Origin of the sequence: Streptomyces sp. Y2F8-2, from assembly GCF_014905555.1 — a bacterium.
In the GTDB taxonomy this organism is placed as follows: domain Bacteria; phylum Actinomycetota; class Actinomycetes; order Streptomycetales; family Streptomycetaceae; genus Streptomyces; species Streptomyces cynarae.
Window position 1 is genome coordinate 394,945 of the sequence record NZ_BNGS01000005.1, and the last position, 113,146, is coordinate 508,090.

The window sequence follows — 113,146 nt, forward strand, 5'->3', positions numbered from 1 at the left end:
CTGGCCCGCTTCCTGTTCCGCGGCACCCGGGCCGACCAGCCGGCCGGAACCCTGTCGGGTGGCGAGCGCTTCCGCGCCGCCCTGGCCGCACTGATGCTCGCCGAGCCCGCGCCGCAGCTGCTGATGCTGGACGAGCCGACCAACAACCTCGACATGGCGAGCGTGCGGCAGCTCACCACGGCCCTGGAGTCGTACGAGGGCGCGCTGATCGTGGCGAGCCACGACCTGCCGTTCCTGGAGTCGATCGGCATCACACGCTGGCTGCTGCTCGACGGAGAGCTGAAGGAGACCACGCCGGAGGCCGTCGGGGAGCCCGACCGGCCCTGACCGGAACGGCACCTGGCCCGGACGGGGGCGGAACCCGGGGCTTTGTCCCCGGGTCCCGGCCCTGCATGATGGCGGGCGACATCATCAGCCGAGACGGAGTTCCGCACGTGCCCAGCAAGAAGGCCCTCATCCGCCGACCCAGCCCGCGCCTGGCCGAGGGGCTGGTGACCCACATCGAGCGGGAGAAGGTCGACGTCGATCGCGCGCTCGAGCAGTGGGAGGCGTACGCGCGGACGCTGCGCGAGCACGGCTGGGAGACGATCGAGGTGGAACCGGCCGACGACTGCCCGGACTCGGTGTTCGTCGAGGACGCGGTGGTGATGTACAAGAATGTCGCACTGATCACACGACCGGGCGCCGAGTCACGGCGCGAGGAGACGGCGGGCGTCGAGGAGGCCGTGGCCCGGCTGGGCTGTTCGGTGAACTGGATCTGGGAGCCGGGCACCCTCGACGGGGGCGACGTCCTGAAGATCGACGACACGATCTACGTCGGCCGCGGCGGACGCACCAACGCGACCGCCGTCCGGCAGATGCGCGCGGTGTTCGAACCACTGGGCGCCCGGGTGGTCCCGGTGCCCGTCACCAAGGTGCTGCACCTGAAGTCGGCGGTCACCGCGCTGCCCGACGGCACGGTCATCGGCCATGTGCCGCTGGTGGACAAGCCGTCGCTGTTCCCGCGCTTCCTTCCGGTGCCGGAGGAGCCCGGGGCGCACGTCGTGCTGCTTGGCGGCGACAGGCTGCTCATGTCGGCCGCAGCGCCGAAGACGGCGGACCTGCTCGCCGACCTCGGTCATGAACCGGTCCTGGTGGACATCAGCGAGTTCGAGAAGCTCGAGGGATGTGTGACGTGCCTGTCGGTGCGGTTGCGGGAGTTGTACGACTGACCGGCTGAAGCGGCCACCCGTTCGTACCCGTTCATCCCCGTTCGTCCCTGTCGACGTCGCGTCGGCGGGGACTTCCGTCTGCCGGACGGAGTTCTCCCTTTGCGGTCTTCCGGGCGTACGGGCAGGGCTTTTACAGCGCCCTTAACCTACGGATTCGTAACCTACGGATTCGTAGCCTACGATCCCGTAAGTTCCGGCACCGCTCGCCGGCTGCACCGCTGTTCCTCCCCGTCTCCCTGGAGTTCCTGTGACGATCACCTCTCCCCACCTCGGCAGCCCCTCCGTCTGGACCGACGCGCGGCTGCTGTACGCCCTGGAGGAAGTGGTCGAGAACGAGCTGAACCGGCATCTGAAGGTCGCCAAGGACTGGATGCCGCACGAGTACGTCCCCTGGGGCGACGGCCGCAACTTCCCGGGCTTCTTCGAGGACGGCGTGGCCTGGGAGAAGGAGCAGTCGAAGGTCACCGACATCGGCAGGATCGCGCTCGTCGTCAATCTTCTGACTGAGGACAACCTCCCCAGCTACCACCACGAGATCGCCACGTTGTTCGGCCGCGACGGCGCGTGGGGCACCTGGGTGCACCGCTGGACGGCGGAGGAGGGCCGGCACGGCATCGTGATGCGGGACTACCTGCTCGCCTCCCGCGCTGTCGACCCCGACCAGCTGGAACGTTTCCGCATGGCGCACATGAGTGAGGGCTTCGAGTCGGACAACCGGCACTCGATGCTTCACTCCGTCGCCTACGTCGCCTTCCAGGAGCTGGCCACGCGCATCTCGCACCGCAACACCGGCCACCAGTCCGGCGACCCGGTCTGCGACCGGATGCTGGCCCGCATCGCGACCGACGAGAACCTGCACATGGTGTTCTACCGGAACCTGCTGCAGGCCGCGTTCGAGATCGCGCCCGACCTGACCATGCAGGCGGTGCGGGACGTCGTGGTGGGCTTTCGCATGCCCGGCCACGGCATCCCCGGCTTCGAGCGTGCCGCCGCGCAGATGGCGATCGGCGAGGTCTACAACCTGCGCATCCACCACGACGACGTACTCCAGCCGGTGCTCCGGTTCCTGAAGGTCCTGCAGATCGACGGCCTGGGGCCCGAAGGCCTCCGGGCTCAGGAGGAACTCGGCCTGTTCATGGACGGCCTCGACAGCGAGGCCACGCGGTTCGACGAGAAGCTGGCCGCCCGCAAGGCCCGGATGGCGGCCAGGGCCGAGGCGTAACCGCGTCGGGTACCCGCATCCGAGTCCGTATCCGCCTCCGGATCCGCCGCAAACGCCACGCCGCGCCACCCTGTTCGCCGCACTGGAGCATCCCTCAGGATGCATATGCCGGGTGGACGTCCCCGCGGGCCGACCCGCCCGGCCTGTCCCTGTCGTACGCCTGGTCGGGCCGGTCGGGCCGGGTGGCGCCCCTGGAGCGGGTCATGACGAATCCGATGTGGATGCGAGGCGTCCAGTGGCTGGCCGCCGCCGCACCGGACCCGCACGCCTGCGCACAGCAGTGGGAGCGGGGCGACGGCACGGTGCTGCTGGAGGCCGGACGCCACTGGGACGTGGTGAGCGTTCCGCGCCGCCTGGGGCTGCTCGCCCTGGACATTCTGTGGGACGACCCGCTGCGTACGCCCGGACCGACGCTGGTGGACTCGGCGGCGCTCAGGGTGGGTTTCCTCGTGCCGCCGGATCCGCCCGGCCACTGGGCCGGCGCCGGGGTCCGCCATGCGAGCAGGGGTGCCTGGGTCGCCGTGCCCCCGCCGTACCGGCCCGCCGGTTCCCTGGAGTGGATCGTCCCGCCCGACGGAAGCGGGCTGCTGCATTCCCCGGTCGTCCTGCGGCGCGCGCTGCGCCTGGCGGGCGAGACGCTCGCCGTCCTGGCAACCGTCAGCGAGGACTGACCCCCGACCGCCCGGGCCACAGGCTCCCCGGTCCTAGGCGGCCTCGTAGTGGTGGGCGTCCGCGCCGCGCCACTTCACCCACGCCGGGTCGTCGAGCAGGTCCTCGGCGTCGGGCAGCCCGGCCCGGCCGAGGAACTCGATCACGTCCTCGTCGGAGAACGCCACCCCAAGGCTCTCTCCGCGCGCGGTCACCCGGCGGCCGCCGGTGCCCGACGGCGGGTGAACGATGACAGGAGCCCGTCCGGACATGTCTCCAGCATCGTCCCGGGCGTCCGGCCGCGCATCCGGACGGGTGAGAGCTCTCACTCGCTGCCCGACGTCCGCCTCAGCTGCAGGCGCTCCTTCTCGGACAGCCCGCCCCAGACGCCGAACCGTTCGTCGTGGGTGAGCGCGTATTCGAGACACGCGGCACGGCTCTCGCACAGCCCGCAGATACGCTTCGCCTCCCGCACCGAACTGCCCGGCTCGGGGAAGAAGAAGTCGCCCCCCGTCTGCGCACAGAGCGCCTGGGCCTGCCAGGGGATGTCGGACGCGATGATCGCTTCGATGTGCATGGCCGAGATCGTGCCGCGCGGCGAAAAACGTTCGATCAACACGTGATCAACGGCGGACCGGCCGCCCCCCGGGCCCACGACGACCGGGGACGACGACTGACAACCCACCGCCTCGCAGGGCACGACCTCGTCGGGCTCACGGCCTCGTGCGGCTCCCGATGATGGCCTCGCCTCACGGCGCCGCGCACGGCGGCGCGCCGAGAAATCCGTGACGAGAGCGCACCCTGTCGGTACCCATCGTCACAGGAGCCCGCCGCGTCATTCCGGCGGCGATTGTCAGTGGCGGGTGGAAGACTCGGCAGAGCAGGCACCGGGAACCCTCGAAGGAGGGCAGAGATGCTCACCACCCGTTTCGTCAACGGCGCTCCGAACTGGCTCGACATCGGCACCCCGGACATCGACGGCGCCAGCGCCTTCTACGGCGGTCTCTTCGGCTGGCGGTTCCAGTCGGCGGGCCCCGACGCCGGCGGCTACGGCTTCTTCCAACTGTCCGGCAGGACCGCGGCCGGCGGCATGCAGACCACCCCGGAGCAGGGGCCGCCGTCCTGGACCGTCTACTTCCAGAGTGCCGACGCGGAGGCCACCGCCAAGGCGGCCGAGCAGTCCGGCGGCAGCGTGCTCATGCGGCCCATGGACGTGATGGGTGAGGGTCACATGGCCGTCCTCGCCGATACGGCCGGCGTACCGTTCGGCATCTGGCAACCGGGCCGCACCAAGGGCATCGAGGTGGCCGGCGACCCGGGCTCGCTGTGCTGGGTCGAGCTGTACACGCCGGACATCGCCCGGGCCGCCGCGTTCTACCGCCAGGTGCTCGGCTGGGAGACCGAGGGCGTCCCCTTCCCCGGCGGCACCTACACGTGCATCAACCCGGAGGGCGGCGGCCGGGACGACATGTTCGGCGGCCTCGTCCCGCTGGCCGACGACCCCACGGAAGCGGAGGCCGGTGCGCACTTCCTGCCGTACTTCGAGGTCGCGGACACGGACGCCACGGTGAGCCAGGCGCAGGAGCTGGGCGGCAGCGTCCGGGCGCCCGCGACGGACATCGAAGGGGTGGGCCGTATCGCCCGGCTCGCCGACCCGTACGGAGCCCGCTTCGCGGTGATCAAGAGCGCACCGCCGCAGCCGCAGCAGAGCTGACGCCGGTCGGCTCCGGGCGCGGTGCCGACGTCGTGTTCGCACGCGCCGCGCCCTGCTTCTTCCGCCTCAAAGGCGGTCACCACGCTGTCACTTCTTGAACGCCAAAAATTTTTGAGAGCGCTCTCAGTCATAACCCTTGACGCTTCAACTCCTCCTGGGAACAGTGGGACCACTCCTCCTCCCCCCACATCCCAGGAGCCCCCTCGTGATATCGCGCCGAGCGTTTCTGTCCGCGGCCACCGCCGCTGCCACATCCCCCGCCTGGTCGGCCGCCCTCACCCCCACCACCGCCCAGGCAGCCCCCGCCACGTGCCAACTCGCCCTTCGCAACGCCTCGTTGCCTGGTACGGTCCGGGCGTACGTCACGGGACACGAACAGTCGACCGGCAACTGGATGCTCCTGCGCGCCGACGGCAGCGTCTACCGGCCGGGCTCCCCCTCCGCGCCCCACACCCCGCTCCCCGTCGACTGTGCGATCCCGCTGGGCCCCGCGGGCTCGCCCCCCACCGTGCTGACGCTTCCCCAGATGTACGGGGCCAGGATCTACTTCGTGCGGGACGCCACCCTCGACTTCTTCCTCAACCCGGGCCCGGCCCTGGTGGAGCCCGCCTTCGCCACCCCCGCCGACCCCAACTACGGCAAGACCTGGTCGTTCTGCGAGTTCACCTTCAACTCGGCGCAGCTGTACGCGAACATCAGCTACGTCGACCTGGTGACCGCCCTCCCGATCGGACTCACCCTGGAGGGGGACGCCACCCACACCGTCGCACCGCTCCCCGACGGTGCCGTGGACAGGATCGCCTCGGCCCTTTCGGCCCAGGCCGCGAAGGACGGGCAGCCCTGGGACAAGCTGGTGATCCACGGCCCGGACGGCAAGGTGCTCCGCGCCGTCTCCCCGCAGAACCTGATGGCGCCGTACTTCGGCCAGCCCGACCGGATGCCGTTCCGCGACCTGTGGACCGCCTACATCGACCAGGTCTGGGCGAAGTACCGCGCCACGGACCTGAGGATCGACCTCCAGGGGGGCCGGGGCGTGTTCACCGGCCGGGTCACCGGCGACACGCTCACCTTCACGGGCGGGCACACCTTCTCCAAGCCCACTTCCAGGGACGTGTTCACGTGCGACCACGGGCCGTTCGCCAACAACCCGGGCGACCCCGACGACAGGAAGGCCCTGCTCGCGCGTCTCGCCGCCGGCTTCAACCGCTCGCTGATGCTCACCCACCCGTACCAGCCGAACGGCCTGACCAGCGCGGACTACTACCAGGGCGCGGTGACCAACCACTGGGCGCGCATCGTGCACGCGAACTCGCCGATCGGGTACGCGTTCCCGTACGACGACGTGCGTCCGGACGGTCAGCCGGACGTGTCGGGGGCGGCGTACGACGGGAACCCACGCCGGTTCACGGTGACGGTCGGTTCATGACCGTGCCGTCACGCCGACGCCCGCCGTACCAGCGTCGTCGGCAGCACCACGCTCGACGGCGCACCGCCCACTCCCGGCTCTTCACCGCGCCGGTCGAGGCCGCGCAGCAGGAGCCGGGCCATCAAACGCCCCATCTCCTCGATGTCCTGGCGGACCGTCGTCAGCGGCGGGTCGGTCTGTTCGGCGACCGGCAGCATGTCGTCGAAGCCGATGACGGCGACGTCGTCGGGCACCCGGCGGCCCTCGTCGCGCAGCACCCGCAGGGCGCCCGAGGCGCTCAGGTCGTTGGCGGCGAACACGGCGTCCAGGTCCGGGCAGCGGCCCAGCAGCTCCCGCATCGCCCGTTCGCCGCCCGCCGGCGTGAAGTCCCCCTCCACGACGAGCCCCGGGTCGGCGTCGACCATCACGTCGCGGAACCCGTCGAGTCGGTCCACTGCGGACGTCTGGTCGAGGGCGCCGGTGATGTGCGCGATACGGCGGCGGCCGAGCCCCACGAGATGGCGCACGGCCTCGCGGGCACCGCCGCGGTTGTCGCTGTCGACGTAGACGGCGCTGCGGGTGCCGTCGCCCCAGCCCGGCCGCCCGCCGAACACGGTGGGCACCCCGGCCCGCTGCACCAGCTCTGGCAGCGGGTCGTCGAGGTGCAGCGAGAAGACGAGCGCGCCGTCGACGTGCCCGCCGGCGAGATAGCGGCCGACCCGGGCGTGGTCGGCACGGCCCTCCGTCAGCAGCAGGACGAGCTGGGAGTCGTGGGCCGTCAGTTCCTTGCTGATGCCGCGTAGTTGCAGGGCGAAGAAGGGGTCCGCGAAGACCCGGGTCTCCGGCTCGGCGATCACGACGGCGACCGCGTCGTGCCGCTTGGTGACCAGGCTGCGCGCGGCCTGGTTCGGCACGTACCCGAGTTCCTCCACGGCGCGGCGCACCCGCTCGACGAGGGGTTCGCGTACTCCGTCGCCGCCGTTGACGACGCGGGACACCGTCGCCCGGGAGACCCCGGCCCGGGCAGCCACGGCCTCCAGCGTGGGGCGCGGCGCGGTCTCGGTCACGTGGAGCTCCTCCTCGGCGGTTGCCGATCAGGATAGCCCCGGCCGTCTCACCACTGAGAGCGCTCCCGGACCTAGTGCTTGTGCGACGAATCGTCGTATTCGGGGATCGTTCCGTCGTCTCTCCGCACGAGGAACAGCCCGGCCATCCCCTTGTCGGAGTGCCTTTGGACGTGGCAGTGGTACATCCACGCGCCCGGGCCGCCCGACTCGCCCGCGACGACCTGGAAGCCGAAGGAGACACCGGGACCGACGACCCTGGTGTCGATGAGCTGGCTCGAGTCCTCGGGACCCGTGAGCAGTCCCGTGCGGTTGTCCGCCCACCGGTGACCGTGCAGGTGGAACGTGTGGAAGTCGTCCCCGTGCGTGATCATCACGAACTCGACGCGCTCCCCCACGACGGCCTCGAAGGTGGGTCCGGAGTGCCCCTTGCCGTTGTTGATCGACGTCTCGTTGAACACGAGGGTGTGCGTGGTGTCGGGGAGGAGGTCACCCTGACGGCGCACGATCAAGCCCCCGAACAGGCCCGCGCGTACGCCACCGGTGCCGTGCGAGGTGCCGACGGCATGGTCGTGGTAGTGCCAGTAGCCCGCGCTGCCCTCCCGATAGGTGCCGTCCTTGCGGCGGCCGGGGACGTGCGTCTTCCACACGTAGGTGCGTTTGCGGCCAGGTTTCACGAGACTTTCGGTGAGCTTCGTTCCGTCGTTGTTGATCGTGTAGTCCACCCCGTGCACATGCAGGCCCGTCGAGACGTCCAGCCGGTTCTCGAACTCGACGTAGAGCGTGTCGCCCTCGACCAGCTCGATCACCGGGCCCGGAATGGTCGCCTTCTTGCCTGCGAGGCCGTAGCCCATCCGTCCGTTACCGAGCTCCGCGGCGAAGAGTTTGATGTGCCTCTCCCTGCCACCGGCGGGCGCCGTCCGCGGCCCACCGTCCGCGAAAGCCTCAGGAGCGAGTGACAACGACGTCGCGACAGCGGCGCCACCGATCAGCATCCGCCGGTGGAAGCTGCGTCTGTCCATGCGGAACTCCCCATCCTCGTGCGCAATTCATGGAGAAGAGCCGCTGGGCGAACAACGGACCGGTAGCGGCACAGCGCGAGCTTATCCGCACAAAGGACAGATTCTTCGTATTGCCGACATAACGACATATAAGTGTCGTGGGGTGGGTGACCTCCGCGCGGGTCAAGGGGACCTCAGAACAGGTCGGGTCACCGGGGACGTCAGAACACGTCAGGAGGCGGCCGGGCCCTCGGGGGTCTCCGGTTTCGGCTGCCGCCGTGCCCGGCTCGGCTGCACGCGCTTCGGCTCGCCCGGCATCTTGGGGTACTCGGGCGGATAGGGCAGATCGCCGAGCCCGTGGTCGTGTTCGTCGCGGCGGGCGAGTTCGAGGAGCGCCTCGAGGGAGAAGGCGTGGTCGTCCATGTCCGCGTGGACGTCACCCAGTTCGGCGAACCGGCGGGGCATGGTCGCGAGGTCGAAGTCGCGGGGCTCGGCGTCGTCGACCTCCTCCCAGCGCAGCGGCGCCGACACGGGGGCGTGGGGCCTCGGGCGTACCGAGTAGGCGGAGGCGACGGTGCGGTCGCGGGCGGTCTGGTTGTAGTCCAGGAAGATCTTCTCGCCCCGTTCCTCCTTCCACCAGGCGATGGTCACGTGCTCGGGCATCCGCCGCTCCAGCTCGCGTCCGACGGCGATCGCGGCGCGGCGCACCTGGGTGAAGGTCCAGCGGGGCTCGATGGGCACGAAGACGTGCAGGCCCCGGCCGCCGGACGTCTTGGGCCAGCCGCGCAGCCCGCCGTGCTCGTCGAGGACGGCGCGCAGTTCATGGGCGGCACGCACCGCGTCGGCGTAGTCGGTGCCGGGCTGCGGGTCGAGGTCGATGCGCAGTTCGTCGGGGCGGTCGACGTCGGCGCGGCGCACCGGCCACGGATGGAAGGTGAGCGTGCCGTACTGCGCGGCCCAGACGACGGCGCCGGCCTCGGTCGGGCACATCTCGTCGGCGCTGCGGCCGCTGGGGAAGGTGATGTGCGCGGTGGGGATCCAGTCGGGCATGCTCTTGGGCGCCCGCTTCTGGAAGAACCACTCGCCGGTCACCCCGTCCGGGTAGCGCTCCAGGGTGGTCGGCCGGTCGCGCAAGGCGCGCAGGATGCCGGGTCCGACGGCCATGTAGTACTGCGCGAGGTCGAGCTTGGTGAAGCCGCGCTCCGGGAAGAAGACCTTGTCCGGGCTGGACAGCCGTACCGTCCGGCCCGCCACCTCCAGCTCCACCGCATCGCCCATGCGAGCCACGGTAGGCGCCCGCCCCCCTCCTCGCACACCGGGCGAACCGCCTCGCCGGGCAGCAGAATCGAAGGCATGGACCTGCCGGTGATGCCCCCTGTGAAGCCGATGCTCGCCAAGCCCGTGGCGGCGATCCCGCCCGACATGCAGTACGAGGCCAAGTGGGACGGTTTCAGGGCCATCGTGTTCCGCGACGGTGTGGAGGTCGAGCTGGGCAGCCGTACGGGGAAGCCACTGACCAGGTATTTCCCCGAACTGGTGGAGGCGCTGCGGGAGCGGTTGCCCGAGCGGTGCGTGGTGGACGGGGAGATCGTGATCGCGCGGGAGGGCCGCCTGGACTTCGACGCGCTGACGGAACGGATCCATCCGGCGGACTCGCGGGTACGGATGCTGGCGCAGAAGACCCCCGCGTCGTTCGTGGTGTTCGATCTGCTGGCGCTGGACGACGACTCGCTGCTCGACGTTCCGCTGGGTCGGCGGCGTGCCCTGTTGGAGCGGGCGTTGTCCGGAGTGCGGCCGCCCGTCCACCTGGCTCCGGCGACGACGGACCGCGCGGTGGCCGAGCAGTGGTTCGAGCAGTACGAGGGCGCGGGCCTGGACGGGGTGATCGCCAAGCCGCTCTCCCTGCCGTACCGGCCGGACGAACGCGTGATGTTCAAGGTCAAGCACGAGCGCACGGCGGACGTCGTGGTGGCGGGCTACCGCTTCCACAAGAGCGGCCCGGTCGTGGGGTCGCTGCTGCTCGGACTGTACGACGACCGGGGCGCGCTCCAGCACGTGGGGGTGTCGGCCGCGTTCCCGATGAAGCAGCGGGAGCGGCTGGTGGAGGAGCTGGAGCCGCTGCGGATGGACGATGTCGCCGGGCATCCCTGGGCGGCCTGGTCGGACGAGGAGGCGCACGAGACGGCCCGGCTGCCGGGGGCCCCGAGCCGCTGGTCGGGGAAGAAGGACCTGTCGTGGGTGCCGCTGCGGCCCGAGCGGGTGGCGGAGGTGGCGTACGACCACATGGAGAACGGCGAGCGCTTCCGGCACACGGCGCGCTTCCTCCGCTGGCGCCCGGACCGCACCCCCGAGAGCTGTACGTACGCGCAGTTGCAGGAACCGGTGCGCTACGACCTCGCGGAGATCCTCGGCGTCCCGGACTGACCTCCGGCGGACGCTGAACCTCCGGCGGACGCTGAACTCCGGGGGCGGACGCGGAACTCCGGCGGACGCCGACCCTCCGCGGACGGCACTCGGCGGACTCGCACGGCGGCGGGTGCGAATGACGACCGCCGACGGTGCGAAGAACGACCGCCGACGGGGGTGGCGGGTGCGATGACACCCGTCGGCGGGGGCGGGGGCGTGCCGGTTCCTCCCGCCCGCGCGTGAGGGGCTGTCCCGGTCTACGCCCTGCGCCCCAGTCGGCGTTCGATCGCCGCTCCCGCCTCCCGGCGGTCGGAGGCGAGCGCTTGGCGGGCCTCCTCGGGCGAGCCGAACCCCAAAGCGGCCGCGATCGCCTCCCAGGCGACGCCGCCCGTGAGCAGCGCCTCCACCGCGGCACCGACGGCGACGCCCGCCTCATGGCGTGCCCGGTCCAGTTCGGTGAGGGTGCGCAGCAGGTCGGGCGCCGTCGCGGCGTCCGCGAGGCCGCTCTGGGCCGCGTGCCGTGCCTGGTCGGCGGTGACCCACCAGTCCGCGGAGGTGTGCGGGGAACGGGTGGCGAGGGTCCGGTCCACGGTGATGCCGCCTTCCTTCGCGGATACGCGTCTGGGGTGCCGCGGGGCACCCCAGTCTAGGTCCGCCGGTCCGGAATGCGGTGGTCATCGTCCGCTGAACGGACCAGCGGGCCGCGCCCGGGCCGCCCTCCGGGCGGCGGACAGGCCCCACGTTCCTCCGCGGACTTCCGACTCCTCGAAGTGTGGGGTCAGGCCTTGGCCGCGAGGGGTTCCGCCGGGTTGCGCAGGTCCTCGGCGGCGTCCGCGACACGCCGGATGAGGTCGAGGAAGAGGGTCTGCTCCTCGGGGGTGAGCGGGGCCAGGAAGACCTGGTTCATCCGAGCCGTGCGCACGGTCAGCTTGCGGTGCGTCCGCACACCGTCCTCCGTCAGGCGCAGCAGGAAGCGGCGGCCGTCCTGCGGGTCGCGGACCTTGTCGAGGAGGCCCCGCCGGCCGAGCCGGCTGATCACCTCGGCGATCGTGGACCGGTCGAGGCCCACCCGCTCCCCCACGGTGCGCTGGTCGAGGCCCGGCTCGGCGACGAGCGCGTTCAGGACCGCGAACTGCGGCGAGGTGATCTCCTCCGAGACCATCGTGTTCCACAGCAGGTAGTGCGCCTGCTGCAGCCGCCGGGCCAGGTGCCCGGGGTGGGCGGAGAGATCCACCGCGGCCATGAGCGCTCCTCAGCGTCCGTCCGTCATGCTTCAGCCATTCCATCGGTGCACTGAACAATACCGCCTGCTCCCCACCTCGGCCCATGCTCCGCATCTGCCGATTTCGCTGGACCCTTGACGACTCAAGCGTCGGGTGGCAGCGTGAGTGGGACATCGCAGAAATAGTCAGTGCGCTGAGTAATTCGGTGGTCCTGGTGGTTGTGAAGACGGATGGGGCTTGACGGATGGACAAGGTGGTCGCCACGGCCCTGGAGGCGGTGGCCGACGTGCCGGACGGCGCGTCGCTGGCGGTGGGCGGGTTCGGGCTGAGCGGTGTGCCGAACGCGTTGATCCAGGCGCTCCACGAGCGCGGGGTCAGCGGCCTGAGCGTCGTCTCCAACAACTGCGGGGCGATGGAGTCCGGTCTCGCGGTCCTGCTGGCCGCCGGACGGATCGCCCGGGTGACCGGCTCCTACATCGGGGGGAACAAGGAGTTCGCCCGCCAGTACCTCGCCGGCGAGATCGAGGTCGAGATGATCCCGCAGGGCACGCTGGCCGAGCGGCTGCGGGCGGGCGGGGCCGGGATCCCCGCGTTCTACACCCCGGCGGGTGTGGGGACGCAGGTCGCCGAGGGCGGGCTGCCCTGGCGCTACGACGGGCAGGGCGGGGTCGCTCTGGCCTCCCCGCCCAAGGAGGTCCGGGAGTTCGACGGCACCGAGTACGTGCTGGAGCGCGGCATCCGTACCGATTTCGCGCTGGTGCGGGCGGCGAAGGGCGACCGGCACGGGAACCTCGTCTTCAACAAGTCCTCCCGCAACTTCAACCCCCTGGCGGCCATGGCCGGCAACGTCACGATCGCCGAGGTGGAGGAGCTGGTGGAGCCGGGAGAGATCGAACCGGACGCCGTGCATCTGCCGGGGATCTTCGTGCAGCGGATCGTCGCGCTCACGCCCGAGCAGGCCGCGGACAAGAAGATCGAGCGGCGCACGGTCTCCGCGCCCGAGGCCCGAGGAACGGTGAGTGCGTGATGGCGTGGACGCGTGAGGAGATGGCGGCCCGCGCGGCGCGCGAACTGAAGGACGGGCAGTACGTCAACCTCGGCATCGGACTGCCGACCCTGATCCCCAACCACCTGCCCGAGGGTGTGGAGGTGATCCTGGAGTCGGAGAACGGCATCCTGGGCACCGGCCCCTACCCCACCGAGGACGAGGTCGACCCGGACCTGATCAACGCGGGCAAGGAGACGGTCACCGTCCTCCCCGGCGCCGCCTTCTTCGACTCGGCGCTGTCGTTCTCCATGATCCGCGGCGGGCACATCGACGTCGCCGTGCTGGGCGCCATGCAGGTCTCGGCCAAGGGCGACCTGGCGAACTGGGCGATCCCCGGAAAGCTGATCACGGGGATCGGCGGGGCGATGGACCTGGTGCACGGCGCCCGCACCGTCATCGTCGTGATGACCCACACCGCGAAGGACGGCAGCCCGAAGATCCTGAAGGAGTGCGCGTTGCCGCTCACCGGCAAGGCCTGCGTCGACCGGATCATCACCGACCTCGGCGTCCTCGACGTCACCGACGACGGCCTGGTCCTCGTCGAGACCGCGCCCGGCGTGAGTGTCGAGGAGATCACCGCCAAGACCGACGCCCCGCTGACCGTCGCGGAGGAACGCAAGTGAAGACCGTCTACATCGTCGACGCGGTCCGCACCCCGATCGGCCGCTACAACGGCGGTCTCGCGGGCGTCCGCCCGGACGACCTGGCCGCCCACGCCATCCGCGAACTACTGGGCCGGACGCCCGACTTGGACCCGTCCCGGATCGAGGACGTCTACTTCGGCAACGCCAACGGCGCGGGCGAGGAGAACCGCAACGTCGGCCGCATGGCCGCCCTGCTGGCCGGTCTGCCCACCTCCGTGCCCGGCGTCACCGTCAACCGGCTGTGCGCCTCGGGCCTGGAGGCCGTGATCCAGGCCGCCCGTGCCATCGCCGTCGGGGACGCCTCGATCGCGCTGGCGGGTGGCGTGGAGTCCATGACCCGCGCCCCCTATGTACTGCCCAAGAGCGACAAGCCGTTCCCGGCCGCCCACACGGAGCTGTACTCCACCACGCTGGGCTGGCGCATGGTGAATCCGACGATGGACCCGCAGTGGACCATCCCCCTCGGCGAGAGCGCGGAGCTGATCGCCGACAAGCACAAGATCAGCCGCGAGCAGCAGGACGAGTTCGCCCTGCACAGCCACCGGAAGGCCGCCAGGGCGCAGCAGCAAGGCCGGTTCGACGCCGAACTCGCCCCCGTCGCCATCCCGCAGCGCAAGGGTGACCCGCAGGTCCTCGCCGCCGACGAGTGCGTACGCCCGGACGCCTCCCTGGCCGCGATGGCCAGGCTCAAGCCGTCCTTCCGTACGGAGAACGGCACCGTGACCGCGGGCAACGCCTCCCCGCTCAACGACGGCGCCGCCGCCCTGCTGCTGGCCGACGAGGAGGGTCTGCGGGCCATCGGGCGCGAGCCGCTGGCCCGGGTCTCGGCGACCGGCGTGTCGGCCATCGACCCGCAGTACTTCGGCCTCGCACCGGTCGAGGCGGTCGACCGTGCGCTGGCCAAGGCGGGCAAGACCTTCGGCGATCTGAATGTCCTGGAACTGAACGAGGCCTTCGCCGCCCAGGTCCTCGGCTGCCTCGCCGAATGGCCCGAGTTCGACCCGGCGATCCTCAACCCGCAGGGCGGCGCCATCGCCCTCGGCCACCCGCTCGGCGCCTCCGGTGCCCGTCTCGCCGGCACCGTCGCCCACCAGCTCGCCCGCCGCGGCTCCGGCACCGGCGTCGCCACCCTGTGCATCGGCGTCGGCCAGGGTCTCGCCCTCGTCCTCGAACGCTAAGGAAGCGTTAGGAACCCCCATGGCTCTCACTCAGCAGGACATCGACCTGGAGATCGCGGCCGAGCACGCCGCCTACGAGAAGCGGGTCGCCGACGGCGGGCCCGTCGAACACCACCCGCGCCGCGACTACGCGCCGTACCGCTCCTCGGTGCTGCGCCATCCGAAGAAGCCGCCGGTCACCATCGACGTCAGCAAGGACCCGGAGCTGGTGGAGCTGTCCTCCCCGGCCTTCGGCGAGCGGGACATCACGGAGATCGACAACGACCTCACCCGGCACCACCGGGGCGAGCCCGTCGGGGAGCGGATCACCGTCTCGGGCCGGCTCCTGGACCGCGACGGACGTCCGATCCGCGGCCAGCTCATCGAGATCTGGCAGGCGAACGCGGCGGGCCGGTACGCGCACCAGCGCGAGCAGCACGACGCGCCGCTCGACCCGAACTTCACGGGCGTCGGCCGCACCCTCACGGACGACGACGGCTTCTACCGTTTCACCACCATCCAGCCGGGCCCGTACCCGTGGCGCAATCACGTCAACGCCTGGCGGCCGGCCCACATCCACTTCTCGCTGTTCGGCACGGCGTTCACGCAGCGGCTCGTGACGCAGATGTACTTCCCGAACGACCCGTTGTTCCCCTACGACCCGATCCTGCAGTCCGTGACGGACGACGCCGCCCGGCAGCGGCTGGTCGCCACGTACGACCACAGCCTGTCGGTGCCGGAGTTCTCGCTCGGCTACCACTGGGACATCGTGCTCGACGGCCCGCGCGCCACCTGGATCGAGGAAGGACGCTGACCTGCCATGACGAGGATCGACACGAGCAGTCCTGAGAGCGTGCTGCCCACCCCGTCGCACACGGTCGGCCCCTTCTACGGGTACGCGCTGCCGTTCCCGGGCGGCGGTGACATCGCTCCGGTCGGCCACCCCGACAAGATCACCCTCCAGGGGTACGTCCTGGACGGCGAGGGCGACCCGCTGCCGGACGCCTTCGTGGAGCTGTGGGGCCCGGACCCGCAGGGCACGGTCCCGACCACCGACGGCTCGATCCGGCGCGACCCGGCGACCGGCGGCTACCTGGGCCGCAACGGGGTCGAGTTCACCGGCTGGGGCCGCGTCCAGACCGATGCCAACGGCCACTGGTACGCCCGTACGCTGCGGCCGGGCGCCCGCGGGCGCAGCGCCCCGTACATCAGCGCCTGCGTGTTCGCGCGCGGTCTGCTGATGCACCTGTTCACACGGATCTACCTCCCCGGCGACGAGGCGGCGCTCGCCGCGGACCCGCTGCTCGCCCGGCTGGAGCCGGAGCGCCGCGACACGCTGGTCGCGGTGGACGGGGGCAACGGCACGTACCGTTTCGACATCCGCCTTCAGGGCGAAGGCGAGACGGTCTTCCTGGAGTTCCGGTGACCTCTGCAGAGTCCGGCACCGGCCTGCTCGCCCCCGGGTGGGCCGGCTCCCCCGCCGCGTCCGCGACGAGCGACACCGCGTACCTGCGGGCGCTGCTGGACGCGGAGGCGGCACTGACCCGTGCGCAGGCCGGGCTGGGGCTGGCCCCCGAAGAGGCGGCGACGGCGGTGGCCGCGGCGGCCCGGTCCGGTCGCTTCGACGTCCGGGACATCGCGCTGCGGGCCAGGGACGGCGGCAATCCCGTGATCCCGCTCGTCGCCGACCTGACGAAGATGGCCGGGGAGGAGTACGGACCGTACGTCCACCGGGGCGCCACCAGCCAGGACATCCAGGACACCGCGACGATGCTGGTGACCGCGCGCACGCTGGACCTGGTCCTGGCCGATCTGGAGCGCACACAGGAGGCGCTGGCCCGGCTCGCCGCCCGCCACCGGGACACGGTCCTGCCCGGGCGGACGCTCACCCAGCACGCGGTGCCGACGACGTTCGGGCTGAAGGCGGCCGGCTGGCGGTCACTGGTGCTGGACGCCCGGGACCGGCTACGGGCCGTGCGCGACGGGCTGCCCGCTCAACTGGGCGGTGCGGCGGGCACCCTGGCCGCGTTCGCCGCGTACGGTGCCGAGGATCCGACGGCGCTCGTGGCCGCGTACGCACGGGAACTCGGCCTTCGCGCACCCGAGTTGCCCTGGCACACCCTGCGCACCCCCATCGCCGACCTCGCGGGCGCGCTCGCGTTCACAGCCGGGGCGCTCGGCAAGACGGCCACGGACGTCCTCACCCTCTCGCGTACCGAGATCGCCGAGGTCGCCGAGGACGCGGGCGGCGGCTCCTCGGCGATGCCGCACAAGGCGAACCCGGTACGGGCGACGCTGATCGCGGCGGCCGCCCGGCGGGCACCGCAGCTCGCGGCCACCCTCTACGGGTCACTGGCCGCCGAGGACGAACGTCCGGCCGGAGCCTGGCACGCCGAGTGGGAGCCGCTGCGCGATCTGCTGCGGCTGGTGGGCGGCGCCGCGCACGACGCCGTGCGCCTGGCCGAAGGCCTCCGGGTGGACGCGGACGCCATGCGGGAACACCTCGGCCTCACCCACGGGTTGATCGTCTCCGAGCGGCTGGCGGCCCGGCTGACGCCCGTGCTGGGCCGCGCCCGCGCCAAGGAGCTGCTCACCGAGGCCGCCCGGCGCGCCCGCACCGAGGGCCGCACGCTCGCCGAACTCCTCGGCGGGTACACCGAGTTGAAGGACGTCGATCTTGAGGCCCTGACCGACCCGGCCCAGTACACCGGCTCCGCGGGAGCCCTCACCGACCGTGCCCTGGAGCGCTCGTGACCGACAAGCTGCTGCACCACCGCATCGAGGGTCCCGCCACCGCTCCCCCGCTGATCCTCGGCCCCTCGCTCGGCACCTCGTACGCCCTGTGGGACCCGGTGGCACCGGAGTTGTCCGTCACCCACCGGGTGATCCGCTGGGACCTGCCCGGCCACGGAGGCTCGGCCCCGGACCTCGTCGGGCCGGGCGCGACGGTCGGCGACCTCGCCGAACTGGTCCTGGCGCTCGCGGACTCGCTGGGCGTCGACCGGTTCGCCTACGCCGGCGTGTCACTCGGCGGCGCGGTGGGTCTGCACCTCGCCGCGCACCACCCCGAGCGGATCTCGTCGCTGGCCGTCATCTGCTCCTCCGCCCACTTCAACGGCTCCAAACCGTGGGAGGAACGTGCCGCCCTGGTACGCCGCGAGGGGCTGGCACCCGTCGCCGCGACGGCCGACTCCCGCTGGTTCACGGCCGGGTTCACCGTGCCCCGGCTGGTGCAGGACCACCGGGACGCGGATCCGGACGCGTACGCCGCCTGCTGCGACGCGCTCGCCGCGTTCGACATCCGTGACCGGCTGGCGTCGATCACCGCAGGGACCCTGTTGATCGCGGGCCGCCAGGACCCGGCGACGCCGCCCGCGCATCTGCGGGAGATCGCCGACGCGGTGCCCGGCTCCGCGCTGGTCGAGATCCCGGGCGCCTCGCACCTGGCGCCCGCGCAGTGCCCGAAGGCCGTCCTGGCGGCACTGGGCACGCACCTGACCGGAGCGCCGGAGCGCGGCATGGAGGTGCGCCGCCAGGTCCTGGGCGACGCCCACGTGGACCGGGCTCAGGCGCGCCAGACCGCCTTCACCGCGCGCTTCCAGGACTTCATCTCCCGTTACGCCTGGGGTGAGATCTGGACCGACCCGACGCTGTCCCGCCGCGAACGCAGCATGATCACGCTGACGGCACTGGTCGCCCACGGTCACTACGAGGAGCTGGCCATGCACGTTCGGGCGGCCCGGCGGGGCGGTCTGACACCGGAGGAGATCGGCGCGGTGCTGCTGCAGACGGCCGTCTACTGCGGAGTACCGGCGGCGAACTCGGCGTTCGCGGTGGCGCAGCGGGTGCTCGCGGAGGAGGAGGCCGCCGGAGGGTGACCCTGCTGGTCGTAGCTTCAGCAGCACCCCTCATGGCCCGCCCGCGCGTGCCTAGGGTGGAAGCATGTCGACTGTTCTCATCACCGGTGCCACCTCCGGACTCGGCCGGTACGTCGCCTTCGAACTGGTCCGTTCCGGACACGTGGTCCTCGCGCACGGGCGCGACGCGGGCCGCACCGACCGGCTCGTCGCGGAGTTGCGCACCGAGGGCGAGGCGCACGGCTTCGTCGCCGACCTCGCCTCGCTCGCCGAGGTGCGCCGGCTCGGCGACGAGGTCGCCGCGGCGCACCCCGGGCTGGACGTCCTGGTCAACAACGCGGGGGTGGGCGGCGGCGCGCGCGGCTCCGGGCGCGAGGTCAGCGCCGACGGGCACGAGCTGCGGCTCGCGGTCAACTACCTGGCGCCGGTCGCCCTCACCCGCGCCCTGCTGCCGGTGCTGCGGCAGAACACCCCCGCCCGGATCGTCAACGTGGGCTCGGCGGGCCAGGAACCCGTGGACTTCGACGACCCGGAGCTGACCCGCGGCTACAGCGGCGTCTCGGCGTACTGCCGCAGCAAGTTCGCCCTGGCCGCGCACACGTTCACGCTGGCGGAGGAGCTCCAGGGCACGGGTGTGTCGGTGAACGTCCTGCACCCCGCGACCTACATGGACACGGCGATGGTCCGCGAGGCCGGGGTCACCCCCTGGAACACGGTGGCGGACGGGGCGGCGGGGGTGCTGGTGCCGGCGACGCAGGAGGTGGGCAGCGGCGGCTACTTCGACGGGACCAGTCCGTCACGGGCGCATGAGAGGGCGTACGACCGGGAGGTGCGCAAGCGCCTGGAAGCGGTCACGGATCAACTACTGGCCCTCTAGGGCCTGCTGCGAACGCCCCGCCTGCCCCGGCGACGCCTGGCCCCCCGCAAGGGGCGCGCGGTCACGGTGCTCCGACGGCCTCCAACGCGTCCCGGGCCCGGACGGCCAACCCGTCCGCCCCACAGGACTCCGCCAGCGAAAGCCCCCGTTCGAGTTCGGGCACCGACCTCGCGGCGATCCCGTACTCGACCAGCGCGGCGGCGTGTTCGTACTGGCAGGGTGAGGCCTCGAGGTACGCCACCGCCTGCCCGGCCAGGCGCACCGCACGCTGCCCGGTCTCCAGCGCGGCAGCCACCCGCAGGGCCTCGCCGATGGCCGTGTCGGTGCCCAGGAGCTCTGCCTGCCGGCGGGCGAGAGCGGCCAGATCCGCCGCACGCCGCGGATCGTCGGCGGCCAGTGCCTGCGCCAGGTCCCCCGCCCAGGGGGCCAGCACCGTGTTGTGGCCACGCCCGGCGCACGCCTTCTCCGCGGCCTCCAGCTCGCCCACAGCCTCCTCGGTCCGCCCGACGGCGAGAAGCAGCCGGCCGCGCACGGAACGGGTGTCGGGCAGCACGATCGTGGACGGGTACGGAGGGGCGAAACCGTACCGCTCGGCGAGGGACCATGCCTCCTCGAAGTGCCCGCGGGCGAGCAGCGTGTCGACGAGGCCGCAGGTCGCCGACCAGTACAGGGGCAGCCCGCGCCCGACGCGCTCGGCGAGGCGCAGCGACTCGCGCAGGGAGGTCTCCGCGTCCCGGAGCCGGCCGCGCCTGCGGTGGGCGAGTCCGACGTAGGCGTGGGCCAGGGCGAGATGACCGCCGCTCCAGCCGGCGGACTCGTACGCGCGCAGGCCCTCGGTGAACAGGCTCTCGGCCCGGTCGAGCCGGTCGCTGTAAGCGTACGCACTGCCCAGCATCAGCAGCAGTTCGATGCCCCACTCGGTGTCGGTCCAGCCGAGTCCCGGGGCGAGGCGGCCGTTGACCAGGGCGCGGTCGCACACTTCCACGACCTCTTCGGCGTTCTCGCCGTGGGTCATCGCGTCGAAGCCGCGCAGGATGAGCAGGGCGCGCTCGGAGTTGTCCCTGCCGGTGCAGGTGCGGGCGAGTTCGGCCAGCTCGCGGGAGCGTGCCGGGGAGTCCTCCTCGGCCGCGTGGATGCTCTCCCACATGTAGTGGACGGCCTGCAGGCGCATCCGGGAGGGGCCCGGTTCCAGACGGGCGGCCTCCTCGTCGACGGTGCGGATGGCGTCGTCGAGCTGGTTGTTGTGCAGCAGGGCCTGGGACAGGCGGTGGACGGCGTTCACCCGGTCGTCACCTTCCAGGCCCGGCAGGGCCAGGGCGGCCTGGAGGTAGTCGATGGTGGTGGCCGGTGAGGTCAGCAGCGTGGCGCAGCCCAGTTCGTAGAGCACGTACGGGTGGACCTCGGGCGTCGGCGGTTCGGCCAGGGCGCGCTCCAGACAGCGGCGGGCCGCTTCGGGGGCGCCGACGGCGAGGTGTTCGCGCGCTGCCTCCCGCATCTGCTCGACCAGTTCCTCGTCGTCGTCCGGGTGGACTTCGAGGAGGTGGCGGGAGGCGGCCGCCGCGCCGAGCCCGGAGTCGGTGACGACCCGCGCGGCGATGCCGTGCATGGCGGTGCGCAGGCCGTCGGGGATCGAGCGGTAGACGGCACTGGCGATCAGCGGGTGGACGAACTCCAGCTCAGCACCGTCCGTCCGGCGGCCCGCCACATCCGGTGCGGTCAGGATGCGGGCCGCGACGAGTAGTTCGGCGCAGCGGGCGGCCTCCTCGGGGCGCATGGTGGCGAGCTCGGCCACCAGGTCCAGGGTGATGCCGGTGCCGAGGATGGCTGCGGCCCAGGCGAACCGGGTGGCGTCGATGCCGAGGCCCTCCAGGCGGGCGACGAGGCCGTTGCCGCGGGCCGAGCGGTTCAGGTCGCGCAGCTCGGCGCACGAGGCCTCGACCGGGTCGAGCTGGCTGTCCTGCACCTTGGCGAGCAGTTCCACGGTCTCGTACGGGTTGCCGCCGGTCACGGCCCACACCTCGCGGCAGAACGGTGCGTCGGCGTGCGCGCCGACGGTGGCCCGGGTGAGTCCGGCGGTCGCCTCGGGGGTGAGCGCGCTGAGGGTGCTGACCGGGCGGCGGGCGGCCGCGGTGATCGCGTCGAGGTGCCGGGCGCCCTCGCCGGACGCCTCGCCGGGGCGGAGGGCCACCACGAGGAGGACGCGCAGGTCGGCGAGTCGTTCGCAGCAGGCGGCCAGCCAGTGCAGGGTCTCCTGGTCGGCCCAGTGGGCGTCGTCGACGATCAGGACCAGCGGCCACTCCCGCCGGGCGAGCCGGGAGACGACCTCGACCAGTCCGTCGCACACGCCCTGCGGGTCGGCCTGCCGCTCTCCGGGGTCCGCTATGCCGAGGGCGGGGCCCGCGACCTCGTACCAGTCGCCCAGGTACTCCCGCGCCTCCAGAGGCATCAGGGACAGGAGCACGGGCTGGAGCAGTTGTCGTACGACATTGAAGGGCACGGACGTGACGGTCTCGCCGCCGCGCGCCCACCAGACCGCGCAGCCGCGCTCCTCCGCGATGCGGCGTGTCTCGGCGAGGAGGGCGGTCTTGCCGATGCCGGCCTCCCCGCTGAACACCAGCAGACTCCCCGGCTCCGAGGGCGACGCGTCGTCGCAGAGCGCGTCGACCGCCTCGGTGATGACGGTGAGCTCCGCGTCGCGTTCCCACAGGGAAGCCGAGGCGGCCGCGCCGGGCCGTGCCTCCGTCATCCCGGTACCTCCCCAAGTCGCCCAAACGACGTACGGACATCGAGCCTAGCCGTCCCCGTGACCCGGTGGAGGGAGGTCGGGGCACCTGTTGCCGTGACGGGTGACACGGGGCACCCCGGGGCGACGCGATCCGGCGCCGACCAGCCCCGGCGCGGGTAATAGAACGTCAAAGTCCGTGCGGAGCAAGCGCATTCTCCCCCAAGCACTTCCTCCACGCTCGCGGCGACGGCCTGGTTCCGGCGTGGACGTGGTGCCGTGCGGCGGCTTCGCGTCCGGCTACGACGGACCCGCGGCGCCGCGGGCCGGCCGGGCGGCGGGCGGCCGCGCAGTCGCGGTCGGGCAGTCGGGCAGTCGGGCAGTCTGCTCACCGTGGGCCGGGTGCCCAGGTCGGGCGCTCTCATCTGCCTTTCACTCCCGCCTCATACCGTGGGGGCATGACGCAGGTGACTCCTCCCGGGTGGTACCCCGACCCGGGGCAGACAAGTGACGGGCCCGCCACCGAGCGCTGGTGGGACGGCAAGGCGTGGACGGACCGGGTCCGCCCCGTGGACGCGGGCGCCTCGTGGGGTCCGCCGGAGCAGCCGCCGGTCGCCGGCGCGTATCCGGGCGAGCCGTTCGCCGCCGTCCCCCACCCCGGTGCCGTCCCCTACCCCGGCGCCGGGCCCGCTCGGGCGCGGCACGGCGTGCGGACCGGGATAGCCGTGGCGGCGGCGATCGTGGTGCTGGCCGGCATAGGCGGCGGTGTCTACGCGCTCACGGCGCAGGACGGCGGGAGCGGCCGCTCCGCGGGTGCTCAGGGTCCGGACGGCCCGGGCGGCTTCGGTGGCCGGGAAGGCCAGGGCGGCCAGGGCGGGCAGGGCGGCCAGGGTGGTCAGGGCGGTCCGTTCGGCAGGCAGGGCGGGCCCTTCGGCGGTGGTTCCGGGGGTTCGGGCGGTCGGACGCCCGCGCCCGGTCAGTCCGGGCAGCCGGGGACCGAGGACGGGTACGCCACCGACCCGTTCAACGGCATCAGCATCCCGGTGCCCGCCGGGTGGACCGGCCAGACCGTCGAGGGCGGGGCGGCCGTCCAGTCGAACGACACCTACAAGTGCCCCGGCGACGCCTCGAAGACCTGCAACACCGGCGGGGCCTACTCGGCCTCTGCCGAGCAGCAGGGGCTGACGGCCACGAGCGCTCGGGCGGCGGCCGAGCAGGACATCGCCAAGAACGCCGAGGAGTCCTACGGCGGCACGTCCTACGGCGGGATCACCTCGCACCAGGTTCTGGCCTCGGAGGCGGTGACCGTGGCCGGGCAGAAGGGCTACATGGTCCGCTGGAAGGCGGTCACGGCCAAGGGCACGGACGGCTATGTCGAGTCGCTGGTCTTCCCGTCGCCCGCAGACTCCCGGCAGCTCGTCGTCGTGCGTTTCGGCCTCGACGCCGGGTCCGGCGGGCCCAAGCCGTCCGTCCTGGACCAGATCACCAAGGGCATCAAGGAGTCGTCGGCGGGCGGCGCCGGACAGAAGGTCTAGGGGGCCGTCCGGAGACGGAACACCCTTGCCGCCCCGGCCGATGCGATGCGGCCGGGCGGGGCTCCCCTCCGCTCTGGAGGAGCCCCGCCCGGCCGGGGATGCGCGCCGCCCCCGTCCCCACGGTGCGGCGCGGTCGGGCCGACGTCCGGTCATCCCACGGACGGCGACCCGGTCCTCAGGTGAGTCCCAGCGACGGGAGCACCACGGCCTCGACGAAGCGCGTGAGGTACTCCTCGTCCGCGTACTCCCCCTCCAGGAGGGGGCGGACCCGCAGCACGCCCAGCACTTGTGCGGGGACGTACTCCAGCGCCGGATGGCCGGCGGGCACCTCCCCGCGCTCCACACCACGCCGGACGATCTCCTGCAGCGCCCTGACCTCGGGCTCGACCAGTGCTTCGCGCAGCGCCTGCGCGAGCTCCGGGTCCTGCATCGCGGCGTGGCCCAGGGCCTGGTGGAGCTTGGTGTCCCGGCGCGACCACTCGGCCGCGGTCCGCGCCACCGCGCGCAGGTCCCCGGCGAGCGAACCGGTGTCGACGCCCGCGAACCGCGGGCAGCGACTGGCCCGCAGGGCGGCGGCCACGAACTGCGGCTTCGTCTTCCACTGCCGGTACAGCGTCGACTTGCTGCACCGGGTGACGGCGGCGACGCCCTCCATGGTGACCGCGTCGTAGCCGCATTCGCGGATCTGCTCCAGCACGGCGTCGAAGAACTCCTGCTCGCGCTCGGGCGTGAGCTTGGAGCGGCGCGAGGCGGCCGCCGACTGCGGTACCTCCGCTGCCTGCGACGTCATGGCTTCTGCTCCTCGGTCGTGGTGCCGGCCGCGTGGGCCGCTTCACACCAGTGTATCGATACGCCAGTGTACCGGTACGCAAGCGTATCGGTACACTGGCGTATCGATGAGCCTTGGACAGGACCCACTCCTCTGTCGAGTGGGTCCCCTCCTGGGCTCACCACGCACCACCCCACACGTACTGTCAGCAAAGGGGGGCGGGGATGGATTCCCGCACCGGGCCCGAAGGAGAAGGGGCAGCCGCGATACACCGGCCGCCCCTCGTCCGCGAGCTCCTCGTCGTCGCCGGGCTCTTCCTGGTCTACAAGTTCGGCCGGCAGCTCGCGAACGGCCACACCGCGGAGGCGTTCCACAACGCGCACCGCGTCTGGGACTGGGAGCGCGCGCTGCGGCTGCCGGGTGAGGGCGCCGTGCAGTCCACACTGCTGCACGGCGACACCCTCGTCCGCACCGCGAACCTCTACTACGTGGCCGTGCACTTCACGGCCACCGCGGCGTTCCTGGTGTGGCTGTACCTGCGGCGGCCGGACCACTACCTGTGGGCCCGCCGGGTCCTCACCCTGGTCACCGGCGCGGCGCTGGCGCTGCACCTCACGTTTCCGCTCGCCCCGCCGCGGATGCTCCACATGACGCACCTGGTGGACACCGGACAGTTGTACGGGCCGACGGTGTACGGGGCCAAGCCCGCGACCGACTCGATGGCGAACCAGTTCGCCGCCATGCCCTCGCTGCACTACGGCTGGGCGCTGATGGTCGCGATCGGCCTGATCGCGGCGACCCGGTGCCGGTGGCGGTGGCTGTGGCTGCTGCATCCGCTGGTGACACTGCTCGTGATCGTCGGTACGGCGAACCACTACTGGCTCGACGCGGTCGTGGCGACGGCCCTGCTGGGCATCGCTCTGGCCATGGTCCCCGGCCCGTCGGCGAAGCCGCAGCGAATCGCCCCGGCGGCGCGGCGCGCGGTGCCGTCGGCGAGGGCCGCGGAGGCCAGGACCGCCGACGGCCACGGCCTGGTGGGGGCCGGACGATGAGCGCCGCCGTCCTCGCGATCGTCCTGTCCCTGTTCTCCGCGGTCGCGTACGCGGCGGCCGCCGTGGCTCAGGAGCGGCTCGCCGCCCGGGAGAGCGGGACCGGTGTGGTCCGGCTGCTGGCGCGCGGCGCCTGGTGGTGGTCGGTCGCACTGAACGCCTCCGCCGCGCTGCTGCACGTGGCCGCCCTCAAGTTCGGTCCGTTGACGCTGGTGCAGCCGCTCGGCGCGCTCACCCTGGTGGCCGCGGTGCCGCTGGGGGCGCGGGCGGCGGGGCGCCGGGTCCGCGGGGTGGAGTGGCGGGGCACGGCCCTGACGCTGCTCGGTCTGGCCACGCTGCTGGTGACGGCGTCCGGGCCGGAGCCGGACGAGGTACTGAGCCTGCCCGAGGCGCTGGCGGTGGCCGGGGTGACCACCGCCGTGATCGGCGTGCTCTCCCGGCCGGGCGCCCGCCCCGGGCTCCGGCACGCGACCGCTTCGGGCTTCGCGTCCGGTGTCGCCTCGGCGCTCACCCAGACCGTGACGGTGGCGGTGACGGACCGCTCCGCGGCACCGCTGAGCGCGCACGTCGTCGTGGTGGCGCTGCTGGTGGCGTTGTTCGCGACGGCCGGTCTGCTGCTGTCGCAGACCGCGTACCGGGACGGCCTCGGCGCGCCGCTCGCGCTCGTCACCCTCGCCAACCCGCTCGCGGCGGCGGTGATCGGCCTCAGTCTGCTGGGCGAACGCCTCCAGGGCGGCGCGGCCGGTCTGCTCCTCGCGGCGGCGGGCGCGGGCCTGGCGTCCTGGGGCGTGGTGACGCTGACGCGGTCCGGCCCCGCCGCCCCGGCCCCGGTCGACGACGACCACCCGGTCGCCGCGGTGCTCGCCCTGGAATCCGGGCCGGCCCCCTTCGAGCCGTCGTTGCCCGCCCAGCGACCGGCCGCGCCGGAGCACCTGACCACCCTGTGAACACGCCGGTGGCCGGCACTGTACGTACGTGCCGGCCACCGCCTTTTTCCGTCTTCGCTCCCGCGGCTCAGCCGAGACCGCGGGAGTCCTGCTTCAGCGCCGTGTCCACGGTCAGTGCGGTCGCCACCACCAGGCTCCGCAGCGGCTCGGGCAGTTGGTAGTGGATCTGCAGGACGTAGTTGTCCGCGGTCGTGAACATGGTCTTCGCCAGGCCCTCCCAGGTCTTGGTGATCCGGGCGACCTCGTTCTCGGCGTGGTCGACGATCGCGAAGTTCCAGGCGCGCCAGTTCTCCGCCTTGATCGCGCCGACCTGCCGGCCGTCCGCGTTCATCGCGAAGTGGATCTTCCCGATCATGTTCTGCTGGACGATCTCGCCCACGACCTGACCGTCCGGGCGCTCCACGACCACCCGCGACTTGAAGACCTTCGCGGGCCGGGTCAGCACCAGCTGCGGCTGCCCGTAGGCGTCGCGGATCTCCAGCTTGTGGGTCATGAACTGGTCGAGACTGGAGACGAAGCGCACCGCCTTCTTCAGCGCGCTCTGCCCGACCTCCGTGACCGATCCGATCTGGTTGCCGTTCTGGTCGAAGACGCTGTACTCGTTCGTCAGCTCGATCAGCTTGGCCTTCTGGTTCACGACCAGCACCGGTTCGGTGAACAGCGTGCCGCCGCCGGGGCCGCTCGGCGCGACCCCGGCCTGCTGCTGCACCTGGTGCTGGACGCGCTGATCGTGGGCCGCGGCCTGGTGACCGTAGGGCTGTTGACCGTAGGGCTGTTGACCGTAGGGCTGTTGACCATGGGTCTGCTGACCATGGGGCTGCTGACCGTACGCCTGCTGACCGTACCCCTGCGGACCCTGCGCCTGCTGCGCAGCGGGCGCCTGTTGCGGCGCCTGCGACGCGGCCTGGGCCTGCTGCTCGGCGTGGGTGTGCTGCGTCCACTGCGAGCCGTCCCAGTAGCGCAGCGTGTGCGGTGCGCCGTGGGGATCGGGGTACCAGCCTGCAGGCGTGTTCGAATGCGTGGTCACCGGGGCACACTACCGCGAGCCGGCCGGGAAACCACCGGCACCGGATTCTCGCGTCACTCCGTCACGATCGCGGGGTCGCTCACACCCGGCCGCCCGTTCTCCACGTGCCCGGCGAAGCGGCGCAGGAAGGTCGGGTCGGCGTCGGAGGTGACGGTGAGGTCGTACCAGCGCCTGCTCGACCCGAGGTCGACGGTGTGGTTCACGGTGGCACCGGGGCGCACCGTGACCGTCTGCGGACGGCCGCCGTAGCCGCTGGTGACCTTCAGCTTCACCGTGCCGGAACCCTTGTTGGTGAACGTCAGCGCGAGATTGTCACCGGTGTGCCGGGCGGTGACCTCGGGACCGGCGGCCTTGCTGCCGCCCTTGAACACGCGCAGGAAGCCGTTGGGGCCGTGCACGGTCAGGTCGTACGAGCCGCCGGAGTACGCCGAGTTCCAGGTGTCCGAGACCGACGTGCCGGCCTGGGTGGTGTAGCTCCAGGGGCCGTCGGCGCGGTTGCCGGAGGTGACCAGGAAGGCGGCACCGGCGTGCGCGCCGGACGCGAAGGTCAGGGTGAACGTCCCGGCCGCGGTGTCCGCCGAACCGTCCACTGACGGCGCGTACTTCAGCGGGCGGGTGGGACGCAGACCGCGCTCCTGCTTGGGCAGGACGCCCTGGGCGGGCGGGGTCGGCACATAGTCGGGGTGGCGGTTCCGGTCCGGCGGCTGGTAGCCGTCGGTGGACGGCAGCGCGACCGGCTTGGTGTCCTTGCGGGAGAAGTCGAAGGCGGAGGTCAGGTCGCCGGATATGGCGCGCCGCCAGGGCGAGATGTTCGGCTCGTGCACACCGAAGCGGCGCTCCATGAACCGGATGACGGAGGTGTGGTCGAGCGTCTCGGAGCAGACGTAGCCGCCCTTGCTCCACGGGGAGACGACCAGCATCGGCACGCGCTGCCCGAGCCCGTAGGCGCCGGCGACGTGGCTGCCGTCGCCCTTGAAGAGGTCCGGTCCCACGTCGACGGTGGACTTGCCCTGCGCGGCGGAGGCGGGCGGGATGGGCGGTATCAGGTGGTCGAAGAAACCGTCGTTCTCGTCGTAGGTGATGAACAGGGCCGTCTTCGCCCACACCGCCGGGTCGGAGGTGAGCGCGTCGAGGACCTGGGAGACGTACCAGGCGCCGTAGTTCGCGGGCCAGTTGGGGTGCTCGGTGAAGGCCTCGGGGGCGACGATCCAGGAGATCTGCGGCAGTGTGCCGGACTTCACGTCGGCCTTGAGCTGGTCGAAGAAGCCCTCGCCCTTGCGGGCGTCGGTGCCGGTGCGGGCCTTGTCGTAGAGCGGGTCGCCGGGCTTGGCGTTCTGGTACTGGGTGAAGTAGAGGAGCGAGTTGTCGCCGTAGTTGCCGCGGTAGGCGTCCTGGATCCAGCCCCAGGAGCCGTTCGCGTCGAGGCCGTCGCCGACGTCCTGGTAGATCTTCCAGGAGACCCCCGCCTTCTCCAGGCGCTCGGGGTAGGTGGTCCAGTTGTAGCCGGCCTCGTCGTTGCCGAGGACCGGGCCGCCGCCCTGGCCGTCGTTGCCGGTGCAGCCCGTCCACATGTAGTAGCGGTTCGGGTCGGTGGAGCCGATGAACGAGCAGTGGTAGGCGTCGCAGATGGTGAAGGCGTCGGCGAGCGCGTAGTGGAAGGGGATGTCCTCGCGGGTCAGGTACGCCATGGTCGTGGAGCCCTTGGACGGCACCCACTTGTCGTACTTGCCCCCGTTGAAGGCGGCGTGTCCGTCGTTCCAGCCGTGCGGCAGGTCCTGGATGAAGGCGAGGCCCAGGTCGTCGGCGTCGGGGTGGAACGGCAGGATGTCCTTGGTGCCGTCCGACTGGTGCCAGACCGTCTTGCCGTTCTGCAGGGTCACCGGGCGCGGGTCACCGAAGCCGCGGACGCCCCTGAGGGTGCCGAAGTAGTGGTCGAAGGAACGGTTCTCCTGCATCAGGACGACGATGTGCTCGACGTCCTCGATGGTGCCGGAACGGTGGTTGGCGGGCAGGGCCGCGGCGCGCTCGATGCTGCTGGAGAGCGCGCTGAACGCGGCGGTGCCGCCCGCGAGTTGGAGGAATCGGCGCCGATTCACTTCAGGCATGACGGGGGGACCTCTTGTCCTGACGGGGCGCGATACGCCCAACGGTGAGGGAACCTGCGCGAAGGGAGTGTTCCAGGAGCACCGAACGTCAGGAAAGGGTGCGGTGGCGCCCATGTGAAAGTCGGCGGTACGGGAGATGTGGGGCGCGCCAAGGGCTGATGCCGGGTGTGCCAAGTCCCGGTGCGGGAGCCGTCAAGAGCTGCCCAAGGGGTCGCTCACGGCGCGGGGCCGCGGGCAGGCCGCTCGGTCAGGGGTGCCGTCCGCCGTCCGCCGTCGGGCCGATGGGCAGTGCCAGGTGCGCCAGGTCGTCCGGCCGGGGGGTGGTCACCGGCCAGAGCGGCGCGGGGGTCCCGTCGACGACGGCCGCCGGGGCGTCGGTCAGCTTCATCCGCTCGCGCAGGCGGCCGTAGAAGTCCATCGGCCCCAGCCGGATGGCCCTCAGGCGCCGTGGGGCGGGGTACACACCGATCCAGTCCCCCGGGTACAGGACGCCGCGCAGCTGGCCGTCGATGCTGACGGCGGCCTGGCCCGACCGTTCCAGCACCTTCAGCGCGACGGGTTCGTCGGGGGCCGCCACCACCGAGCGGTTGAACGCCATGTGCGGGGCGACCGGCGTGAAGACCAGGGCCTCCGCGCGGGGCGAGACGACCGGGCCGCCGGCGGCGAAGCTGTAGGCGGTGGAACCCGTCGGTGTGGCCACCAGCAGCGCGTCGGCGGAGTAGGAGGCCAGGAGCCGCCCGGCGAGGTAGACGCCCACCGACACCTGCCGGTCCCGTGCCAGCTTCTCCAGTACGACGTCGTTCAGCGCCATGACGTTCAGCGGGATGCCCCAGTCGTCGCACACCTCGCAGTGGGCGCGCACCTGCGGAGGCGGCAGGAGCGGTCCGCGGCCGTACCGTGTGAGCGCCTCCATCTCCGGCGGCACCTCCAGACGGCGCGAGGCACGCAGGGTGAGCAGCATCCGGTGGTCGACCGAGAACCGGTTCTGCCGGACGGCGTCGAGCGCCTGGCGCACCAGCGTGACGGGCACCTCCGTCAGGAAGCCCACCCGGCCGATGTCGACCCCCAGGACCAGGGCGTCGTTCTCGGCGGCCAGCCGGGCGCCCCGCAGGAAGGTCCCGTCCCCTCCCAGGGTCACGATGAGATCCGGGTCGCCCGCGGAGTCGACCTCGTCCCGGGCATGGCGCCGCCCACCGTCCTGCCACACGTCGATGTCGGCGCACTGCACGCCGTGCTCGGCGCACCACGTACGCACGGTCCGAGCCGCGTCCACGGCTTCGGCGCGGCCGCCGTGGACGACCAGACCTATACGTCCCACGGTCACGTCTCCGCCTCCCCGTCACCTCGCGGATGATCGCCTGCTGCGCAGGCCCGGGCGTCTGCTCACCATGCCCACCTCCAGTCTGGCGGCGTTCGGTCCCCACGTCAGCGCGGGAAGCGCTCGGACGTGGACGCCGGCGGTGCGGAGCACAAGCGGAAGCGGCCGGGCGCGCCGCTCTGTGTGAGCGTTTTCTCGTCGATGTGGGGACGGGTCGGCCCAAGGTCCTCTGGGGTGCTTCTGACCCGGATCAGCGGTGTGCCGAGGACGGAACGGCGGCATCAGGGGCGGCCAACCGCTCCGCCGGGCACATCGGGCGGGTCGCCCGGCCAGAAACCTCACGCATGTGATCGTGGCTGATCGCCAACGCTAGCGACTCGGTCCGTGATCGCAGCCCTCCCCCAGCCGGAGCCGGCCTCGGCACATGGTCCTGAGACGCGGTCACGCCCCCTGCGCGAGGGTGGGCCCGTAGGTGCGCCATCCCGCGTGGCTCCAGGTCGACGACTCGGCCGCAGCCGACCCACGACGGCGCCGGCACCGCCGTCCAGCACCGCCGAACCGCCGGCCCCGGGATCTCGACGCCGACCATCCGCACCCCGCCGCGTCTCTACGCGCCGGCGAAGGAGCCGCTCCGTGCGGCGTGCCTGCCGATCGCGGCCCCGACGAGCCGCCTCTCGAAAGACCGCAGTATCTGTTCGAGATCCGTCGCGTCGAACGACGTCGCATCCGTCCCCAGACTGATTCCTGCCGTCTCGGACATGTCCCACACAATGAAGGAGAGCTTTCCGGAGTACGGGTCGACGCGTTTGGGGAATCGTCCGTAACGGCTGGATGCCATGACTCGCTCGAGGTCCTGTTGTGTCCTGTCCGCGCGAGCCCGGATCAGCGTGCGGGGCGCTACGGGGCGGATGTTGACCACGTACGGGTTGTGTGCGGAGCGGCCCAGTTCGGCGGAGACCTCGTCCAGGGATCTGGCATAGCGGTCGGGCTCTCGCAGGCTGACGGAGGAGGATCTGACGAGTGCCGCGTCGACGGCCCGGCACAGCGTCGGGAACCGGTCGCTGCCCAGGGCTGTGTCGACCGGGACGAGGGCCCTGCCGGCGATATGGGCCACCGCCTCGCGGCCGAAGGTGGTTTGCCGGTTGGCCATCACGGTGTTGAACACGCAGTTGCCGATACCGAGGTGCTCTGCGAGCGCGCACGCGTATGCGGCTTGCAGGACGGCGGCCGCGGATGTCCGGTACTGTCTCGCCAGAATGGCCGCCGCGAGTGCGACCGCCGCCGAGTCGAGGCAAACGAAGTTGTAGACGGCGTCCCTGTGGCTCGCCGGCACCTGGAGTTCGGGCATGACGGACTGACGGAGCATGGCCCGGTCATGGGTGTCGACACGATGGGCGTGCCGCAACCCCGAGGGACTGGCTTCGAAGCTCGCGATCTGCCGCGGCTGCCACCCCGTGCCGAGGTCGGCGCCCGGATCGGCGGCCAGTCGGACTATGTGTGCGGCCACGATCCGGGCGGCCGTCGAGTCCGCCGAGAAGTGGTGCAATGACAGCGCGATGTGGGTGGGTCTGCCGTCCACGGTGACGACGGCGGCCCGCAACGGCAGGTCGTCCGGGGCGAATCCGGGCTCGGCCAGTCGGCGGGTGAGGGCGCTCAGTTCGTCGTTGGTCAACCGGGCGTCGGAGGCGTACTCGTCGACCTGAAGCACCCCGGAAGCCACGACGACCGCACGCGGGTGCCCGTCCGCGTCACGGGGATACAGCGTGCGTAGCGCCTCGAAGTGGGCCATGACCGCGGCGAAGGCATGAAGCACCGCGGCCATGTCGGGCGTGCCGTCGAGTACCCGCGCCATCCGTTGGTTCTTGTTGCGGGGTCCGTGGAGATGAGGGTGGCATCCTTCGCGTTCATGGGCCTTCTGCGACCAGGTCAGTTCATGCTCTCCGGCGAAGCCGGCGACGAAGACGACGTCATGGCGTGCGATCTGTCGCATACCACCCTCGGCTCTCTTCCGGTACGTCGGCGGCGCGCCACGTCTCGCGAATGGCGCGCGGCAGAGTTCGCCGACCGGACGGGCGGAGGCCCCCCGGATCCTCCACGCCGTCCGGCGGTACGACGACGCGGCCGGAGCGCGGGCGTCCCGTCTTCAGGCAGAGGATAGATCCGCGCGGACCACGTGCAGTCGAAGCGCTTCGACGGTCGCATGACGCTGAGTCGTATGTCAATCACAAGTCCACCAGCCGTCGCAAGCCGTTTGTACAGCGTGTGCGTTCTTCCGCGAGTTCGCCTGAAGCAGCAGCTCACCTGCGGAAAGGCCGCGTGGAGGACGGGGCGCACCGCCACCCTCGACCATGCCTGTTACCGGAAAGTGACCTGAACGGCCCGTTGTCGTGCCCGGAAACACGGCCTTAGTGTCACCGAAACGTCGAAGCGCATCGACTCGGATTCCTCCCGCCCTCCCGACAACAGGCCACCGGACGACGCAGCGTCGGCCCGCCCACCGGTCGGATCCAAGAAAATGAAGGGCCGCAACGACATGAGCATCGAGATGAACCGCCGAGCCGTCCTGCGAACGGCCGCCGGCGTAGCGGGCGCCGCCTCTCTCTCACCGCTGCCGGCCGCCTGCGGCGGCAGCGGCTCCACTGCCGGCAAGGGCGGCACCAGTAGCAAGAAGGGCCTCGCCGCCGCACTGCCTGCCTATGTGCCCAGCACGGTCGGCAAGCCGGACATCGCGTCCGTCACACTCCCCAACGGAGCGGTCACGGAGCCGTGGTCACGCTGGTCTACGCCGTCGGCTACTGGAACTCCTTCTTCAACGTCATGCTCTACATGCCGCTCGACAGCAGGAAGTGGCCGCTTCAGTACGTGCTGTACCAGTACGTCAGCCTCGGCTTCACCATGCCCGGCCAGACCAACTCCGGCTGCGGCGACGGAAAATCGCTGACGGCCCCGCTGTCGCTCCAGATGGCGGTGGTCGTGCTGACGCCCCTCCCCGTCGTCGTCGCTTTCCCCTTCCTTCAGAAGCATCTTGCCAAGGGCATGCTCACCGGCGCCATCAAGGGCTAGGGACGCACATGATGCAGCGCGTCACCTGACGCCTCCGGGTCTCCCGGCGGCACCCTCGACGCGCTGGACGAGGCACCGTCCGCCCATTCCTCAGCGACCACACCAGAGCCGACCGGACTGCTGCTTGTACGCAGCCCCGTACGGACCCGCACCCGAAAGGCAAGGACCCGTCATGACCCATGTCCCGCACCTCTCCCGCCGAGGACTGCTGGCCGCCGGTGCGGCCGCGGCCGCACTCCCCCTGCTCGCGCCCTCCGCTGCCTCCGCCGCGTCCGCCCGTGCGGCCGGGACCGTCCGACGCACGCCCTACACCTTCCGCAACGCGCAGATAGTCGGCGGCGGTTTCGTCACCGGCATCATCTTCAACCAGAGCGAGCCCGGGCTGGTGTACGCCCGGACCGACATCGGCGGCGCCTACCGCCTCGACACGGCGTCCCGGCGGTGGCTCCCCCTCACCGACTGGATCGGCTGGGACGAGTACGGACACACCGGCATCATCAGCATCGCCACCGACGAGGTCGACCCCGACCGCGTCTACCTGGCGGCGGGCACCTACCCCATGCCCGACTGGGACCCGAGCATGGCGGCCATCCTGCGGTCGACCGACCGCGGCCGCACCTGGAAAACCACTCCCCTGCCGTTCCGGCTGGGCGGCAACATGCCCGGCCGGGGCATCGGCGAGCGGCTGGTGATCGACCCCAACCGCAACAGGATCCTCTACCTGGGAGTGCGCGGCGGCAACGGGCTGTGGCGCAGCACCGACTTCGGCAAGACCTTCGCGAAGGTGACCAGCTTCCCCAACGCGGGCAACTTCGTCCCCGACCCCAACGACACCAACGGCCCCAACGGCGACAACCTGGGGGTGCTGCAAGTCGTCTTCGACAAGCGCACCGGCAGAGCGGGCAGGGCCACCCGGACCCTCTACGTCACCGTCGCCGACAAGGACAACATCCTGTACCGGTCCACCGACGCGGGAGCCACCTGGGAACGCGTCCCCGGGCAGCCCACCGGCTTCATCCCGCACCACGCGGTCTTCGACCACGTCGGCGGCTACCTGTACCTGGCGACCAGCGACACCGCCGGCCCCTACGACGGCTCCAAGGGCGACGTGTGGAAGCTGGACACCGCCACCGACACCTGGACCCGCATCAGCCCGGTCCCCTCCACCAGCGACGAAAACCAGTGGGGTTACAGCGGCCTGACCATCGACCGGCAGAACCCGGACACCCTGATGGTGTCCACCCAGGTCAAGTGGTGGCCCGACTGCCTCCTCTTCCGCTCCACCGACGGCGGCGCGAGCTGGACCCGCGCGTGGGACCTGGGCACGAATTCCGAGCGCACCCTGCGCTACGACATCGACATCTCCGCCGCCCCCTGGCTGACCTGGAACGCCTCGCCGTCGCTTCCCGAGATGGCCCCCAAGCTGGGCTGGATGATGGAGTCCGTCCAGATCGACCCCTTCGACTCCGACCGCTTCATGTACGGAACCGGCGCGACGATCTACGGCGCCGACAACCTGACCGACTGGGACCGCGGCGGCACCGTACACCTGTCCGTGCGGGCCCAGGGCCTGGAGGAGTGCTCGATCGCCTGCGTGATCAGCCCGCCCGTCGGCCCCGCGCACGTCTTCTCCGGCGTCGGCGACGTCGGCGGCTTCCGCCACACGGATCTGAACAAGGCGACGAAGATGTACGACAGCCCGACCTTCGGCGTCACCACTGCCTTGGACTACGCGGAGCTGGCGCCCCACACCGTCGTGCGAGTCGGCAGCCCCACCAGCGGCTGGACCCAGCACTTCGCCATCTCCACCGACAGCGGCGACACCTGGACACCGTCGGGCAGTGAGCCGTCCGGCGTCACCGGGCCCGGAGGCCACGACCAGGCTGTCGCCATCGGTGCCGACGGCAAGCGGATCGTCTGGTCACCGGACGGAGCGCCGGTCAGTTGGTCCGACGACAACGGAGCGACCTGGACGGCTTCGAAGGGGCTGCCGGCCGGGGCTGCGGTGCGCTCGGACCGGGTGAACCCGGCGAAGTTCTACGCCTACGACTCCGGCGTCTTCTACCTCAGCACGGACGGCGGCGAGAGCTTCAGGGCCACGGCGGCGACCGGTCTGCCCACCGCGGGGAACGTCCGGTTCAAGGCGGTACCGGGCCACGAGGGCGACATCTGGCTGGCCGGCGGCACCAGCAAGCCCACCACCCCCACACCGTACGGGCTGTGGCGGTCGACCGACTCCGGAACGTCCTTCACCAGGTTCGAGGCGGTGGACGAGGGCGACGTCGTCGGATTCGGCAAGGCCGCACCCGGCGCCACGTACCCCGCCGTCTACACCAGCTCCAAGATCGAGGGCGTGCGCGGCATCTTCCGGTCCGACGACGCGGGCCGGACCTGGATCCGCATCAACGACGACCGCCACCAGTTCGCCTGGACCGGGAACTCCATGACGGGAGATCCCCGGGTGTACGGCCGCGTCTACTTCGCGACCAACGGCCGCGGAGTCATCTACGGCGACCCGAAGTGAGGTCAGGTGCTCAGAACCCGCATCGCTTCAGGAGGGCTGATGAAATTCCGTCTCGGCTGGGCCGCGCTGCTCGCGGCTCTGGCTCTCGTCCTGACGTTGCCGAACTCGGCAGCGGCAGCCTCTTCGACGTACTACTTCAAGTACTACGCGACCGGCGGCAACGCTTCTACGTGGTACGCCAACGACAACTCCTGGGGTGTGAACTCCTCGACCGGCACCGGGTTCGTCGCCATGGTCGACGGCGAGGACTGGGGCACCACGTCCCCGGTGACCACGCTTCCCAAGAAGCTCAGCGCCATCAGCTCCAGCAACACGACGTGGTTCTCCCAGACCTCGTCCCCGGCGTCCGGCTCGTACTACGACGCCACGTACGACATCTTCATCGACCCGACCGCCGGGCCCACCAACCGCAACTCCCGCAACGAACTGATGATCTGGCTCAACTGGTCCAACACCAAGCCGCTGGCCAACGCCTATGACGCGAGCGGCAACGCGATCCCGACCGTGACCAACGTCAGCCTCGGCGGCCGCACCTGGAACATCTACGAGTACAACTGGCCGGACGGCGTCAGCCACACCATCAGCTTCCTGGACACGAGCAGGTCCGGCTGGTGGTCCGGCAGCCTCACCCCGTTCTTCAACTGGGGCATCAACAGGGGCTACTACACCAACGACCAGTACCTCAACAGCATCATGGCCGGCTGGGAGTTCGGGCCGGGCAGCTACACCGCCACCTCCTGGGGCGTCGCGGGCTTCTGACGCCGCGACAACCGAGAGGCGGACCGGTGACCGGCCGCTCTCTGCCCGGAAGGGCCGCCCGACCCTCCGTACGGAGGGTCGGGCGGCCCGCTAGCAGGGCTGTGTCGAACGTCGTTCGGTGAGCTGGGCGAGGGTGTGGAGAAGGAAGAGGGAGGGGATGCCGGCGCCTCCCCGAGGTGCCGGCATCCCCGTCGGATCAGTTCGTCACGCGGAAGGTGGCGTCGCTGCGTGCTGTGGTGGTGGTGATCGGGTCGAGCCGCAGTTCGTAGGCGTAGTGCCGGATGTACCGGTCCGGGTAGTTGTACGACTGGAAGGACGACCAGGTGGGGTCGGCGAGTCCGGCGACCTGGCGGAAAGTGGCGTCGGCGGCGAACTGGGCGGTGCCGTCGTTGTGGACCAGCTGGAAGTCGTAGTTGGAGTGCCGCAGGAAGTACCCGGGGTAGTTCACCGACTCGAAGGAGACGGTGCCCGAGCCCGTCAGGCCGGTCCGCAGCCGGAACCGGGAGTCTTCGACGGGGCTGACGTTCGGGTCGATGCGCACGTCGAAGTCGGTGTGCCGCACGTAGCGGTCCTGGAAGTTGTATGACTGGAGCCGGTTGACCGCGGTGTTGGGCCAGCGGGCGAGCACGCGGCTCTCCTCGGCGGCGGTCAGGTTCATGATCCAGCCGTGGCGCTTCTTCGTGCCGCCCATGGTGTAGCTTCCCGAGGCCTGCCTCTGGTAGGCGGCGGGGTTGGACGGGTCGGTCGTCAGGACCGGCATGTAGCCGCCGTTGGTGGCGTACTGGTCGAGGTAGAGGGCCCACTTGTCGGTGCCGTTGAACTTCATCCACATCGGGCCCTCGACCTGGGAGCCGGTGAGGCCGATGCCGGAGAGGTTGCCCAGGTCGGTCCAGGTCCCCAGGACGGAGTTGCTGCCCTCGAGGGTGATCTGTCCGTCGCCGGAGGCCCGCACATAGCGGTATTTGCCTACTCCGGAGGGCACCTCGACGATCTGCGTGTCGATGATTTCCTGGGTGCCGGGGCGGTCGATGTAGAGCTGCGGGCTGGTGATGGTGCGGAAGTCGCTGGTGCGGGCGTAGAAGATGCGGTGCTTCGTCTTGCCGTTGAGGGGCACGTTCGTCGCCCAGTACAGGACGTAGTCGTCGGTCTCGGGGTTCCAGATCGCCTCGGGCGCCCAGGCGTTGCGTCCGTCGGGGATCGCGCCGGCGACGTTGAGCAGCCACGGCTGGGACCAGTTGACCAGGTCGGTGGACTCCCACACCACCAGGTTGCGGCTGCCGTTGTTGATGGAGGAGTCCCAGGTCTGGCCGCAGCTGATGCACAGGTCGGTCGCGATGATCCAGTACTTGCTGCCGTCGGGGGATCTCACGAATGCGGGGTCGCGCACCCCCTTCGTGCCGACCGTGGAGCGCAGGACCATGCCGCCGCCGTTGAGGTCGTTCCAGTGCAGGCCGTCCGTGCTGTGCGAGAGGTACATCTGCTGGTTGGTCGCCCCCTCGCCGGTGAAGTGCACCATCAGGTAGCCGGGGTCGGCGGCGGCGGCCCGCTGAGGTGTGGTGAGGGATTGCGAGGTGAAGAAGAGGCCGACGGCGACCAATATCGCCGCGACCCGGGTGAGAACCCTTGACATGTGCGTTTCCAGCCTTTCTGCGGGTGCCGGGACGGGGTGAAAGCGGAAAAAGCGGAATGCAGATGGGACCGTCCGCAGGGGTCGTACGCACAGGAGACGCACCGGTGCGTCGCGCATAACGGAAAACACGGAACGGACGAAGGCGTGGGGCGGCACCTGAGAAGCGGCCCAAGCAGATCCTCGGGACTCGCTCCTGACACACTGTCGCCCTCGACACATCGGCAAGGCGACGGGACAGGTGGGGTGGGGTGCGCTCGCAGGACACGCAAGAACGGCCGGACGTTGCCGTCGTCATGGCGGCGCGGGCGGGAGACCGGCAGGCCTCGGAACAACTGATAAGGGACTGTCTGCCGTTGGTCTACAACATCGTCGGGCGGGCGCTGGACGGGCACAGCGACGTCGACGACGTGGTCCAGGAGACGATGGTGCGGGTCCTGGACGGGTTGCCCGGACTGGAGCAACCGGATCGGTTCCGGTCCTGGCTCGTCGCCATCACCGTGCGACAGATCCGTGACCGGTGGCGCAGAGGGCGCACCTGGCTCACTGCGGAGCCCCTGGAGGAGACCGCCCACGGAACAGAGCCGCAGGCCGACTTCTCCGACCTGGCGATTCTTCGGCTTGCGTTGTCGGGCCAGCGGCGTGAAGCGGTGGAGGCGACCCGCTGGCTGGAGGACGAGGAACGCGAGGTACTCGCGCTGTGGTGGATGGAGAGCGCCGGTGAACTGACCCGCGGTGAGCTCTCGGCGGCCTGCGGCCTCACACCGCAGCATGCCGCGGTCCGAATCCAGCGGGTCAAGGAGCGGCTGGAGACGGCGCGCACCGTCGTGCGAGCCGTGACGGCCTCGCCGCGCTGCCCGGACCTGGCCGCCGTGCTCGTCTCGTGGGACGGGCGGCCGTCCGGGCTGTGGCGCAAGCGGCTGGCACGCCATGTTCGCGACTGTCCGCAGTGCCTGTCGAGCTCCTCCGACCTGATACCGGCGGAGGGGCTGCTGGCCGGCCTCGCGCTGGTCCCGGTGCCGGTCGGCCTGGCCGGCCTGGTACTGGCCAGGGCGCTGGGGGCGGGCTCGGCCGGGGCGACCGTCGGCGCGGGCACGCGTACGGCGAGTGGTGCAAGCCGTACGGCGCGGACGATCGGCAGGCTGGCCGCCAAGCCCGCGGCGACGGCAGCCGCAGGTGCCGTCACGCTCGCGGCTGCCGCAGCGGCCTGGTACACCGTCACGGGGTCGCACGAGCCGGCCCCGCGGCCCGCCGTCGCGCCCCCGCTGTCGCCCGCCGCCTCGTCCGTACCGCCGTCCCCGAGAACATCCGCCGCCTCACGGACACCGACACCGACCTCGACGCCGACAGCAGCCCCGGCGACGACCGCTGAGGCGCGGGTTTCGGGACGGCATGCCCTACGGTCGGTCGACAACCCCGGCGACTACGTGAGCCAGTCCGGCCGACTCGGCATCCTGGGCCCGGTCGGCACCACCAGCTCCGCGGCCACCCGGCAGGCGGCCACGTTCACCTTCGTTCCCGGCCTGGCCGACCCCCGCTGCTACTCACTCAGGGACGCCACGGGCAGGTATCTGCGGCACTACGCCTTCCGCATCCGGCTGGACACCGACGACGGATCCGCCATCTTCCAGAAGGACGCCACCTTCTGCCCCCGTTCCGGTTCCACGGCCGGTTCGGTCTCCCTGGAGTCGTACAACTACCCCGGCCGCTACCTCCGCCATCGGGACAACCTCCAGCTGTGGCTCGACCCTTCCGAGAACACGGCCGCGTACCGGGCCAGCCGCTCCTTCGTCCTCGTAGCGCCCTGGACCTGACAACTGAACGGCCTTGATCTGCAAGCAGCGTGACGTCGGGTCAGGCCGACGAGGATGCGGCGGGTGTCCTCTCGGCCATGCCGTAGCCCTGCTGCGGTGCGCGGCAATGGGGCCGAGCGGCCGAGCCGGAAGGAGATCACCGCGAGAGCGGCACCCCAGGCCGACGGCCGTCACCGCGGTCGTCACCAGTCCGGCGACGACCGTCGGCATCGTCGACACCACTTCCCTGAGCCCCGCGCTGCCACGCGGATCATCAGACCCCGCACCGCCCCGTCCCGGAGAGAGCTCACCCCTTGATGGCTCCGGTGAGCATGCCCTTCTTGAAGTGCCGCTGGACGAAGGGGGAGGCGACCGCGACGGGGATCAGGGCGAGGACCATGACGGCCATCTGCAGGCCCAGGGAGGAGAGCTGACCGGTGCGGACCGCCTGCTGGAGGCCGGTCGGCGCCTCGGTGTTCTTCTGGACCAGCTGGATGAGCACGTTCTGCAGCGGCATCATCTGCTGGTCGGTGAGGTAGATGGAGGCGTTGAACCAGGCGCTCCAGTACCCGACCGCGTAGAACAGCGAGATGACGGCCAGCACTGCCCGCGACAGCGGCATGATGATGGTCAGCAGGATGCGCAGGTCACTGGCACCGTCGATGCGGGCGGACTCGGTGAGTTCGGGGGAGATCCCCATGAAGAAGGCCCGCAGGACGAGGATGTTGAAGACACTGACCGCGCTCGGCAGGATCAGCGACAGATAGGTGTCGGTGAGGCCCAGCGACTGCACCAGCAGGTAGGTCGGGATGAGACCGGCTCCGAAGAACATGGTCGCCATCATGACCATCAGGAAGAACCGGTGGCCCAGAGTGCCCGGCCGGGACAGGCCGTAGGCCGCGAGCACCGACACCGTCATGGAGAACAGCGTGCCGAAGAGCGTGACACCGATCGAGACCATGATCGCCCGGCTTACCTGGCCGCCTCTGAGCAGTTCCGTGTAGTTGATGAAGGTGATGCCCTGGGGGATCACGACGAGACCGCCGACCCGGTCGATCACGGGTTTGGGCGAGAGGCTGGTGACGATCACGATCCACAGCGGACCGAGGACCCCCAGACAGCACAGGACCAGGAATCCGCCCTTGGCGGCCAGTCCGGCCTTGCTGGGCGGCTCCTCCCACACGGGACGCGCGGGTGCCTTGAGGCTGCGGATGAGCGTCGTGTTGAGGCTCACTTCTTGTACACCCCCTGCTCGCCGAGCAGATGCGCGACCTTGTTCGCGCCCAGGACGAGACACAATCCGATGACTCCCTTGGCGAGTCCGACCGCGGCCGCGTAGCTGAAGTCGCCGTTCTGGATGCCGACGTTCCACACATAGGTGTCGAGGACCTCGCTGGCCCCCGCACCGACCGCGTACCGCTGGAGCAGGAACTGCTCGAACCCGACGCTCAGCGCGTCGCCCACCCGCAGGACCAGCAGCAGCGCGACCACCGGGCGCAGCGCGGGCAGCGTCACGTGCCACATGCGGCGCCAGCGCCCCGCACCGTCCATGGCGGCGGCCTCGTACAGATCGGTGCTGACGGCGGCCAGCGCGGCGAGGAAGACGATGATCCCCCAGCCGGCGTCCTTCCACACGGCCTGCGCGGTGACCATGTATTTGAACAGGCTCGCGTTGGTCATCAGGTCGAAGCCGCTCCACCCGTGCTTCTCCAGGGTCTGGGCGATGATGCCCGCCCCGCCGAAGATCTGCTGGAAGACGGTGACCACGAGGACCCACGAGAAGAAGTGCGGCAGATACATGATCGCCTGCGCCACGGCCCGCACCCGGGGCCGGATCACGCTGTTGATGACCAGCGCGAGGGCGATGGGGATCGGGAAGAACAGCACCAGTTGCAGCACGAACAGCACGATGGTGTTCTTCGCGGCGCTCCAGAAGAGCGGATCGTCGAACATCCGCGAGAACTGCTCCGCGCCGACCCACGGGCTGTGGAAGATCGCCGTGGCGCCGTTGCTGGAGGCGTACGGGTCGTAGTCCTGGAAGGCGACGACGTTGCCGAACAGCGGGACGTAGTTGAAGATCAGGAGCAGGACGATGACGGGCAGCGTCATCAGGATGAGCGCGCGGTCACGGCGCCACCGGACCCGGAAGGGAACCCTGCCCGCCTTGCCGGCCCCGCGCGGCACGCTCTCCTTCACGGTGGCCGCGGCGACCGCGGCCACCGTCTCCTCGACGGCCGCGGGGGGACGTGTCCCGTCAGGCCTGCTCCCGGCCGTGAGGGACATCAGTTACCACTGCCGTTCTTCTCCAGGAGCTGCTTGTACCAGTCGCGCAGCTTGTCACCGCCGGAGGACTTCCAGGTGGAGATGGCCTGCTGCACGTCGGACAGCTTCTTGTTGCCGCGCACGAAGTCGATCTCCAGCTGCTCGAACGGGCTGGAGAGGTTGGCGTAGCGGCTCGGCTCGATGATGTTCATGCCGTAGGTGGACGTCTTCTTCACGAAGGCACCCTGCCGCTGCTGCCACTCGACCTGCTTGCGGGCGATCTCGGGGAAGTCGGGGTGGGCGAGGTAGGGAGCCGGGGCCGCCAGCATCACCCAGGCGTTGTTCACCTCCTGGTTACCCAGGTCGTTCTTGATCGGGACGCCGTTCTTGACCGTGTAGTGGGTGCCCTCGACGCCGTAGTCGACGAACATCCGCTCCTTGGTGCCGTAGGGTGCCGCCGCGAAGTTGGCGGCGGCCAGCGCGTTCTCGATCGTCTCCTTCGAGGCGCCCTTGCGGATCATCGACCAGATGCTGGCGGGCGGGGCGGCGTACAGCGTCGGGTTGCCGCCGGCAGCGGCAAAGTAGTCCATGCCGTCCATCTGGAAGCCGGGGTTGGACTTGGCCTGCTGGGCGGTCAGGCCGTACCAGCCGGACATGTCGCCGTTGAAGACCAGGATCTGCCCGGCGGTGAACCGCTGGCTGGGATCTCCCGTGTTCGCCCTGTCGTCGGGATGGACCACGCCCGCGTCGAACAGCTTGCGGACCCACTCCAGGTGTTCGAGGTACTCGGGGTGCTCGATGCGGTACGTCAGCTTGCCGTCGGCCCCGATGTTCCAGCCGAGCGGCCCGGCGGGGAGGACACCGAAGATGCCCGCCGCGCTCCACCTCATGTCACCACAGGCCCACACCTTGGCCTTGGGGCTGGTGGCCTCCTTGGCCCAGCTGAGGAACTCGTCGGCCGACTTGGGAACGGTGTAGCCCTTCTTGTCGAAGATGTCCTTGCGGTAGAAGGGCACGATGTTGGGCACGGGGGCGGCGGGCATCGGGATGCCGCGCAGCGCGCCGCCGAAGATGCTCATGCGCCAGGAGTCGGACGGTATCGCGGCCAGGTTCGGGTACTTCTTGACCTTGTCGCCGGCCAGGTAGGGGCCGAGGTCCATGAATTTCGCGCTGACCGCACTCGGGATCTTGCCGGTCAGTTCCCAGCTGGGCACGACCACCATGTCCGGTATGGAGCTGGAGGCGAGCACGGCGCCGAGCTTCTCACCGTAGGTGTTGCCGTCCTGGTTCTGCCACGTGATCTTGGTGCCCGCCGCCGCGTCGAGTGCCTTGTAGTACGCGCAATCGGGCTTCGGCGGGGTGCCCCAGAGCGGGGACATGATCGTGAAGGGGGCGCCGGTGCCGAGCTTTTCCGGAACCGACGTGGTGAGGGTCGCGAGATCGACCTTGCTGGTGAAACCGGCGGCCGACCCGTTCCTCGACGGGATGTCCGGCTTGGCGACCGTGCTGGCGACGTAGGTCGGGAGCATCTTGTCCGCGGCCTTGCGCGAGGTGGTGCCCTCACGCGAGTCGCTGTCCGAACCGCCGCAGGCGGCAAGCAGCGGCATCCCACCGGCCACAGCTGCGGTGGCGACCGCCGTGGAGGCGAGGAAGCTTCTCCGGCTGGGCCCGGAAGAGGCGGTAGCGGAGTTCGGCGTCATTGCGTCAACCCTTCGTGGCGCACCAGGACACCCGGCGGAGGAGCCGTCGGCTGCGGTGTCGTGACTGGAACTGGCTGAGCTGGAAAGCGAACGTCCCATCACTGGGGCGTGATTCGCAGTCGAAGCGCTTCGACGTGGCTGTGAGGTTAAGCGAACACCCATGAGCGCACAAGGGTCGCTTCCAAGATTCCTCCAAGGCACTGGTGGGCCGCTCCATGGTGCTGCGCTTGATACAGCGAGGTTGACCTCTTGACACCCCTGACACTCGTGACGAGCATCGAAGCGCTTCGAAAGGGGACTGCTCCAGCTCCAGGGAATCCCGCGTCCCTGCCCACGCGCCGCAAACATCCCGCCTTTCCGCGGTCTGCAACTGCCGTTCGCGAAGCGCATCGCCGACGTTCTGTCGCGGCTCACACCCTCGACGAAAGGATCGGAGCCTGCACCAGTTCACGCCCACCGTCGAGCGCCTGTGGCGTCGACGGGTTCAGCACCGGCCAGGCAGCCGTGTACGGCGTCGCCTGGATGGGCCGGCCACCGTGTTCCCCCAGGCGGTCGGCCTGGGCGCGACGTGGCCGGCGTTGTGGACCGGGACCGTCCACGCAGCCTACGGCGGCGGCCTCCCCCTGGCCCCGCCGTCGAGGCCGCGCCGGTTCTTGTCGCGCCGGATGGGCGACGGTGCTGCTGCCCGGCCGCCGTCTTGGCAGGCGGCCGGGTGGGCTGGACCTCGTCGAGCGGCGCGCCACCCGCTCGCGCTCGCGCTGGTCAAGCCTGCGGACCGTCGCCGGCCACGCGGCAGGGCAGGGCAACGGCACTGCATGTCGGTGCGGAAGCCCGCCGCCTCACGAGGGCCGGCACCACATCCAGGCTGACGAGGCATGGTCACCGCGTGGGCACGGCCCCCGGACCGTTGCCCCTGGCAGCCGTTGTCGCCGTCATCCCACTGCTCTGTGGGCACGAGCAGGGGCCCGCCTCCGCGCAGACAGGCCCCGTCCGACCTCCAGTCGACACGATGGAGGTCGACGCCCCGAGCGGTCGGTGCCGTCACCAGCCTGTCGGCAGACCGGCGATGAACGGGGTGAGCCGGTCGGCGATGAGGCGGTCGTCGTGGGCGGAGTAGTGCCAGTCGCGGCCGAGGAAGTCCAGGCCCGATGTCGTCTCGCGCGCTGCGCCGACGTCCGGCGGGCGTTCCCTGGGCGGAGCCGCGTCGCCGCCCGCCCGGACGACCCGAATCGCGGGTCCGCCGTCGGGATCGCAACCGCCGGCCTCCACGGAGGCGGCCTCCATCAGCCCCATGGCTCCTCGCTCAACGTCGCCGCCTCCTTCACCACGGCGGAGAACCCCGCCTGCCGGAACGCCGTCAATGAACTCACCGCTGCGACTACGCCACCCACCGGCCAGAGCAGCGGTCAGGCGCCGGGTCAAGGGCCGGAGCTGTCCTCCACCTTCTCGAAGAAGAACTCGTGTTTGAGGAAGGAGACGTCGTACTCGTGACCGGACTGGGGCGGCAGCAGTTGGGAGGCCTGGAACAGGCGCCACCCGTCGTGCAGTGCGGCAAGCCCTGTGGGATAGGGCGGCTCGTCGCTGTCGCCGGTCGTCGGACGGGTCCGGCCGGTCCCGTCGTAGCGGGACCAGCCCACGACGTCGGAGTCCAGCGCCGACGTCGCGAGATAGAGGACCAGAACCTGCTGCCTCATGCGTGACTCCTCAGGGCCGGCCGGTTGCTGACGCGCGTGACCCAGTACTCGACATCGAATGAGTCGTCACCGGTCAGGGCCCGCCACAGCAGGACCCGGTTGTAGATCTCCAGTCGGCCCGTGGCCCACTCGTACCAGGGGAAGTACGTGTTGAGTTCCGCGGTCACCGCGGGGTCGTGCAGGTCGGAGACGTCCCACAGACGCACCTGCGGGACGGTCGGGTTGAGGCGGAGTTTGTACATGTAGCGACGGTCCGCGGTGTCGTTGCGGCGGCCGCTGTGCCAGATGCCGTGGTGCAGGAGAACGACCGTGCCCGCCGGACAGGTCAGACGGGTCTGCCCCCTGAGGTTCTGGACGCGGCCGACGTCCGTCTCGTTGATCCTGCGCAGATGGCTTCCGGGCACACTGAGGGTGCCGCCCATCTCGGCGGTCACCTCGTGCGGGTAGTACATGAGCTGGATGTCGAACGCGTCCGGCCGCACGTCGATGATCGCGTCTCCGTGCAGCGCCTGCGCCTGCCCCTCATACGGCTCGCGCACATGAACCGCATGGTGGTCGACGGTCGGCTCGGGGCCGACCAGGCTCTCGACGGCGCCTGCGACGACCGGCAGGGCGAGCAGTTCGTGGACGAAGGTGTCCGGTGCGAACGCCCCGTCCAGCGGAGTGCCGTAGGACACCTCCGGCAGGCCCTCGGCCAAGGCCGCGATGGCCCGTTCGTTGATCTCCTGCGGCACCACCCCGTCCAGGCGCAGGAATCCCTGGGCGACGAAGCGCGCCACCTGAACCGATGTCAGGAGTTGCTTGCTGGTTGACATGCGACGAACGTACGGGCCCTGTTCGGATCGGTCGTGGGCTGAAATCGTCCAGTGCTGGTAATTTTCCATCCTCGTGAAACACGTGACACTACGGCTCGACCAGGCGCCCACCGTGGTCGCTGCCGGCATCGCGGTACACGGCATCTCCACCGCCCACGACGTCTTCCGGCTGCCCGACCTCTGGCAGCTGCACCTCTACAACTACGAGGGTGCTCTGTCCCTCGGGCAGTCGGTCCATCCCATACGCCCCGGCCACGTCAGCCTGGTACCACCGAACACGGAGGTGCACTTTCATTACCGGGGCAGGTCGGAGCATTTCTACGTCCATCTGCGGCTGCACGACGGCGGAACCGCGCGGGTGGTGCCGGTGATGCAGGACGCCGCGGCCGAGAGCACACGCCTGGCCGATCTGCTCCGACACGCCGTCACGGCCATGCCGACGTCTCCCCCGCGAGCCACGGCCGAGGTCTGGACCGCTCTGTGGCGCATCGCCGAGTTGCCGAGGGGCGAGGAAGCCGGGCGCCGCCACCCCTTCGTGGCCGCCGCACAGGCCTACGTCGAGGAACACCTGGCCGAACCGCTGTCCGTACCGGACGTCGCTCACGCCGTCGGAATCTCCCACACACACCTGACCCGCGTGTTCCGTGCCGAAACCGGCCTCACGGTCGTGTCGTACATCCGGCACCGACGCCTTGAACGCGCCCGCCACCTCCTGTTGTCCTCCACCCTGTCCATCACCGCCATCGCCGCGGCCGTGGGCATCGCCGACCTCCAGGCCTTCAACAAGGCCTGCCGCCGTGAACTCGGCGCGAGCCCACGTGACGTACGTGCGGGCGCCCCTGCGGGGCCGGACCGCCCAGAACCGTAGGCCCGCCACCACCGAGCACGCGAAGGTCGGGGGAACAGTTCGGCCCGTGTCCGGTGCATCCCCTGTTGCGTGTCGTCGGGGTCGGACCTGACCCGGAGGCCTCCGTGGACGCGTGGCGCCGCATCGAGGCGTTCTCCCCCACACATCTGAAGCGCACAGCCCGGGCGTGAGGCGCAGCACCGTTTTGTGGACCGTTGTGCCCGCGGCCGTCATAAGTGCGCTCAAGTGCCTCGCGCCGACCGTCAGTTCACGTGCCGGAATCGTGCAGCGGTGCGTACGCGCGTCCAAGGACGACCGGATACCCTGCGCGAGACAGCAGCGTGGTCAGGGAGGGGAAGCGTGACCGACACCAGCAACACCCGACCCGCCGAGAGCGACGCGCAAGCTCCGCGGCAGAGCCGACTGCACCGCCTGATGCGCTACCTCCCCTTGATCGCCCCCGTCCTGCTGTGGACCGTGCCCTGCTGGGTGCTCCTGTACACCGGCCAGCACTGGCCGCTGCCCGTCACGCTGGTGGGCACCGTCCTGTTCGCCCTCGGCCTCATCTGTATGCCGCTCGCGATGGTGCGCGGCCACGGCCGGCGCCAGCAGGACCGGGCGGCGATCATCGGTGACACCCTGCTGGGCACCAGCTGGGTTCTGTTCACCTGGTCCGTTCTGCTCGGCGTCCTGTTGCGGCTCGCCCTGACCGTGGCCGGCGTCGGCGGGAGTCAGGACCGGGCTCGAATCGTCACGTGGGCCGTTCTTGGCGTAACCGCCGTGCTGCTCGCCTGGGGGTACGCCGAAGCCCGCCGCGTCCCACGCGTGCGCCGCCTCGACGTGCGACTTCCACGGCTGGGCGCCGGGTTGGACGGCCTCCGCGTCGTCCTCATCACCGACACCCACTACGGCCCGCTCGACCGCGCCCGCTGGTCGGCACGGGTGTGCGAGACGGTGAACGCCCTGGAAGCGGACCTGGTCTGCCACACCGGCGACATCGCTGACGGCACGGCCGAGCGCCGCCGCGCCCAGGCCACCCCACTCGGAACCGTGCGGGCCACCCATGCCCGGGTCTACGTCACCGGCAACCACGAGTACTACAGCCAGGCCCAGGGCTGGGTCGACCTGATGGACGAGCTGGGCTGGGAGCCGCTGCGCAACCGCCATCTGCTGCTCGAACGTGGCGGCGACACCCTCGTGGTCGCCGGCGTCGACGACGTCTCCGCCGAGTCCTCCGGGCTGGCAGGCCACCGCGCCCACCTCGCCGGAGCCCTGGACGGCGCCGACCCCGATCTCCCCGTTCTGCTCCTGGCTCACCAGCCCAAGTTCATCGACCGGGCGGCCGCCGCGGGCATCGACCTCCAGCTCTCCGGCCACACCCACGGCGGCCAGATCTGGCCCTTCCATCACCTGGTACGCCTCGACCAGCCCGCCCTCGCCGGCCTCAGCCACCACGGCCCCCGCACCCTCCTCTACACCAGCCGCGGCACCGGCTTCTGGGGCCCGCCGTTCCGCGTCTTCGCCCCCAGCGAGATCACCCTGCTCGTGCTCCGCTCCCCGCACCTGCCCACCTCGCCGTAGCACTGGGCGGGCCGACACATCCGCTTGAAACAGTCCCACGTGCCGAGGAGCGCGGCGTCGACAGAGGATCAGCCCCGTCCCGCTGAGGGGCTCGAGGCGTTCGCCGAAACCGGTCACCCGTCGCAGACCATCGAAGCAGTCGAGATGCGCGCCGTAGGCGAAGAACAGAAGACACAGCGCACCACTCCGCTGTGGCCGACCTCCGGGAAGCATCCAGACCACCCCTCTGAGCAGGCGCTTTGCATCGCGCCTTCCGTGAGGCGGAAGTCGTATTGCGCCCCCGCGACGCCCTTCCGGACGATGTCGCCATCGCAGACAGACGGGAGCCGCAACGATGCCGCACATGACCGCCTTCGCCAGGAACCAGTGGTACGTCGCCGCCTACAGCCAGGAGGTCGGGCGCGAGTTGCTCGGCCGTACGATCCTCGGTGAGCCGCTCGTCTTCTACCGCACCGAGGACGACGGGACCGCGGTCGCCCTGGCCGACCGCTGTGTCCACCGCCGCTTCCCGCTCTCGGAGAGCCGGCTCGACGGGGACCGCATCGTGTGCGGGTACCACGGGTTCACGTACGACACGACGGGCGCCTGCGTGTACGTGCCGGGGCAGAAGCGCATCCCGCGCACCGCCCGCGTCGCCTCGTACCCGGTCGTCGAGCAGGACTCCCTGGTGTGGGTGTGGATCGGTGACCCGGCGCTCGCCGACGCGGGCACCATCCCGCGGGCGAAGCACCTGGACTCCCCGGACTGGGTCACGGTGCGCGGCATGGAGCCGATCGACGCCGACTACGGCCTGCTGGTCGACAACCTGCTCGACCTCTCCCACGAGACGTATCTGCACGGCGGCTACATCGGCACCCCGGAGGTCGCCGAGACGCCGATCACCACCGAGGTCGACGAGGGCGCCGGCATCGTGCGGGTCAGCCGGCACATGGACGACGCCGAGTGCCCGCCCTTCTACGCCCGCTCCACCGGTATCGAGGGCCGCATCACCCGCTGGCAGGACATCGAGTACCACGCCCCCTGCCTCTACCTGCTGCACAGCCGGATCGCGCCGGTCGGTGTGCTGCCCGAGCCGGACGGCAGCGACCCGAACGGTTTCCACACCGAGATCACCTACGCGATCACCCCGTCCTCCGACGGCAAGGTCTACGACTTCTGGGCCGTCTCCCGGGACTTCGCGAAGGACGACGAGGAAGTCACCACGTTCCTGCGCGACTTCAACCACACGGTCGTCATGCAGGACGTCGACGCGCTCAACCTGCTGCAGAGGACGCTCGGCACCGAGCGGGCCGGCTACCAGGAGCTGAGCATCAACATCGACACCGGCGGTCTCGCCGCCCGCCGCATCCTCGCCCGACTGGTCGAGGAGGGCGACAAGCCGGTGGAGAAGGTCCAGTGAGCACGCCCTCCAGTTCCGCGCAGCGCGAGGTCTACCGCATCGACTGGCTCCCGGGCACCGACATCCTGCACGGCACCTGCCACTGCGGCGCCGAGCACACCGCCCAGGACCCGGTGGAGATGTGGGAGTGGATGCTCGCGCACCCGGAAGGACACCAGCCCCGAGGAAGCACCTCATGACCGCGTACGAAGCCGAACTCGTCGTCGACCGCCGCGAGCCGGCGGCCGAGGGCGTGCTCGCCCTCACCCTGCGCCACCCGCTGGGCGAGGAGCTGCCGGCCTGGGAGCCGGGTGCCCACGTCGACGTCCTGCTCGGGCCGGGACTGGAGCGGCAGTACTCGCTGTGCGGCGATCCCGCGGACCGGCGGGCCTGGCGCATCGCCGTGCTCCGCGAGGCCGACGGCCGGGGAGGGTCGGCCCACGTCCACGAGCAGGTGCGCGAGGGCGACAAGGTGCGCGTGCGGGGACCGCGCAACCACTTCCCCCTGCACCCCTCCCCCCGTTACCGCTTCATCGCCGGTGGCATCGGCATCACGCCCATCCTGCCGATGCTCGCCGCGGCCGAGGCGGCGGGCGCCGAGTGGACCCTGCTGTACGGCGGCCGCACCCGCCGCTCCATGGCGTTCACCGCGGAGCTGGAGCGGTACGGGGACCGGGTCACCGTCGCCCCGCAGGACGAGACCGGACTGCTGGACCTGGCCTCGGTGCTGGACGACGTGCCCGACGGCACGCTCGTCTACTGCTGTGGCCCCGGCCCACTGCTGGACGCGGTGGAGGAGCGCTGCCCCGCCGGCACGCTGCGCGTCGAGCGGTTCCAGCCCAAGGAGCAACCGGCCGGGGACGACGGCGAGTTCGAGGTCGTCCTCGCGCAGAGCGGCCGTACGCTCACCGTCCCGCCGCGCGTCTCCATCCTCGACACCGTGCGCGACGCCGGCGTCGAGGTGCTGTTCTCCTGCACGGAGGGCACCTGCGGCACCTGCGAGACCGATGTCCTGGAGGGCACCCCGGACCACCGGGACTCGGTGCTGACGCAGGAGGAGCGGGAGTCCGGCGAGACCATGATGATCTGCGTGTCCCGTTGCCGGGGCGGGCGACTGGTACTCGACCTCTGAGCAGGGCTGCTGCCCGGTGGGCCGCGTCCGGCCCACCGGGCAGCAACAGCCCTAGATCCGGCTCTCCGTCGCCGTGTCCGCCGAAAGTCGTTGGGCGACGTAGATCGGGATCACCGACAGCAGCACCAGCACCGCCGCCACCACGTTCACCACGGGCGCCTGCTGAGGGCGTGTCATGTTGTTGAAGATCCAGATCGGCAGGGTCTCGATGCCGGGGCCCGCGGTGAACGTCGTCACCACGATCTCGTCGAAGGACAGCGCGAACGCGAGCAGTCCGCCCGCGAACAGCGCCGAGCGCACCAGCGGGAACGTCACGTCGACGAAGGCGCGGAACGTGTCCGCCCCCAGGTCCATCGCCGCCTCCTCGTAGGAGCCGGAGGTGCGGCGCAGCCGTGCGACCACGTTGTTGAAGACGACGACGATACAGAAGGTGGCGTGCCCGACGATCACGGTGAACAGGCCGAGACCGACGCCGAGCGGCTGAAGGACCGTGCTGAACGCCGAGTTGAGCGCGATGCCGGTGACGATGCCGGGCAGCGCGATCGGCAGGACGACCACGAACGAGATGGTGCCGCGACCGAAGAAGCGGTGCCGGGCCACCGCGAACGCGATGAGCGTGCCCAGCACCAGCGCGATGGCCGTGGCGCCGAGGCCCGCCTTCACCGAGACCCACAGCGCGCTGCGGGCGCCCGCGTTCTCCCAGGCCACCGACCACCAGTGGAACGTCCACCCGGGCGGGGGCCAGCTCGCGCTGCGGTCCGGGTTGAAGGAGTTGACCAGCACGAGCGCGAGCGGGACGTAGATCACCGCGAAGCCGAGCCCGGCGGCGATGCGCAGCGCGATGCGCGCGGAACGGGACAGTTGCATGACGTGGGACCTCTTCTGGAGGCTGCCGAGTTGTGGTGGCTCGGGAGTTCTACAGGCTGCTGAGCGCGCCGGTGCGGCGCATCGCCAGCAGGTACAGCACGATGACCACCACCGGGACCGTGCCCAGCGCGGCGGCCATGGGCAGGTTGAGTTCGATGTTGGAGTAGACGAGGTTGCCGATCAGCTGGGTCTTGCCGCCGACGATCTGCACGGTGATGTAGTCGCCCAGGCTGAGCGAGAAGGTGAAGACCGAGCCGGCGGCGACGGACGGCAGCACCATCGGCAGGACGACCGAGCGGAACGTGCGGCCGGGTCGCGCCCCCAGGTCGGCGGAGGCGTCCAGCAGGTTGGCGGGCAGCTGCGCCAGTGCCGTGTGGACGGGCAGGATCATGTACGGCAGCCACAGGTACGTCAGCGTGATGATCGCCGCCGGGAGGCCGAACCCGGGTCCGCTCAGCCCGAACGGCTTCAGCATCCAGTCGGCGAGCCCGCCCTCGGACAGGATCAGCCGCCAGGCGTACACCTTGACCAGGTAACTCGCCCACAGCGGGGTGAGGATGGCGACGACCAGCAGCGGTCGCCATCTGGGCTTCGCCACGCGCGCCGTGTAGAAGGCGAGCGGGAAGGCGATCACCGCGCACAGGACGGTGACCGCGAGGGCCACGACGATGCTGCGCCAGATGACCTGGCGGAAGACGGAGGTCGTCAGCAGCGCGTGGAAGTTGTCGGTCGACCAGACCTTCACCACCTCGGAGGTGAAGGAGTCCGTCGTCCAGAACGCCGAGACGAACAGCACTGCGAGCGAGCCGAGGTAGAGCACGGCCAGCCACAGCAGGGGGGCGGTGAGCAGCAGGGACAGCCGCAGCCGCGGGCGGCGGTGCAGCATCCCGGCGAGCCGCCGGACGGGGGTCCGTCCGGCGGCCTGCGCGGTGACGGTCATCGTCGTGCCTCAGCCCTTGATCTCGGTCCAGGCCTGGACCCACTTGGCGTACGGCACGCACTTGACGTCGCTGCGGCCGTCGAGGCACTGCTCGATGGGGGTGTTCCAGAAGGCGATGTTCTTCCAGTACGCCGTGTCGGCGGCGTGGAAGGTGGTGCAGAAGTTCTTGTCGCTGGTCTGCTCGCACGACTTGGCGTTGGCGGGGGCCTCACCGAAGTACTCGGCGACCTGCGCGTTGACCTTCGGGGAGATGATCCAGTTCATCCACTGGTAGGCGCAGTTCGGGTGCTTGGCCTTGGAGGAGAGCATCCAGGTGTCGGACCAGCCGGTCGAACCCTCCTTGGGCACGATGGCGTTGACCTTGGCGCCCTCGCTCTTCGCCAGGTTGGCGATGACCTGCCAGGTGGTGCCGACCACGGAGTCCCCGCTCTTGAAGGCGGAGACCTCCTTGAGGTAGTCGCCCCAGTACTCGCCGACGTTCGCGTTCTGCTTCTTCAGCAGGTCGACCGCCGCGTCGAACTGCTTCTGGTCGAGCGCGTACGGGTCCTTGATCTTCAGCTCGGGCTTGGTGGCCTTCAGGTACAGCGCCGCGTCGGCGATGTAGATCGGCGAGTCGTACGCCGTCACATGGCCCTTGTACTTGGCGGCGTCGTCGAAGACGGCGGACCAGGAGGTCGGCGCGGGCTTGACCTTCTCCGTGTTGTACATGAGCAGGTTGGCGCCGCGGCCGTGCGGGATGCCGTACGCCTTGCCCTTGACGGAGTTCCAGGCCTGCAGCTTCAGGTCGTTGAAGACGTCCTTGTAGTTCGGTACGAGGTCGGTGTTGACCGGGGCGGCGTCACCGGAGGCGATCAGGCGCAGGGAGGCGTCGCCGGAGGCGGAGACGGCGTCGTACTCGCCGGTCTTCATCAGCTTGACCATCTCGTCGGAGCTGGCCGCCACCTTGGAGTGGACCTGGCAGCCCGTCTGCTTCTCGAAGTCGCCGACCCAGTTCACCTTGGGGTCGTTGGAGCCGTCCTCGACATAGCCGGCCCAGGCGACGAGGTTGACCTGTCCCTCGTTCTTGCCCAGCTTCGACTGCGCCTTCAGATCGGGCGGGTTGAGGCCGGTGGACGAGGAGGAGCCGCCGGAGCCGGAGCCGGACGAGCCGCAGGCGGTGGCCGCGAGCAGCACCGCGGCGGCGGCTGCGGTGGCCTTCAGGGTTCGGGTGAGACGCACGACGTTCTCCATACGTGACGGTGACCTGGCGTGGGGGATGGTCAGCGGGCAGTGGGGACCTGGACGGCGTGGCGGCGGTGCCACGTGAGGCGCACCCGGGTGCCTCGGTAGGCGGCGACGTCCTCGGAGGAGGTCTCCAGGTTCTGCTGGAGCGCGGTGAGGCGGCCGCCCGCGTCGAGGTCGACGAGGAAGCGGGTGGCGTCGCCGAGGTAGACGACTTCGGCGACGGTGCCGGTGGCGCTGGAGTGCTCGGGCTCGTCGGCGAGGGCGGACTCCTTCAGCACCCGGATCTTCTCGGGCCGGATGCTGTACGTGCCCGGGGTGCCGGTGACCCGCTCGGCGGCCTCGCCCTGAAGGAGGTTGGAGGTGCCGACGAAGGAGGCGACGAAGGCGGTCGCGGGGCGCTCGTAGATCTCGGCGGGGGTGCCGACCTGTTCGATGCGGCCCTGGTTGAAGACGGCGATGCGGTCGCTCATCGTCAGGGCCTCCTCCTGGTCGTGGGTGACGAACACGAAGGTGATCCCGACCTCGCGCTGCAGGGCCTTGAGCTCGACCTGCATCTGCTCGCGCAGCTTGAGGTCGAGGGCGCCGAGCGGCTCGTCGAGCAGCAGGAGGCGGGGGCGGCCGACGAGGGCGCGGGCGAGTGCGACCCGCTGGCGCTGGCCGCCGGAGAGCTGGCTCGGCCGCCGCTTGCCGAAGCCTTCGAGGCGTACGTCGGCGAGTGCCCTGCGGGCCCGCCGGAGCCGTTCGGCCTTGGACACCTTGCGGACCTTGAGGCCGTAGGCGACGTTCTGCTCGACGGTCATGTGCGGGAAGAGCGCGTAGTCCTGGAAGACGGTGTGGACGTCCCGCTCGAAGGGGGCGAGGCCGGTGACGTCCTGACCGGCCAGCTCCACCGTGCCGGAGGTGGGGCTCTCGAAGCCCGCGATCATGCGCAGGACGGTCGTCTTGCCGGAGCCGGACGGGCCGAGCATCGAGAAGAACTCCCCGTCGGATATCTCCAGGTCGACCCCGGCCACGGCCGTGGTGCCGCCGAACTCCTTCCGCAGGCCCTGCAGCCGGATCGCGCTGCCCTCCATGGACGGGAACCTTTCTGGAGCGTCTTCCGTTCTTGCCTAGGATCATAAAGATATGAAGTCATAGTTCAAAGCTCAAGACCCTCTTAAGGTAAAGGTTGAGTCAACGCACAAGGTGGTGGCCGTGAAGCAGAACAGGGACGGCGCCGCCCGGAGAGCCGTGTTCGCTCCGGTGGACACCCGGGCGCGCGTGGAGACGGTCGTCCGCCGGCTCGGTGACGCCATCGAACTCGGGCTGCTCGCCGACGGTGAGCAGTTGCCCGGGGAGGCGGAGCTGGCCGGGCAGCTCGGCGTGTCCACCGTGACCCTGCGGGAGGCGCTGATGGCGCTGCGGCAGCAGGGGCTGGTCACCACCCGGCGGGGGCGCGGCGGCGGCAGCTTCGTCTCGCTGCCCGCGGACCCGGCCGAGGGGCGGATCAGGCAGCGGCTGGCCGGCTGGAGCACGGAGGAGCTGCGCGACCTCGGTGACCACTGGGCGGCCGTCTCCGGTGCCGCCGCCCGGCTCGCGGCCGAGCGCACCGAACCGGACGATCTCCAGCATCTGCGGCGCACCCTGGAGGAGTTCGCGACGGCCGTGGACGCGGCGGCACGCAGCCGCCTGTACGGCCGGTTCCACGTGGAGCTTGCCGCCGCCGCACAGTCGGCCCGGCTCACCCGGGAGCAGATCGCGATCCAGACGGAGGTCGGGGCACTGCTGTGTCTCGTCCTCGGGGACGACGCCTATCGCCGGGAGGTGGCCGCCCGCCACCGCTCCCTCGTCCGTGCCGTGCAGGACGGGTCCCGGGATGCGGCCAGGGAACTGGCCGAGCGGTGCGTCCAGGAATCGACGGCACGGCTCATCGCGCTGCGAGTGACGCTGTAGGACCTGCCGCCGCGCTGGGCCCCGTCGCCGCGCTGGGCCCCGTCGCCGTGCTGGGCCCCGTCGCCGTCCTGGACGTCGCCCCCGTGCCGGGACCTGTCCCGCGCGAAGGCCGGGGCTGACGCACGGCAGGAACGAGCCCCGGCGCCGTCGGTGACCTGAACACCGACGGAGCCGGGGCCTCCGCGGCAGCCTTACGCCGGCAGCTCGGGCACCACGCTGAGATGGTTCGCCGAGCGCCGGGCGCGGCGCGGGCCGCGGGCGGGCGGTCCCGGGCGGCGGGCCTCGCGCAGCACCAGGGTCAGCCGGAAGTACCCCATGTCCTGCAGGGTCTTGGGGGTCTCCCCCACCACCCGGCAGTCGGTGCCCCAGCGCGGGTCGGGGTGGAGCAACGGCCGCACCGCCCCGTCGTGCTCCACGGCGTGCGGTCCGGCCGCGCGGATCCAGTGCGGCAGGCCGTCCCGGTAGGCGGCCTCCATGATCGGGTCCTGGGCGATGTCCCGGCGGATGGACTCCAGCCCGTGGTCCTGCCCGTGCCGCTCCACGGCCGCGGCGAAGTGCGCGAGCATCGGCAGGCACCAGCTCGACTCGTGCTCGCCGAGGACCGTGCCCGCGTCCGGATGGAACAGCACGAACCGCAGGAAGTTGTCGCAGGGCATGGCCGTGGGATGGGACGCCACCCGGCTGAACAGCGTCCTGAACGCGCTGTTGGCGAGCACCACGTCCCAGCGGTGGTCGAAGACGACGGACGGGAAGGGGACGGCCTCGAGGAGCGTGGCATAGTCCTGCAGATACGCCCGTGCTTCCGGACTCTCGGGGAGGGACCGCGGCTGCGACCGCTGCCCTCCTGCCTGAAACGCCATCGGGAGGTCACCCCTCTTGCCCTTGCGGCCTTCACGTGGCGCCTTGATCCTGCTGCCCCGCATCCGGCGTGTCAACTATCGTGGCATTTGGCGTCTGTTGACGGCTGAATCTCGCCACAGTTGTGGCGAGACCTGGATGTCCGTTCGAGGGAACGGCTACTCTCCGGTTGGTTCCGGGCAAGCGAGAACAACGACTGAGCGAGACGTAGGAGACCTGTCGGTGACGGATGGCTTCGAGGTGCCGGGAGCCGCGGCGCCGGGTCTGCTGCCGGCCGTCGTGGCCCGTGTCACCGCCCTCGCCGACCGGCTGGGCGTGCCGCACGAGCGGATCTTCGACGTCGCGCGGCTGTCGGTCGAGTCCGGCGTCCCGGAGCCGGTGGTGAAGGCCCTGCTGAGCGGAGTGCCCGCCGGGGAGCCGGACCTGCAGGCGCGTTTCCTGCAGCGTCTGGACCTGCTGCGCCGCACCCGGCTCAAACCCAACGGGCGCAAGTACACCCAGCAGGAGATCGCCGACGGCGCGGGCATGTCGCGGCAGCAGGCGGGTGCCCTCATCAATGGCGACCGGCGCCCCACCATGGAGCACTGCGACGCCATTCAGCGCTTCTTCGGCGTGCATGCCGGGTTCCTCACGGCCGAGGACCCGGAGGCGCTCGCGAACGCCCTCCAGCGCTCCGAGCAGGAGCTCCTCCAGCAGCTCGCGGACCGCGAGCGCGCGGCGGCCGAGGCCGCCGACGACCCGCTGGAGCGGCTGTTGCAGGACCACGGCGTCCGCGGCATCGCCTGGCGGGCGGCCCAGCTGCCCACCGACCAGCACCGGGACAAGGTCGCCGAGTGGCTGGACATGCTCCTGGAGAGCGTCAAGCGGCCCGAGTCGTGATCCGGGAGAGAACCGTGGGCATCGGAAGGGAAATGCGCCGCCTGTGCGGCGAGTTGGTCGCGGAGCTCTCGCTCCCGGCACCGGCGGAACCCGCCGACCTGTACGCCGCGCTGTGCGACGGCATGAGCAGACGCCGCGGCCGTCCCGTCCAGTTCCGCACCGCTCCCTTCCCGCCGGGCACGGCCAGCGGCCTCTGGCTCGACATGGCCGACCAGGACCTCGTCGTCATCGAGGAACGCACCGCCCCCGACCACCAGTTGGTGATCCTCGGCCACGAGCTGTGGCACATGAACGCCGGACACCACGGCCACCATGTGGAGGGGGCCGCGGTCGCGGCGCGGCTGCTGAGCGACACGGCGGATCTTCAGGCCACCGTCCACAAGGTCGCCGCCCGTACGCACTTCGACTTCGCCGACGAGAAGGACGCCGAGAGCTTCGGTCTGCTGCTGGCGAGCAAGTGCCGTACCTGGCTGATCGGTTCGTCCCTGCGCGGACCCGTCAAACGGGACGATCTGGCGGGGCGGATCGAGGCGTCGCTCGGTTATCGCGGACCGCGGGGCTGAGGGGCGCGGGCGCCGATTCCATGGACGGTTCCAGCTATTACATTCCGGCCGCGGCGATGGGCCTGGCGCTCACCTTCAAGGCGCCCGCCCTGGCCCGTTCGTGGCGCGACCCGCTGCTCAGGTCGGTGTGCGCGCTGATGGCGCTGGCCGGCCTGGTGTTCTTCTTCGCCGCGCCCCCGACCATCGCGAAGGTCAACGACCTCACCGGCATCACCAATGTCTCGGCACCCCTGGTGTACTGCCTGCTGAGCGCGTTCAGCGCGTCCTGCCTGGTCCTCGTCGTCAACTGGCGCGGCGGCCCGCCCGAGCGGACCCGGCGCACCACCCGGAGGATCATCAGCGGGTACGGGGTGGTCATCGTCGCCCTGGTGGCGCTGTTCGCGCTCGGCGACGCCCCGGTGGAACGGCTGGTCGACTTCGACACGTACTACGCCCGCACCCCGTACACGCGCGAGATGATCGTGCTGTACCTGCTGGCGCTCACCGTGGCGGGCGTCGCGATGAACTTCATGTGCGGGCGCTGGGCCCTGCAGGTGCGCGGCTGGCTGCGCGTCGGACTGCTGATCATCGTGACCGGCTATCTGTTCAACCTTGCCTATCTGACGACCAAGTTCACCGCCGTCGTCGCCCGCTGGTACGGCCACGACCTGGACTACCTCAGCAGTGACGCGGCGCCGGTGCTGGCGTCCGCGGGGGCGCAGATCAGCGCGGTCGGCTTCTGTCTTCCGCTGGCCTGCCAGCGTGTCGGGGACAGCTGGAGCACCTGGGCGACCTACCGCCGGCTCGGGCCGCTGTGGCGCGAGCTGCGACCGGTGTCCGCGCACGCGGACCACGGGGTGCGCATCTCCTGGTGGTCGCCGGTCGAACTCCAGGTCACCCAGCGGGAGTCCGACATCCACGACGGCATGCTCGGCCTGTACCCCTACTTCGACTCCGAGGTGCGCTCCCGCGCCTACGACGCCGCCCTGGCGGCCGGCTCCGACCCCGTCCACGCGCAGGCCGAGGCCGACGCGGCGATGGTGGCCGCGGCCGTGCGGGCGAGGGCCGCCGATCCGGAGGGCAGGGTGATCAGCTCGGCGGGGACGGACAGCGCTCCCGCAGCGTCCCTGGAGGTCCCCCGCGACCTCGTGCGGATGTCGGTCGCCCTGCGTCAGTCACCCGTCGTCGCGGCCGCCCGGGGGCCGGCCGGGACCAGGCCAGGAAGCGACTTCCATGAGCGAACCCGCTAGCACCTCCCCGGACGCGAGACCGCGTCGCGCCGTCGTGATCGGCGGCGGCATGGCCGGCATGCTGGCCGCCGCGGCCCTGCGCGCCCACGCCGACGTCACCGTCGTCGAGCGGGATGTGCTGCCCGAGGGCCCCGAACCGCGCAAGGGGCTCCCGCAGGCCCGGCACGTGCACGTGATCTGGTCCGGGGGCGCCCGCGCCATGGAACAGCTGCTGCCGGGGGTGACCGAGGCGTGGCTCGCGGCGGGCGCCCGGCGCGTCCCGCTGCCCACGGGGCTCGTGTCGCTGCAGCCGCGGGGCTGGTTCCGGCGTTGGCCCGAGATGCAGTTCATGATCGCGTGCAGCCGTGATCTGCTCGACTGGGTGGTGCGTGAGTGCGTCACCGGGAGCGAGCGCGTGACGGTGCTGCAGCGGACCGAACTGCTGTCCCTGGAGGGTGACGCGTCGCGGGTGACGGGCGTGCGGGTGCGGACGGCCGACGGCGAGGAGCGGGTGCTGGCGGCCGACCTCGTCGTGGACGCCGCGGGGCGCGGTTCACGCGCGGCGGCCTGGCTGAAGGAACTGGGCGTGCCCGCGGCGCCGCTGGAGGAGGTGGACTCGGGCCTCGTCTACTCCAGCCGGATCTTCCGGGCGCCCGTGGGCACGGAGCAGTTCCCGCTGGTCAACGTGCAGTCGGACGCGACGGTGCCGGTGCCGGGGCGGACCACGACCATCGAGCCGATCGAGGGCGGCCGGTGGCTGGTGACGCTGTCGGGCACGCGCGGCGGCGAACCGCCCTCCACCGCGGAGGAGTTCGAGACGTTCGCCCGCGAGAACGTGCGGCATCCGGTGGTGGGCGAGCTGATCGCGCACGCGGAGCCGCTGTCGGACCCGGTCGTCACCCGCAGCACGGTCAACCGCCGGCGGTTCTACGAGAAGGTCGACGGCTGGCCCGAGGGGTTCGTGGCGATCGGCGACTCGGTGGCCACCTACAACCCGGTCTACGGGCACGGGCTTTCGGTCGCCGCGCAGGGTGCCGTGGCGCTGGGCGAGCTGGTGGCCCGGCACGGGCCTGCCGCGCCGGGGCTCGCGCGGCGGGTGCAGCGGGCGGTGGCCCGTCCGGTGGCGACGGCCTGGGAGTTCGCGACCAGCACGGACATCCTCTACCCGGGCGCGATCGGCAAGGCACCGAGCCTTGCCAACCGCGTCCTCGGCGCGTACGTCAACCGGCTGATGCTGACCGCGACCGGCCGTCCGCTCGTCGCCAAGGCGTTCTTCGACGTGGTCACCCTGTCCAAGCCGATGAGCGAACTCGTTCGGCCGGCTGTCGTGATCGCCGTCCTGCGCGGCCCGCGCCGCCCGCTCCTGACGGCGCCGCCGCTGACCGCGGACGAGTGGAAGGCGGTCACGGGATCGGCGGAAGGCCCACAGGACAGTGAGGGCCGGGAGAATGCGGCCTAGTAGGGCTTGTCTCTCAGAGGGGCTGCAGCGGATCAGCGGCCGGCGGTGAGGTGCGGGGCGGACTGTGCGAGGAGGCGCTGACCGGGCCGCCCTCGCAGGTGAACGGCCGGGTACTCATGTCCGGTTCCCTTCGCCGTCGCGTGTCGGGTCGGCGGCTCGGACCAGTTGGCGGAGTGCGCCGTAGTAGACCTCGTGGTCGACGGTGGCAGGCAGGATCGCGGCGACGTGACCGGTCAGCACCGGGAACTCCTCGGGGTCGAGTGCTGCCAGTGCCGTCCGGGTGGCGGCTCGGGCGGCTTTGGGGTCGCGGTGGTCGACGAAGGCGGCGCTGCCGAGGGTGAGCAGGTACATCCGCCGGTAGGCGGCGATGGCGTCCTCGGGGGTCATCCCGGCAGCGATCGAGTCGGCGAGCTGTGGCTCCACCAGGCGCTTGAGCAACTGCGGTCCGAGCCAGGGCCGGCTGCCGCGCAGGACGACGAGGCCGGGGTGGGCTGTCAGCAGCTCGTACAGGGCGCTGAAGCGGGCCTCTGTGGCGGTGGCCCAGTCGGTGCCCGGCGGAATGCCGGGCAGGTGGGCGGCCAGGTGGTCGGTGACCAGGTCCAGCAGTCCCGCCAGGGTGGTGCAGCGGCGCTGGAGTGAGGCGAGGGAGATGTCCAGCGCGGCGGCGAGGCTGCGGAAGCTGAGCGCGTCGGGTCCGTCGCGGTCGACGATCGACAGGGCCGTCGCGGCGATGCGTTCGGGTGTCGCGCGGTCCAGGGATGTGGGTTGCCCAGGCATACGGGTCACTGTACGGTACAGCGTATCGCTCCAGCAGTTCCTGTCACCGGCCCGTCTCCGGCCCCGGCACCTGCGCTTCGGTGCGGTTCCCGCGGCGGGCGGGGCGACGACCGTGGGGGCGGTCGCACCGGACCCGGGCGCGCGCGGGATCACGTTCGCGTTCTCCCCCGACCTGACCGCCACCGGCCGGCTCAGCCTGGTCGCCACCCCTCTTCCCACCCGCAGGAGCGACCCCGTGCACCAGCTCACGTACGGCGACATCAGGGCCGCCACCGACCGGATCGCCGGCCGCATCCGGCCCGTCGCCCTCGCCCCCGTCGATCCCGGCGCGATCCGCACCGGCCGACGCGACGCCCTGGACGAGGGCCCCGAACAGCCCTGCCAGGTGTGGCTGGCACTGGAGTTCCTGCAGCACACCGGGTCTTTCAAGGCCCGCGGCGCGCAGAACTTCCTCCAGGCCCACCGCGACGCCGGCACCCTTCCCGAGGCCGGGGTGACGATCGCCTCCGGCGGCAACGCCGGCCTGGCCTGCGCCTGGGCCGCCCGGCAGCAGGGCGTTCCGGCCACCGTCTTCCTGCCCGCCACCGCCCCACAGGTGAAGGTCACCAAGCTCCGCTCCTACGGCGCCGACGTACGGCTGACCGGCACCGAGTACGCCGACGCCCTGGCCGCGTGCGAGGACTTCGCCGCCACCACCGGCGCCCTGACCTCCCACGCCTACGACCACCCGCTGATCGCAGCCGGCGCCGGCACCCTGCTCGAGGAGATCCACCAGCAGATCCCCGGCCTGGACACCGTGGTGGTCGCGGTCGGGGGCGGCGGCCTGTTCGCCGGCGTCGCAACCGCCGCCCGGCACCACGGCATCCGCACCGTCGCCGTCGAGCCGGACAACTGCCGCGCGCTGCACGCCGCCCTGGAGGCCGGCCGCCCCGTGGACGTCACCGTCGGCTCCGTCGCCGCCGACTCCCTCGGCGCCCGCCGCGCCTCCGCCATGGCCCTGCACGCCGCCCAGCAGGACGGCGTGCACTCCGTACTGGTGCCGGACGCCGAGATCGTCCGCGCCCGCAAGGCACTGTGGGACCACCGCAAGGTGGCCGTCGAACACGGCGCCGCGACCGCCCTCGCCGCACTCACCGCACCCGACGAGCGTCTGCCCGACGGCGACCTGCCGGTCCGGCCGGGCACCCCCGACCGCAGCTACCGGCCCGCAACGGGGGAGAAGGTCTGCGTCGTGCTGTGCGGCGCCAACACCGACCCCACCGACCTGATCGAACCGCCCCCCGGGCAGTGACCGGCCCGACCGAAGTGGTCCCCGAGTCCGAGGCGCCTACTTGAGTTCGATCACCAGGCCGAAGTCGTCGCCCCGGTGCCAGCCCGTGCTGATCTTCGGGCTGTGGTGGGTGTCGTCGGCCCAGCCGTAGAAGTGCGACCAGGTGACGTCGTCGCCGTACCAGTGGTCGTAGTCGGTCTCCGCGTACGCCTGGACGGCCTTGCCGTCGCGCTTGGTGTCCCACAGGTAGAAGGCGCCCGAGGCGTACGACTTGCCGTTGACCTTCTTCGTGCACTCCATGTACTTCGCGGCGCCGCCGGTGATGTGGATCTCCTTCCAGCCGGAGCACTTGTTGGCCGCGGCCTCCACGTTCGCGACGGACTGAACAGGCCGGGCGGACGGTGCGCCGGTCGCTGCCGGGGCGGCGGCGAGGCCGCCCACGAGGGCCAGTCCGGCGGCTACGAGGGCGATGCGCTTGCGTGACATCACAGTGGCTCCTTTCCGTCGGCCGGCGGACGGTCCCCTGGTGGGTCCCTCGTGGTCCGTCGGCACGACACCACCGTGCCCGGCCTCCCCGTCCCGCCCCAGCGATCTTCGGCACATGACGCCCCTACGGGACCCCACCCCCTGTGACCTGCCGGGACGTCGCCGAGGGTGGGGGAACGGTGGGACGGTTCCGCGGGATGTTCCTGCGGAACGGCAGCAGCGGGTGGCGGTGGCGGGCGGACGCCAGGCGGACGGTCGTGCGAAATTCCCTGCGCCGCACGGGACCCGCCGCCTACGATGCGGTGCCATGACCTGGCGACATTGATCCCGCAGGCATGCCTCCCGAGGGCCGCCTCGGACGCCCTGCTCCCGGCGTCCGAACTGTCCCTGCGGGAAGGCCTCATGACACTCTCACCTGCACGTGTGCCCGCCACCGGGGTCCGGCGGCTGACCGCGAAGCTGTGCTGCTACGCGTTCCTCGACGACTTCGTCCTGCTCTACCCGGTGTACGCGCTGCTGTTCAGCGACACCGGTCTGCCGCTGTGGCAGATCTCCTCTCTCTTCGCCCTCTGGTCGGCCACCGGTGTACTCCTGGAAATTCCTTCCGGCGCTTGGGCCGACGCCCTCTCCCGTCGGCTGCTGCTGTGGCTCGGCCCGCTGCTCACCGCCGTCGCCTTCGTCCTGTGGGTGCTCGTCCCGTCGTACGGGGCCTTCGCCCTCGGCTTCGTCCTCTGGGGCGCCGGCGGAGCTCTCCGCTCCGGGGCGCTGGAGGCGCTCGTGTACGACGAGTTGGCCCGACTCGGCGCCGCCGAGCGGTACGCCCGCGTCATGGGCCGGGTCCGCGCGGCCGGGCTGGTGGCCGTGATGGCGGCGATGGCGCTCGCCGGCCCGGTATTCGCCCTGGGCGGCTATCCGGCCGTCGGCGCGGCGAGCGCGCTGGCCTGCCTCCTCGCCGCGGCGACGGCGACCCGGCTGCCGGAGCACCGGGCGCCGGCCGCACGGAACGGCGACTGGGTCGTGACGCTGCGGGCGGGGCTCGCCGAGGCCCGAGCCGATCGGTCCGTACGCGGAGCCCTGCTGCTCGTCCCGGCCGTGGGCGCCGTCTGGGGCGCGCTCGACGAGTACACCCCGCTCCTGGTGAAGGGCACCGGCGTGCCCGACGAAGCCGTCCCCTACCTGCTCCTCCTCGTCTGGGCCGGGGCCACGACCGGCGGCCTGTCGGCCGGGGCGTGCGCACGTCTGGGCCGGGCCGGACTCTCCGGACTCCTCGCAGCCGCCGCGCTCGCCCTGGCCGTCGGCGCAGCGCTGCGGACACCGGCCGGCCTCGTCCTCGTGGCCCTCGCCTTCGGTGGCTTCCAACTGGCCACGGTGCTGGCCGACGCCCGGCTCCAGGCACGCATCGACGACGGGCACCGGGCCACCCTGACCTCGGTGGCAGGCCTGGGCACCGACGTGGCCACGATAGGGGTGTACGGCGCGTACGCGGCGGTCAGTTCGGCCACCACGCACAGCACCGCCTTCGTATGGGCCGCGCTGCCGTACCTCGTGACGGCCCTACTGGTGGCGGCCGGCGGCCGCGCTTCAACCAGATGATCGTCACGTGGCGCTGCGCTCGCTCGCCTCCCGTACGTCCCTGTCCGGCGCCCGGTTCCCGGAGTTGCCGGGACGGCCGGCCCGCAGCAGCGCCCGCCAGTGGTCGCGGCTCCACTGCGCCGGGGGTGTGGCACTGGTGAACTCCTCGACCAGGGACAGGAAGCGCGCGGGGTCGGTGTGGAACGGGAAGTGGCCCGCGCCCTCGAAGATCTCCAGACGGCTGCCGGGCATCGCCTCGTGCGCCCGGTGGGCGTGCCGCACGGGCACCACACCGTCCCGGTCGCCCCAGATCAGCAGGGTGGGCATGCCCTCGGTCAGATAGCAGCGGTCGAGCATGGTGACCGCCTGGCCGCGCCAGTCGACCACGGCCCGCAGCGTGCGGATGAAGGCGCTGCGGGCCGTCGCGTCCGGCAGAGCGTCCACCAGGGTCAGCAACTCGGCCGCGTCCTGGCCGAGATCGGTGTCCAGCAGTCGCATCAGGTGGGCGAACAGGCCGAGGTTGAGCCGCATACCGGGCAGGCGGAGCGCGGAGAGCATCAGCTGCGCCCCGGGCAGGGAGGCGGCCCGCAGCACCGGGTTGACCTCCCGGCCCACTCCCCCGGCGCTGACCAGAATCAACCGCTCGGTGCGCTCGGGGAACTGGTAGGCGAACTGCATGGCCACGCCGCCGCCCAGCGAATGCCCCACCAGGGTCGCCGACTCGATGCCGAGAGTGGTGAGCAGATCGCGTACCCCGTTCGCGTACGCCGCCACGGAGTAGTCGGCGCGCGGTTTGTCGGAGGCTCCATGGCCGAGCAGGTCCGGCGCGAGCACGGTGTGGGTGCGGGCCAGGTCGGGGATCAGGTCGGCCCAGGTCGCCGAGGAGTCGCCGATGCCGTGGATGAGGACGAGCGCCGGGCCGTGGCCGGCCAGACGATAGGCGCGCCGGTAACCGTGCACGATCCGGTGGCGCGGGCGCAGTTCGTCCTCGCCCACGGGGCGCAGTCCGGGGACTCGCCGCGAGCGACCGCCCGGGACGTCCTCCACCGCCCGCCTCCCTTCCGCCGGCCGCCGCGAAGGCGTGTGAAAGCCCTTGCTCCCCAGCGTAGGGGGCGTGTTCCCCACTGGATTTCGGCCAGGTTTCGCCTCGGCTAAGCGGGCGAACCCGCCGGGAGGCGAACGGGATTGTCAGTGGCGGACGGCAAGCTTGGGAGGTGCGTCCGAGGTGCGCGCGGCGGCCGTCCGCGTACCGCCGGCGCGTGCCGTGCACGAACCGCCGCGCGACGCCCCGTCGCACGGCCGAAACCGGGGAGAGCCGACCGATGCCGACCGCCGTCCTGACCGACCGCCAGCGCGCCGCCGTCCAGGCCTATCTGCGTCTCCTGCACACCGTACGAGCCGCCTTCGACGGCCCGCCGGACGCGCACCGACCGCCCGTGGTCCCGACCGCCGCGTTGGCCGAGGCGGACCGGGCCCTGGCGGAGGCGGGGCTCACGGGCACCGAGGAGGAGTTCTTCCGCCTGCTCGGCGACTGGTGCCCCCGATGACCGGGTGGACGACTCGGAGGGCGACTCAGCAGCGGTGCACGACGACGGCCGTCGCGAGCAGGCCCCCGCGTACGGTCCAGCGACCGTCGAAGGTCTCGACGCGGCGGCCGTCGACCAGCGGGCCCGGCACCAGGAGCCGTGCCCGGAAGCCGCCGGAGACGTGCGAGGCGTCCCGTGAGTCGGACGGCTCCGAAGCGGCCCGGGAGTCCGACGAATCCGGGGAGCCCGGGGCCTGGAGGGCGGCGCCCGGGTCGATCTCCACGTCGGCCTCGAGGAAGTCGAGCCACTTGCCGGTCAGGGGGAACCACGCCTTGTAGACCGACTCCTTGGCGCTGAACAGCAGCCGGTCCCAGTGGACGGAAGGACGGCTGTGGGCAAGGCCCCGCAGCCTGGTCCGCTCGGTGGGCAGAGCCACCGCGTCCAGTACGCCGTCCGGCAGCCGGTCGTGGGGTTCGGCGTCGATGCCGAGCGAGGCGAGTTCGCCGGCCCGGGCCAGTGCGGCGGCGCAGTAGCCGTCGCAGTGCGTCATGCTGCCGATCAGCCCGTCCGGCCAGCGCGGTGCGCCGCGCTCGCCGGGCAGGACCGGCTGCGGCGGGACTCCGAGCTTCTCCATGGCGTGGCGTGCGCAGGCCCGTACGGCGGTGAACTCCCGGCGCCGCTTGTCCACCGCCCGCGCTATGACAGCTTCTTCCTCGGGGTAGAGGCGGACGCCGTCGCCGAGCGCATCACGGCCGTGCGCCTCCACGACCGCGACCGGCCCCGGAAGCAGCTCCTCGATCACCTGCTTGGTCCTCCATCGGCAGAATGCGCCGCAGCTCCCCTGGCGGCTGCGGGCGCGGGCCCCATTCACGGGGGTAGCCCAGGGACACCTCTTCGAAGCGGACGCCCTCGTGGTGGGTGGTCCGCGGAATGTGCAGATGGCCGTAGACCATGCACGCCACCGGGAAGCGGCGGTGCCAGTCGGCGGTCAGGCGGGTACCGCACCACATGGCGAACTCGGGGTAGCGCAGGATGTCCGTCGGGTGCCGGTCCAGCGGGTAGTGGTTCACCAGCACCACGGGGAGGCCGCCGGGGATCTCCGTCAGCCTGCGCTCGGTCTCGGCCACCCGGGCCCGGCACCACGCCTCGCGGCTGGGATAGGGGTCGGGGTGCAGCAGGTGCTCGTCGGTGCACACGATCCCGGTGCCGTGCGCGTAGGCGAGCCCCTGCTCCTTGGTCGTGCATCCCTTCGGCAGGAACGAGTAGTCGTAGAGGAGGAACAGCGGGGCGACGACCGCCGGACCGTCCGGGCCCTCCCAGACCGGGTAGGGGTCCTCGGGTGTCGTCACGCCCAGTTCCCGGCACACGGCCACCAGGTGCTCGTACCGCTCGACGCCGCGCAGGGTGACGGTGTCCTTCGGGTGGGTCCACAGTTCGTGGTTGCCCGGGGCCCAGACCACCTTGCTGAAGCGGCCGGCGAGCAGTCCCAGGGTCCAGCGGATGTCGGCGACGGTCTCGGCCACGTCACCGGCGACCAGCAGCCAGTCCTCGTCCGACGTGGGCCGCATGCGCTCGACGAGGGCGCGGTTCTCGGCGTACCCGACGTGCAGGTCGCTGATGGCGAGCAGGCGTCCACGGCCGTCCGTCGACTCCACTCTCGCCCCTTTCGAGATCCGAATTGGCTCCACAAGACCACATCGGGATGCGGACGGACAAGAGCGACCCGCGGCAGGTTCGCGGCCGTGGCCGAAACAGCGTGCACCGGGTGCTCATCCGTCCCGGGCCACACCCCTCGCCGCCTGAGATACCGACGAAACGGGTCTCTGCCGGTGACGGAAGTCACCGGCAGGGGCCCGTTTCTCGTTGTGTTGGCGGTTGTCGGCTGTGAGACATCGCACAACTTGGTCAAGGCATACGGCGGGCCCCGGCGCCTGAGCTATCTCACGTACTGGGGCCTGTCTTTGGTGTGCTGCGGTACCGGGTCGGCCGGGCTCGGCTTATGCCGCCGGTGTCAGGTGGCCTGTCGGTGGATGGTGTGGGCGAGGGCCGGGAAGAGCGGGGCGACGACGGTGCGGTGGACCTCTTCCGCCAAGTCCTGGTCCGGCCGGAGGAAGACCTTCAGCAGGTCGGCGCGGCTGACGATCCCGCACGGCATGCCTTCGCCGTCCACGACGGGGAAGGCATGCTGTGTTTCACGGCCATGATGCGGGCCGCCTGCGCCAGGGTGACGTCGGGATGCACGGTGATCGCCGGGGTGCTCATGAGGTCTTGGGCGGTCGGACCTCCGGCCTTGGCCGTGGCGGCCAGGCGCTCTCGCGGCTCGGACAGGCCCGGGGCACCGGCGCGGAACTCCTCCTTGGCCAGCACGTCGGCTTCGGACACCACCCCGATGACGCGGCCCTCGCCCTCCAGGACGGGCAGGGCGCTGACCTTCCGCTGCTGCATGGTCCTGACGATTTCCCTGAACGGCGTGTCACGTCCGACAGCCACCACCGCCATGGTCATCACATCGCTCACGATGTGCGGTGTCCCGGCCATGAAGACCTCCTCGTGATACGACCTGGCCGGGCGCGGCAGGAAACGCACAGTGCCTCTTCTGAAGGCATCGGCGCGTCGCAGTCTCGGCCCTGTCCCCTCAGCGTCCCAAGGCGGCGACCGGTCGGAACCCGGCCGAAGGTCCCCGCCGCAGGGCCGTTGCGCCCGTCGCGGGCCTCGCCCGGCGGTGCGACGGTGGTGGCAGGGGTCCTCACAGTGAGCTGCGATGGAAGGCGGTGGGGACGATGGAGCTGCCCCTGGTCGTCGGCGCCGACGGTTCGGAATCCAGTCTTCAGGCGGTGGACTGGGCGGTGGACGAGGCGGCGCGCCACGGACTGCCGCTGCGGTTGCTGTATGCCTCCCTGTGGGAGCGCTACGAGGGCAGTCGGCCGGCCTTCAGCACTGAGCGTCCCTCTGAGGAGGTCATGGCGGAGCATATCGCCGCGTCCTGCGCGGAGCGTGCGGAGCGCCGCGATCCGGAGGTCAAGGTGTCGGCGGAGGTGCTGCCCGACGAGGCCGCGCACGCGCTGGTCCAGGCGAGCCAGGAGGCGTTCGCCGTGGTGGTCGGATGCCGGGGCCGGGGTGAGGTCGCGGGGATGCTGCTGGGCTCGGTGAGCCTGGCGGTGGCGGCGCGCGCCGTGAGTCCGGTCGTCGTGGTCCGTGGTCCCGAGCGGAACCGGGACGGCCGCGTCGGGAGGGTGGTGGTCGCTGTCGGGGACTCGCCCGAGAACGAGGCCGCCGTCGGCTTCGCCTTCCGTGAGGCCCGAGCACGAGGCTGCGCTCTTCTCGCCGTCCGCGCCTGGCGGCGCCCGGCCCACGAGCACCGCGACAGCCCCCTCGTCGTCGACGACGCGGGCACCGCGCACGAGGAAAGGGCCGCCATCGCCCTCACCGAGGCGCTGCGTGAGGCCGAACGGGAGCATCCCCGTGTTCAGGTGCACCGCCGCACGGTGCAAGGACCCGCGCACGAGGTGTTGCTGGACGCCGCGACTGACGCGGACCTCCTGGTCCTGGGCGCGCAGCGGCGGACCGGCCACCACCTGTGTCTGCAACTGGGTCGGGTCGCCCATGCCGTGCTGCACCACGCGGACTGCCCCATCGCCGTCGTTCCGCACAGTTAGCGAAAGAGAAAGTCGGGCCGATCGGGCACTCAAAGGGGCTGCCGGGCCCTTACTCGCCCGGTCCTTGGCACGCCACGGTGGGCACGAGGCACAAATCACCGTCGCGAGGAGGTTCGTGCCATGCGGACACCGCGTCTTCGGGGACACCGGCCTCCGTACCAGTCGGGGCGAAGGCGGCATGCCAGGGCACTGGACGGCCAGGGAAATCCCCTCGAACATCGTCGGACCGCTTCGAGTGCAGGCTCCGGCTCCTGTTGATGGTTGTGCTCGCCGTGGCCCTTCCGATGGCGGCGTGGATCGCCGGAAGCGCGACCTACAACCACGACAGCCGACTGCGTCAAGTACAGATGGCCGAACGACACCCCGTCACGGCACGGCTGCTGTCCGATGCCCAGGACGGTGGCGATCGCACCGACGGCACGCTCAGCTCCCATGCGCCGGTCCGCTGGAGCGATGCCCCCGGGACACACGCCGCTCCAGCACCGGTGGGGGCATGGCAGCAGAAGGGAGACACGGCGACCGTGTGGCTGGATGCCCACGGCCACGTCACCACGCCGCCTCCCACGTCCGGCTCGGCAGCGGTCGCCGGTGTCGAAATGGGCTTCGCTGCCGCGGCGGGAACCGCCCTGATCGTGGGCGGCGCGTGGAAAGGCGTTCGCGTCCGCCTCGATCGTCGCCGCTTCGAGCAGTGGGATCGTGAGTGGGAACTCGTGGAACCACAATGGACGGGGCGTCGCGCTCGGTGAAGGGACCTTGGGCGACCGGGTGGTGGTCGCCGTTCAGAGCTGCACCAACTCGACGTCCTGGTCGCCGGGGCTGTTGACGGTGAGGGCGCCTCCGATGACCTCGGTGCCGCGCAGTCGCCCCTCTCCGGGCCCGCTCGACGAGATGCTTGAGCCGGGCCGTCGTTCGGCTCGTTTCGACGCCTCCTTCTCCAGTCTCCCCTCACCGCCACGCGCCAGGGGCCGATCGGCCAACTGAGCGGCGCACAGGGCCCGATCGGCTGCCCTTCCCTGGCGCGCCACCCCGAAGTCGCGCAGCGTGGAGGTGGAGGACGGTATCCGGCGTGGCCGGCGAGAAGGCCGCGGAAGAGGTGAGACCTATGGGTACGGAAACTTCCAGGCCTCGTGTCGTCGTCGGTGTCGACGGTTCGCCGTCGTCCCACGCGGCGCTGCGCTGGGCCGTTCGTTACGCCGGCCTGATCGGCGGCACGGTGGACGCGGTGACGGCGTGGGACATGCCCGGCGCGTACGGCTGGTCGGCGCTGGCCGTGGACGCCGACTTCGACGAGGCCGTGGCCCGGCAACGGCTGAGCCAGGAGCTGAGCGAGGTGCTGGGAGCCGAGGAGGCCGACTCGGTCCGAGCGCTTCTGGTCCGGGGAAACACCGTCGAGGTGCTTCTGCTGGCCGCCGAGGGCGCTGAGGCGTTGGTGGTGGGAAGCAGGGGGCGGGGCGGATTCGCGCGGGCTTTGCTGGGGTCCGTCAGCCAGCACGTCGCTCAGCATGCGAAGTGCCCGGTCGTCATCGTGCGCCCGGAATCGCGATGAGGCGGTCCGGCCGGCCATGACCGGGTCCCGACGGCGTGGGGCCTCCTACATGACGGAGGCTTCCGCGACTTCGGCTCCCGCCCTGCCGAGACGCGGAGTTTCCTCAGCGCGGGCTGTAGGTCAGGCAGTCGGCACCTTCCTGACCGGGGCCGACGGCGATGCCCGGTGCCTGGCATTCGAGCTGGGAGTTGTGCCGGCAGTCGGCCATCTTGCACGCACCCACCTGCCCGGTTCCGGCCGGGTCACCGCCCTTGAAGGAGGTGATGAAGTACGTGTCGCACTGGGCGTGCGGGGGATCGCCGACGGTGATGGCCAGTGCGTGGCATGCGCTTCCGACGTTGTACGAGCACGCCTCCACCCCGCACTCGTTGATATACGGCATGTCCATGGAGTCCTCCCGGCATCCGGCACACGCCGCCGGCCGCAGCGGTGGCGGCCTGTTCGGCCTGTGCGGTGTCGCACGACGGTCAGTCCTCAAGGTGTGCGGACTTTCGCGTCGGCATGGCGCACGACACCCGTAGCGGCCGGGAATCACCCCAATGCCGGGAAGAACTCCCCAGCCGGGCAGCGTCATCACTCACCCACGGTGAGCAGATGTCTCGTGGCTGCCGCTTCCCCTGCCGGGCAGCCGCGGCGGCTCGAGGTCGGATCCGAGGTCGTCGTAGGCGTAGCCGATCGACTGGTGTACGGCGACCACGCCGTCCACGGAACGACACAGACGGTCGATGACGGGAATCAGCGTCCTCTCCTCCACCCGGCCCTTCAGCGTCACCACGCCGTTCCGCACGTCGACCTGCACGGCGTCCGAGGGAAGACCCAGAGTCGCGCGCAGCACGTCCTGGTGGATCTCGTCGCTGATCGCCGTGTCGCTGCGCAGGAACGGCCGCAGCAGATCCGACCGGCTGACGATCCCGACGAGCCTGCCGGTTTCGTCGACGACGGGCAGCCGCTTCACCTTGTGGCGGTACATGGTCCTCGCCGTTTCGACGACGTTCCAGCCCGGACGTGCCATCACCGCGGGTGTGGTCATCATCGCTTCCGCGGTTTCGGCACCGGCGCGTGCCAACTCCTCCGGCCCCAGCGGGCGTCCGAGCGGCCGTCCCTCCGGGTCGGGCAGACTCGCCGCCTTGCGGAGCAGGTCCGCCTCGGACACGACACCGACGGGGCGTCCCTCGTCGTCCACGACGGGGAGGGCCGTGACGTCGTTGTCGCGCAACAGCTGGGCGATCTGTTTGAAGGACGAGCGGGGGTGTGCCGTGACGACACTGTGTGTCATGACTTCGGCGACTGTTCGGTGCTGCATGTTTCCACTCCTTCCATGCGTGGTCACAAGCCTCATCGGTGTGGAAGGGGGCTCGCCGCGAGGGCGAGCCGTCAGACGACGTCGAGCACATCGGCCACAGGTCGTCGCGGAGTCGGGGCGCCCTCGGGTCCGTATCCCAGGCGGATCACCATCTGTACGTGCCCCATGGCCGTCGTCGGGTCCCGCACCACCCACCGCAGTGCGGGCCACTCGAGGGGCTGGGAGGTCAGGGACGCGACGAGGCCGTCCAGGGTGGCCTGGAGCCAGACCCGTTCCAGTGCCTGGCCGGCCCGCAGCCAGTCCAGTGGCCGGTCCTGCGCCGTACCCAGCAGAGCGATCTGAGGCCTTTTCTCGAACGGGGCCCAACCGCGCCCGGGTACCTCGCTGCCGACGGCGAAGTCCCGTACGGGGGAGTCGGTTCCCCATTGGCGGGGGCCGAGCGCCTCGGCAGGGATCCCGTCCGAGGCCGAGGTCCCGTCGGCGGGCTCGGTCCGGACCCAATGGGCCGTCTCGCCGCGCACACCGGAATTCCGTGCCTCCCGGCCTTCGGCGTCTCGCACCAGGTCGAGGACCGATCGCGCGTGCCAGGCGTCGGGGAAGACCAGCCGGGCGCCTTCTAGGCGGGCCGCTGCGCACAGTCCGTCCTTCAGGGCATCCGGGATGTCGTCCTCACGGAAGGGATTTCGGCTGGTGTGGCGTCGGCGGATCGCCGGATGGAGAAGAGCGAGATCGTCGTCGGGGCGCGCGTCACGCGTGAGGTCCACCTCTGCCAGCAACTCGGGGACGGACGAGTCGGGCAGGAGCCGCGTGTCGGGCTCCCGGCCCGCCGCCACTGCGGCCACCCGCAGGTTGAACAGTGCGGTACCGCAGCCCAGGTGCATGCCGCGGCTGTCGGGGTCGGTCTTCGGGAGGGCCCGTTCCGGGTCGGCGTACAACTGCAGAATGCCGCTGTCACCGAGGAACCGGAATTTCCAGGGCTGTGCGTTGTGCTGGGACGGAGCGGCCGTGGCGTCTTCGACGAACGCGGCGATGACGGACACGTCCAAGGGCGGTGCGGTCACTGAACCCCCTCCGGAGTCGATCCGGATGGTTGATCACTTTCCAGAGTGTGGGTGCCGGGGACGCCGGGGTAGGGCCGTTCGGACCTCTTGGAGGACCAAATGCCGCACCGAAGAGGGCAACATGCCCTTCTTGTGGCCGCCTGGTCGGCGTGATGGTGGCAGTACCTGGTCCTACGTGGTTTCCCCGGCGTGAGGGAAGGCGGTGAGCATCATGGGGCTGCCCGTGGTCGTAGGCGTCGACGGATCGGACTCCAGTCTCCTCGCGGTGGACTGGGCGACCGATGAGGCAGCGCGGCACGGCCTGCCGCTGCGGCTCGTGTACGCGTCCCTGTGGGAGCGATACGAAAGTGTCGTGCCCTCGACTGGTCTGCAGAGGCCGGCGCACCAGGTGATGGCGGACAACATCGTCGGCACGGCGGCGGAACGCGCCCGGCGCCGCAATCCGAACGTGAAGGTCACCGCCGAGGTCCTGCCCGAGGACCCGGTGGAGGCCCTTCTGCGCGAGAGCGGCAATGCCACGGCCGTGGTGACGGGATGCCGTGGCCGTGGCGAGTTGCAGGGGGTGCTCCTGGGCACCGTCAGCCTGGCCGTGGCGGGCCGCGCCGCCGGAACAGTGATCGTCGTCCGGGGAGACGAGGCGGGGCTGAGGGGCACCCACGAGCGGATCCTGCTCGGCGCCGGCGATCCCGGCACGACCGGTGCGGCTGCTCGGTTCGGCCTTCGGGAGGCCGAGGTGCGCCACTGCGTCCTCGATGTCGTCCGCGCCTGGCGCCGTCCGGCGCACGAACCCACGCAGCACCCCCTGCCGGCCGGGGATCCGGCGCTCTACCGCCAGGAGCGGGCCTCCACGCTGGTCGACGCCCTGCTGCAGGACCCGGCGGCCGATCACCCGGACGTCCGGGTGAGCAGGACCACGGTCGAGGGGCCCGCCCACAAGGTGCTGCTGCACCGCTCGGCCGCTGCGGACCTCGTGATCATCGGAGCCCGCCGCGACCACCACCCCCATGGACTCCGCCTGGGGAGGGTGGGACACACGTTGCTGCACCACGCCCAGTGCCCGGTGGCCGTCGTACCGGAGCTCCCCTGAGCGGTGGTCACTGGGCCAGCGAGAAGTAGCTCTCCTCCTCCTGCGCGAAATGAAGGCGCAGGATCGTGTGGAGGCCGTACAGCGAGGCGCGCAGGTCGTCGAGTTGCTCCGGCCGGAGTCCGCCTTCCTCGTCGGCGAGGCGTACGTGGGTGGCGATGCGCTCCGCCAGGCGTTCGATCTCGGCGTGAGCGCGGCTCATGGTGTCGGTCGCCTCAGGGCCGAGTCTCCGGTCCAGCGCGGGGTAGAGCTCGTGTTCCTCCGCGTGTTCGTGGGGGAGCAGGCGGTCTCTGAGCAGGTGGTCGATCTCGCACACGGCGGCCAGGGAGCGAGGGCCGTGGTCCGTGGCGAGGAGGCCGGCGGCTTCCTGGATGGCGTCGAGGGCGTCTCTGAGGTCGTCGTGCTCGGTGGCGAACCGGTGGACGAGATCCTCCGCCTCCGGTTCCAGGGTGGGGCGTACGCCGGGTGGCGGGAGCAGGGCCCGCAGCGCGTTGAGGATGACGGTCACGTCGATGGCCTCCTGGAGGAGGGCGCCGGGCGCGGGTGGGAGCAGGCCGAGGAGCGCGGCCGCCATGGCTGCCAGCGACATCGCCATGCCACCTGCGGCGCTCTGTACCGCGATCCGGCGGGCACGTGCGGCGATCTCCATCGCGTCGGCCAGGCGCGCCACGCGGTCCGTGGTGAGGACGATGTCGGCGGCCTCCGAAGCCGAGGTGGACCCACGGGCGCCCATGGCGACCCCGACGTCGGCCGCCGCGAGGGCTGGGGCGTCGTTGACGCCGTCGCCGACCATGATCGTGACGGCCCGCCCGCTCTCCTCGCGCACCGCGGCGATCTTGTCGGTGGGCAGTTGCCCGGCGCGTACGTCGTCCAGGCCCAGGACCGCCCCCACCTCACGGGCCGGTTCGGGACGGTCTCCGGTCAGCATCAGCAGCCGCTCCAGCCCGGCCGCCCTTAGACGGCGGATGGTGCGCGGCGCGTCGGGGCGCAGCGGGTCCCGGAGCAGCAAGGCACCGGACAGCGTGCCGTTCACGGTCAGCCAGACGGTCGCGGCGCCGTCCAGCAGGGCCCGGTTGTCCACCGCACGCGCCCAGGCGGGCAGGTCGGCCGGGGACACTCCCGTCCTGCCCACGGCGATGCGCAGGCCGTCGACCGTGCCGGTGACCCCTCGTCCGGGTTCCTCGGTGACATCCCGCGGAACGGTCAGGGGCAGGTTGCGGGACCTGGCCTCGTGGACGATGGCCTCGGCCAGGAGGTGGGCCGACACCTGGTCGAGCGAGGCGGCCAGCCGCAGCACGTCCGCCGGAGCCGGGCCGCCCGGAGCGCCCGCCACCTCCAGCACCCGCGGCCGTCCCACGGTCAGCGTCCCCGTCTTGTCGATCACCAGGGTGCGGGCCCGGCCCAGTCGCTCCAGGGCACCACCGTCCCGGACCACGACGCCCCGCCGGGCGCACTGTGACAGGCCGGAGACGATGGCGACCGGGGTGGCGAGCAGCAACGGGCAGGGGGTTGCGACGACAAGGACGGCGACCGCACGAACAGCGGAACCGCTCACCACCCAGGCGACGGCGGCCAACCCCAGCGACAGGGGCAGGAACCAGGCGGCGTAACGCTCCGCCAGCCGCACCATGGGAGCCCGTTCCGCCGCCGCCTGCCGGGCCAGGCGCACGATCTCGGCGTAGGTGCTGTCGGCGGCGGTGGCCTTCGCCCTCAACTCGAAGACGCCCCCGCCGCTCACGACTCCGCTACGCACCGTCTCGCCGACCCCGCGTTCGGTCGGGGTGGACTCCCCGGTCAGCACGGACTCGTCGAGCACCGCCGGACCGACGGTGATCTCGCCGTCCACCGGCACCACCTCGCCCGGGCCGACCACCAGCACGTCACCGGGAGCCACCACGTCCAGCGGCACGACACTCACACTCCCGCCGTCGCGGCGACGAGCCGAACGCGGGGCGTGCTCCAGCAGCGAACGCAGGTCCCGTGAGGCGCGCCGTTCCGCAGCCTTCTCCAGTGCCCGCCCGGTCGCCAGCATCAGCCCGATCAGGGCGCCCGCCAGGTACTCGCCCACCGCGAGCGTGCCGGCCAGCGCCAGCACCGCGATCAGATCGACGCCGGCCCGTCCCCTGCGCAGATCGGCCACCACCCAGGCGATGGCAGGAACGAGGGCCAGCGCGGTGCCGGCCGCCCAGCAGGGACCCGCGACATCGTGACGCCCCAGCAGCCACGCGATCCCGCCGGCGACCAGGGCGCCCGCGGTCACCGCCAGCAGTCCGGACCGAGCCGATACCGCCCGAAGGTTCGTCTCTCGCCGCCCGCCACGGCCACCGGCCTTTGTCTTCACGGCTCACGCCGATGCGTGCGGGACGGCGATGACGGGACAGCGGGCGTAGTGCAACACGCCCTGACTGACCGAACCGAGCAGCATGCCGGCGAAGCCGCCGCGCCCCCGGGTCCCCACCACCAGGCCGAGGGCGTGGGCGGATGCCCCGGTCAGCACCTCCACAGGATGGCCGCTGACGAGTTCGTGATGCACCTCCACGTCCGGGTACGCCGCGCCGCGTCCTGCGACGGTTTCGGAAAGCACCCGTCGGTACTCCTGTTGCTCCGCGTGTTCGTCGAACATCCAGTGCAACGGCCCCGGCTGCCACGCATACACGGCGCGCAGCGCGGCGCCCCGCAGGGCGGCCTCCTGGAAGGCGAGGTCGACGGCGGCGGCGGAATGCGCGCTGCCGTCCACGCCGACGACGAAGTACGCCGGCTGCTGGGTCACGTGCTCCGGCTCGGGGACCACGACCACCGGGCAGCGGGCATGCGCCATGACGGGAACGGCGACGGACGAGGAGCCGAACACCTCCCGTGCTCGGCTGAGGTGCCACGATCCCAGCACTACGGCGGTGGCCTCCTGGCTCTGCTCTCGCAGAACCCACGCCGGGGCCCCTTCGGCCAGCAGCCCGGACACCCGTACCTGTGGCTGCCGGGCCTCCACGAAGGACACCGCCTCCTTCATTGCACGCTCGCCTGCCCGGTGCAGCACCTCGTTCCACGCCTCCCAGGAGGGCGGCACCTCCCATCGCCCGAACCCGACGGTCGGCATGCTCTCGGCGTGCACCAGGCGAAGAGGCAGTCGGCGCCGCGCCGCCTCGTCGGCCGCCCAGGCCAGCGCCATGCGCTTCGCGGGGTCGGGATCCACTCCGACCACGATCGGCAGCTGTACATCCGGTCGCGCCATCGTGATCTCCGTCATGAGCCGCGTTAACGGGATGCGGTGCGGGCACCCAGGCGCTTGACGTACGCGTCGGGTCCCGGGAAATACAGCGTCACCCGTCCCGAGTCCCAGCGCACGTCGTACGGCGGGCTCCCGTCCTGGTGGTGGACACCGACGATCTCACCCTCCCGTGCGATGACGCCGCTGCCGGTACCGCGTACGACGATCTCGTCGCCGACGCGGGCCCGCATGCTGTTGCCCATCGCCTCGAGGGGAGTTCTCTCCGGTGTGCGATGGCTCGCCTCGGCCGGTGTGGGTTCCGTCATCTCGTCCTCCCCTCCTCGAAGTGGTGCGAAAGACGCCTTGCGTACTTTCATGAAAGGACCGGCGCTCCTGGGTTTCCAGGGCCGTTGGTCCCCGCCCCTGCACCGGTGAGGAAGGGACCTTCGGGACCCTGCCGTGGGCTGTTCGCCCTCTGCGATCAAGGAGTGCACGCGGTGGACTGGAGGGGTCGGCAGTCGCACCCACAGTGCAGGAGGTACGGCGATGGCGACACTCTCACGCAGGCAGCGGTTCCCGTTCCCGGAGATTCCCGAGTGGTTCGAGTCCTTCCCCACGCGATTCGGGATGCCCACGATGGGCGACCTCTCCGCGATGCGGATCGAGGACTACACGGAGGGCGACCGGTACGTGATGAGGGCGGAACTGCCGGGCGTCTCGCCCGAGGACATCGACGTCGTCATCAGCGAAGGGACGTTGACCGTCAAGGCCGAGCGCACCGAGCGCGATGTGGAGAAGAACCGCAGCGAGATCCGTTACGGCTCCCTGAGCCGCACCGTCACGCTGCCGCCCGGAGCCAATGAGGACGATGTCAGGGCCGAGTACACCGACGGCATGCTCACCGTCAGCGTCGGACTGGGACGGGAGAAGGCCGAGGCCAAGCACATCGAGGTCAGGCATGGTGCGTGATCCTGTCCCCGCAGGCGGAACTTTCCAGCCACCCGGACGGTGATACGGGAAGGGTGCCGAGGCGATGAGACACCGCAGCGTGGGCGACCTGATGACCCCGACCGCCGTCAGCGTGCGACCGGAATCCACGTTCAAGGAGATCGCGCGCCTCCTCGACGAGTACGACATCACCGCGGTTCCGGTGGTCGACGACGAGGGCCGGCCGGTCGGGGTGGTCTCGGAGGCGGACCTGATCCGCAGGCAGACGTCCGCCGGTGTCGGGAGCAGCGCCCGGGAGCTGATGACCAGCCCCGCCGTGGTCGCGGAGCCGGGCTGGAACGCAGTGCGTGCGGCGCGAACCATGGAACGGCGCGGGGTCAAGCGGCTGCCCGTGGTGGACGGCGACGGCCGGCTCATCGGTGTGCTCAGCCGCAGCGACCTGGTGCAGCTCTTCCTCCGCAGGGACCGCGCGATCCAGGAGGAGATCCTTGAGGACGTCGTCGTCCGGACGCTCGGCCTGGCTCCCTCCTCGCTGACCGTCGAGGTCGCCGACGGCAGGGTCACGCTCAGCGGCACCGTGGAGCGCAAGAGCATGGTCACGGTCGTCGTGCGGTTGTGCGAGAGCGTCGACGGCGTGGTGGACGTGGTCGACCGGTTGGGCTTCGACCGGGACGACACCATGCTCGGGACTACTCCGTAGGCGACTTCGAGGCTGGTAGGGCGGGGAGGAGAAGCCACATGCACATGCTTCCGATATCTCCGTATTTGTACGATTGTGCCGGAAGTCCTGCAGCCGTGGGCTCCAGAGCCCGTGGGCTCCAGCGTCCCTGGTCTCCAGTGAGCTGACGGCCGCCGCACCTGCTTTCCGCGGTGCTGAGGGAGCAAGGCCATGAACACGTACACCGACGTGAACACCTCGTCGCCATCCGTCTGCGACGGGATGGTGATCGGCAAGGACGGGATGGCCGCGCTGGTCGACGCTCTGATCGGGCGCGGTTTCACCGTGGTCGGTCCCACCGTGCGGGACGGCGCGATCGTGCTGGCGGAACTGGAGTCGGCCGACCAGTTGCCCTACGGATGGGGCGTGGAGCTGGAGGCCGGGCAGTACCGGCTGCGCGAGCGGCCGGACGGTGCCGCGTTCGCGAACGCGGCGGGCCCGCAGTCGTGGAAGACGTTCCTGCACCCGGCGCGGGTACGGCAGTGGAGTGCCGACCGGGTGGAGGACGGGACGGTGTTCACGGCTGACGAGCCCCCGCCGGTCCGGTACGCGTTCCTTGGGGTGCGCTCCTGCGACCTGCGGGCCATCGCGATCCAGGACCGGGTGCTCACCGGGGGGCCGCACCGTGACCCCGTCTACCAGGGGCGGCGCACCGGAGCGTTCCTGGTGGCGGTGGAGTGCACGGAGCCCGGTGGCACCTGTTTCTGCGTCTCGATGGGCACGGGACCGGCGGCCGGACCCGGCTACGACCTGGTGATGACCGAGGTGGTCGACGACGGTGGTCACCGCTTCTGGATCCGCGGCGGCAGCGAGGAAGGCACCGAGATCCTCGCGGAGCTGCCCGGCCGCCCGGCGGACCCCGCGACCCGTGAGGCGGCTCGTGCGGGCGTCGCCTCCGCCGCGGACCGCATGGGACGGACCATGCCCGAGGCCGACCTGCGGGAGCTGATGGCCGGCACGCTGGACGCCCCCCGCTGGGACGACGTCGCCGGGCGCTGTCTGACGTGCGGCAACTGCACGATGGTGTGTCCCACCTGCTTCTGCACCACCACCGAGGACGTCACCGACCTCGCCGGTGACCACGCGGAGCGGTGGCGGCTCTGGGACTCGTGCTTCGACCTCGACTTCTCCCACCTGCACGGCGGCCCGGTCCGCGCGTCCGCGCGCAGCCGCTACCGGCAGTGGATGACCCACAAACTGGGCACCTGGTACGACCAGTTCGGCTCCTCCGGCTGTGTGGGCTGCGGCCGCTGCATCGTGTGGTGCCCGGTCGGCATCGACATCACCGAAGAGGCCGCAGCCCTGCACGACTGGACGCAGTCCCGGGCAACGGAGGAGACGGAGGCGCCGTGACCGCCTTGCCGTCGGCCCTGGACTTCCTCCCTGCCGCACACCGCGAACGGCTGCTGGGCACAGGACTGGACGTCTCGTACCCGGCCGGTACGCGGCTGTTCGACGAGGGCGGGAAGGCCGACCGTTTCTGGCTGCTGCGCTCCGGGGAGGTCGCCCTCGACCTGTACGTTCCCGGTCGGCACCCGGCGCCCGTGGTCGAGACGCTCGGCCCGGGCCAGTTGCTGGGCTGGTCGTGGATCTCCCCGCCGTACCGCTGGCACCTGGGGGCGGAGGCGGTGACCGCGGTGGAGGCGACGCAGTTCCCCGCCGCCGATGTACTCGACGTGTGCGCGGCCGACCCCGAACTCGGGTACGCCTTGATGCGCCGCTTCACAGAGGTCGTCGCCGAGCGCCTGCAGGCGACGCGCATCAGGTTGCTGGACCTGTACGCGCCGTACGGAAGGGGCCCGGCATGAGCACCGTGTCGCCTCCGCTGCCGTACCGGGTCGCCGACACCCGGCCGGAGACCGCCGACACCCGTTCGCTGGAATTGGTGCCGGTGGGGCGGGAACTTCCGCCGTTCTCGCCGGGCCAGTTCGCCATGATCTACGCGTTCGGCGTCGGCGAGGTGCCTATCTCGGTCAGCTCTCTGCGTGGCCGGCACGGAGGGCTGGTGCACACTGTGCGCGCGGTGGGCGCAGTCTCTACGGTGCTGTACCGACTGCGCCCGGGGGACACCGTAGGACTGAACGGGCCGTACGGCGTCGGCTGGGACCTGGACGCGGCGGCCGGCCACGACGTGCTGGTGATCGCCGGCGGCATCGGGCTGGCGCCGCTGCGGCCGGTGGTGCACACGGTCCTGGAGCGGCCCGCGGCATACGGCCGGTTCGGGATTCTGGTGGGCGTCCGCACCCCCGGCGACCTGGTCTACCGGGAGGAGATCGACAGCTGGCGCGGCCCGGCCCGGGTGGCGGTCACCGTCGACCGCCCCGACCCGGGCTGGCACGGCGCGGTCGGGGTGGTCACCACACTCCTGGACCGGTTCGACATCCGGCCCGATCGCACATGCGCGCTGGTGTGCGGTCCCGAGGTGATGATCCGCCACACCGCACGCGCCCTGACGGACCGGGGCGTGCCCCCGCACCGCGTCCAGGTGTCCCTGGAACGCAACATGCGCTGCGCCACCGGCCACTGCGGCCACTGCCAGCTCGGCCCCCTTCTGCTGTGCCGGGACGGCCCGGTCGTCGGTTACGACCGCGCCGAACCACTCCTCGCCGTACGGGAGTTGTGAGATGACCACCGACATCCCTCCTGGCGCCGATCCCCACCCGGACGCCGACCCCCGGCCGACACTCGCCGTGTGGAAGTTCGCCTCCTGCGACGGCTGCCAGCTGACGCTGCTCGACTGCGAGGACGAGCTGCTCGGTCTCGCCGAGCGGATACGGATCGAGCACTTCCTGGAGATGTCCGCCGCCGAGGGACCCGACGGGGAGCGGGCGGAGTTGTCCGGGCGCGGACCGTACGACCTCTCCCTGGTCGAAGGGTCGATCACCACGGCCGAGGACGCCGAGCGGATCCGGCACATCCGGCGCATCTCCCGACGCCTGGTCACCATCGGAGCGTGCGCCACCGCGGGCGGCATCCAGGCGCTGCGCAACTTCGGGGACGTCGCCGAGTTCCGCGCCGCGGTCTACGCCCGCCCGGAGTACATCGCCACGCTGGAGACCTCGACGCCGATCTCGGCCCATGTACCGGTCGACTTCGAGCTGCGCGGATGCCCCATCGACCGCCGCCAGCTCCTGGAAGTGATCACCGCCTACCTGGCCGGACGCAAACCGGGCATCCCCGACCACAGCGTCTGCTTCGAGTGCAAGAGGCGCGGCACCACCTGCATCACCGTCGCCCACGGCACCCCCTGTCTGGGCCCGGTCACCCACTCCGGCTGCGGCGCGATCTGCCCCGCCTACGGACGCGGCTGCTACGGCTGCTTCGGGCCGAGCAACAGCCCCAACCTGCGCTCCATGGTCCGGCAACTGCGCCACGACGGGATGAGCGAGCGCGACATCCTGCGTGTCTTCCACACCTTCAACGCCGCGTCGCCGGAATATGCCCCCGTACCCGATCTCGCGGCTGAGGCCGCCGAGGAGCAGGACGACTCTCAGGCCAGGACAGACACCACCTCAGAAGGGCCGGTATGAGCCATCGCGGATCCCGCGTCCTGCGGCTGGACGCACTGGCCCGCGTGGAAGGCGAAGGCGCCCTCCACCTGCGCGTCCACGACGGAACGATCGCCGAGGCACGGCTGCGCATCTACGAACCGCCACGGTTCTTCGAGGCATTCCTGATCGGCCGGGGACACACCGAGCCACCGGACATCACCTCCCGCATCTGCGGCATCTGCCCGGTCGCCTACCAGATGAGCGCCTGCCAGGCGGTCGAGAACGCCTGCGGCGTCACTGTGGACGGCCCCCTCGCCGAGCTGCGCCGCTTGCTGTACTGCGGCGAATGGATCGAGAGCCAGACCCTGCACATCCACTTGCTCCACGCTCCGGACTTCTTCGGCTGCCCGAGCGCGGTCGAACTCGCCCGCGACCACCGCGCCGCCGTCGAGCGCGGCCTGAGGACCAAGCAGACCGGCAACGCGATTCTGGAACAGCTGGGAGGCCGCTCCATCCACCCGGTCAATGTCCGCGTCGGTGGCTTCTACCGCACGCCGACGATTCAGGAACTGCGCCCCTTGGCGGATCGGTTGCGGCAGGCGCGCGAGGACGCGCTGGAGACCGTGCGCTGGGTGGCCGGGTTCGACTTCCCCGACGCCGTGTGCGACTACGAGCTGCTGGCCCTGCGGGATCCGGGCCGCTACGCCATCGCCTCCGGGACACCCGCCGTCATGGCCGCTCCCGACGGCAGCGGCACCGAGCGGGGGCCGGCCCTGCGCGAGTTCCCGGTCGCCGACTTCGAGCAGCACGTGCACGAGGAGCAGGTACCGCACTCCACAGCCCTGACCGCCACACTGGACGGCCGCCGCTACCTGACCGGGTCGCTGGCCCGCTACGCCATCAACGGCCGGTGGCTGCACCCCGTGGCGGCCGAGGCCGCGCGTGACGCCGGGCTCGGGGACCCGGCCGCGGGTGCGGTCTGCCGCAACCCGTTCCGCAGCATCGTCGTTCGCGCCGTGGAGGTCGTGCACGCCGTCGAGGAAGCCCTGCGGATCATCGACGCATACGAACCGCCTGTCCGTCCGGCCGTCGACGTTCCGCCACGCGAGGCGGTCGGCACCGGCGCCACCGAGGCACCTCGCGGACTGCTCTACCACCGCTACGCCCTGGCTCAGGACGGCACGCTCACCGCGGCCCGCATCGTTCCGCCCACCGCCCAGAACCAGTCGGCCATCGAGGAGGACCTGCGCCGGGCCGTCCAGGCGCGACTCGACCGGCCGGGCCCCGCCGCCGACGACGAGGAGCTCACCACCCTTTGCGAGCGCGCCATCAGGAACCACGACCCCTGCATCTCCTGCTCCACCCACTTCCTCGACCTGACGGTGGAGCGCACATGACCGGGCGGGTCGTGGTGATCGGCGTGGGCAATCCCTTCCGCCGCGACGACGGCGTCGGCCCGGCGGTGGTGGAGGCACTGAGGGACCAGGTTCCCGACGGCACCGTGCTCGCGGTCAGTGACGGCGAACCCAGCCGGATGCTCGACCTGTGGCACGGCGCCGACACCGTGGTCGTGGTGGAAGCCGTCCGCACGCACCCTGCCCGGCCTGGCCGGCTCCACACCCTGTCGGCGGCGGAAGCAGCCGCGCAGGCAACGGGTCCGGCGAGCACTCATGCTTTGGGTCTCGGGGAGTGCCTGGCCCTGGGGAAAACCCTCGACCGGCTCCCACGCGAGCTTGTGGTGCATGCCGTGGAGGCGTCCGACATCGACTTGGGCACCGGCCTGAGCGAACCGGTGCGTTCGGCCCTCCCCGAACTGATCGACCGCGTCGTGGCTTCCGTACGGAAGCCACGCGATCATCATCGCTGACGAGACGGAGGCATTCGCCATGGAACCGGTCGTCACGGTGGGCCTCGACGGCTCGCCCGAGAGTCTCGCCGCTGCTCGCTGGGCCGCTGACGAAGCCGAACGGCGCAAACTCACATTGCGCCTGCTGCACGCCTGGCCGCTGCTGGTGCCGGAACCGACCCGTCTTCCCTGCGAGGTCGATCAGAACTACTGGGCGAAGCGGCTCATGCACGACGCACGGACGCAGATCCAGGCGCGCCACCCCGGCCTCACCGTCGTCGGCAGCCTGATCGCCGACGACGCCGAGCAGGCACTGCTCCGAGCGGCGACCGAGTCCGAGATGACCGTGCTCGGTTCGCGTGGGCTGGAGCCCGTCGAGAGCTACTTCATGGGTGACGTAAGCATGCCTGTCGTAGCACGGTCCGAGCGGCCGGTGGTGCTGGTCCGCGCCGAAGCAGGCGAAGAGGCGCCTACGCCCACATCCCACGGCGGCGTGGTGGTGGCGCTGAAACTGCACGGATCGTGCGACGACCTGCTCGCATTCGCGTTCGCTAGCGCCGCGGCGAGGAACGTGGGCCTGCGGGCCGTCCACGGCCGCAGCGTGCCCATCCACGCGCAGTTGCCCTGGGGCATCGACCACGACATCACCGAAGAGATCAGGAAGGACGCGCGGAAACAACTGAGCCAGGTGCTCCGCCCCTGGCGCGAGAAGTTCCCGCACGTCGATGTCGCCGACACCATCGCTCTCGACAGCCCGGCCAAGGCCGTCGTGCGGGCGGCCGAGGGCGCCGGAATGCTGGTGGTCGGCAGACGCAGGCACCATGCTGCCCTCACACCACGCCTGGGCCCCGTGGCGCAGGCCGCCATCCATCACGCGCGCTGCCCTGTCGCCGTCGTGCCCCATGACTGAGCCGGGCCACCGGAGGGAGCCGAACATGCCGGGGTATCACTCCGACGCATCGGTGCTGCGGTCGGCTACGGGAGTCGACGCGCCGACTACGGCTCACGATGCTCCGGCGCTCCCTCGCGCAGAAGTGCGCGAGACCCACACCGCCGTCCTGTTCTTCGTCGGTGACCGCGCCTACAAGGTCAAGAAACCGGTCGATCTGGGCTTCCTCGACTACTCCACCGTGGCGGCCCGCCGCGACGCGTGTGAGCGGGAGGTCGCTCTCAACCGCCGCTTCTCCCCCGACGTCTACCTGGGCCTCGGCGAAATCCGCAGCCCGGAGGCGAAGGCGCCCGAACCGCTCGTGGTGATGCGCCGCATGCCGGCCGACCGGCGCCTGTCCCTGCTGGTACGGGAAGGCACCGCGATCGACGAAGACCTCCGGGCCATCGCCCGGCAGCTCGCCACCTGCCACGCCGGTGCTCCCCGCAGCCGAGGGGTCGATGAACAGGGCACGAGAGACGCCCTGTCCTCGCGCTGGGAGGACAGTTTCGCGCAGGTCCGCGCACTGGCCGACGACGGACCCGTGCCCGACGGAGTGGAGGAGATCGAACGGCTGGTACGCCGCTATCTGGCCGGGCGCAAGCAGTTGTTCGACACCCGCATCGAGCAAGGGCGGATCGTGGACGGGCACGGCGACCTGCTCGCCGAGGACGTCTTCTGCCTCGACGACGGGCCGCGCGTCCTGGACTGCCTGGAGTTCGACGACCGCCTTCGCTACGTCGACGGACTCGATGACGCCGCGTTCCTCGCCATGGACCTGGAACAGCTCGGAGCGCCGGACGCCGCGGCGTTCTTCCTCACCCAGTACAGCGAGTACTCCGGCGATCCGGCACCACCGTCCCTGTGGCACCACTACGTCGCCTACCGCGCGTTCGTCCGCGCCAAGGTCTCCCTGATCCAGGCCCGACAGGGCGCCCCTGGGGCGGAGGCGGCATCACGGCGGCTGGCCACGACGGCACTGCGCCACCTGCGCGCCTCCACCGTCGGCCTGACGCTCGTGGGCGGACTGCCGGGCAGCGGCAAGTCCACCCTCGCAGGAGCGCTGGCCGACCGCCTGGGTGTCACGCTGCTCAGCAGCGACCGTCTCCGCAAGGAACTGGCAGGCATCCCGGCGGAGCAGTCCGCGGCGGCCGGCTACGGGGAGGGCATCTACACGGCCGAGTGGACCGCCAGGACCTACGAGGCCTTGCTCGACCGGGCGTCCACCCTGCTGTCCTGCGGCGAGTCCGTCGTCCTGGACGCCACCTGGTCCGACGCGGGACAGCGCGAAGCGGCCGTGCGCATGGCCGAACGCACCAGCGCAGATCTGGTGGCCCTGCATTGCAAGGTGCCCAGCGACGTGTCGGGGGCCCGCCTGACCACCCGGGCCCCCGGAGCGTCGGACGCCGGCCCCGAGGTGGCCGCTGCCATGGCGGCCAAGGAGCCACCGTGGGCGGAGGCCGTCACAATCGACACGAGCGGCCCCCTGGAGGCCGCAGTCGTCCAGGCATTGGCAGCCGTGCGCCCGTGGGGCCCTGGTCAGGCCCAGGTCTTCCGCCGCCCCTACATGGAGCCGGACTGAGGAGGGGAACGCGCGACAACGGGACGCCACGCCGTATGGACCCGACCCTGTTCCAGCGGCGGTGTGCAGGTCGACGACGAGCAATCGGTGCACACTGGCCGCCGCCCGTGCCTCCGGCCACCACTGGGATACCCACGCCGCAGGGTGTCATCCGTGGGGTGCGGGGTCGGCGTAGCGCAGCAGTACGCCCACGCCCCCGCGCAACTGCAGCTGCTGCTCGGGGACCACGACCAGTTCGGCCCTCGTGCCGACCAGGGCGCGGGTCAGAGCCGCGTCGGCGCGCTCCTCGCGGACGTCCTGTACGCCGTAGGAGCGCAGTTCCTGTTCGGTGAGGGCGAGTTGTCCGGGATCCGGGCCGACCCACAGGCGCAGCGTCGACTCGGGGTGGTCGTTGAGGAACAGGGCCTTGACCCGGCCGCGCTGCAGGGCTGACACGGCGGCGGGAAGGCCCTCGTCCGAGGCCCCGTCGCGTGCCTTCTGCGCGAGGAAGGCATCCAGCAGCGCCCGGTCGTGCGCGGCCATGCGCCCGCTGAAGAGGCTTTCGAGCCGCTCCTCCATGAGCGCCCTCCCCGGCTGGGACTCGCCGACGCCTTCGACCGTGATGACCTGGCCGCGGAGGGCAGCGGGAAGCCGGTTGACGAGGATGCCGCGGGCCCATACGTCTCCCGCCACGATCACCGCTTCTGTGTTGACCCGCCGTGCATGGCCTTCGAGCTCCCGGCCGATCACTTCGGCGGCGTGCAGCCAGTCGGCCACGGGGACCTCCTCATGCAGGTGGTGCCCCTGCGTGACCTTGGTCAGAGGCCAGACGCCCGCCTCGGCGTCGATGCGCACGGTACCGGTGGCGTCCGTCGAGTGACGACCGCCGTAGCGGACCTGAAGCGCCAGGTAGGCGATGCCGGGTGCGTGCTGGACGATCAGGGGCATGGTGTCCGGCAGCGACCCGTAGTGCGCCGTGTCCCGTGGGGGTGGGGCGGGCAGCTCGTCGAGCAGGACCAGCCGGCCGTGTGCCGTGAACACGGCCTGCCCGTGGGTGCCCGGCACGTCGACGTCACAGCCCACCGTGCGCGCCACCGCGGTGATGGAGTCCTCATCCGCTCCCTCGAACGTCAGGGCGTCCCGCAGATGCCGCCACCGCAGTTCTACGGCGGCGTCGGGATCCTCGACGGCAGTGTCGCGGGATGTGTCCAGATAGACCGACGCGAAGGGACCAGGCTGCTTGTACAGACGTTCGAGAAAGGAAAGTCTCATGGCCACTCCCCAGGTCACTCTCCATGGTGGACGTTCCGCCCCAACCGGGCGACTCCGTCACAAGGCCCCTGGTGCCCGACCTGTGGTGACGGGGCGACCTCGGCATCACTCCCTGACAATCAACCGGCCCGTCTCTCCCGGCTGGAGGCACACCGCGCGGTCCGGCAGCCGGATGTCGATGGGGGACCGGTCGGACGGCGGTACCGTGATCTCCAGCAGGCCGCGCTCCAACCGCAGCCGCACGCCCCAGTGCCCCTGGTAGCGGATGGCGAACCCGTACGACGACAGCTCGGGCAGGGGGACGGGATCGAGCCACAGCGCGCCGTGGCGGGTCTCCAGGCCCGTCAGTCCGCGCTGGACGAGGTCGAGGGTGCCCGCCATGGCGCCGAGGTGGATGCCCTCTCCGGTGGTGCCGCCCTGGACGTCGGCGATGTCGCTGCGCAGGGTCTCATGACAGAACGCCCAAGCCTCGGCCCGCCGGGTCCGGGCCAGGACCCAGCCGTGGACCAGGCCGCTGAGGGTCGAACCGTGACTGGTGCGGGCGAGGTAGTAGTCGACGGTGCGCCGCCAGGTCTCCTCGTCGAGCCGGTGGCCCAGGCGGCGGAAGATGCCGTGAAGCTCGGCAGGTGCGAAGAGGTAGCCCAACATGAGTACATCGGCCTGTTTGGACGCCCGGTAGCGGTTGACGGTGTCGCCCTCCGCTTCCAGGATCCGGTCGAGGCGCCGGATGTCGCCGTACCGCTTCCGGTAGCCGTCCCAGTCGAGTTCCGCGAGGTCGCCGTAGCCCTGGAACTGGCTGATGACGTCGTCGTGGAACGGCACGTGGAGCGTGCGGGAGACCTCCTCCCACCGCTGGAGTTCGCCGTCGTCCAGCTCGGTGCGCTCGGCGAGTTCCAGGCGCCGGGGCTCGGGCAGGGTGCGCAGCAGATCGAGGGCGCGGGTGAGCACCCAGGCGGCGGTGACGTTGGTGTACGCGTTGTCGTCGAGGCCGGGTTCGCTCGCGCCCGGGTAGGCGTCGTGGTACTCGTCGGGGCCGACCACACCGCGGATGCGGTGCCGCCCGAGCGTCGCGTCGTAGTCGGCCGAGTCCGCCCAGAAGCGGGCGATCTGCAGCAGCATCTCGGCGCCCTTGGTGTGCAGGAACTCCGTGTCGCCGCTCGCCTCGCAGTACTGCCACACGTTGTAGGCGACTGCGGAGCCGACGTGCCGCTGGAGCCGGCTGTGGTCGGGCAGCCAGCGCCCGGAACGCGGGTTGAGGTGCAGCTCCTGGCTCTCCTCGCGCCCGTCGCTGCCGCTCTGCCACGGGTACAGCGCCCCGCGTCGGCCGATCGCGCGCGCCGCGGCCCGGGCGCGGTCGAGGCGGCGGTGGCGGTAGTGGAGCAGGGCCCGGGAGACCTCCGGGAAGTGCAGGTTGAGGTACGGCAGCACGAACAGCTCGTCCCAGAAGACGTGCCCGCGGTAGGCCTCCCCGGTCAGGCCCCGTGCGGGCACCCCGACGTCCAAGTCGGCGGTGTGCGGCGAGAGCGTCTGCAGGACGTGGAAGAGGTGCAGCCGCAGGACGCGCCCGGCCTCTCCCGGGATGTCGAGGTCGGCCCGCCGCCACAGCAGGCGCCAGGCAGCGCGGTGGCTCTCCAGCAGTGCGTCGAAGCCGGGGGCCTGGCGGACGCGGTCGATCGCCGCCTGCAGCGGGTCGCTGATGGCGGGGTCGCGCGAGGTGTGCAGGGCGACGGTCTTTTCGACGGTGACGGGCCGGTCGGGTGCCAGGTCGAGGCGCACGCTCTGGACGGCGCGGGGAAACGGGTGCTCGGTGACGACGGGGGCGGCGGCGGTCAGCCGGCCGGCCAGACCGATCCGGATGTCAGAGGTGCGGGTGCGGCAGCGCAGCCAGACGGTGTCCGGGGCGTCGGTGCCGGTGTGCACATGGGTGAGGTGGCGGCCGTCCAGGTCTCGGTAGCGGGCAACGCCGGCATTGGTGACGCCGCCGTCCAGCGCGGCCTCGACCTCCAGCTCTACGGCGCCGCCCTCCGCGGTGAACTCGGTGCGCAGGGCAGCGAGGTGGGGGTCGCCCATGTGCACCAGGCGCTGCTGGCGCACGGTCAGTGCGTGCCCGTCGCCGAGTCCGTACCGGGTGCGGCGCTCCAGCAGGCCCGAGGACAGGTGGAGGACCTGGCGGTGGTCGAGCACGGTGCCCGTGTCCGGTGTCAGCCACCGCTGCCCTGTCAGGCGGAAGCGCAGCGGCAGCCAGTTGGGAAGATTGACCAGGTCCTCGTTCTCGACCCGGCGGCCCGTCACATGTGAGACAAGCCTGTTGTAGCAGCCGGCGGCATACGTGCCCGGGTAGTGCACGTCGTCCGCAGCGCACTCGGGCAGCGCCCCACGGACGGCGAAGTAACCGTTGCCCAGCGTGCACAGGGACTCCCGCAGGCGCTCTTCGGCGGGCTCGTAGCCCTCGTACTGCCAGGTCCAGGCCGTCACTGCGGCCCTCCTCCCACCAGCGGTTCTCCGGTGCGTACGACGGGAGTCGGCACCGGCACCAGTCTCGCCCGGAGCCCAGGCCGGCGGCGCGGTCCACGCCGAGGAAGGACGGTGCGTCCGGTGCCGGATCTGCTGCTGCACCACCGTGACCGGGCAGTCGGCGTGGCGCGGCAGCCTGTGGCCCACCCGACCGCACGGGTGCGCGCCCTTGAACGCGGGCCACTCCGCGCCGCATCACGAAAAGTAATCACTCGAGTGGGTTATGTGAGAAGGCAAGGACACGCACCTCCCGCTCGTATGAGGGAGGGGTCCGCTTCTCTCCAAGAGGCCCCGGAGGAGGACATCATGTTCCGCCACTCGATACGTACGTTTCTGGTCGGCCTGTGCGCCCTGGCCGCCACCTCCCAGGCAGCCACAGCCGTGGCCCTCGTCGCGCCGGCCGGGCTTTACCCGGCGACGCACGCCGGGGCGCGGGCTCTGCGCTCGCAGACCCTCGCCGACCTCACCACCGCGATGAAGGGCGAGGCGTTCGCCCACGCGTCCTACGACCTCTTCGGCGCTCAAGCCGACCGCGACGCCCACCCAGCCGTGGGCCAGCTCTTCCGCACCACGGCACAGACAGAGCTGAACGAGCACCTGAGCGAGGCGGCCACCATGGCCGGCGTGGTCGGCACGAACGCTGCCGACCTGCGCCAGGCCATCGACGGCGAGACGTACGAGCACCAGGTCATGTACCGCGGCTTCGCGGACCAGGCCCGCAAGGACGGAGACCTGGACGCCGCCGAGCTGTTCACCGAGATCGCCGGGGACGAGGGCCGTCATCGTGACGCCTTCCGCACCGCGCTCACGGTCGTGACCACCGGCCGCGGCACGATTCCGGCGCCGCCGAAGGCCGACATGGTGTCCGTGCCCGCGGGGATGCCGAAGGTGAAGGCCGCCCGCACGAAGGCCAATCTGGACACCGCGATGCACGGCGAGGCGCTCGCCCACGCCAAGTACATGCTGTTCGCCGCGCGCGCGACGCAAACCGGCAACGCCGCGCTGGCCCGCCTGTTCGAGGGCACGGCCGCAGTGGAACTGCACGAACACTTCGCAGAGGAAGCGGTGCTGGCCGGGCTGGTGCGCAGCACCAAGGAGAACCTGCGCAAGGCCGTCACCGGGGAGCACAACGAGGCCGCCAACCTGTACCCCGGGTTCGCCGCCCAGGCCACCACCGTCGGCGACACCGCCGCCGCCAGCTACTTCCGCGACACCGCCGCGGACGAAGCCCGACACGGCACCGCCTTCCAGCAGGCACTCGACCAGCTGCACTGACCGCACTCTCCCCGCTCCGGGACCGGCCGGATCCGCCGCCACGGCACTCGGCCGGTCACCGACCATCGGCGGCATCGCCGGGCTCACGTCTCCTACCGGGCCGACGAGGACCGGGCCGCCGTTACGAGCGGTCGCTGTCGTCAGACGGTGATGCGGCGCCCGGTGATGCTGAGAGGCTCGATGCGGATCCACAGCTCACGTTGCCCACCCGCCCAGGGTGCGCGGTACGCCTGCTCCTCCAGCCGACGTACGGAATCGGGATCCGTCACGGCCCTGGCCTGCCCGCGCACCAGGACGCTCCACCCCTGGCTCAAGGCTCCGTCGATGTGGTCGATCTCGAAAGCCACCCGAGAACCCGACGCCTGCGCCGGCACCGCATGTGCCTGCGTCCTGAAGACGAGCGTCCCGTCCACGACGCTGTAGTTCACCGGGACGACCACCGGTCCCGAAGCGGTGGTCACCGCGAGCCTTCCCACGCCGTGCGTCGAGAGCAGCTCCCGGCACTCCTGCGTGGTCAGCTCAGAGAACTTCGGATGCCGGCCCGCCTGTCCGAGGCCGGGTGGCAGATCGACGTCGCCGCCGGCGAGGTCCCGGACGGTGGTCTCGAGTGCTCCGGCCAACCGTAGGAGGGAGGCCGCGCTGGGCGCGGCGGTGGACTGTTCCTCCAGGTACCGGAGGTAGCCGGCAGCCATACCGGCCCGACCGGCGGTTTCCTCCCGGGTCAGGCCGAGTTCCTCGCGCCGCAGGGCGAGCCGGCGACCGAGGTCACCGGTCGGGTGACCTCCCGCCGCGTTCGACGATGCCTGTTCGGTCATAGCCCGTCACCTCCTCTCGGAGGTCGCGCGGCCGGTCGTGGGCGAGTACTGGGCTGACCGCTCACCGGACGACAGGCGCGAGTCGTCGAACCGGTAGGTGAGCTGGTCGATCACTGTGACCACTCCATCGGTCAGCCGGGTCATGGAGACGGCGATCTCCGTCTCGCTCTTGCGTTCCAGCCGGCCGGTGAGGGTGACCACCCCTTCGACCACGAAGACGTCGACGGCCGTGGGTGGCAGCCGCAGTGTGCGGACCAGGACTTCCTCGATCACTTCGTCGCGGATGTCGGCGTCGGGACGCAGGAAGACCTGGAGCAGGTCGCGGCGGGTGACGATGCCGACGAGCCGGTCCTCCTCGTCCAGTACGGGCAGCCGCTCCACCTGGTGTTGCGCCATGGTCCGCGCGGCCTCCGCGATGGTCTCCTCGGCGTGAACGGTGACGGCCGGGGCGGTCATGAGCTGACCTGCGGTGAAGGCCCTGGACTTGGCGGCCTGCCGGTGAGCCCTGGGCGTGCGTTCGGCGAACCGGAAGCGACGCCTGGTCCCGTCCGTGTCGAGGGCTTCCGCCTGCCTGGTCACCAGATCCGTTTCGGAGATGACGCCGATGACCTTGTCGTCGTCGTCCACGACGGGCAGTCCGCTGATCCGGCGGTCCGCGAGGAGCCGCGCCACTTCCTTGAACGGAGTGCGGTACTCGGCGCTGACGACATCCGTCGTCATCACGGAACCGACCTTGCTGTGCTTCATGTCCCTTCCCTCCTCAGCGGAGTCGGCGCAGATAGGGGTCCTGGGGCCTGCGGGGCAGCAGACGCACGCGTGCGTCGAGCACGGTCACTCCGCCTGGTGCGGCAAGGACGGGGTTGAAGTCGGTTTCGGCGAGCTGCGGTAGCTCGCTCGCCATGCGGGACACGCGCAGGAGCAGCTGTTCCAGGGCCTCGAGGTCGACAGGCCCGGCACCGTGTGCGCCGAACAGGAGCGGGGCGCAGCGCGGGGCCGTGATCAGGTCGTGGACGTCCTGGTCGGTGAGCGGGGCGAGGCGGGCGGCGTGGTCGGCGAGGACCTCGGTCGCGGTGCCGCCGAGACCGAAGAGGACGAGCGGGCCGAAGACCTCGTCCTGGACGACACCGGCGAACAGTTCGGTGCCGCGGGCGGCGAGCGGTTGGACGACCACACCGGTCATCAGGCCGGCGAATCGCGTCTCGAAGTCCCGGAAGGCGGCCCGAACCTGCGACTCGCCCTGGAGGTCGAGGTGGACGGCATGCTCCTCGCTCTTGTGCAGCAGGCCTGGCCAGTGGGCCTTCATGACGATCCGGCCGTCGGGTCCGCGCAGCCGTTCGGCGGCGATCACGGCGTCGTCCTCGGTCTCGGCCCAGGCCCACGGCAGCTGCGGGATGCCGTAACAGGCCAGCAAGTCGGCGCAGGCGCACGGGTCGAGCCAGCCTCCGTCCGGGTGCAGGGCTAGGTACGCGTCGGCGATCTCGTGGGCATGCAGGGTGTCGATTCCGGAGAGGGTCGGGACGGTGCCCACTGGCCGGGAGAGCCAGGCCGCTCGGCGCGCGGCATGGGCCAGCGCCCGCGCCGCCGCCTGAGGATCGGCGTATGAAGGGATGGTTCTGTCGGCGGTGGCGGGCAGCAGTTTCACCGGCAGGTCCTGTTCGATGCGTACCGCGACGACAGGCCGTGTCCGGTGCGCGGGATCGCTGGTGAGCGCGCGGGTCAGGTCCTCCCCGGTCGCCGCGGCGACCGCCGTGGGTACGAGGGCCACCAGCACGGCGCCGAGGTCCGGGGATTCGAGGAGCCGGTCCAGGCAGTTCCGAAGCTGGTCTTCGGAGACGGCGGCGGTGGTGTCGACGGGGTTGCCGACCGTCGCTCCCTCGGGCAGGACGGCGAGCAGGTCGTCGATCAGGTCCGGGGTGAGCGGCGGCAGGGCGAGCCCCGCTTCCACGCAGGCGTCCGCTGCCAGCACCCCGACACCGCCCGCATTGGCGACGATCGCGACGCGCGCACCGACCGGGAGCGGCTGGGAGTGCATCAGGGCGGCCGTTTCGAGGAGCTCGCCGACCGAACGGGTGGCGGTGATGCCGGCCTGGGTGAACAGTGCCTGCCGGGTCATCGTGGGGGTGGCGGCCGCCGCGGTGTGCGAGGCGGCGGCGCGGCGGCCGACCTCGGTGCGGCCGGCGTCCACGGTCAGGACAGGGATGCGGCGGGTGACGCGTCGAGCGGTGCGGGAGAACGCCCTCGGATTGCCGAAGGACTCCAGGTGCAGCAGGGCGAGATCGGTGCGGCCGTCGCTCTCCCACCACTGGAGCATGTCGTTGCCGCTGACGTCGTACTTGTCACCGAGGGACGCGAACGAGGACACGCCGATGCCGAGCCGGGACAGCCCGTCGAGCAGGGCGATTCCCACCCCGCCGGACTGCACGGCGACGCCCGCGGTTCCCGGCAGCGGGTGGTCGGCGGCGAAGGTGGCGTCCATGCGCAGGTCGGGGTCGGTGTTGGAGATGCCGAGGCAGTTGGGGCCGACGAGCCGCATCCCGTACGTACGGCATGCGGTCATCAGACTCTGTGCCTGGGCGCGGTCGAGGCCGGCGGTGACGACGACGAGCGCCCGGACCCCCGCCCTGCCGCACTCCTCGGCGGTGGCCGGGACGGCGGCCGCGGGCACGGCGGCGACCGCCAGGTCCGGGGCCCTGGGCAGGGCACTGACCGCGGGGTGGCAGGGCACGCCCAGGATCGAGTCGGCGTTCGGGTTCACCGCGAAGAGGCGTCGGGTGAAGCCGCCCGCGTGCAGGTGGTGCAGGATGGCCCGCCCCACTGATCCTGGCCTGCGCCCCGCGCCGATGACGGCGATCGTGTTCGGTCTGAGCAGGGGCTCGAGACTGGCCACGTCGGCGGTCCGGCCCCGCTCCTCCACCGCCGAGAGGTAGGTGTCGTCCTCGTCCAGTGCGATATTGCACCGGACGTCGGGCCCCTCGAAGTGGCGCCTGGTGCGCAGGCCGAGGTCGGTGAAGAGCCGGAGCACGTCCAGGTTCTCGCTCAGCGCGTCGGCCTTGAAGGTGGTGATGCCCTCCGCGCGGGCCGCCGAGACCAGATGCTCGACGAGGAGGGTGCCGACACCGCGGTGGTGCAGTCCCTCGGCCACCGCGACGGCCACCTCGGCGGCGTCCTTTTCACCCCCGGTGTCGTACTCGGCGAGGCCCAGCACCCGGCCCCTGGCCTCGGCCAGCAGCGCCCGATGGCCGGGGCGCGCCGGGGCGCACGCACGGTCGGCGGCCAGGGCGGCTGAACTCGGGCTCACCGCGAAGAACCGCAGCCGGAGGTTCTCAGGGGACATCTCGCCGTAGAAGCCCCGCAATCGCTCGTGATCACCCGGCTCCGCGGGCCGGATGCAGATGGTGCTGCCGTCCGCGAGCAGGGCGTGGATCCGGGCGCCGCTGAGTGTGTCGTCCGTCATCGCGGTTTCCTCCGGCATCTCGACATTTCGAGCATCCGCGGCTTTGCCGACGATCACATGGGCTGACCGGGGTGGAACGAGGGCCGGTCGGCCCTGAAAGCGCATCGCGATCCCGCCGGTGTTCTCAGACACGGGGAGCCCGCGCCCGCTCGACGATCAGCCCTGGAGGAGGCAGAGCCCGAGGGGGCGGTACGACGACACTGGACCCCCTTCCCGCGGGCTCGGTACATGCGATCGGCGACTACAGGACACCGCTCGCAGGGCCGACTGGCCCATGTCTGCACGCGAGCATTCGCCGAGACTGGTGACTGAGGAGCGCCCTTGCCACGGAGTCCCCACCAGCCCCTTCAGTGGCGGTCATCATGTCCGACGTCACCACGACCGACCTGTACGAAGTGACCATGGCCCTGTCCTATCTGCGGGAGGACATGCGCGCCCCGGCGACCTTCAGCCTCTTCGTCCGTGACCTGCCGCCCGGCCGCGGCTTCCTGGTCGCCGCCGGTCTGGAGCCCGCCCTGGACTTCCTCGCCCGCTACCGCGTGGAACGCCAGGACGTCCAAGACTTCGCGGGAGCACTGCACCGGCCGCCCAAGGATCTGGAGCCGCTGCTCGGACTGACCTTCGACGGCGAGGTGCGCGCCGTCCCCGAGGGACATGTGGTCCTCGCGGGCGAGCCGCTGCTGGAGGTGACCGCCCCGCTGCCACAGGCCCAGCTCGTGGAGACGTACCTGCTCAACCTTCTCTGCACCAAGGACTTGGTGCTCAGCGCGTGCTGAGTGAGCTCGAAGTGCTGTGAGGAGGTGTCAAGAGCGGCTTGCGAAGGACATCGCGTCGGCCCATTCCCAGAAGGCATGGCCTGCGTTGACCACGGCCTCCATGACGGCGAACAGCCCGGAGGGCTCAACGTTGGGCGGGACATCGACAGCGACGAAGCGTTCGCGGTTCCACTCACTCAGCAGCCCGGCCGAGCTGATCTCGGACTTGATCCCGTCAGCAGCTCTCTGGAGGTCGCTGACGGGCAGATCAGGAATGAACAGGAGCCGCAGCGTCCGATGCCGAGAAGTCCCGATCACCTCACTGACGTAGTCGTCCTCGTCAAGGAGCACAGTGTCGCCCAGAGCGATCCCGTAGGTGGAGAACGGAATGCAGGAGACCTTGTAGCTCCCGTCGGTGCGCGGTTCGAGCCAGAGCTGCTCGACCTGTCCCTCCAACCCGAAGGGAGCCAGGTCGGCGCGCGCGATGTAGTTGGTTGTGGCGCGTCCGACCGGGTGCTCGTGGACGATGAACTGCATGACGGCACTCCCCGGGCCAGCTCTGATGACCTGCCATCATGCCGTAGCCGATCACTCCTCCTGCCGACGGGGGGCGGGCAGTCCGAGTGGGACTGGTCCGGTTCGCTCGAAGCGCCGGGCCTGCTCGCGCTTGCTCCGCAGGAAGGTGAGGGTGAGGTCGAGTCCGTCGATCTCACCCCGCCAGCCCTCGGCGACGGCCCGCTCGCGGCGGGCGAGGAGGTCCTCCTCCAGCTCATTGAGCCGGGGCAGCATCTTCGGGTTGATGCTCAGCATCGGGCAGCGGATGCAGGCGTGTTCGTGCGTGCAGGGGGTGCCGTAGGGCCGGCCGCAGGAGCCGAGCTCGACCCGGCGCTTGTCGAAGTGCTCGTTGAACTCGCTCCACTCGGTCTCGGTCGGCTTGCGGTACTCGCTCTCGGGCCGTTGGGCCCGGCGGCGGTCGAGGAACTCCTGGTAGTGCCGGACGACGTCGTCGTCGAAGACCGCGACGTAACCACGGGTGGTTTGGATATTCAGGTGGCCCAACAAGGCCGCGCCGATGTGGATCGGCAGCCCGTTGTTGACCAGCTCGGTCGCGAAGAGCCTGCGGAAGTCGTGCGAGGCGAACTTCACCTCCGCGAATCGCGGGTCGGTGGAGACCAGCCCGTCGGCGGCGCGGTGGATCATGCGCCACATCGTCGTGTTGGACATCGCCTTGACCGCTCCGGAGTGAACGGTCTGGAACAGGTAGGGCAGCGGCTCGCTCCAGACCTTCTCGTGCAGGTCGTATCGGGTGCAGACCGGGACGGTACCGTGCGCGCTGATGTGGCGGCGGATCACCTGGGCGATGACGTGGAACAGCTCGGCGGACATCGGGATCACCCGTTCCCGGTCGCTCTTGGAGGGCGTGATGACCAGCAGCGCGACGACCTCGCCGTTGGGGCGCTGGTAGTTGCGCACGCTCAGGTGGGTCAGCTCCGTGAGCTCCTCGGCGCGCAGGCCGGCCAGCCGCAGCGTTTCCACGATCGCCCACTGCCAGAATGCCTGGTTCTCGGTGTGGGTGAGCTGCACCAGTTCGCCGGTGCTCCGGTTGACCGCACGGATAGCCGCGGTCGATGGGTCGGGCCTCTTCACGTCCGATTTCGCCGAGACGCGCTGCCACTCGACGCCATCGATGGTGAAGCGTTCGCCCAGGCCAACGGCGCGGGCCGCCTCCAACAGGGTTCGCCACTGGTGCCACTGGTCGGTGACGTGCCGGGACAGGATCGGCAGCAGCGGCTGGCGCTCGCGGGTGCGGTTGGCCATCCGCTCCTGCAAGCGCCGGCGGCGGACGTGGAACCACCGCAGGTCCTCGTCACGGATCGGGCAGGGCGCCACCCATTGCGCCCAGCGTTCCGGTTCGGCGACCGCCCAGGTGTGCAGGTCCAGGTAGAAGGCACGGACCGCCATGAAAGGCGCGTCCAGGTGCAGTCGGGGTGTGCCGTTCGGGTTGACCAGCAGCTTTTCCTTCCAGTGGGCGACCGCCTCGGCGGTCAGTCGCAGGTCGGCCTGGTCGGGGTTGAACTCCTCGATCACCTTCCAGAAGAGCCGGACCAGATTGTTGACCAGGCCCGTGAGGCTGGAGTAGTCGAGTTCGACGGAGCGGCGGCCGATGTAGTCCACCAGCAGGTCTCGCACCCCCTGGTTGCGGAGCTGGTGTTTGTCGACCAGCTCGGCCACGGTGCGCTGGCCCCTGGTCACCGCACCCCGCAGAGTGCGCGGGGTGGAGGCTGGGAAGTGCCCCATCTCGGACAGCACCACCCATGCCTGGGTGGCGGCAAAGCAGCCGTCGGCGGCCACCTCACCGGGCGTGACGCCGTACTTCCTGGACTCCATCGCGTAGTGCAGCAGCGCTTCGGGGGTCAGATCGGCGATGTCGATGCCGAACACGGTCAGCGCGATGCACATGTCGAACTGGGCCCGCCGGATGGAGGCGCCGCTCATCGGCAGCTTCAGGGTCCGCTCGAAGAACTCCTCCAGTACCGGGTCCTGGGCGAGCTGGCGAAACCAGCCGACGTAGTCGGAGAACCGGTAGGAGCGGAAGGCCAGCAGCGACGGCTGGATCACGCGCATCGCGAAGGCGTGGCCGGTGGCGGTGTTGACCGCGCTCATGATCGCCTTGGAAGTGCCCGGGTAGAGGTCCTTGGCCAGGCGACCCCGCTCGTTGAGCCCGGACGCCTCCCAGCGGTCCTGCCAGGTCGAACCGGGGAACTGCTCCAGGAGCTCCAGCAGCTTCCGCATCCCCTCGACCGGGCGGGAGCTGCTGCGGGTCAGCGAGCCGAAGGCCGTGCCGGTGAGCTCGGCGATCTCCTGGGCCCGGGCGGTCGACAGCTCGCCCAGCGGCCGGGGCGGATGGGCCGGGGGCACCGGGGGCGCCGGCTGGACCGCCGTCGGAGTGAAGGCGAAGTCCCGTTCGTAGACGTCGACCGAGTGACGGCGGACCCGACCGGTGGTGGGCCCCTTGACCCGGGCACTGGTCCCGACCTTGCTACCGGGCACCGAACACCACCGCCACGTCCTCGGGGTCGTACTGCTGCGACCAGGCGGCCGGCTGCTGAGGTCGGCTGTAGTGCTCGGCGAGCTTGTCGACCAGGTCCTCCAGCCCGACCACTGTGTAGAGGGCGGTGGTGGTGATATGCGCGTGCCGCAGGATCGTCTGCACCTCCGCCAGCGTCATCGCCGGATCTCGGGCCAGCCGAGTCGCCGCCGTGTGCCGGGCGTCGTGCAGCGTCCAGTTCATGCCCAGGTGCTCGGTCGTCCGCTGGAGGATGCGCCGGGCCGCCCAGTAGGTCAGCGGCTTCACCTCGCCGCGGCGGGTTCGCCAGACCGGCTCACCGGGGCCGGGCAGGCCGGCCTCGTCAAGGTAGGCCGCGAGGTGGGCCAGGGCCTCCGGGGAGACCGGGACGGGCTGACGCTCCCGGGTGCCCTTGGAGATCACCCACAACTGGCCTTTGTGCCAGTCGATATCGCTCAGCTGGACGCCCAGCAGTTCGCTGGCCCGAGCACCGGAGGAGACGTAGCAGGCCAGCAGGGCGCGGTCCCGGGTGCAGCGCATCTGCGCGAACAGCTCATCCCATTGCGCGTCGGGGATCGCTCGGGGCTGGCGCACCGGCACCTTCGGCCGCAGCCGGCCCCGCCGGTGCCGTGCCGGGGCCTCGATCGGGGACCGGTGGGCAAGCGCGGAGCGACGAGCCCGATTCTCCGGCACTGGGTTGAGCACGGGCCCGCGTCCGAAGTGCAGGTGGAAGGCGTAGAACCCGTGGACCACCGAGAGGCTGTGCGCGATGGTCGCGGGCGCATACCCGGTCGGCAGGATCCGCTTGCCGGTCGTCGGATTCACCGACCCCGGCGGGTGGCCACCCTCGCGATGGCGCTTCCGCTGTGGATTCCGGGCCGCCCGCAGCCAGCCGACCATCGCCGCGACCTCGGCCTCGGTGGCTCGCTCCCAACCGACGTCCACTGTCCACAGCACCCGGAACCAGCGCAGCAGATCGAAGGCGTAGCTCCGGCAGGTCAGCGGGCTCACGTCCCCGAGCAACCGATCGCGCAGGTACGCGCTGACCGGCTCGACCTCCCGGCCCGCCGCGTCCACTACCGCCCAGGGCAACGACACCGTCGGACCAGTGACCACCGCTCCGGCATCCGTCAGCCGTACCCGACCATCCATCAGATCCCGATGAACACGGGAGACCTCATGCGACAACGACATGCCCAGATGCTCCAGAACCGCCGCCACCGAGTCGAGCCGGTCAACGAGTTAGTGCAGTCAACTGACCAGCTGTGCCACCAGTCGGCGGTGGCGTCCAAGGCGGTCCGCTGTGTTCTCGCGGCGGCCGGACGGCCCGTCGTGGACTTCTCGCTGCGCCGCACCCACGGGCCGTGGGCGGGTCTGCAGGCGGCCCGGCTGGGAGCCTTGGTGGGTTTCGCGGGCACCAGCAACGTGGCGGCGGCCGGTGCCCTGGGCATCCCGGCCTCGGGCACCATGGCCCACTCCTACATCGAGGCGTTCCCCGGTGAGGAGGAGGCGTTCCGGGCTTTCGCGCGTACCCACCCGGGACCGGTGACGTTCCTCGTCGACACCTATGACACCGACGCGGGAGTGCGGGCCGCGGCCCGCGTCCTGACCGAGATCCGGCGCGGCCCGGGATGCGCGATCCGCCTCGACAGCGGCGACCTCGGAGAACTGGCGCGGCGGGCGCGCGCCACGCTGGACACCGCCGGGCTGCCCGAGGTGCGGATCATCGCCAGCGGCGGGCTGGACGAGTACGCCGTCGCGGACCTGGTGCGCAGCCGGGCCCCGATCGACGTGTACGCCGTGGGAACGAAGATCGGTGTCGCTGCGGACGCACCGTACCTGGACGCGGCGTACAAGCTCGTGGAGTACGACGGCCGCCCCGTGATGAAGCTGTCGTCCGCGAAGGTGACGGCACCGGGCCGCAAGCAGGTCTTCCGCAACCTGACACATCCGGACGTCATCGGCCTCTGGGGCGAGGAGCCGCCGGACGCCGCGCGACCCCTTCTCCGCACCCTCATGCGCGGCGGCCGACGCACGGGCGCACCCGACCGATGGGAATACGCGCACGCACGCTGCGCCCACGACATCGCCGCCCTTCCAGCCCAGGCACGCAGGATCGAGAATCCCTTGCCTCTGCGCGCAGTCAGGCCCAAGGCGCTGGAGGATCTGACAAAGCGGGTGCGGGAAGAGATCGAAACGCGTCTCCTCTCACGGCCTCCCGGCGCGGCCGTAAACGGCGGCCCTTCGATCGCCAGGGGCCTCGAGCATCGTTGATGTCCGTCGATGCTGTGGGCCGCGGTCCCGGTGCCCCGGATGCGACGCCCGGTGATCGCGTCCACGATGAGGACATGGTGTCCGTCCCCCCTGCTGACCACCCTCCCTTCACGTCCGGCCGCGTGGACACCGGTCCGTCCTGTCGCTATGACCAGGCAACAGCGGTCCTCGTCCGCGCTGCCTGACGGCGACCGGAAACCGGGCGCTGCGAGCACGGCATCGACGTGCACGGCGGGAAACGATCATTCTCAGCGCGGGAAATCAGCTCGGCTTGACCTGCATAGCTGCTGACCAGCCCATTTCGTCGGTTCCCCCGCCTGATCAGGAGCCGGAGAAAATCCGTAACACTCGCGTAGCAGTGAGGGCGCCCGGAAGGCCCTATGATCGCCCCAGCACATCCGTCGCGGACGCCGCAGAAGCGTACGGCGGTTCGGTGCACCTCCCTCTCCCCTGGCCGGGCACGGCCTGCTTCGCCCTGCCCGCACAACCGTGAAAGGCGGCCTGCATGGTCTCTCGCGTACGCGTCTGGCTCAACCGCACGTACGCGGAGAACGTGTTCTTCATGGATCAGCTGCGGAGAAATCCCAGCGACCGGGCCGTCGAGATCCACGCCACGCACGGTGACCCCGACTCACCGGTCCTGGCCGCCGCGGACACCGCCGATCTGGAGCCGGAGGGCCTGTCCCCGGCCGCGTACGTGGAGTACGCCCTCGACCAGTGCGCACGGCGTGGCATCGATGTCTTCGTGCCCCGCCTGCACCAGTCGGCGATCGTGGCGCACCACGCCGAGTTCGAGGCGGTGGGTACGGCGCTGCTGGCGCCGCCGCCGGAGGCCGTGGCCGTCTTCGAGGACAAGGTGGTCGCCTACGAGGCCGTGCAGGCGATCGGTGTGCCCGTGCCGCCGTGGTTCCGGGTGCGGTCGGCGGACCAACTCGTCGCCGCGGTGGAGGAGTTGGAGGCCGGTGGGTACAAGGCGTGCTTCAAGCCGGCGTCCGGTGCGGGCGGGGTGGGCTTCCGGGTCGTCACACGCGCCCCCTTCTCGCTCGCGCACCTCACCGGATTCCCCAGCCCCTACGTGCCGCTGGACCTGGTCGTGGAGGCGCTGGAGCAGGCCGAGGAGCCGGTCGACTGGCTGGTGATGCCGCGCCTGGAGCAGCCGGAGGTGTCGGTGGACTGCCTCACCGGGCCGGACAACCGGGTGCGGCTGGCCATCGGCCGCACCAAGAACGGCCGTCGGCGCGGCTTCACGCAGCACGAGCAGTGGCTGGAGCCGGCGCGGCGGATCGCGGAGGAGTTCGGGCTCCACTACCTGTCCAACATCCAGTTCCGGATGTTCGGCGAGCGGCCCGTGCTCATGGATGTCAACACGCGACCGGCCGGCGGCTTGCATCAGCTCTCCCTGTGCGGGGTCAACGCGCCTTGGGCCGCCGTGCAGTTGGCGCTCGGGGAGGATGCCGGGGAGATCACGCCGCCGTTCCTGGGGCAGGACTACACGGTGGTGTCGGGGCCGCGGCCCCTGCGACCGGTGTCGCTGCCTCAGCGGCGGGTCGAGCAGGCGGAGCCGTTGCTGCCGACGGTTCCTGCGCCCGTCCAGGCAGTCGAAGCAGCGGCGGAGGCACTGCCGCTCTAGGGCCGTCGGCCGGGTGCGGGTCTTTCGCGCCCGGTGACGCCGTCACGTGTACGCGAGCGGTGCCGCGGATGCCGGCGGTGCCGCCGGCGGGAGCGGCGAGTGCGTCGGGGAGGCCCGGAGAGTCTGAATCACCGGCGCGGCGAAGCGCCGGGACGCCGCCACCCGGGCGGCCGGCGATGTGGCCTGGATGCCCCTGTCGGCCATGACATGAGGACCAGGTCGTCCAGGGCGAAGTCGGGGCTCGGACGTCCGGCGGCCTTGGCGCGACGGGCGAGCCCGCGGACTGCGCCGCGACGCGGGTCTCTCCACTCACCGGTATGGACCAATTCCGTCATTCTCCTTGACACGCGGATTGGTCCATACCAACTTGGTTGCGCATCGTTCCGCATGTCCCTGCCACTCCCGAACACCCCACATTCTCCAGGGAGATCGCGTGCGCAACACACTCAGGCGTTCCAGACGCCGGCTCCTGGCGCTGCTCGGTTCCGCCGCTCTTGCGGTCGGTGGAGCCATCGCCCTTCCGGGCACGGCCCAGGCGGCCAACATTCTGACCAACCCCGGCTTCGAATCCGGCTCCCTCTCCCCCTGGTCCTGCACCGGAAACCTCGGCTCGGTCGTCTCCTCGCCCGTGCACGGGGGGTCGAAGGCCCTTCAGGGCGCGGTGAGTTCGAGTGACAACGCCCAGTGCAGCCAGACCGTGGCGGTGAAGCCGAACACGACGTACACGCTTCAAGGTTGGGTGCGGGGCAGCTACGTCTACCTCGGCGTCGACGGCGGCGCCTCCACGTGGACGTCGTCCCCGTCGGCCTACAGCCGGCTGTCGGTGTCCTTCACCACGGGTGCCTCGCAGACCAGTGCCACCATCTACGTCCACGGCTGGTACGCCCAGGGCTCCTACTACGCCGACGACATCAGCCTCGACGGCCCCGGCGGAGGCGGCGGCTCGGACACGCAGGCGCCGACCGCCCCCAGTGGGCTGACCTCCACGGGCAAGTCGTCGTCGAGCGTCTCGCTGAAGTGGAACGCCTCGACGGACAACGTCGGTGTGACGGCGTACGACGTCTACAGCGGCTCCAGCCAGGTGCTCAGCGTCTCCGGCACGACCGCCACGGTCGGCGGGCTGTCGCCGAGCACCTCCTACACCTTCACCGTGAAGGCGCGGGACGCGGCCGGGAACACCTCCGCGGCCTCCAACTCCGTGACCGTCACCACGGACGCGGGCACCGGTGGCGGCACCGGCTTCAAGCAGGCCGCGCCCTACCTGTACGAGGGCTGGGGCGACCCCCCGAGTCCGACGACGGTGATGAGCGCGACGGGCATCAAGTGGTTCACGATGGCGTTCATGCTGGACTCCGGCGGCTGCACCCCCGCCTGGGACGGCAGCAGGCCGCTGACCGGCGGTGTCGACCAGAGCGCCATCAACGCCATCCGCTCCGCCGGCGGTGACATCGTCCCGTCGTTCGGCGGCTGGCAGGGCAGCAAGCTCGGCGCCAACTGCTCCTCGGCGAGCGCGCTCGCCGGGGCCCTGCAGAAGGTGATCGACGCATACTCGCTCAAGGCGATCGACATGGACATCGAGAACACCGACGAGTTCGAGAACGAGGCCGTCCAGGCGAGGATCCTCACCGCCCTGAAGACGGTCAAGGCCAACAACCCCGGGCTGAAGACCATCGTCACCTTCGGGACGTCCACCACCGGCCCGACGTACTACGGCAACCGCCTCATAGAGCAGGCGCAGTCGCTCGGCGCCAACATAGACGTCTTCACCATCATGCCCTTCGACTTCGGCGGCGGCTCCGACATGTACGGCAACACCGTGAACGCGGCCGAGGGGCTGAAGGCCAAGCTGAAGTCGGCCTTCGGCTGGGACGACGCCACCGCCTACTCCCACATCGGCATATCCGGCATGAACGGCCTGTCCGACCAGCAGGAGAACACGACCCCGGCGATCTGGACCCAGATCAAGGACTGGGCCAACTCGCACCACATAGCCCGCCTCGCCTTCTGGTCGGTCAACCGTGACCGGCCGTGCCCGGGCGGGGGCGTGGTGAGCAACTGCTCAGGCATCAGCCAGAACAACTGGCAGTTCACCTCGATCACGGCCGGCTTCACCGGCTGAGCGAGGAAGCCGGCAACGGCAAAGGGGGGTGCCCGGCACGTCGGGCACCCCCCCTGACCGTCAGAAGCGGCCCGAGCCCCGGTACAGCTCCAGCTCACCGTCCAACTCGACCGCGAGGACGGTGGCGTACGGGTCCAGGTCGGCCTCGGACGGCGGGTCGATCCACAGCACGCCGACCGCCTCGTGCAGTCCGCCGACGACCCGGTGGCCGAGTTCGGTGCCGGTGCCGAGCACGGTGACCTTGCGGACCGGCGTGGCCAGGCCCCGGACGCCTGTCTCGGCGCGCGGGATGTCGAACAGGGTCAGGTAAAGGGTGCGCCGGTCGGCGGAGAGGGTGCTGGGGCCGTAGTGGTGACCGGCCGGAAGGCCACGCACCGTTCCGTACACCGCCTCCGCATGCCTGCGGATCCACTCCCCCAGGCCTTCCAGACGCTCCACCTGGGCCTGCGGGATGGTGCCGTCCTCCATCGGGCCGACGTCCAGGAGCAGGTTGCCGCCTGAGCCGATGGTCTCGGTGAAGTAGCGGATCAGCTGGGACAACGACTTGTGGTTGTGGTCGTGGTGCTGGTAGCCCCACGAGTCGTTGATCGTCAGGCACAGCTCCCAGGGGCCCTCCGGCGGAACGATGGGGGCGCCCTGCTCCGGGGTGGCGTAGTCGCCCTCGCTGAGCATGCGGGCGTTGAAGACGACATGGGGCACGTAGCTGCGGATGAGCGCGGCGAGTTCGGGGATGCGCCACTGCTCCTCGCTGCGGTCCCACTCGCCGTCGAACCACATCAGGTCGGGACGGTAGCGGGAGGCCAATTCCCTGATCTGGCCGTCCCGGTAGGCGATGAACCGCTCCCAGGCCTCGAGGTCCTCGTCCTCGGCCGCCACCTCGGAGTAGCGGTTGTCCTCGAGCTCCGGCGGGCGGCCCGGCTTGCGCGTGGAGGCGTAGTCGGGGTGGTTCCAGTCGGAGTGGGAGTAGTAGAGGCCGACCTTGAGCCCCTTCTCGCGCAGGGCCTCGGCGTACGGACCGATGTAGTCCTTGCCGAGGTTGAGGTCGCCGTACCGCGTGTCCCACAGGGCCACTCCGTCATGGTGACGGCTCGTCAGCACGGCGTACTTGGCGCCGGCGCGGGCGAACAGGTCCGCCCACGCCTTCGGGTCGTAGTTGGCGCCGGTGAAACGCTCCAGCTGGGACATGTACCGGTCGTGCGGCACGATGTCGTCGTAGAACGACCAGGACTCCTGGACGCCGTCGACTGCGTAGATGCCCCAGTGCACGAAGATCCCCAACTTGGCGTCGGTGAACCAGGGTTGCATGGCCACGCGTCAGCCCCTCCGCAGACGGAGCGTCAGGATCTGGAAGGGCCGCAGAGCGACGGGGACACCGCCGTCGACGACCTCCGCGTCCTCCAGCGGGCGCTCCAGCAGGTCCGTCACCTGGGCGCCGGCGAGCGGGAAGCCCGTGCGGAGCACGCCCTCGGCGCGGCCGCCCCGGGACTCGTAGAGCCGTACGACGACGTCACCGGACTCGTCGTCGGCGAGCTTCACCGCCTCCACGGTCACGCCCCCGCCGTCCACGGAGACGACCGGCTCCGGCGCGCCCGCCGCCTCGGCCACCCGGAGGGGGAGGTTGAGGGCGTAGCCCTCGGCGATCGCGTCATCGATGGTCGCGCCCGGGAGGAGGGAGTACGTGAAGCGGTGGCGGCCCTGGTCGGCGCCCGGGTCCGGGACGCGCGGGGCGCGGACCAGGCTCAGGCGGACCGTGGTGGTCGTACCTCCCCCAGCCTCCGGCCGGGGGGACCCCCAACTCGCTTCGCTCGCCTCGCGGACCGTGCGGGAGACGTCGTGGCCGTAGGTCGAGTCGTTGATGACCGCGACGCCGTAGCCGGGCTCGGCGATGTGCACCCAGCGGTGGCCGGAGACCTCGAAACGGGCCGCCTCCCAGCTGGTGTTGGTGTGGGTGGGCCGCTGGATGTGCCCGAACTGGATCTCCGCGGAGGAGTGCGGGGCGCGGATGTCGACCGGGAAGCCCGCCTTGAGGAACTTCTCCGCCTCGTGCCAGTCGATGTCCGTCTCGAAGTCGATACGGGGGCTGCCGGCGCGGAGCGTGATCGTCTGCGTGATCTTCGACCCCTTGCCGAAGCTCCGCTCCACCCGGATCGCGCCGAGCAGCGGGTCCTCCTCGACGACCGTCACGGAATCGGCGTCCAGCAGATCCGTGTAGCGGTTCTTGTAGTGCTTGTCTACGTCCCAGGCGTCCCAGTAGTTCGGGAGGTCGGTGTGCAGGCGCAGCAGATTGCCCTTGTCCGCGAGGACCTCACGGCCACCGGCCCGCAGGTCGCGTACGGAGGCCAGCGTGCCGTCCTCCGCGACCTCGACGCGCACGAGTCCGTTGTCGAGCACGCGACCGCTGACCGTGACCGGCTGCGGCGGGTCGGCTACCGCGACGGGCGCGCTTCCGTTCGCCGGCACCTCGGCGTAGACCGGGACGCCCGTGGCCGTGCGGACGACCTCGGCGCGGTCGAAGGGGCTGGTGTTGAAGACACGGGTGCCGCCGGCGCCCAGCGCGGCCACCGCCTGCGCCGTCAGCTCCTCCAGCTCCTGGGCGACGCGGGCGTACTCGGCCTCGGCCTCGCGGTGCACCCAGGCGATCGACGAGCCCGGCAGGATGTCGTGGAACTGGTGCAGCAGGACCGTCTTCCACAGCCGGTCCAGCTTCGCGTACGGGTACGCGTAGCCCGGCGCGTGCAGCGCGGCCGTCGTCGCCCACAGCTCCGCCTCGCGCAGCCGGTGTTCGCTGCGCCGGTTGCCCTGCTTGGTGCGGGCCTGGGAGGTGTAGGTGGCCCGGTGCAGCTCCAGGTACAGCTCGCCCACCCACACCGGGGCGTCCGGGTACTCCTCGCGGGCCTTGGCGAAGAACGCGTCGGGGTGTTCGACCTCGACCCTGGCGGAGCCCTCCAGGTTCTTCAGCCGCCGCGCCCGTTCCATGATCTCGCGGGTGGGGCCGCCACCGCCGTCGCCCCAGCCGAAGGGGGCCAGCGAACGCGTCGCGCCGCCCTTCTCCTGGTAGTTGCGCACCGCCCGGGCCATCTCCTCGCCGCTGAAGCGGGCGTTGTAGGTGTCGACCGGCGGGAAGTGGGTGAAGATGCGGGTGCCGTCGATGCCCTCCCACCAGAAGGTGTGGTGGGGGAACTTGTTGGTCTGGTTCCACGAGATCTTCTGGGTGAGGAACCACTCGTTGCCTGCGAGCTTGGCGAGCTGCGGGTAGGCCGCGGTGTAGCCGAAGGAGTCGGGCAGCCACACGCCCTTGGTCTCGATGCCGAAGTGCTCGATGAAGAACCGCTTGCCGTGGATGAGCTGGCGGGCGATGGCCTCGCCGCCGGGCAGGTTGCCGTCGGCCTCCACCCACATGCCGCCGACCGGGGCCCACTGGCCCTTCTTCACCGACTCCTGGATACGGGCCCACACGTGCGGGTAGTTGTCGCGCACCCACTCGTACTGCTGGGCCTGGGAGCAGGCGAAGACGAACTCCTCGTACTCGTCGGCCAGGGACGTGACGTTCGAGAAGGTGCGGGAGGTCTTGCGCTTGGTCTCGCGGATCGGCCACAGCCAGGCGGAGTCGATGTGCGCGTGGCCGACGCCGGAGACGATGTGCGCGCTGGCGTGCGCGGGCTTGGCGAGGACGGGCTTCAGCGCCTCGCGCACCGAGGCGGCCGAGCCGGAGATGTCGTCGAGGTCGAGCAGGTCCATCGCCCGGTCGAGGGCGTGCATGATCTCGTGACGGCGCGGGTCGTGCTCGCCGAGCTCCAGCATCAGCTCGCGCAGCACCTGGATGTCGAGGTCGAGGTGCCACACGTCCTCGTCCAGGATGGCGATGTCGGCGCGCCGGAAGGTGTAGAGCGGCTTGTCCCCGGCTGTGAGCACGTCGCCGAGCGGGGTGGGGGCCGCGAAGTCGTTCGCGAGGATGTCCGGGTTGGAGGCGGCCTCGACCAGGTAGTGGATCTCCTCGCCGCCGACGGCCGGGTGGGCGATCGGGACGTACTGGTTGAGCGGGTTGACGGCCTTCAGCGGCCGGCCGTCGGTCAGGTGCACCAGGGCCTCGGCCTGATTGCCGGGCCAGTCGCCCACGAAGCCGAGGTCGATGACGGCCTCGACGCGTCGGCCGGCCCACTCCGAGGGCACCTGCCCGCGCATGCGGAACCAGGTGGTGCCCCACGGCGGACCCCACGGAGTGCCCATCGCGAAGGGCGCGTACGGCGCGGCGGCGGCCTCGGCGAACGGGACCGGCTCCCCCGGGGCCTGCCAGGCCTCCACCTCGAAGGGAACCGTGGCGGCGTAGATCGCGGTCTTGATGCGCTGGTCGTGGAGGCGCTGGACGCGCTCCTCGATCCGGCGGCGTTCGTCGTGCATTCGGTGTCTCCAGGGAGAGCGGGAGGCGAGAGGGGGAAAGCGCTTACTGAGAGGTGTTCACCTAAGGTACGCCAGCCCGGGGTGGACCGCCGTGTAGCCCTCGACCAGCCTGCGGGCCACGTTCACGGAGTCGACCAACGGATGCAGGGCGAACGCCTTCACGGCCGTCGCGCGGTCGCCGGAGTCGGCGGCGGCGAGCACCTCGCGCTCCACCGCCTTGACCGCGCAGACCAGTCCGGTGGCGTGGCCCGGCAGCGGGTCGACCGCGACCGGGTGCGCACCGTTCGCGTCGACCAGGCAGGGGACCTCGATCACGGCCTCGGTGTCGAGGACGGACAGGGTGTCGCGGTTGCGGACGTTGAGGATCAGGGTCGTGCGCTCGTCCCGCGCGATGGCCCGCATCAGGGCGAGGGCGACCTTTTCGTAGCCGCCGGACAGGTCGTCGGCCTCGCGCTCGCCGGCGCCCGCGCTCTCGCGGTTCTCGGCCATGTAGGTCGCCTCCCGTTCGGCGCGGGTGCGTTCCCAGGCCTCAAGGGCGGAG

Annotated in this window: 101 protein-coding genes and 2 pseudogenes (2 of these 103 running past the window's edge); 54 read left to right on the plus strand and 49 right to left on the minus strand. The window is 71.0% G+C overall.

Annotation, left to right across the window (positions count from 1 at the left end; translation table 11 throughout):
- The 4 genes from SY2F82_RS19430 to SY2F82_RS19445 all read left to right on the plus strand — a co-directional run.
- On the plus strand, positions 1-327 hold the end of the coding sequence (locus SY2F82_RS19430) for an ABC-F family ATP-binding cassette domain-containing protein (RefSeq protein ID WP_200420363.1). 1,302 nt of this gene lie to the left of the window's left edge; 327 of the gene's 1,629 nt are visible here — the last part of the coding sequence; the start codon falls outside the window, past its left edge; its stop codon occupies positions 325-327.
- A gap of 107 nt (positions 328-434) precedes the next feature.
- Positions 435-1,211, plus strand: a complete 777-nt coding sequence (ddaH, locus tag SY2F82_RS19435) for a dimethylargininase (RefSeq protein ID WP_200420364.1) — start codon at positions 435-437, stop codon at positions 1,209-1,211.
- 247 nt (positions 1,212-1,458) lie between these two features.
- Positions 1,459-2,433, plus strand: coding sequence for an acyl-ACP desaturase (locus SY2F82_RS19440; RefSeq protein ID WP_200420365.1), 975 nt, complete (start codon positions 1,459-1,461; stop codon positions 2,431-2,433).
- A gap of 203 nt (positions 2,434-2,636) precedes the next feature.
- Positions 2,637-3,104 (plus strand): hypothetical protein, encoded by a 468-nt coding sequence (locus SY2F82_RS19445; protein ID WP_200420366.1) that lies wholly within the window; start codon positions 2,637-2,639, stop codon positions 3,102-3,104.
- Positions 3,105-3,137: 33 nt separating this feature from the next.
- Here SY2F82_RS19445 and SY2F82_RS19450 read toward each other — a convergent pair whose 3' ends face one another.
- A complete protein-coding gene (locus SY2F82_RS19450; RefSeq protein ID WP_181139054.1) occupies positions 3,138-3,353 on the minus strand; it encodes a hypothetical protein in 216 nt (71 codons plus the stop codon).
- Positions 3,354-3,406: 53 nt separating this feature from the next.
- A complete protein-coding gene (locus SY2F82_RS19455; protein ID WP_200420596.1) occupies positions 3,407-3,658 on the minus strand; it encodes a WhiB family transcriptional regulator in 252 nt (83 codons plus the stop codon).
- 336 nt (positions 3,659-3,994) lie between these two features.
- Between SY2F82_RS19455 and SY2F82_RS19460 the strand changes: the two genes are divergently transcribed.
- Together SY2F82_RS19460 and SY2F82_RS19465 are read left to right on the plus strand one after the other, a co-directional pair.
- Positions 3,995-4,795 (plus strand): VOC family protein, encoded by an 801-nt coding sequence (locus tag SY2F82_RS19460; protein ID WP_200420367.1) that lies wholly within the window; start codon positions 3,995-3,997, stop codon positions 4,793-4,795.
- A 205-nt stretch (positions 4,796-5,000) separates the two neighbouring features.
- On the plus strand, positions 5,001-6,221 hold the full coding sequence (locus tag SY2F82_RS19465; RefSeq protein ID WP_200420368.1) for a glycoside hydrolase family 64 protein: 1,221 nt from the start codon (positions 5,001-5,003) through the stop codon (positions 6,219-6,221).
- A gap of 8 nt (positions 6,222-6,229) precedes the next feature.
- On the opposite strand, the gene SY2F82_RS19470 is transcribed toward SY2F82_RS19465, so the two are convergent.
- The 3 genes from SY2F82_RS19470 to ligD form a co-directional block, all read right to left on the minus strand.
- Positions 6,230-7,267, minus strand: a complete 1,038-nt coding sequence (locus SY2F82_RS19470; RefSeq protein ID WP_200420369.1) for a LacI family DNA-binding transcriptional regulator — start codon at positions 7,265-7,267, stop codon at positions 6,230-6,232.
- Between the two features lie 71 nt (positions 7,268-7,338).
- Positions 7,339-8,286: a multicopper oxidase domain-containing protein gene (locus SY2F82_RS19475; RefSeq protein WP_200420370.1), complete on the minus strand. Its 948-nt coding sequence runs from the start codon at positions 8,284-8,286 to the stop codon at positions 7,339-7,341.
- A 210-nt stretch (positions 8,287-8,496) separates the two neighbouring features.
- The gene (gene ligD, locus SY2F82_RS19480; RefSeq protein WP_200420371.1) at positions 8,497-9,543 is read right to left on the minus strand and encodes a non-homologous end-joining DNA ligase; all 1,047 of its coding nucleotides are present in this window, start codon (positions 9,541-9,543) and stop codon (positions 8,497-8,499) included.
- Between the two features lie 75 nt (positions 9,544-9,618).
- Between ligD and SY2F82_RS19485 the strand changes: the two genes are divergently transcribed.
- On the plus strand, positions 9,619-10,689 hold the full coding sequence (locus SY2F82_RS19485; RefSeq protein WP_200420372.1) for an ATP-dependent DNA ligase: 1,071 nt from the start codon (positions 9,619-9,621) through the stop codon (positions 10,687-10,689).
- A gap of 239 nt (positions 10,690-10,928) precedes the next feature.
- On the opposite strand, the gene SY2F82_RS19490 is transcribed toward SY2F82_RS19485, so the two are convergent.
- A complete protein-coding gene (locus tag SY2F82_RS19490) occupies positions 10,929-11,261 on the minus strand; it encodes a hypothetical protein (RefSeq protein WP_200420373.1) in 333 nt (110 codons plus the stop codon).
- Between the two features lie 188 nt (positions 11,262-11,449).
- Positions 11,450-11,914 (minus strand): MarR family winged helix-turn-helix transcriptional regulator, encoded by a 465-nt coding sequence (locus tag SY2F82_RS19495; protein WP_200420374.1) that lies wholly within the window; start codon positions 11,912-11,914, stop codon positions 11,450-11,452.
- Positions 11,915-12,138: 224 nt separating this feature from the next.
- Here SY2F82_RS19495 and SY2F82_RS19500 point away from each other — a divergent pair, with 224 nt between their 5' ends.
- The 8 genes from SY2F82_RS19500 (at position 12,139) to SY2F82_RS19535 (ending at position 19,477) form a co-directional block, all read left to right on the plus strand.
- A complete protein-coding gene (locus tag SY2F82_RS19500; protein WP_200420375.1) occupies positions 12,139-12,921 on the plus strand; it encodes a CoA transferase subunit A in 783 nt (260 codons plus the stop codon).
- Positions 12,921-13,565, plus strand: coding sequence for a CoA transferase subunit B (locus SY2F82_RS19505; protein WP_200420376.1), 645 nt, complete (start codon positions 12,921-12,923; stop codon positions 13,563-13,565). Before SY2F82_RS19500 ends, SY2F82_RS19505 begins: the two co-directional genes overlap by 1 nt.
- On the plus strand, positions 13,562-14,764 hold the full coding sequence (locus SY2F82_RS19510) for a thiolase family protein (protein ID WP_200420377.1): 1,203 nt from the start codon (positions 13,562-13,564) through the stop codon (positions 14,762-14,764). The genes SY2F82_RS19505 and SY2F82_RS19510 overlap by 4 nt, the downstream gene beginning before the upstream one ends.
- A 19-nt stretch (positions 14,765-14,783) precedes the next feature.
- Positions 14,784-15,557 carry a protocatechuate 3,4-dioxygenase subunit beta gene (pcaH, locus tag SY2F82_RS19515; RefSeq protein ID WP_200420378.1) on the plus strand — a complete coding sequence of 258 codons (774 nt, stop codon included), beginning with the start codon at positions 14,784-14,786 and terminating at the stop codon, positions 15,555-15,557.
- Positions 15,558-15,563: 6 nt separating this feature from the next.
- On the plus strand, positions 15,564-16,169 hold the full coding sequence (pcaG, locus tag SY2F82_RS19520) for a protocatechuate 3,4-dioxygenase subunit alpha (protein WP_200420379.1): 606 nt from the start codon (positions 15,564-15,566) through the stop codon (positions 16,167-16,169).
- The gene (pcaB, locus tag SY2F82_RS19525; protein ID WP_200420380.1) at positions 16,166-17,497 is read left to right on the plus strand and encodes a 3-carboxy-cis,cis-muconate cycloisomerase; all 1,332 of its coding nucleotides are present in this window, start codon (positions 16,166-16,168) and stop codon (positions 17,495-17,497) included. The genes pcaG and pcaB overlap by 4 nt, the downstream gene beginning before the upstream one ends.
- A complete protein-coding gene (pcaD, locus tag SY2F82_RS19530; RefSeq protein ID WP_200420381.1) occupies positions 17,494-18,621 on the plus strand; it encodes a 3-oxoadipate enol-lactonase in 1,128 nt (375 codons plus the stop codon). The genes pcaB and pcaD overlap by 4 nt, the downstream gene beginning before the upstream one ends.
- 64 nt (positions 18,622-18,685) lie before the next feature.
- The gene (locus tag SY2F82_RS19535) at positions 18,686-19,477 is read left to right on the plus strand and encodes an SDR family NAD(P)-dependent oxidoreductase (protein WP_200420382.1); all 792 of its coding nucleotides are present in this window, start codon (positions 18,686-18,688) and stop codon (positions 19,475-19,477) included.
- A gap of 61 nt (positions 19,478-19,538) precedes the next feature.
- On the opposite strand, the gene SY2F82_RS19540 is transcribed toward SY2F82_RS19535, so the two are convergent.
- On the minus strand, positions 19,539-22,223 hold the full coding sequence (locus SY2F82_RS19540; RefSeq protein ID WP_200420383.1) for an AAA family ATPase: 2,685 nt from the start codon (positions 22,221-22,223) through the stop codon (positions 19,539-19,541).
- 434 nt (positions 22,224-22,657) lie between these two features.
- Between SY2F82_RS19540 and SY2F82_RS19545 the strand changes: the two genes are divergently transcribed.
- A complete protein-coding gene (locus tag SY2F82_RS19545; protein ID WP_200420384.1) occupies positions 22,658-23,734 on the plus strand; it encodes a DUF2510 domain-containing protein in 1,077 nt (358 codons plus the stop codon).
- 175 nt (positions 23,735-23,909) lie between these two features.
- Here SY2F82_RS19545 and SY2F82_RS19550 read toward each other — a convergent pair whose 3' ends face one another.
- On the minus strand, positions 23,910-24,524 hold the full coding sequence (locus tag SY2F82_RS19550) for a TetR/AcrR family transcriptional regulator (protein WP_200420385.1): 615 nt from the start codon (positions 24,522-24,524) through the stop codon (positions 23,910-23,912).
- 203 nt (positions 24,525-24,727) lie between these two features.
- On the opposite strand from SY2F82_RS19550, the gene SY2F82_RS19555 reads away from it, so the two are divergent.
- Positions 24,728-25,555: a phosphatase PAP2 family protein gene (locus tag SY2F82_RS19555; protein WP_200420386.1), complete on the plus strand. Its 828-nt coding sequence runs from the start codon at positions 24,728-24,730 to the stop codon at positions 25,553-25,555.
- Positions 25,552-26,499 (plus strand): hypothetical protein, encoded by a 948-nt coding sequence (locus SY2F82_RS19560; protein ID WP_200420387.1) that lies wholly within the window; start codon positions 25,552-25,554, stop codon positions 26,497-26,499. Before SY2F82_RS19555 ends, SY2F82_RS19560 begins: the two co-directional genes overlap by 4 nt.
- Before the next feature lie 67 nt (positions 26,500-26,566).
- Here the strand turns inward: SY2F82_RS19560 and SY2F82_RS19565 are convergent, their stop codons facing one another.
- From SY2F82_RS19565 to SY2F82_RS19580, 4 genes are all read right to left on the minus strand, one after another.
- The gene (locus tag SY2F82_RS19565) at positions 26,567-27,526 is read right to left on the minus strand and encodes a phospholipid scramblase-related protein (protein ID WP_200420388.1); all 960 of its coding nucleotides are present in this window, start codon (positions 27,524-27,526) and stop codon (positions 26,567-26,569) included.
- Positions 27,527-27,579: 53 nt separating this feature from the next.
- Positions 27,580-29,631 (minus strand): phosphocholine-specific phospholipase C, encoded by a 2,052-nt coding sequence (locus SY2F82_RS19570; protein WP_200420389.1) that lies wholly within the window; start codon positions 29,629-29,631, stop codon positions 27,580-27,582.
- Between the two features lie 247 nt (positions 29,632-29,878).
- Entirely contained in the window at positions 29,879-30,955 is a 1,077-nt protein-coding gene (locus tag SY2F82_RS19575; RefSeq protein WP_200420390.1) for an NAD(+)/NADH kinase, read from the minus strand.
- A gap of 601 nt (positions 30,956-31,556) precedes the next feature.
- A complete protein-coding gene (locus tag SY2F82_RS19580; protein WP_200420391.1) occupies positions 31,557-32,939 on the minus strand; it encodes a condensation domain-containing protein in 1,383 nt (460 codons plus the stop codon).
- 776 nt (positions 32,940-33,715) lie between these two features.
- On the opposite strand from SY2F82_RS19580, the gene SY2F82_RS19585 reads away from it, so the two are divergent.
- The 3 genes from SY2F82_RS19585 (at position 33,716) to SY2F82_RS19595 (ending at position 37,295) form a co-directional block, all read left to right on the plus strand.
- A complete protein-coding gene (locus SY2F82_RS19585) occupies positions 33,716-34,012 on the plus strand; it encodes a hypothetical protein (protein ID WP_200420392.1) in 297 nt (98 codons plus the stop codon).
- Between the two features lie 172 nt (positions 34,013-34,184).
- Positions 34,185-36,536 carry a sialidase family protein gene (locus tag SY2F82_RS19590; protein ID WP_200420393.1) on the plus strand — a complete coding sequence of 784 codons (2,352 nt, stop codon included), beginning with the start codon at positions 34,185-34,187 and terminating at the stop codon, positions 36,534-36,536.
- A 39-nt stretch (positions 36,537-36,575) separates the two neighbouring features.
- Complete coding sequence (locus tag SY2F82_RS19595; protein WP_200420394.1) at positions 36,576-37,295, plus strand: cellulase B precursor; 720 nt, start codon at positions 36,576-36,578, stop codon at positions 37,293-37,295.
- Positions 37,296-37,491: 196 nt separating this feature from the next.
- Here SY2F82_RS19595 and SY2F82_RS19600 read toward each other — a convergent pair whose 3' ends face one another.
- Positions 37,492-38,925 (minus strand): glycoside hydrolase family 43 protein, encoded by a 1,434-nt coding sequence (locus tag SY2F82_RS19600; RefSeq protein WP_200420395.1) that lies wholly within the window; start codon positions 38,923-38,925, stop codon positions 37,492-37,494.
- A gap of 248 nt (positions 38,926-39,173) precedes the next feature.
- Between SY2F82_RS19600 and SY2F82_RS19605 the strand changes: the two genes are divergently transcribed.
- Positions 39,174-40,736, plus strand: a complete 1,563-nt coding sequence (locus SY2F82_RS19605) for a sigma-70 family RNA polymerase sigma factor (RefSeq protein WP_200420396.1) — start codon at positions 39,174-39,176, stop codon at positions 40,734-40,736.
- Between the two features lie 286 nt (positions 40,737-41,022).
- Here SY2F82_RS19605 and SY2F82_RS19610 read toward each other — a convergent pair whose 3' ends face one another.
- The 6 genes from SY2F82_RS19610 to SY2F82_RS19635 all read right to left on the minus strand — a co-directional run bounded on the left by SY2F82_RS19610 (position 41,023) and on the right by SY2F82_RS19635 (position 47,186).
- Positions 41,023-41,949: a carbohydrate ABC transporter permease gene (locus SY2F82_RS19610; RefSeq protein ID WP_200420397.1), complete on the minus strand. Its 927-nt coding sequence runs from the start codon at positions 41,947-41,949 to the stop codon at positions 41,023-41,025.
- Positions 41,946-42,998, minus strand: a complete 1,053-nt coding sequence (locus SY2F82_RS19615; protein WP_200420398.1) for a sugar ABC transporter permease — start codon at positions 42,996-42,998, stop codon at positions 41,946-41,948. The genes SY2F82_RS19610 and SY2F82_RS19615 overlap by 4 nt, the downstream gene beginning before the upstream one ends.
- Entirely contained in the window at positions 42,998-44,677 is a 1,680-nt protein-coding gene (locus SY2F82_RS19620) for an extracellular solute-binding protein (RefSeq protein ID WP_200420399.1), read from the minus strand. Before SY2F82_RS19620 ends, SY2F82_RS19615 begins: the two co-directional genes overlap by 1 nt.
- 1,041 nt (positions 44,678-45,718) lie before the next feature.
- The gene (locus tag SY2F82_RS39010) at positions 45,719-45,970 is read right to left on the minus strand and encodes a hypothetical protein (RefSeq protein ID WP_236041627.1); all 252 of its coding nucleotides are present in this window, start codon (positions 45,968-45,970) and stop codon (positions 45,719-45,721) included.
- Between the two features lie 125 nt (positions 45,971-46,095).
- Positions 46,096-46,371, minus strand: coding sequence for a hypothetical protein (locus SY2F82_RS19630; RefSeq protein WP_200420400.1), 276 nt, complete (start codon positions 46,369-46,371; stop codon positions 46,096-46,098).
- On the minus strand, positions 46,368-47,186 hold the full coding sequence (locus tag SY2F82_RS19635) for a phytanoyl-CoA dioxygenase family protein (RefSeq protein ID WP_200420401.1): 819 nt from the start codon (positions 47,184-47,186) through the stop codon (positions 46,368-46,370). The genes SY2F82_RS19630 and SY2F82_RS19635 overlap by 4 nt, the downstream gene beginning before the upstream one ends.
- Positions 47,187-47,268: 82 nt before the next feature.
- Here SY2F82_RS19635 and SY2F82_RS19640 point away from each other — a divergent pair, with 82 nt between their 5' ends.
- The 5 genes from SY2F82_RS19640 to SY2F82_RS19660 all read left to right on the plus strand — a co-directional run bounded on the left by SY2F82_RS19640 (position 47,269) and on the right by SY2F82_RS19660 (position 52,124).
- Positions 47,269-48,054: a helix-turn-helix domain-containing protein gene (locus tag SY2F82_RS19640; protein WP_374707190.1), complete on the plus strand. Its 786-nt coding sequence runs from the start codon at positions 47,269-47,271 to the stop codon at positions 48,052-48,054.
- 339 nt (positions 48,055-48,393) lie between these two features.
- The gene (locus tag SY2F82_RS19645) at positions 48,394-49,614 is read left to right on the plus strand and encodes a metallophosphoesterase (protein ID WP_200420403.1); all 1,221 of its coding nucleotides are present in this window, start codon (positions 48,394-48,396) and stop codon (positions 49,612-49,614) included.
- A gap of 334 nt (positions 49,615-49,948) precedes the next feature.
- Positions 49,949-51,013: an aromatic ring-hydroxylating dioxygenase subunit alpha gene (locus SY2F82_RS19650; protein WP_200420404.1), complete on the plus strand. Its 1,065-nt coding sequence runs from the start codon at positions 49,949-49,951 to the stop codon at positions 51,011-51,013.
- Entirely contained in the window at positions 51,010-51,192 is a 183-nt protein-coding gene (locus SY2F82_RS19655) for a hypothetical protein (RefSeq protein WP_200420405.1), read from the plus strand. The genes SY2F82_RS19650 and SY2F82_RS19655 overlap by 4 nt, the downstream gene beginning before the upstream one ends.
- Entirely contained in the window at positions 51,189-52,124 is a 936-nt protein-coding gene (locus tag SY2F82_RS19660; protein WP_200420406.1) for a PDR/VanB family oxidoreductase, read from the plus strand. Before SY2F82_RS19655 ends, SY2F82_RS19660 begins: the two co-directional genes overlap by 4 nt.
- Before the next feature lie 51 nt (positions 52,125-52,175).
- Here SY2F82_RS19660 and SY2F82_RS19665 read toward each other — a convergent pair whose 3' ends face one another.
- From SY2F82_RS19665 to SY2F82_RS19680, 4 genes are read right to left on the minus strand one after another with little or no spacing between them, the layout of a single operon-like run.
- Positions 52,176-52,991 (minus strand): ABC transporter permease, encoded by an 816-nt coding sequence (locus tag SY2F82_RS19665; protein WP_200420407.1) that lies wholly within the window; start codon positions 52,989-52,991, stop codon positions 52,176-52,178.
- 49 nt (positions 52,992-53,040) lie between these two features.
- Entirely contained in the window at positions 53,041-53,931 is an 891-nt protein-coding gene (locus tag SY2F82_RS19670; RefSeq protein ID WP_200420408.1) for an ABC transporter permease, read from the minus strand.
- Positions 53,932-53,940: 9 nt separating this feature from the next.
- The gene (locus SY2F82_RS19675) at positions 53,941-55,149 is read right to left on the minus strand and encodes an ABC transporter substrate-binding protein (protein WP_308437776.1); all 1,209 of its coding nucleotides are present in this window, start codon (positions 55,147-55,149) and stop codon (positions 53,941-53,943) included.
- Between the two features lie 41 nt (positions 55,150-55,190).
- Positions 55,191-56,228 carry an ABC transporter ATP-binding protein gene (locus SY2F82_RS19680; RefSeq protein ID WP_200420410.1) on the minus strand — a complete coding sequence of 346 codons (1,038 nt, stop codon included), beginning with the start codon at positions 56,226-56,228 and terminating at the stop codon, positions 55,191-55,193.
- Between the two features lie 121 nt (positions 56,229-56,349).
- Here SY2F82_RS19680 and SY2F82_RS19685 point away from each other — a divergent pair, with 121 nt between their 5' ends.
- Entirely contained in the window at positions 56,350-57,087 is a 738-nt protein-coding gene (locus tag SY2F82_RS19685) for a FadR/GntR family transcriptional regulator (RefSeq protein WP_200420411.1), read from the plus strand.
- A gap of 191 nt (positions 57,088-57,278) precedes the next feature.
- Here the strand turns inward: SY2F82_RS19685 and SY2F82_RS19690 are convergent, their stop codons facing one another.
- On the minus strand, positions 57,279-57,947 hold the full coding sequence (locus SY2F82_RS19690; RefSeq protein WP_200420412.1) for a hypothetical protein: 669 nt from the start codon (positions 57,945-57,947) through the stop codon (positions 57,279-57,281).
- Positions 57,948-58,167: 220 nt separating this feature from the next.
- Between SY2F82_RS19690 and SY2F82_RS19695 the strand changes: the two genes are divergently transcribed.
- The 4 genes from SY2F82_RS19695 to SY2F82_RS19710 are packed head-to-tail and all read left to right on the plus strand — an operon-like array spanning position 58,168 to position 62,054.
- Entirely contained in the window at positions 58,168-58,824 is a 657-nt protein-coding gene (locus tag SY2F82_RS19695) for a helix-turn-helix transcriptional regulator (protein ID WP_200420413.1), read from the plus strand.
- A 32-nt stretch (positions 58,825-58,856) separates the two neighbouring features.
- Positions 58,857-59,387 carry a toxin-antitoxin system, toxin component gene (locus SY2F82_RS19700; RefSeq protein WP_200420597.1) on the plus strand — a complete coding sequence of 177 codons (531 nt, stop codon included), beginning with the start codon at positions 58,857-58,859 and terminating at the stop codon, positions 59,385-59,387.
- Between the two features lie 20 nt (positions 59,388-59,407).
- A complete protein-coding gene (locus tag SY2F82_RS19705) occupies positions 59,408-60,616 on the plus strand; it encodes an MAB_1171c family putative transporter (RefSeq protein WP_200420414.1) in 1,209 nt (402 codons plus the stop codon).
- Positions 60,600-62,054, plus strand: coding sequence for an NAD(P)/FAD-dependent oxidoreductase (locus tag SY2F82_RS19710; RefSeq protein WP_200420415.1), 1,455 nt, complete (start codon positions 60,600-60,602; stop codon positions 62,052-62,054). The genes SY2F82_RS19705 and SY2F82_RS19710 overlap by 17 nt, the downstream gene beginning before the upstream one ends.
- A 114-nt stretch (positions 62,055-62,168) precedes the next feature.
- Here the strand turns inward: SY2F82_RS19710 and SY2F82_RS19715 are convergent, their stop codons facing one another.
- On the minus strand, positions 62,169-62,831 hold the full coding sequence (locus SY2F82_RS19715) for a TetR/AcrR family transcriptional regulator C-terminal domain-containing protein (protein WP_200420416.1): 663 nt from the start codon (positions 62,829-62,831) through the stop codon (positions 62,169-62,171).
- Between the two features lie 235 nt (positions 62,832-63,066).
- Between SY2F82_RS19715 and SY2F82_RS19720 the strand changes: the two genes are divergently transcribed.
- A complete protein-coding gene (locus SY2F82_RS19720) occupies positions 63,067-64,122 on the plus strand; it encodes a threonine/serine dehydratase (RefSeq protein ID WP_236041669.1) in 1,056 nt (351 codons plus the stop codon).
- Between the two features lie 36 nt (positions 64,123-64,158).
- Here SY2F82_RS19720 and SY2F82_RS19725 read toward each other — a convergent pair whose 3' ends face one another.
- Positions 64,159-64,587, minus strand: coding sequence for a hypothetical protein (locus SY2F82_RS19725; RefSeq protein ID WP_200420418.1), 429 nt, complete (start codon positions 64,585-64,587; stop codon positions 64,159-64,161).
- 402 nt (positions 64,588-64,989) lie between these two features.
- Here SY2F82_RS19725 and SY2F82_RS19730 point away from each other — a divergent pair, with 402 nt between their 5' ends.
- Complete coding sequence (locus tag SY2F82_RS19730) at positions 64,990-66,180, plus strand: MFS transporter (RefSeq protein WP_200420419.1); 1,191 nt, start codon at positions 64,990-64,992, stop codon at positions 66,178-66,180.
- 3 nt (positions 66,181-66,183) lie between these two features.
- Here SY2F82_RS19730 and SY2F82_RS19735 read toward each other — a convergent pair whose 3' ends face one another.
- Positions 66,184-67,206 (minus strand): alpha/beta fold hydrolase, encoded by a 1,023-nt coding sequence (locus tag SY2F82_RS19735; protein WP_200420420.1) that lies wholly within the window; start codon positions 67,204-67,206, stop codon positions 66,184-66,186.
- A gap of 275 nt (positions 67,207-67,481) precedes the next feature.
- On the opposite strand from SY2F82_RS19735, the gene SY2F82_RS19740 reads away from it, so the two are divergent.
- On the plus strand, positions 67,482-67,706 hold the full coding sequence (locus tag SY2F82_RS19740; RefSeq protein WP_103838942.1) for a hypothetical protein: 225 nt from the start codon (positions 67,482-67,484) through the stop codon (positions 67,704-67,706).
- 25 nt (positions 67,707-67,731) lie between these two features.
- Here the strand turns inward: SY2F82_RS19740 and SY2F82_RS19745 are convergent, their stop codons facing one another.
- From SY2F82_RS19745 to SY2F82_RS19755, 3 genes and pseudogenes are all read right to left on the minus strand, one after another.
- Complete coding sequence (locus SY2F82_RS19745; protein ID WP_200420421.1) at positions 67,732-68,487, minus strand: 4'-phosphopantetheinyl transferase; 756 nt, start codon at positions 68,485-68,487, stop codon at positions 67,732-67,734.
- A complete protein-coding gene (locus tag SY2F82_RS19750; protein WP_200420422.1) occupies positions 68,432-69,340 on the minus strand; it encodes a metallophosphoesterase in 909 nt (302 codons plus the stop codon). Before SY2F82_RS19750 ends, SY2F82_RS19745 begins: the two co-directional genes overlap by 56 nt.
- 371 nt (positions 69,341-69,711) lie before the next feature.
- Positions 69,712-70,223, minus strand: a pseudogene (locus SY2F82_RS19755) (CBS domain-containing protein); the annotation flags it as partial.
- A gap of 242 nt (positions 70,224-70,465) precedes the next feature.
- Between SY2F82_RS19755 and SY2F82_RS19760 the strand changes: the two are divergent.
- Positions 70,466-71,341 carry a universal stress protein gene (locus SY2F82_RS19760; RefSeq protein WP_200420423.1) on the plus strand — a complete coding sequence of 292 codons (876 nt, stop codon included), beginning with the start codon at positions 70,466-70,468 and terminating at the stop codon, positions 71,339-71,341.
- A 257-nt stretch (positions 71,342-71,598) separates the two neighbouring features.
- Complete coding sequence (locus SY2F82_RS19765) at positions 71,599-72,087, plus strand: hypothetical protein (RefSeq protein ID WP_200420424.1); 489 nt, start codon at positions 71,599-71,601, stop codon at positions 72,085-72,087.
- A 33-nt stretch (positions 72,088-72,120) separates the two neighbouring features.
- Here SY2F82_RS19765 and SY2F82_RS19770 read toward each other — a convergent pair whose 3' ends face one another.
- On the minus strand, positions 72,121-72,318 hold the full coding sequence (locus SY2F82_RS19770) for a hypothetical protein (protein WP_200420425.1): 198 nt from the start codon (positions 72,316-72,318) through the stop codon (positions 72,121-72,123).
- A gap of 125 nt (positions 72,319-72,443) precedes the next feature.
- Here SY2F82_RS19770 and SY2F82_RS19775 point away from each other — a divergent pair, with 125 nt between their 5' ends.
- Positions 72,444-72,887, plus strand: a complete 444-nt coding sequence (locus tag SY2F82_RS19775) for a universal stress protein (protein WP_200420426.1) — start codon at positions 72,444-72,446, stop codon at positions 72,885-72,887.
- Positions 72,888-72,990: 103 nt separating this feature from the next.
- On the opposite strand, the gene SY2F82_RS19780 is transcribed toward SY2F82_RS19775, so the two are convergent.
- From SY2F82_RS19780 to SY2F82_RS19790, 3 genes are all read right to left on the minus strand, one after another.
- Positions 72,991-73,275 carry a DUF1540 domain-containing protein gene (locus tag SY2F82_RS19780; protein ID WP_200420427.1) on the minus strand — a complete coding sequence of 95 codons (285 nt, stop codon included), beginning with the start codon at positions 73,273-73,275 and terminating at the stop codon, positions 72,991-72,993.
- Positions 73,276-73,464: 189 nt separating this feature from the next.
- Positions 73,465-74,190, minus strand: coding sequence for a CBS domain-containing protein (locus tag SY2F82_RS19785; RefSeq protein ID WP_200420428.1), 726 nt, complete (start codon positions 74,188-74,190; stop codon positions 73,465-73,467).
- Positions 74,191-74,261: 71 nt separating this feature from the next.
- Positions 74,262-75,251 (minus strand): nitroreductase, encoded by a 990-nt coding sequence (locus SY2F82_RS19790; RefSeq protein WP_200420429.1) that lies wholly within the window; start codon positions 75,249-75,251, stop codon positions 74,262-74,264.
- Between the two features lie 211 nt (positions 75,252-75,462).
- Between SY2F82_RS19790 and SY2F82_RS19795 the strand changes: the two genes are divergently transcribed.
- Positions 75,463-76,338, plus strand: coding sequence for a universal stress protein (locus SY2F82_RS19795; RefSeq protein WP_200420598.1), 876 nt, complete (start codon positions 75,463-75,465; stop codon positions 76,336-76,338).
- Between the two features lie 7 nt (positions 76,339-76,345).
- Here SY2F82_RS19795 and SY2F82_RS19800 read toward each other — a convergent pair whose 3' ends face one another.
- The 3 genes from SY2F82_RS19800 to SY2F82_RS19810 all read right to left on the minus strand — a co-directional run bounded on the left by SY2F82_RS19800 (position 76,346) and on the right by SY2F82_RS19810 (position 79,866).
- Positions 76,346-78,604 carry a heavy metal translocating P-type ATPase gene (locus tag SY2F82_RS19800; RefSeq protein ID WP_236041672.1) on the minus strand — a complete coding sequence of 753 codons (2,259 nt, stop codon included), beginning with the start codon at positions 78,602-78,604 and terminating at the stop codon, positions 76,346-76,348.
- A gap of 75 nt (positions 78,605-78,679) precedes the next feature.
- A complete protein-coding gene (locus SY2F82_RS19805) occupies positions 78,680-79,564 on the minus strand; it encodes a universal stress protein (protein WP_200420431.1) in 885 nt (294 codons plus the stop codon).
- 23 nt (positions 79,565-79,587) lie between these two features.
- Entirely contained in the window at positions 79,588-79,866 is a 279-nt protein-coding gene (locus SY2F82_RS19810) for a DUF1918 domain-containing protein (RefSeq protein WP_236041628.1), read from the minus strand.
- Between the two features lie 220 nt (positions 79,867-80,086).
- On the opposite strand from SY2F82_RS19810, the gene SY2F82_RS19815 reads away from it, so the two are divergent.
- From SY2F82_RS19815 to SY2F82_RS19860, 10 genes are all read left to right on the plus strand, one after another.
- Positions 80,087-80,509: an Hsp20/alpha crystallin family protein gene (locus tag SY2F82_RS19815; protein ID WP_200420432.1), complete on the plus strand. Its 423-nt coding sequence runs from the start codon at positions 80,087-80,089 to the stop codon at positions 80,507-80,509.
- Positions 80,510-80,573: 64 nt separating this feature from the next.
- On the plus strand, positions 80,574-81,188 hold the full coding sequence (locus tag SY2F82_RS19820; RefSeq protein WP_200420433.1) for a CBS domain-containing protein: 615 nt from the start codon (positions 80,574-80,576) through the stop codon (positions 81,186-81,188).
- A gap of 189 nt (positions 81,189-81,377) precedes the next feature.
- Positions 81,378-82,559: a 4Fe-4S dicluster domain-containing protein gene (locus SY2F82_RS19825; RefSeq protein WP_200420434.1), complete on the plus strand. Its 1,182-nt coding sequence runs from the start codon at positions 81,378-81,380 to the stop codon at positions 82,557-82,559.
- Positions 82,556-83,014, plus strand: coding sequence for a Crp/Fnr family transcriptional regulator (locus SY2F82_RS19830; RefSeq protein WP_374707183.1), 459 nt, complete (start codon positions 82,556-82,558; stop codon positions 83,012-83,014). Before SY2F82_RS19825 ends, SY2F82_RS19830 begins: the two co-directional genes overlap by 4 nt.
- Positions 83,011-83,829 (plus strand): FAD/NAD(P)-binding protein, encoded by an 819-nt coding sequence (locus tag SY2F82_RS19835; RefSeq protein ID WP_200420435.1) that lies wholly within the window; start codon positions 83,011-83,013, stop codon positions 83,827-83,829. Before SY2F82_RS19830 ends, SY2F82_RS19835 begins: the two co-directional genes overlap by 4 nt.
- Before the next feature lies 1 nt (position 83,830).
- Entirely contained in the window at positions 83,831-84,736 is a 906-nt protein-coding gene (locus SY2F82_RS19840) for an oxidoreductase (protein ID WP_200420436.1), read from the plus strand.
- The gene (locus SY2F82_RS19845; RefSeq protein ID WP_200420437.1) at positions 84,733-86,094 is read left to right on the plus strand and encodes a Ni/Fe hydrogenase subunit alpha; all 1,362 of its coding nucleotides are present in this window, start codon (positions 84,733-84,735) and stop codon (positions 86,092-86,094) included. Before SY2F82_RS19840 ends, SY2F82_RS19845 begins: the two co-directional genes overlap by 4 nt.
- A complete protein-coding gene (locus SY2F82_RS19850) occupies positions 86,091-86,564 on the plus strand; it encodes a hydrogenase maturation protease (RefSeq protein ID WP_200420438.1) in 474 nt (157 codons plus the stop codon). Before SY2F82_RS19845 ends, SY2F82_RS19850 begins: the two co-directional genes overlap by 4 nt.
- Positions 86,565-86,583: 19 nt before the next feature.
- Positions 86,584-87,453, plus strand: a complete 870-nt coding sequence (locus SY2F82_RS19855; RefSeq protein ID WP_200420439.1) for a universal stress protein — start codon at positions 86,584-86,586, stop codon at positions 87,451-87,453.
- Positions 87,454-87,577: 124 nt separating this feature from the next.
- Positions 87,578-89,053 carry a bifunctional aminoglycoside phosphotransferase/ATP-binding protein gene (locus SY2F82_RS19860; RefSeq protein ID WP_200420440.1) on the plus strand — a complete coding sequence of 492 codons (1,476 nt, stop codon included), beginning with the start codon at positions 87,578-87,580 and terminating at the stop codon, positions 89,051-89,053.
- A 147-nt stretch (positions 89,054-89,200) separates the two neighbouring features.
- Here the strand turns inward: SY2F82_RS19860 and SY2F82_RS19865 are convergent, their stop codons facing one another.
- Positions 89,201-90,304 (minus strand): hypothetical protein, encoded by a 1,104-nt coding sequence (locus SY2F82_RS19865; RefSeq protein WP_200420441.1) that lies wholly within the window; start codon positions 90,302-90,304, stop codon positions 89,201-89,203.
- A gap of 105 nt (positions 90,305-90,409) precedes the next feature.
- Positions 90,410-92,779: a glycoside hydrolase family 65 protein gene (locus tag SY2F82_RS19870; RefSeq protein WP_200420442.1), complete on the minus strand. Its 2,370-nt coding sequence runs from the start codon at positions 92,777-92,779 to the stop codon at positions 90,410-90,412.
- Between the two features lie 345 nt (positions 92,780-93,124).
- Between SY2F82_RS19870 and SY2F82_RS19875 the strand changes: the two genes are divergently transcribed.
- On the plus strand, positions 93,125-94,093 hold the full coding sequence (locus tag SY2F82_RS19875) for a rubrerythrin family protein (RefSeq protein WP_236041629.1): 969 nt from the start codon (positions 93,125-93,127) through the stop codon (positions 94,091-94,093).
- A 140-nt stretch (positions 94,094-94,233) separates the two neighbouring features.
- Here SY2F82_RS19875 and SY2F82_RS19880 read toward each other — a convergent pair whose 3' ends face one another.
- The 3 genes from SY2F82_RS19880 to SY2F82_RS19890 are packed head-to-tail and all read right to left on the minus strand — an operon-like array spanning position 94,234 to position 98,362.
- Entirely contained in the window at positions 94,234-94,908 is a 675-nt protein-coding gene (locus tag SY2F82_RS19880; RefSeq protein WP_200420443.1) for a pyridoxamine 5'-phosphate oxidase family protein, read from the minus strand.
- A gap of 6 nt (positions 94,909-94,914) precedes the next feature.
- Positions 94,915-95,655 carry a CBS domain-containing protein gene (locus SY2F82_RS19885; RefSeq protein WP_200420444.1) on the minus strand — a complete coding sequence of 247 codons (741 nt, stop codon included), beginning with the start codon at positions 95,653-95,655 and terminating at the stop codon, positions 94,915-94,917.
- A 13-nt stretch (positions 95,656-95,668) separates the two neighbouring features.
- Positions 95,669-98,362 (minus strand): bifunctional GNAT family N-acetyltransferase/acetate--CoA ligase family protein, encoded by a 2,694-nt coding sequence (locus SY2F82_RS19890; protein ID WP_200420445.1) that lies wholly within the window; start codon positions 98,360-98,362, stop codon positions 95,669-95,671.
- A gap of 362 nt (positions 98,363-98,724) precedes the next feature.
- Here SY2F82_RS19890 and SY2F82_RS19895 point away from each other — a divergent pair.
- Positions 98,725-99,129 (plus strand): annotated as a pseudogene (locus SY2F82_RS19895) (nicotinate phosphoribosyltransferase); the annotation flags it as partial.
- Between the two features lie 36 nt (positions 99,130-99,165).
- Here the strand turns inward: SY2F82_RS19895 and SY2F82_RS19900 are convergent.
- From SY2F82_RS19900 to SY2F82_RS19910, 3 genes are read right to left on the minus strand one after another with little or no spacing between them, the layout of a single operon-like run.
- On the minus strand, positions 99,166-99,654 hold the full coding sequence (locus tag SY2F82_RS19900; RefSeq protein WP_200420446.1) for a DUF4265 domain-containing protein: 489 nt from the start codon (positions 99,652-99,654) through the stop codon (positions 99,166-99,168).
- Positions 99,655-99,705: 51 nt separating this feature from the next.
- Positions 99,706-102,168, minus strand: coding sequence for a site-specific integrase (locus tag SY2F82_RS19905; protein WP_236041630.1), 2,463 nt, complete (start codon positions 102,166-102,168; stop codon positions 99,706-99,708).
- On the minus strand, positions 102,158-103,300 hold the full coding sequence (locus tag SY2F82_RS19910) for a tyrosine-type recombinase/integrase (protein WP_236041631.1): 1,143 nt from the start codon (positions 103,298-103,300) through the stop codon (positions 102,158-102,160). The genes SY2F82_RS19905 and SY2F82_RS19910 overlap by 11 nt, the downstream gene beginning before the upstream one ends.
- Positions 103,301-103,384: 84 nt before the next feature.
- Between SY2F82_RS19910 and SY2F82_RS19915 the strand changes: the two genes are divergently transcribed.
- The 3 genes from SY2F82_RS19915 to SY2F82_RS19925 all read left to right on the plus strand — a co-directional run bounded on the left by SY2F82_RS19915 (position 103,385) and on the right by SY2F82_RS19925 (position 108,207).
- Positions 103,385-104,458, plus strand: coding sequence for a nicotinate phosphoribosyltransferase (locus SY2F82_RS19915; protein ID WP_374707191.1), 1,074 nt, complete (start codon positions 103,385-103,387; stop codon positions 104,456-104,458).
- A gap of 505 nt (positions 104,459-104,963) precedes the next feature.
- Entirely contained in the window at positions 104,964-106,088 is a 1,125-nt protein-coding gene (locus tag SY2F82_RS19920) for an ATP-grasp domain-containing protein (protein WP_200420448.1), read from the plus strand.
- A 433-nt stretch (positions 106,089-106,521) separates the two neighbouring features.
- Positions 106,522-108,207: a carbohydrate binding domain-containing protein gene (locus SY2F82_RS19925; protein ID WP_200420449.1), complete on the plus strand. Its 1,686-nt coding sequence runs from the start codon at positions 106,522-106,524 to the stop codon at positions 108,205-108,207.
- 60 nt (positions 108,208-108,267) lie between these two features.
- Here SY2F82_RS19925 and SY2F82_RS19930 read toward each other — a convergent pair whose 3' ends face one another.
- The 3 genes in view from SY2F82_RS19930 to SY2F82_RS19940 are tightly spaced (at most 57 nt apart) and all read right to left on the minus strand, a layout consistent with a single transcriptional unit that may run on beyond the window.
- The gene (locus SY2F82_RS19930) at positions 108,268-109,518 is read right to left on the minus strand and encodes an alpha-L-fucosidase (protein WP_200420450.1); all 1,251 of its coding nucleotides are present in this window, start codon (positions 109,516-109,518) and stop codon (positions 108,268-108,270) included.
- A gap of 3 nt (positions 109,519-109,521) precedes the next feature.
- Positions 109,522-112,605, minus strand: coding sequence for a glycoside hydrolase family 38 C-terminal domain-containing protein (locus tag SY2F82_RS19935; protein ID WP_200420451.1), 3,084 nt, complete (start codon positions 112,603-112,605; stop codon positions 109,522-109,524).
- Between the two features lie 57 nt (positions 112,606-112,662).
- Positions 112,663-113,146, minus strand: partial view of a 6-phospho-beta-glucosidase gene (locus SY2F82_RS19940; protein ID WP_200420452.1) — the final stretch only. 854 nt of this gene lie beyond the right edge of the window; only the last 484 of its 1,338 coding nucleotides appear in the window; its start codon lies beyond the right edge, outside the window — the gene reads right to left on this strand; it ends in the stop codon at positions 112,663-112,665.

What these genes read in the sequence shown, in the direction of transcription:
- SY2F82_RS19445 (WP_200420366.1), top strand. Translation starts at nt 2,637, where the DNA reads ATGACGAATCCGATGTGGATGCGAGGCGTCCAGTGGCTGGCCGCCGCC.
- SY2F82_RS19450 (WP_181139054.1), bottom strand. Translation starts at nt 3,353, where the DNA reads ATGTCCGGACGGGCTCCTGTCATCGTTCACCCGCCGTCGGGCACCGGC.
- SY2F82_RS19455 (WP_200420596.1), bottom strand. Translation starts at nt 3,658, where the DNA reads ATGCACATCGAAGCGATCATCGCGTCCGACATCCCCTGGCAGGCCCAG.
- SY2F82_RS19460 (WP_200420367.1), top strand. Translation starts at nt 3,995, where the DNA reads ATGCTCACCACCCGTTTCGTCAACGGCGCTCCGAACTGGCTCGACATC.
- SY2F82_RS19475 (WP_200420370.1), bottom strand. Translation starts at nt 8,286, where the DNA reads ATGGACAGACGCAGCTTCCACCGGCGGATGCTGATCGGTGGCGCCGCT.
- ligD (WP_200420371.1), bottom strand. Translation starts at nt 9,543, where the DNA reads ATGGGCGATGCGGTGGAGCTGGAGGTGGCGGGCCGGACGGTACGGCTG.
- SY2F82_RS19485 (WP_200420372.1), top strand. Translation starts at nt 9,619, where the DNA reads ATGGACCTGCCGGTGATGCCCCCTGTGAAGCCGATGCTCGCCAAGCCC.
- SY2F82_RS19495 (WP_200420374.1), bottom strand. Translation starts at nt 11,914, where the DNA reads ATGGCCGCGGTGGATCTCTCCGCCCACCCCGGGCACCTGGCCCGGCGG.
- SY2F82_RS19500 (WP_200420375.1), top strand. Translation starts at nt 12,139, where the DNA reads ATGGACAAGGTGGTCGCCACGGCCCTGGAGGCGGTGGCCGACGTGCCG.
- SY2F82_RS19505 (WP_200420376.1), top strand. Translation starts at nt 12,921, where the DNA reads ATGGCGTGGACGCGTGAGGAGATGGCGGCCCGCGCGGCGCGCGAACTG.
- pcaH (WP_200420378.1), top strand. Translation starts at nt 14,784, where the DNA reads ATGGCTCTCACTCAGCAGGACATCGACCTGGAGATCGCGGCCGAGCAC.
- pcaG (WP_200420379.1), top strand. Translation starts at nt 15,564, where the DNA reads ATGACGAGGATCGACACGAGCAGTCCTGAGAGCGTGCTGCCCACCCCG.
- SY2F82_RS19535 (WP_200420382.1), top strand. Translation starts at nt 18,686, where the DNA reads ATGTCGACTGTTCTCATCACCGGTGCCACCTCCGGACTCGGCCGGTAC.
- SY2F82_RS19540 (WP_200420383.1), bottom strand. Translation starts at nt 22,223, where the DNA reads ATGACGGAGGCACGGCCCGGCGCGGCCGCCTCGGCTTCCCTGTGGGAA.
- SY2F82_RS19545 (WP_200420384.1), top strand. Translation starts at nt 22,658, where the DNA reads ATGACGCAGGTGACTCCTCCCGGGTGGTACCCCGACCCGGGGCAGACA.
- SY2F82_RS19550 (WP_200420385.1), bottom strand. Translation starts at nt 24,524, where the DNA reads ATGACGTCGCAGGCAGCGGAGGTACCGCAGTCGGCGGCCGCCTCGCGC.
- SY2F82_RS19555 (WP_200420386.1), top strand. Translation starts at nt 24,728, where the DNA reads ATGGATTCCCGCACCGGGCCCGAAGGAGAAGGGGCAGCCGCGATACAC.
- SY2F82_RS19560 (WP_200420387.1), top strand. Translation starts at nt 25,552, where the DNA reads ATGAGCGCCGCCGTCCTCGCGATCGTCCTGTCCCTGTTCTCCGCGGTC.
- SY2F82_RS19570 (WP_200420389.1), bottom strand. Translation starts at nt 29,631, where the DNA reads ATGCCTGAAGTGAATCGGCGCCGATTCCTCCAACTCGCGGGCGGCACC.
- SY2F82_RS19580 (WP_200420391.1), bottom strand. Translation starts at nt 32,939, where the DNA reads ATGCGACAGATCGCACGCCATGACGTCGTCTTCGTCGCCGGCTTCGCC.
- SY2F82_RS19590 (WP_200420393.1), top strand. Translation starts at nt 34,185, where the DNA reads ATGACCCATGTCCCGCACCTCTCCCGCCGAGGACTGCTGGCCGCCGGT.
- SY2F82_RS19595 (WP_200420394.1), top strand. Translation starts at nt 36,576, where the DNA reads ATGAAATTCCGTCTCGGCTGGGCCGCGCTGCTCGCGGCTCTGGCTCTC.
- SY2F82_RS19600 (WP_200420395.1), bottom strand. Translation starts at nt 38,925, where the DNA reads ATGTCAAGGGTTCTCACCCGGGTCGCGGCGATATTGGTCGCCGTCGGC.
- SY2F82_RS19615 (WP_200420398.1), bottom strand. Translation starts at nt 42,998, where the DNA reads ATGTCCCTCACGGCCGGGAGCAGGCCTGACGGGACACGTCCCCCCGCG.
- SY2F82_RS19620 (WP_200420399.1), bottom strand. Translation starts at nt 44,677, where the DNA reads ATGACGCCGAACTCCGCTACCGCCTCTTCCGGGCCCAGCCGGAGAAGC.
- SY2F82_RS39010 (WP_236041627.1), bottom strand. Translation starts at nt 45,970, where the DNA reads ATGGGGCTGATGGAGGCCGCCTCCGTGGAGGCCGGCGGTTGCGATCCC.
- SY2F82_RS19630 (WP_200420400.1), bottom strand. Translation starts at nt 46,371, where the DNA reads ATGAGGCAGCAGGTTCTGGTCCTCTATCTCGCGACGTCGGCGCTGGAC.
- SY2F82_RS19635 (WP_200420401.1), bottom strand. Translation starts at nt 47,186, where the DNA reads ATGTCAACCAGCAAGCAACTCCTGACATCGGTTCAGGTGGCGCGCTTC.
- SY2F82_RS19650 (WP_200420404.1), top strand. Translation starts at nt 49,949, where the DNA reads ATGCCGCACATGACCGCCTTCGCCAGGAACCAGTGGTACGTCGCCGCC.
- SY2F82_RS19660 (WP_200420406.1), top strand. Translation starts at nt 51,189, where the DNA reads ATGACCGCGTACGAAGCCGAACTCGTCGTCGACCGCCGCGAGCCGGCG.
- SY2F82_RS19665 (WP_200420407.1), bottom strand. Translation starts at nt 52,991, where the DNA reads ATGCAACTGTCCCGTTCCGCGCGCATCGCGCTGCGCATCGCCGCCGGG.
- SY2F82_RS19670 (WP_200420408.1), bottom strand. Translation starts at nt 53,931, where the DNA reads ATGACCGTCACCGCGCAGGCCGCCGGACGGACCCCCGTCCGGCGGCTC.
- SY2F82_RS19680 (WP_200420410.1), bottom strand. Translation starts at nt 56,228, where the DNA reads ATGGAGGGCAGCGCGATCCGGCTGCAGGGCCTGCGGAAGGAGTTCGGC.
- SY2F82_RS19690 (WP_200420412.1), bottom strand. Translation starts at nt 57,947, where the DNA reads ATGGCGTTTCAGGCAGGAGGGCAGCGGTCGCAGCCGCGGTCCCTCCCC.
- SY2F82_RS19700 (WP_200420597.1), top strand. Translation starts at nt 58,857, where the DNA reads ATGCGCCGCCTGTGCGGCGAGTTGGTCGCGGAGCTCTCGCTCCCGGCA.
- SY2F82_RS19705 (WP_200420414.1), top strand. Translation starts at nt 59,408, where the DNA reads ATGGACGGTTCCAGCTATTACATTCCGGCCGCGGCGATGGGCCTGGCG.
- SY2F82_RS19710 (WP_200420415.1), top strand. Translation starts at nt 60,600, where the DNA reads ATGAGCGAACCCGCTAGCACCTCCCCGGACGCGAGACCGCGTCGCGCC.
- SY2F82_RS19715 (WP_200420416.1), bottom strand. Translation starts at nt 62,831, where the DNA reads ATGCCTGGGCAACCCACATCCCTGGACCGCGCGACACCCGAACGCATC.
- SY2F82_RS19725 (WP_200420418.1), bottom strand. Translation starts at nt 64,587, where the DNA reads ATGTCACGCAAGCGCATCGCCCTCGTAGCCGCCGGACTGGCCCTCGTG.
- SY2F82_RS19730 (WP_200420419.1), top strand. Translation starts at nt 64,990, where the DNA reads ATGACACTCTCACCTGCACGTGTGCCCGCCACCGGGGTCCGGCGGCTG.
- SY2F82_RS19740 (WP_103838942.1), top strand. Translation starts at nt 67,482, where the DNA reads ATGCCGACCGCCGTCCTGACCGACCGCCAGCGCGCCGCCGTCCAGGCC.
- SY2F82_RS19760 (WP_200420423.1), top strand. Translation starts at nt 70,466, where the DNA reads ATGGAGCTGCCCCTGGTCGTCGGCGCCGACGGTTCGGAATCCAGTCTT.
- SY2F82_RS19765 (WP_200420424.1), top strand. Translation starts at nt 71,599, where the DNA reads ATGGTTGTGCTCGCCGTGGCCCTTCCGATGGCGGCGTGGATCGCCGGA.
- SY2F82_RS19775 (WP_200420426.1), top strand. Translation starts at nt 72,444, where the DNA reads ATGGGTACGGAAACTTCCAGGCCTCGTGTCGTCGTCGGTGTCGACGGT.
- SY2F82_RS19780 (WP_200420427.1), bottom strand. Translation starts at nt 73,275, where the DNA reads ATGGACATGCCGTATATCAACGAGTGCGGGGTGGAGGCGTGCTCGTAC.
- SY2F82_RS19785 (WP_200420428.1), bottom strand. Translation starts at nt 74,190, where the DNA reads ATGCAGCACCGAACAGTCGCCGAAGTCATGACACACAGTGTCGTCACG.
- SY2F82_RS19795 (WP_200420598.1), top strand. Translation starts at nt 75,463, where the DNA reads ATGGGGCTGCCCGTGGTCGTAGGCGTCGACGGATCGGACTCCAGTCTC.
- SY2F82_RS19805 (WP_200420431.1), bottom strand. Translation starts at nt 79,564, where the DNA reads ATGGCGCGACCGGATGTACAGCTGCCGATCGTGGTCGGAGTGGATCCC.
- SY2F82_RS19810 (WP_236041628.1), bottom strand. Translation starts at nt 79,866, where the DNA reads ATGACGGAACCCACACCGGCCGAGGCGAGCCATCGCACACCGGAGAGA.
- SY2F82_RS19815 (WP_200420432.1), top strand. Translation starts at nt 80,087, where the DNA reads ATGGCGACACTCTCACGCAGGCAGCGGTTCCCGTTCCCGGAGATTCCC.
- SY2F82_RS19820 (WP_200420433.1), top strand. Translation starts at nt 80,574, where the DNA reads ATGAGACACCGCAGCGTGGGCGACCTGATGACCCCGACCGCCGTCAGC.
- SY2F82_RS19825 (WP_200420434.1), top strand. Translation starts at nt 81,378, where the DNA reads ATGAACACGTACACCGACGTGAACACCTCGTCGCCATCCGTCTGCGAC.
- SY2F82_RS19835 (WP_200420435.1), top strand. Translation starts at nt 83,011, where the DNA reads ATGAGCACCGTGTCGCCTCCGCTGCCGTACCGGGTCGCCGACACCCGG.
- SY2F82_RS19840 (WP_200420436.1), top strand. Translation starts at nt 83,831, where the DNA reads ATGACCACCGACATCCCTCCTGGCGCCGATCCCCACCCGGACGCCGAC.
- SY2F82_RS19845 (WP_200420437.1), top strand. Translation starts at nt 84,733, where the DNA reads ATGAGCCATCGCGGATCCCGCGTCCTGCGGCTGGACGCACTGGCCCGC.
- SY2F82_RS19850 (WP_200420438.1), top strand. Translation starts at nt 86,091, where the DNA reads ATGACCGGGCGGGTCGTGGTGATCGGCGTGGGCAATCCCTTCCGCCGC.
- SY2F82_RS19855 (WP_200420439.1), top strand. Translation starts at nt 86,584, where the DNA reads ATGGAACCGGTCGTCACGGTGGGCCTCGACGGCTCGCCCGAGAGTCTC.
- SY2F82_RS19865 (WP_200420441.1), bottom strand. Translation starts at nt 90,304, where the DNA reads ATGAGACTTTCCTTTCTCGAACGTCTGTACAAGCAGCCTGGTCCCTTC.
- SY2F82_RS19875 (WP_236041629.1), top strand. Translation starts at nt 93,125, where the DNA reads ATGTTCCGCCACTCGATACGTACGTTTCTGGTCGGCCTGTGCGCCCTG.
- SY2F82_RS19880 (WP_200420443.1), bottom strand. Translation starts at nt 94,908, where the DNA reads ATGACCGAACAGGCATCGTCGAACGCGGCGGGAGGTCACCCGACCGGT.
- SY2F82_RS19885 (WP_200420444.1), bottom strand. Translation starts at nt 95,655, where the DNA reads ATGAAGCACAGCAAGGTCGGTTCCGTGATGACGACGGATGTCGTCAGC.
- SY2F82_RS19890 (WP_200420445.1), bottom strand. Translation starts at nt 98,362, where the DNA reads ATGACGGACGACACACTCAGCGGCGCCCGGATCCACGCCCTGCTCGCG.
- SY2F82_RS19900 (WP_200420446.1), bottom strand. Translation starts at nt 99,654, where the DNA reads ATGCAGTTCATCGTCCACGAGCACCCGGTCGGACGCGCCACAACCAAC.
- SY2F82_RS19915 (WP_374707191.1), top strand. Translation starts at nt 103,385, where the DNA reads ATGCTCCAGAACCGCCGCCACCGAGTCGAGCCGGTCAACGAGTTAGTG.
- SY2F82_RS19920 (WP_200420448.1), top strand. Translation starts at nt 104,964, where the DNA reads ATGGTCTCTCGCGTACGCGTCTGGCTCAACCGCACGTACGCGGAGAAC.
- SY2F82_RS19935 (WP_200420451.1), bottom strand. Translation starts at nt 112,605, where the DNA reads ATGCACGACGAACGCCGCCGGATCGAGGAGCGCGTCCAGCGCCTCCAC.